Consider the following 112,897-nt stretch of genomic DNA (forward strand, 5'->3'; position numbering starts at 1 on the left):
GGTCCAGGTCGTCCGACAACCTCCGCGCCCAGCGCAGGAGTTGGCGGTGTGCGGCGGCCGGTCCGGTGTCGGGTGGGGTTCCCGCGTCTGGGGATGGGGGCGGGGGCGGGGCTGTCACTGCGGCCGGGGGCAAGGGCGGGGCCGTCCGACTTCCTGGGAACCGTTCCGGTACCGCATCCGCGGGCGTCACCGCCCCGGGCACGGCGGCCGGGTCGCCGCCGGGCGGCAGTTCGCGGAGGACGGAGAAGGCGAACGCGGCGGCGTGGCGGGCCGCGCGGGACTGCCAGCCCTCGACGTCCGCGTCGTACTTCTTCCCGTCGGCCCGGTCGCTGATCCCACGGACGATCAGGGCGGGTAACGCGGCGTTGAGATGGGCGGCCTGCGCCACGCCCGCGCCCTCCATCTCGATGGCGGCGGCATCCTGGTAGTTCCCGCGCAGCTGCCGTCGCAGGGGCGAGTCCGCCGAGTTGAGGACGACCTCACCGGCGGCCACTGGCTTGAGGTGGACGGCCGGGCGGGCGGCGCCGGGCGGGCGGTCCCGCAGCAGATCGGTCCAGGCACCGGTCCTGCGGGCCATCCGGGCCAGCTGGTCGAGTTCCTGACGCACCGGCCAGACCCTCGGACGGGAGTGGAGTTCGCCGTCCTCGTCCTTGCCGCCGTGGTACGCGTACACCTGCGTGGCCATGACGACGTCGCCGATCTCGACATCGTCCTTGAGGGCGCCCGCCACCCCGACGAATGCCACGGCGCGCGGGCCGAACATGGTGATCGCCCGCTCGGTCAGCACGGCCGCCCCCTGGTTGCCGTCGCCGACCTCGGCGAGCGCCACCCGCCACGGCGTACCGTCGAGCCGACCGACCTCGAACAGGGTGCCCGCCGGGTGGAGTCGCGGCCGCGGACCGACCAGGTGTGCCCGGACCGCCGCGTACTCCACGTCCAGTGCGGTCAGTACGACGAGTGAGTCGCTGTGCTGCCCGGTGTTCTCCACGTATCCCCCCGGCCACGGTCGGCCCTTGTGCGGCCCGCAGGCGAAATGCTACTCTCCGCGACCCTCCGGGGCCGGGACCAGCGCGGGGGCACCGAACGCGGCCGAGCGCTACTGAACGCCACCAAACGCCAGCAAACGCCCAACGGACGGACGAGCCGCCGTAACCATCAGTATCCCCCGAGCGGCGCCGGATGTTTGGATGCATGGTATGGATCTCCCCCATAGAATCCCTTCCGTCCCGACGCCGATGGCGGTGCCGCCGTTCGACCCCGAGCTCGGCGTCGCGCTGGAATCCCTGGGCAACGGGCCGAGAGAGCCGGTCACTCCGGGAAATCTCGCAGCCCGACAGGAGCGGGACGCCGCGACCCGGCCCAGGCCGACGGCCGATGACCTACGGGCCGATGGCCGCTTCGAGGTGGCGGAGCTGTCCGTCCCGGGGCTGCGGGACGGACCCGACGTCACGCTGGTGAGCGTGCGGCCCGCCGGGCTCGAAGGGCCGCTGCCCCTGCTGTACTACATGCACGGCGGCGCGATGATCATGGGCAACGCCTGGTCGGTGCTTCCGCGCATCCTTGGCGAGTGGGTCCTCCCGCTGGACATGGCCGTCATCTCGGTCGAGTACCGGCTGGCGCCGCGGACGCGGTACCCCGGACCACTGGAGGACTGTTACGCGGGGCTCCTCTGGGCCGCCGAGCACGCGGCCGAACTGGGCATCGACGCGGACCGCCTCATCGTCGGCGGGAAGAGCGCCGGTGGCGGCCTCGCCGCGGCCCTCGCCCTGCTGACCCGTGACCACGGCGGCCCCGGTCTCCTCGGGCAGCTCCTGCTGTGCCCCATGCTCGACGACCGCGGACACACCTTCTCCAGCCGCCAGATGTCGGGCACCGGCCTGTGGGACCTCGTCTCCCATGAGACCGCCTGGCAGGCGCTGCTGGGTGACCTCCACGGCGCGGCGGATGTGCCACCCTACGCGGCGCCCGCCCGCGAAACGGACCTCTCCGGTCTTCCTCCGGCGTTCATAGACGTCGGATCGGCGGAGATGTTCCGTGACGAGGACGTGGCGTACGCGAACGGCATCTGGCAGGCAGGGGGCCAGGCCGAACTGCACGTATGGCCCGGCGCGTACCACGGCTTCGACGGCATGGCACCGCAGGCGGCCATCAGCAAGGACGCACGCGACGCCCGCACCCGCTGGCTGAGGCGCCTCCTCGCACAGTCCAGGAACACCGGTGACACCGGGCCGAGGCCCCCTGGTTGAGCCGGTTCCCGGCCACCGGCTTCAGGCGGCCTCCGACCGCCGCTCGGACGGCGCTGTCGTCGGCCCGGAAGCCACTTCCCGCGCCCCGCCGGGAATCAACCGCAGATGACGCCGCACGCCTGCGTGCCACGTGGCCGAGGACCCCCCGGACAGCCAGTCCTCGACCCGGTCCACGAGCAGCAACATCAAAACCAATGTGGGCAGCACTAATACCGCTACAACGATCACGACGAAGGGCCCCTTCCTCAGCAGGCGACTCTAGTCGGGTGCCCGCAACTGCCCAGTACGTCAACGGTGTTGTGTGGGAATGATGTGAAGGTCAGGTGCGGTACCGGCCGCATGGCGAACCCGAACCCGGGTCCTGGGGGGGCAAATTCAGTGGACATCGCATGCCCCAGCGGTAAAGGGTGGCGGCATGAACCAGGAGGAGATCTGGGACAGCGACGCCGCGCAGCGCTATGACACGCCCGGCACCGGCATGTTCGCGCCCGAGGTCCTGAGGCCGACCGTGGAGCGCCTGGCCGGGCTGGCGGGCGGCGGAGCGGCACTCGAGTTCGCCATCGGCACCGGTCGGGTGGCCATCCCGCTCGCCGAACGAGGCGTCCCCGTCACCGGGATCGAGCTGTCGCGTCCGATGGTCCAGCAGCTGCGCACCAGGGCCGACGAGGCGACGATCCCGGTCATCGTGGGTGACATGGCGACGTCCGTGGTTCCCGGGGAGTTCACGCTCGTCTATCTCGTCTACAACACCATCTCCAACCTGCTCACCCAGGCCGAGCAGGTCGAGTGCTTCCACAACGCCGCCCGCCACCTCAAGCCCGGTGGCAGGTTCGTGATCGAGCTCTGGGTGCCCGAGCTGCGCAAGCTCCCGCCGGGCCAGAAGGCCACCGTCTGGCAGGCCGAGCCCGGCTACATCGGGCTGGACACCTATGACGTACTGCGCCAGCACGTCGTCTCACACCACTTCCGGTTCGACGACACCCGACAGGCCCGGCTGACCCGCAGCCCGCACCGCTACATCTGGCCGTCCGAGCTCGATCTGATGGCCCAGCTGGCCGGATTCGTGTTGGAGAGCAGGCACGCGGACTGGTCCGGCGCCGAATTCACCGCCGAGTCGCGCTCCCACGTCTCCGTCTACCGCGTCCCGCCGAACCGGTAGCTGGACAACGCCATGATCGCAGCGTGCTGATCCCGGCGATCCCGTGCGGCCAGCCGCAGCGTGTCCTCGGCACCGGTCAGGTCCGCGGCAATGAAAGTGGCGGATCCGCCCTACCGTTCCGGATCGGCCGCCGCCGCGGAGCCGTCGGCGGCCAGGGACTCCAGGGCGGGCAGCGCGGCGAACAGCGCTTGCCGCTCATCGGGGCTCAGCTTGTCCATGCGCGTGGCGAGCCGGGCGGCGGCCTCGTGGCGCACTGCGCCGAGCAGTTCACGGCCGGTGTCGGTGAGGGCGATCAGGCTGGCGCGGCGGTCCTCGGGGTCGGGGGTGCGCTCGATCCAGCCGGAGGCGTCGAGCAGTTCGACCATGCGGGACGTGGTCGGCAGGGCGATGCCCAGTCGGGTCGCGAGCGTGCTGATGCGCATCGAGCCATGGGTGGCGAGCGCTCCCAGGGCCGCCTGGCGGCTGGGGGTGAGATCGCCGTGTTCGCCCCGGGAGCCCCGTAGGGCGGGAAGCAGATTCTGGAGGGCGGTACGGAGCCGTTCGGCCAGCTCCGCCGAGTTCGGGGCGGTGGGGCTCGGGGTTACGGGGCCGGGGGCGGCGGAACGCGGAGTGGCAGGGCCCGGGCCCGAGGTGGTGGGGCCCGGAGTGGTGGGGTCGAGCGCGGTCATCTCGGCTCCTCGGAGGATGGTCCCGGTTCTTGGCCGGGCGACGGTGGTGGCGGTGACACCGGTGGTGGCGGTGGCGGTTGCCCGGACTCCGGCGGGGACGCCCGCCGGGGCGCGGGCGCCGGGTGGGAAGACGTGTCCTCGATGGCCTCCGTGCCCTCGGTACCCCGCGTACCCGCGCTGCCGCCCGGTACGGCCGCCACCGCCGCCGGGGCGCTGGTAGCCGCCTTCGGCCCGCCCCCGTGCACATACCGCCCGCCCCGTAGCAACGACGCCACCGCGGCCACCAGACACGCCGCGATGGCGAAGTCGAACGCGGCGGACAGGCCCTGGGAGAACGGCGGGGAGATCAGCGCCGGGAAGAAGCCGCGGCCGGTGAGATAGGCGGCGTGGTGGGCGGGCAGATGGTCGAGCACCTGCGGCCCGAGCAGCGTTTGCACCGGGTTGTAGCCGAGCAGCGAGGCGAAGAGCACCCCGACCGGTGGCAGGGCGGCGACCCTCGCCGCGTCACCGGCCGGGACCCCCTCCGCGGTGAGGCCGTGGGTGAGGGCGCCGGGAAGCGAACCGGCGAGCCCGGCGATCATCAGGGAGAAGAAGACGCCGATGGACAGAACGGTGGCCGAGTTCTGGAAGGTGGTGCTGATCCCGGCGCCGACCCCGCGCTGTTCGGGCGGCAGGCTGTTCATGATGGCCGCCCGGTTCGGCGAGCTGAACAGCCCCATGGCGACCCCGTTGACCAGCAGGATCGCGGCGAACACCGGATAGCCGAAGTCCACCGGCAGCTCCTCCAGGGCCACGAAGGTGGCGGCGGCCAGCAGCATCCCGCCGGTGGCGAACGTGCGGGCGCCGAACCGGTCGGAGGCCCAGCCGGAGAACGGGCCCGCGATCAGGAACCCGATGGTCAGCGGCAGCATGTAGATGCCCGCCCAGAGCGGGGTCTCCTCGAAGCCGTAACCGTGGCGGGGCAGCCAGATGCCCTGCAACCAGATGATCAGGATGAACATCAGGCCACCGCGCCCCAGCGCCGCCAGCAGACTGGCCACGTTCCCGGCGGTGAACGCGCGGATGCGGAACAGGCCCAGGTGGAACATGGGCTGCGCGACCCGGTTCTCGATCAGGCAGAACAGGCCCAGCACCGCCACTCCCCCGAAGATCGCGGCGATCACCCAGGGGTTGCTCCAGCCCATGGTGTGACCGGCGTAGGGCTGGATGCCGTAGGTGATGCCGGACAGCACGGCGATCAGGCCGATGGCGAAGGTGAGATTGCCCCACCAGTCCAGTCGGGCCGGGGTGCGCACCCCGGTGTCCCGCAGCTTCAGATACGCCCAGACCGTGCCGAACAGCCCGATGGGGACGGAGACCAGGAACACCAAGTGCCAGTTGAGGGGGCCGAGCAGCCCGCCCAGGATCAGCCCGATGAAGGATCCGGCGATGCCCGCCACCTGGTTCAGCCCCAGTGCGAGACCACGCTGATCGGCGGGGAAGGCGTCGGTGAGGATGGCGTTGGAGTTGGCCATCAGCATGGCGCCGCCCACGCCCTGCAGCACCCGCATCCCGATCAGCCACAGCGCGCCGGACGTGCCGTGCAGCCAGGTCACGGAGAGCAGCACGGAGAACACGGTGAAGACCGCGAACCCCAGGTTGTACATCCGCACCCGGCCGAACATGTCCCCCAGCCGCCCGAAGCTCACCACGAGCACGGCGGTGACGACCATGTAGCTCATGATCAGCCACAGCAGCAGGCTGGTGTTCCCGGGGCGCAGCGGATCCACCCCGATGCCACGGAAGATGTCCGGCAGCGCGATCAGCATGATCGAGATGTTGATCGTCGCGATCAGGACACCCAGCGTGGTGTTGGACAGCGCGATCCACTTGTACCGCGGCCCCGGGCCACTGTCGTCACGGGGCCGTCCGGCCCCTTCGGCCGCGGCCGTACGCCGTTCCGTCATCCAGCCCACCGAGCATCACTCCCGTCGGGAGTTGGTTGCTTGATATCAACCAACCTAATCCCGAAATGTCCCAGCGCCAAGTGGGACCGCGATGACCCGGGGGCGGCACTGGCCGACGTGGCGCGGCACGGGGTCGGCCGGAGCAGCGAGCGCTCACGGTGCGTGAGCGCTCGGTACCCACTTATTTGTGGGTACTTGGCACCGGCGCACGGCCCGGAGAATCTGGTGGCGGACGGTCGGAGGGGCCGCCGGAGCGGATGACACGGAGGTGGCTTGGATCAGGGTGCCGACTGGGCCTCGGCCAGCTTCTCCAGGCGACGGTGTCCCCAATCGGACAGGGGGCCCAGCGCCTCGGAGAGGTCACGGCCGAACGCGGTGAGGGAGTACACGGTCTTCAGTGGCAGCACATCGTGGACTTCCCGGTGCACCAGCCCGTCCGTCTCCATCTCACGGAGCGCCTGAGTCAGAACCTTCTCGCTGAGGCCCGGCAGCCGTCGGCGTAGCTCACCGGGGCGGTGCGGGCCGGACTCCAGCGCCCAGAGCAGGGCGGTCTTCCACTTGCCGTCGATCACGGAGATCGCGGCGGTCACTCCGCAGACATTGGTGTCCTGAGCACGGCTGCGTGTCATCTTCGCTCGTTTTCCTTTGCGCTGTGTACGCGTATATCCATATGGGAGTTGAGTCATGTCCATGTACTCCGAACAGTCTGCCGTCACCGTGCTCGGGCTGGGGCCGATGGGCCGTGCCCTGGCCGGTGCGTTTCTGGACGCCGGGTTGCGGATCACGGTCTGGAACCGGACGCCGGGCAGGGACCGGGAGCTGACCGAGCGGGGCGCGGTGGGTGCGTCCTCGGCTGAAGAGGCGGTCGCCGCAAGCGAGTTGATTGTCGTCTGTGTGGTGGATTACGACGCGTCGGACGCGATCCTGCGGCAGGACGCGGTCACCGACGCGCTCAGGGGACGCACCGTGGTGAACCTGAGCGCGGACACTCCGGACCGGGCACGGGACACCGCGGACTGGGCGGCCGGTCACGGCATCCGGTACCTGGACGGTGCGATCATGACGCCGACCACCACGATGGGAACGCCCGCCTCGGTGTTCATCCACAGCGGCCCGGCGGAGCTCTACCAGGAGCACCGGCCCGTGCTGGAGGCACTGTCCGGTACCCATACCCACCTCGGTGAGGAGATCGGCCGGGCGGCGGCGTACGACATCGCGCTGCTGGACATCTTCTGGACGGCGATGGCGGGCTATGCCCACGCCCTGGCGGTGGCGCGGGCGGAGGGGATCAGCGCCCGGGAGCTGGCGCCCTTCGCCAAGGGCATCGGCGCGATCCTCCCGCCCCTCTTCGAAGAGACCGCCCAGGAGATGGACCGCGGCACCTTCTCCGGTGAGGGCAACCCCATGGCCTCGGGCGCTTCGACCATGGCCCATATCGTCCACACCTCCGAGGGGCACGGCATCGACGCGGGGGTGATGCGCGCGGCCGAGGGCATGACCCGCCGCGCCATCGGGCTGGGCCATGGCACGGACGGGTTCATTCGCGTGGCCGAGGTACTGGGCCGCCACTGACACATGTGGGGAACGCTCCGCCACATGTGGTGGAGCGTTCCGCGCCCAAGGCACGGGCCGTGCCGCTGCTTACAGGTCGATCTCGATGTAGTCGATGTCGGTGAGCTCCACCAGCAGACCCTGGGCACGGCGGCCGTGGTCCTTGAAGTAGATCTCCTGCAGGCCCTCGGCGGCGATGTCGCGGAGCCGCTGTTCGGCGGCGCCCTCTTGCTGGGCGTCGAAGAGGCGCGCGGCGTACTGCGGTGGCAGCGCCTGGGTGATGTGACGCAGCCGGGCGTCGTCGGTGGTGCCGGGGGCGGCGGTGAAGCCGAAGCGGGCGCGGGTGTCGAGGACGATGCCGCCGGTGGTGGCGGCCTGCTTCTTGGCCCTCGCGCGCACCTGCGGCTGCCACCGCTTCCTCACCTCGCGCTCCAGCTGGGTGGCGAGGGACTCACGGGGCCGCTTGAGCTGGTCCTTGACGTAGCGCTCGACGGTGCGCTGGGAGACGCCGAGCAGATCGGCCACCGGCCGGGTGCCCTTGAGCTGTTTGACCAGATACCGCATCCGCGCACCGGCCGACTTGGGGAGGGGACGCGTGAAGGCGCCTTCCACCGCCTTGTCCAGGCTCTCCGCGAGCTTGCCCATCGTCGTCCCTACTCTCCGTTGTCCGGGGCGGTGACGTGGCCGTCCTTGATGTACCGCGCGAGGTTGAGGTCATCGCCGTGCTCCTCGCGCACGCCCTCGGCCCACAGCGTCGTCTGGGTGCCCTCGTGCTTGACCATCCCCGGGCTCACCCCGATCCGGAAGCCGCCCGGCAGCGGTGTGCCGTCCTCGTGGGGCAGGAGGTCCAGCGGGCTGGGTCCGTCGGAGGGGTAGACCGCGCAGTCGGAGAGGACCGCCACCGGGTACCGGCCGGTGGCCGCCGCCATCTTGAGCATCTTGCGGTGCATATTGATCCGCGCCTTGGAGATGACCGCCGCGCGGATGTCGGGCCGCCATGTCGGGCGCTGCAGCGCGGGCCAGGGCTGGCCCGGGCGCCAGCCACCGCCACGGGGGCGTTCGCGCAGCTTGCCGATGCCGCCCTTGACGGTCGCCTTGATCGCGGAGAGGACGATCGCCATCCGCGGGTCGGCCTGCCGACGGCCGTCCATCGCGGTCAGGAACTCCCCCGGCGCCATGCCGGTGGTGACCCCCAGGTCGGCCATCGTGGCGATATAGGCATCGCGCAGCCGTGTGTACCAGGCGTCCAGATAGCGGCCGCTGTCCGGGCGGAGGTACGCCTCGACGGGGGCGACGCCGTAGCCGAGTTCGACGGCGTAGGCGACGGTCGGCGTGGCGTACCAGGCGGGCCCGGACGGCCGCTCCCCGGTCGGGGTGAACGGGCTCGGCAGGCGCGGATCCAGCTCGATATGGGAGAGGTCCACCAGCCAGGAGCCGGGGACCTTCGGGTCGAACGGCGGTCGCTTGGCGTACGCGGCCGCGCCGAGGCCGACGACGGTGCCGTTGGCGGCCGCGGCGAAGGCCATGTTGACGTCGATGCCCACCACATAGCGCTTGCCGCACTCCTCGTCGGTGAGCGGCCGCGCCCAGTCGTACGCCTCCTCCACCAGGACCTCTTCGGGGGTGCGCTGGTGGAAGCGCGGCAAGTGGGCCAGGAGCGGGTGGCCGTCCGGGGCTTCGGGCGGGGCGCACGGCACCGGCTCGGTGCCCAGCGAGCCGGGGTTGTGCTCGCTGTGCCGACGGCCGGTGCCGTCCGGCTCACCGGCGCGGGTCGGCGGGTGCAGAGCGGTCATCAGCTCCAGGCCGGTGACGGCGGTGGAGCCGCAGGGGGTCATGACGCGGTCGGCGTACGTGCCCAGCAGCTGGGCCAGATCGGCGGGCGGCAGCTGCGCGGCCTCGCCCCAGGAGCGCGCGTCGAGGGCGTCCCAGCCCAGGACACACAGCTGGACGCAGGCGCGCCGCGCGCCCTCGGCGGGGCGGTAGACCCGCGCCCACGGCCCGAGTCCACGCCGGGTGAGCCGCCAGTCGGCCCTCTCCAGCTGCTTGAGGACCTTATGGCCCTCGGACAGCCTCCCCGCCCGCCGCTCCTCGTCGGTCAGCCGGTCCGGGAGGCCGAGGCGCAGCGCGGCGGCGTCGGTGAGCACCAGCACCGGGTCGGCGTCCCTGCCGTTGCGGTTCAGCCGTGGCGCGCCCAGCCGGGCCTCGGCCAGAGTCCACTCCACGAGGGCGGGGAGGGACTTGGCCGGGATGTCCAGGATCAGACCGCCGGGGCAGTACGCCGCGAGCCCGTCCTCCGCGAAGTCGACCACCGCCAGCGGGCCGTTGACGAAGCGCGGGTCCACGGTGGGGGTGGCGGCGGTGGTCCTCCTGCTGGGTGTGGTTGGCGCCGTCGCGGGTTGCCGTGCGTCCGGGCGCCGCGGTGTGCGCGATGTTCGCGATGTGGCCGACCGGGGCGGGCGGACCCGCTGCTGCGCCGGGGGCGTGGCGGGTCGCCGGGGCGCGTCCGGTGCGGCGGTCTCCGCACGCCTCTGATCCTCCGCGGCCGGGGCGGGGAGGTCCGGCTCCTCCGCGGCCGGGGCGGGGGCGGGGAGGTCCGCCGACTCCACGGCCGGGGCGGGAAGGTCCGACTCCGCGGCCGGGGTGGGGAACCGGGCGGCCAGGCCCTTCAGGAGCCGGGCGTAGGCGGCGCGCGTCGGCTGCCGCGGCTCGGTCTTGCCGGATTCCCAATTGCCCACCGCTTCCCGGCGGATGTCCAGCGCCCCGGCAACCTCGGCCTGACTCAGCCCCGCGGCCTCACGCAGCCTCTTGCGCTCGGCCGGTGTCGGCAGATCGTCCTGGGCGATCTGCTCCAAGAGCGCGTCGACAGCGCCGAACAACTCGTCCTCAGCGGGCACCGGGCTCACCTCCGGGCAGACCCTATCCCAATCGCTCTGCGCAGCGCTCACTTCATCGCACGCGCCATCGCACGCTCAATCACTCCGGCAATCCCTTCCTATCGCAAACGGGTCGGCCGAAAGGAACGGCCGACCCGGCGATCGGTGGTGACGACGAACTCGTCAGTGAGGACGAATTGATTAGTCGTCAACACACTTGGGGTACTTCGAGCCCCGATTGCAGTCGTGATAGTCGTACTTACTGACGCGGAACTTCTTCTCCGCGTCCCCCTTGGTCGGCTTGACGACCAAGTAGAACTTCTTCCCGTCCTTGACCTTGTCGGTCACCTGCCCGTCAGGGCCCCGGTCGAAATCCTGCGCGCAGCCTGCGAGCGAGGCGAAAGCGGTCATCAGCAAAAGGGCGGCGGCAAGACGACGCATATGGTGCTCCGATCAACTTGGGGACCGGCACAGTCTAAGAGGGACGCGTCACCGACAACACCGCCGGGAAAACACCCCGGTATGAGTTACGCGGTCACCTTGGCGAGGAACGCGGCGACGTTCGCCACGGTCCGCTCGATCTTCTCCTCCAGGGTCAGCGACTCCTGCGGGCGCGATCCGGCGCCCGCGTCCTTCTTGCCCCGCACATACAGCGAGCAGGCGAGGTCGCTGCATATGTAGGCGCCCACCGAGTTGCCCTGCTGCCTGGCCTTCCCCGCCTTCGGCGCCACCATCAGGGACACCCCGCCCGTGTGGGCGGTCAGGCACATCGAGCACATGCTGCGCCGCGCCTGCCAGGAGGCGGGGCCCGGACTGCGCAGCGCGATGGCGGTCGGGCGGCCGTCCAGCACGGTGACCAGATAGCCACGGTCGGGGGCCTGCGGATCTCGCCAGCCGAGGTAGTCCAGGTCGTCCCAGGGCCGGGCGGCCAGGTCACGCGGGACGGACAGGCGCTTGGCCTCGCCCTTGGTGCAGTTCACGAACGCGGCACGGATCTCTTGCTCAGTCATCGGCTTCATATACCGCACGCTAATTTGCCTAAAAGCTTTAGGCAAATGGATAATGGGCATGGGTCGAGGAGAGGAAGGCTATGGCGCGGGCAGGACTGACCACGGAACGTCTGACCCAGGCGGGAGCGGAGCTCGCCGATGAGGTCGGCTTCGACCAGGTGACCGTATCGGCGCTGGCCAGACGGTTCGACGTCAAGGTCGCGAGCCTCTACTCACATCTGAGGAACTCGCAGGACCTCAAGACCAGGATCGCCCTCCTCGCCCTGGAGGAGCTGGCCGACCGGGCCGCCGACGCCCTGGCGGGACGGGCCGGGAAGGACGCCCTGACCGCCTTCGCCAACGTCTACCGCGACTACGCCCGCGAGCATCCCGGCCGCTACACCGCGGCCCGGCTCAGACTCGACCCGGAGGCGGCGGCCGCCAGCGCCGGTGTCCGGCACGCCCAGATGACCCGGGCGATTCTGCGCGGCTACGACCTGGCCGAACCGGACCAGACGCATGCGGTCCGGCTGCTGGGCAGCGTCTTCCACGGCTACGTCAGCCTCGAGATGGCGGGCGGGTTCAGCCACAGCGCCCCCGACAGCGAGCAGAGCTGGTCGCGGACCCTGGACGCCCTCGACGCCCTGCTGCGGAACTGGCCCGCGCCCTGACCAGGCGCGCATCGCGTAGCCGCGCATCGCCCTGCACACCACGCACCATCCATCCGCCCACCCCTGATCAACAGGCTGGCCCCATGCACACCACCGAGCACCACTGGATCACCACCCCCATCACCGCCGACATCCTGCGCGGCGCCCTCGACCTGGAGCGCACCACGCACGGGCTGCTGCCACACCGGCTGCCCGCCTGGGCCCGCGCCCAGTGCGCCGACGCGCAGCTCGCCATGGTGGAGGCCCAGCCGTCCGGCGTACGGCTGGTCTTCCGGACCCGGGCCACCGCCGTCGAACTGGACACGCTGCCCACCAAGCGGGCCTACGCGGGCGCCCCGCCCCGCCCGGACGGCGTCTACGACCTGCTGATCGACGGCCGTCTGACCGCCCAGTCCACGGTGACCGGCGGCAACACCCTGGCGATCGACATGGCCACCGGGACCGTCGAGAGCCACCCCGGGCCGGTCGGCACCCTCCGCTTCGCCGACCTCCCCGACAATGTCAAGGACGTCGAGATCTGGCTGCCGCACAACGAGACCACCGAACTCGTCGCCCTGCGCACCGACGCCCCCGTCGAGCCCGTACCGGACCGGGGCCGCAGGGTGTGGCTGCACCACGGCAGTTCGATCAGCCATGGCTCCGACGCCGCGAGCCCCACCGCCATCTGGCCCGCGCTCGCCGCCTCCCTCGGCGGCGTGGAACTGATCAACCTGGGCCTGGGCGGCAGCGCCCTGCTCGACCCGTTCACCGCACGGACGATGCGGGACACCCCCGCCGACCTGATCAGCGTCAAGATCGGCGTCAATCTGGTCAACGCCGATCTGATGCGGCTGCGCGCCTTCGGCCCGGCGGTGCACGGCTTTCTCGACACGATCCGCGAGGGGCATCCCACCACACCACTGCTGGTCGTCTCCGCCATCCTGTGCCCCATCCACGAGGACACCCCCGGCCCGGCGTCCTTCGACTTCGACGCGCTCAGCTCCGGAAAGCTGCGGTTCCTGGCCACCGGCGACCCCGCCGAGCGCGCCGCAGGGAAGCTGACGCTCGGCGTCATCCGGGATGAGCTGTCCCGGATCGTCAAGCAGCGGGCGGCCGATGACCCCCACCTCCACTACCTCGACGGACGCGACCTCTACGGCGAGGCCGACGCCGTCGAGCTGCCGCTGCCCGACGAGCTCCACCCGGACGCGGCCACCCACCGCCGCATCGGGGAACGCTTCGCCGCGCTGGCCTTCGCCGCCGGGGGTCCGTTCGCGGGCCGGAGCGCCTGACGGCGGGCCCCGTCCGGTACAACGGGAAGAGACGGCATGGACGACACCGAGGGCCCCGGCCTCGCCGAGCAGCGGGTGAGCGCGATGCGCGGGCCTCGGACCGGCCCGGTGGCCACATGCTGGAGCTGAGGCCCGATGAGAGCACCGGCGGCGTGGGGTGGCTCCGGACACCGCCCGTGGACACGCCGTGGGCGGGGTGATCCGGGGACGTCCCCGGGCGGCCCGCCCCCTGCGGCACCGCGGGGCCAGGCCCTACCCTGGTGGCCGTGCACATCTGCTTCGTCTGCAGCGGGAACATCTGCCGGTCGCCGTCCGCCGCGCTGGTCTTCGCCGAGCATCTGCGCCGGGCGGGACTCGACGGCGCGGTAAGGGTCAGCAGCGCCGGTATCGGCCCCTGGCACGCCGGTGAGCCCATCGACGAACGGGCCGGGGAGCTGCTGGTGCGGCATGGCTACCCGGTCGGGCACGTCGCGGCCCAGATCGGCGCCGAGCACCGGGACGCCGAGCTGTTCCTGGCGCTGGACCGCGGCCACGAGAAGGCGCTGCGCCGACTGGTCGAGGACCCGTCCCGGGTCAGGTTGCTGCGGTCCTTCGACCCGGACGCCACCGGCGATCTGGACGTACCCGACCCGTACTACGGCGGCCCGGAGGGGTTCGACGAGGTGCTGGCCATGATCGAAGCCTCGGTGCCCGGCCTGCTGGCCTGGGTGCGCGAGCGCATCGCCGCATGAGCGGCCGTGCCGGGGCCGGGTCCGGCGAGGACCCCGGTGCCGCGGCGGCCCGCCTCACCGGCCGTCCGGCGACCCGCCGACGGCCGCTGTCCGCCACGCTCACCGAAGTCACCCTGGACGGCGGGCAGTCGGTGATGGTGAAAAGGGGTGACGATCCGGGCGCGGTGGAGGCCGAGGCGGCGGGGCTGCGCTGGCTGGCCGACGCCGGTACGGTCAGCGTCCCGGCGGTGCACGGCCACGACCGGCACTGGCTGGTCACCGACCGGGTGCCGGTCGGGCGGCCGGGCGCCCGGGCGGCGGCCCGGTTCGGCCGCGGCCTGGCCGCCCTGCACACCGCCGGCGCACCCGCGTTCGGCGCCCCGCCGCCCGGCGGCCCCACGGACGCGTACATCGGCATGGCCCCGATGCGCAACGTCACGGGCCCCGACTGGCCGCGCTGGTACGCCGAACACCGGGTGCTGCCCTATCTGCGGCGCGCCGTCGACGACGGCACGGTCCGCCACGGCGAGGCCGAGGTGATCGAGCTCGCCTGTGAGCGGCTGCCCGAGCTGGCCGGACCCGCCGAGCCACCCGCCAGGCTGCACGGCGATCTGTGGAACGGCAACGTCCTGTGGGGGACCGACGGGCAGGTGTGGCTGATCGATCCGGCCGCGCACGGCGGCCACCGGGAGACCGATCTGGCGATGCTCCACCTGTTCGGCTGCCCGCACCTGGACCGGGTGCTGGACGGCTACCAGGAGGTGGCACCGCTCGCCGAGGGCTGGGCCGACCGCGTCGGTGTGCACCAGCTCTTCCCGCTGCTGGTGCACGCCGTGCTGTTCGGCCGCGGCTACGCCGGGCAGGCGGTCACGGTGGCCCGGGCCCTGGCGCGGTGACCCGCCGCAACTCCTCGTAGAGCGTGGTCGTCGTCCGTGCCGGTGTACGGGACGGCCACTGCCACAACCACCGCGATCCGCCTTGAGCGGAAACCGATGCGCCCGGTGGCCCGTCTTGGGTGGCGGAGTCACACGGATGGGAAGCCATGGTGGAGCGGGTGGACAGCGGTACGACGGCGCCGGGCCGGGCGGGGGCGCCCCGGCGGGCCGGGCGCTGGCTGGTGCGGTGGGCCCGGTGGGGCGCCGCGGCGGGGGACGCGCGGGGCCGGGCGCCCTGGGCCCGGGGGCGAGTGCTCGCCGTGCTGGCGGTGCTGACGGCCGGGCTGCTGGCGTTCCACCGGGCGGTGCCCAACTCCGCCTGGCACATGGGCAGTTTGCTGGAGGCGTTCCTGCCGTGGCTCGGTGTGGTGGTCGTGGTGCTGCTCGTCCTGGCGCTGCTGCGCCGCTCGGCCCTCGCGCTGGTGGCGCTGCTGCTGCCGGTGGCGGCGTGGACCCATCTCTTCGGCGGGCTGTTCCTGCCCGGGGCGGAGCCCGGCCCGGGTGATCTGGTGGTGGTGCAGCACAACGTCAGCGATGAGAACGCCGATCCGGCGGGTACGGCCCGCGCGCTCGCCGACGCCGGGCCGGATCTCATCGCGCTGGAGGAACTGGTGCCCACGGCGCTGCCGGTCTACGAGAAGGCGCTCGCCCCGGACTATCCGTACCACGCCGTCCGGGGCACCGTCGGACTCTGGTCGAAGCATCCGCTCACCGGTGCCCGGCCGTTGGACATCAAACCCCGGGGGATCGCGGAGGGGTGGCACCGCGGACTGCGGACCACCGTCCACACACCGCACGGCGCGGTCGCGGCGTATGTCGCGCATCTGCCGTCGGTGCGCATCCGGGCGAGTGGCCTCGCGTCCTCCTGGCGTGATGAGAGCGCCGGTCTGCTGGGCGAGGCCATCGCCGCCGAGAGTCGCGATCGGGTGATCCTGCTGGGCGACCTCAACGGCACGGTCGACGACCGTGGGCTGGCACCGCTGACCTCGCGGATGAACATGGCGGACCGGGGCTTCGCCTTCAGCTTCCCCGCGGGCTTCCCGCTGGCCAGGATCGACCAGGTCATGGCCCGCTCGGCAACCGTCGGCCGTATCCGCACCCTGCCCGCCACCGGCAGCGATCATCTGCCGGTCGCCGCCCGGATCGGGTGGGGGTGACCAGGGCCGGGTCATTACGGTGATGCCGCGCCGTGCGGCACAGCCCTCGCGGCGTCTGCTCGGGAGCGGTCCCGGGACCCGCGGGTTAGAAATGCCGCGCACGCGTTCGGAACGGCGATCTACCCTTTTGCCCGACCGGTTGACCGCTTCACGAGCAGCCGCATCCCACTCCCCCGATCCACCCACTTTCTCGAATCCACCATTCTCGGCGTCGGGTTCACGCTAGCCACCGCATGGCGCGCCAGAAATCCCGAATTGCTTATGCCTGGCATCTCCCTGCGGGATACCACCCATTCCCCCCAGAAGTCACCAAACCAGGCATATACCCTTGCCCCTTGTGGCGGACGTCACAGTATGCGGGCGCGGTGTCTTCAGGTCATCATATGACCCGATCGCCGCAGGCGGCCTGGGCCGCAAGGGGCGGCGGCGCCCCCAGCAAGCACAGCAACGACCCCATCAGCACAGCAACGACAAGGAGGGGCATGAGCGACCAGGACAGGCCGGTGCGGCCGGGCGTGGGCGTGGTGGGCCTCGGGGCCATGGGGCTCGGCATGGCACACAGCCTGCGCACGGCGGGCTATGACGTCGGGGTCCACGATCTGCGGACGGAGGTGGCCGAGGGCTTCGCCCGCGACGGCGGAACGGCGTACGCCTCCCCCGGCGATCTGGCGGCCTCGGCCGACGCGGAGGTCGTGGTCAGTGTCGTGGTCAGCGCGGCGCAGGTGGAGTCGGTGCTGTTCGGCGCCGACGGGGCCGCCGACCGGCTCCGTCCGGGGGCCGTCTTCGTGATGTGCTCCACGGTCGACCCGGGCTGGTCCGCGGAGCTCGGCGGGCGGCTGGCCGAGCGCGGTGTGCTCTACCTGGACGCCCCCATCTCCGGTGGCGCCGCGCGTGCGGCGGCCGGTGAGCTGACCATGATGACGTCGGGCCCCGCCGAGGCGTACGCGGTCGCCGACCCGGTGCTGGAGGCCATGAGCGGCACCGTCTACCGCCTGGGCGAGCAACCCGGCCTCGGCTCGAAGGTCAAGATCGTGAACCAGCTGCTCGCGGGTGTGCACATCGCCGCGGCCGCCGAGGCGATGGCGCTGGGCCTGAGGGCCGGTGTCCCGGCCGAAGCGCTGTACGAGGTCATCACGCACAGCGCGGGCAACTCGTGGATGTTCGAGAACCGGATGGCGCATGTGCTCGCCGGTGATTACACACCGCTCTCCGCGGTCGACATCTTCGTCAAGGACCTGGGGCTCGTCCTCGACTCCGCGCGGCCGGAGAGGTTTCCGCTCCCCCTGGCCGCCACCGCCCACCAGATGTTCCTCCAGGCGTCGGCGTCCGGTCTGGGCTCCGAGGACGACAGCGCGGTCATCAAGATCTTCCCCGGGATCGATCTGCCCCGGCCGGTGGGGTCCTGATGGGCATCCGGCTCGGCTGCATCGCCGACGACTTCACCGGCGCCACCGACCTGGCCAACAACCTGGTGCGGGCGGGCATGCGCGTGGTCCAGCTGATCGACGTACCGCCGCCCGGCGCCGAGCGGCCGGTGGACGCGGACGCCGTGGTCATCGCGCTCAAGTCGCGGACGGTTCCGGTCGCCGACGCCGTCGACGCGTCGCTGCGGGCCCTCGACTGGCTGCGCTCCACGGGCGCCGAGCAGATCTACTTCAAGTACTGCTCCACCTTCGACTCGACACCCGCCGGCAATATCGGACCGGTCACCGAGGCCCTGATGGACGCGCTCGGCAGCGACTTCACCATTGCCACACCCGCGTTCCCCGACAACGGACGCACGGTCTTCAAGGGCCATCTCTTCGTCGGCGATGTGCTGCTCAGCGAGAGCGGTATGCGCCACCACCCGCTCACCCCGATGACCGATCCCAATCTGGTCTCGGTCCTCGGCGCACAGACCACACGGGCGGTCGGCCTGATCGACCACACGGTGGTCGGCCGCGATGCCACGGCGATCCGGACCCGGATCGGCGAACTGCGCGAACAGGGTGCCGGAATCGCCATCGCCGACGCCGTCTCCAACGACGACCTGGTGCGCCTCGGCGCGGCGGTCCGGGGGATGCCCCTGGTGACCGCCGGTTCGGGCCTGGCCATCGGGCTGCCGGCGAACTGGGGGTTCACACCGTCCCGCGCCGCCGCGCAGCTGCCGGTGCCCGGCGGTCACCGGGCGGTCATCTCGGGGTCGGTCTCCGCCGCCACCAACCAGCAGGTCAAGGAGTTCCTGCGCACCGGCCGTCGCGCGTTCAGCGTGGATCCGCTGCGGGTCGCGGCCGGTGAGGACGTGTCCGGCCAAGCCCTCGCCTTCGCCGAGTCCCAGCTGGAAGACGGGCCCGTCCTCTTCTACTCCACCGGGGCGCCCGAAGCGGTCCGCACCGTCCAGGCCCGGCTCGGCGCCGCCGAGGCGGGCGAGCTGGTGGAGCGGACCCTGGCCCGCGTGGCCGACGGCCTGGTGCAGCGCGGTGTGCGCCAACTCGTCGTCGCGGGCGGCGAGACCTCGGGGGCGGTCGTCCGGGCACTCGGCATCACCGGACTGCACGTCGGACCGCAGATCGACCCCGGTGTGCCCTGGTGCGCGGCGGCGCTGCCCGGCGGGGACACGCTCCACATCGCGCTGAAGTCCGGCAACTTCGGTGGCCCCGCGTTCTTCACCGACGCCTTCGCCCTGCTCGACCGGGAGATCTCATGACCGGGCTCCTTGACACCGCAGTGGACGAGGCGCGCGATGAGATCGTCCGGGTGGGCACCAGCCTGTTCAACCGGGGCTATGTGCACGCCAGCGCCGGGAACATCAGCGCCCGGATCGGCGACAGTCATCTGATCACCCCCACCGACGCCGCCCTGGGCTTCCTCGAGCGCGACCGCCTCGCGCTGGTCGACGCCCAGGGTGAGCAGCGCGCGGGCGACCGCGCGAGCAAGACCCTGACGCTCCACCGGCGCATCTGCGCGGCCGACCCCACGGCCCGGTTCATCATCCACACCCACTCCACCCACCTGGTCGCGCTCACCCTGGCCGGGGTGTGGAGCCAGGACGACGTACTCCCGCCCATCACGCCGTACTTCGTGATGAAGGTGGGGCACGTCCCGCTCATCCCCTACCACCGGCCCGGCGACCCGCGCGTGGCCGACCTGGTGACCGCCCGGATCGCCGATCACCTGGCGGGCCACACGCCGATCAGGGCCGTGCTGCTCGACCGGCTCGGCCCGGTGGTCTGGGGTCCGAACGCGGCCGCCGCCCTCGCCGTCCTCGAAGAACTCGAGGAGACGGCACGCCTCTGGCTCCTGACCGACCGTCGGCCCAGGCCTCTCACCACCGATGCGATCGACGAACTGAGGACCGCGTTCGGCGCCGCTTGGTGACACATCGCTCCCCCGCTCCCTCTCCCCCGTCCCCCTCGCAGAATCCCTGAGCCGCAGAAGGATTCCGTCATGCCCATGCCCGCAGTGGCGGCCGAGACGCCCGCGCTCGCCCGCGAGAACACCGTCTACCGCAAGGTCATACGCCGCATCGTCCCCTTCCTCATCCTGTGCTACGTGGCCTCCTACCTGGACCGGGTCAACGTCGGCTTCGCGAAGCTCCAGATGTCCGATGACCTCGGGTTCAGTGAGGCGGCGTACGGGCTGGGGGCGGGCCTGTTCTTCATCGGCTACTTCCTTCTGGAGGTGCCCTCGAACCTGGTGCTGCAACGCGTCGGGGCCCGTACCTGGATCGCCCGCATCATGATCAGCTGGGGCCTGGTCTCGGCGGCGTTCATGTTCGTCACCAACGAGGTGACGTTCTATGTGCTGAGGTTTCTGCTCGGTGCCGCCGAGGCGGGGTTCTACCCCGGGGTGATCCTCTACTGCACCTACTGGTTCCCCTCGCACCGCCGGGCCCGGGTGATCGCGATGTTCATGTCGGCCATCCCGGTGGCGGGCATCTTCGGCAATCCGCTCTCCGGCTGGATCATGGACACCTTCCACGGGGTGAACGGCTGGCAGGGCTGGCAGTGGATGTTCCTGCTGGAGGCGGTCCCCGCACTCCTCGTCGGTGTCATCACGCTCTTCTACCTGGACGACGGCGTACGGGACGCGAAGTGGCTGACCGATGAGGAGAAGGCCGTCGTCGAGCGGGCGGTCGCCGACGACAGCGCGCACCAGACGGTGCACGGCCGGGTACGGGACGCCTTCCGTGAGCCCAAGGTGTGGCTGATGTGCCTCATCTACTTCTGCTTCGTCATGGGTCAGTACGCTTTGACCTTCTGGATGCCCACGTTCGTCGAGTCCACCGGCATCGAGGGCAATGTGACGATCGGTGTGCTCAGCGCCGTGCCGTTCGTGGCCGCGCTCATCGCGATGAACCTGTTCGGCCGCTCGGCGGACAAGCGCCGCGAGCGCCGCTGGCACCTGGTCATCCCGAGCCTGATGGGCGCCGTCGGATTCTCGCTGTCCGCCGTGTGGAACGGGTCGACCGCGCTGTCCCTGACCGCGCTGTCCGTGGCCGCTGCCGGGGTGCTGACCTGCGCTCCGCTGTTCTGGTCGCTCCCCACCGCGTTCCTCGGCGGCACCGCGGCCGCGGCGGGCCTCGCCCTCATCAACTCGGTGGGCAACCTCGCCGGTTTCGTCAGCCCGTACATGATCGGCGCGCTCAAGGACGCCACCGGCTCGGCGTCGATACCGATGTACGTCCTGGCCCTCACCCTGGTCGTGGGCGCCGCCGCGGTGCTCACCGCCGAGAAGCAGGTCGTCAACCGCTGACCGGGACTCCCGGCCCGAACGCAGGAGCCAGCATGCCGAGGTTCGCCGCGAACCTGTCCATGATGTACACCGAACACGACTTCCTCGACCGCTTCGCCGCGGCGTCGGCGGATGGCTTCGAGGCCGTCGAGTACCTCTTCCCCTACCCGTACGACGCCGCCGAACTGCGACGCAGACTCGATGACCACGGCCTGAGGCAGGTGCTCTGCAACGCGCCCCCCGGTGACTGGGAGTCCGGGGAGCGCGGGATCGCGGCACTGCCCGGACGCGAGGCGGAGGTGCGCTCCGGGATCGGCCGGGCGCTGGAGTACGCGGCGGAGCTCGGCTGCCCGCGGGTGCATGTGATGGCCGGCCTGGTGGGGCCGGGCGATGCGGCACGGCACCGCGCCACCTATCTGGCCAACCTCGCCTGGGCCGCGGAACGGGCCGCCGCGGCGGGCGTCGACATCCTGATCGAGCCGATCAACGGCCGTGATATGCCCGGCTACTTCCTCAACCGGCAGTCCGAAGCACACGGCGTGGTACGGGAGGTGGCGGCCCCGAACCTCAAGGTGCAACTCGACCTCTACCACTGCCAGATCGTGGAGGGCGACCTCACCACGACCCTGCGCCGTGACCTGCCGACCGGCCGGGTCGGCCATCTGCAGATCGCGGGCGTGCCCGATCGCCATGAGCCCGACCGGGGCGAGCTCAACATCCGCCATCTGTTCGGTGTCATCGACGACCTGGGCTTCGACGGGTGGATCGGCTGTGAGTACATCCCCCGCGCCGGTACGAGCGAGGGGCTTGGCTGGCGACACGACCACCGAGGAGACAACGCATGAGGATCGTCATCACGGGTGGCTCCGGCTTCCTGGGGCAGCGGGTCGCCGACGTGCTGCTCACCACACGGACGTTCCGCGGTGCGCCCATCGACCGGCTGGTGCTGGCCGACCGCGTGGTGCCGCCCGGTCCGGCGGCGGACGACCCTCTCGTGGACATCGTCCAGGGCGATCTGGCCGACCGTCTCGACGCGGTGTTCGCGGAGCCGGTGGATGTGCTGATCCACCTCGCCTCCGCGGTCTCGGCCGAGTGCGAGGCCGACTTCGACCTCGGTATGCGTGCCAATGTGGACACCACACGCGCGGTGCTGGAGGCCGCGCGGGCCCAGTCGGCCGCCGGCGGGCCGGTGGCGCGGGTGGTCTTCTCCAGCAGCGTGGCCGTCTACGGTGCCGATCCCGCGCTGCCGCTGCCGCCGGTCGTCAGCGAGTCGACCCTGCCCACACCGCGGTCGAGTTACGGCGTCCAGAAGCTCGTCTGCGAGCAGTTGATCGCGGACTACAACCGCCGCGGTTTCGTGGACGGGCGCGTCGCCCGGCTGATGACCGTGTCGGTACGGCCGGGCAAGCCGAACGCGGCGGCCTCCGGCTTTCTGTCCGGCATCATCCGCGAACCGCTCGCGGGCCTCCCGGCCACCTGCCCGGTCCACCTCGATCTGCGGGTGGCCCTGGCCTCGCCACGGCGCACGGTCGAGGGCGTCCTCCGCGTCGCGGAGGCCGAGCGCGGCGCCGGTCCCGGCCGGATCGACGGCGGGCTGCCGGTCAACCTTCCGGCGCTCACGGTCTCGGTCGCCGACATGCTGGGCACGCTGCGGCAGGTGGCGGGCGACGCCGTCGCCGACCTGGTGACGATCGCGCCCGACCCCGACGTCGAGGCCATCGTGGGCTCATGGCCCGCCGTGTTCGACAACGCGCGCGCCGCGGCGCTCGGGCTGGCCCCCGACCCGGATTTCGCCTCGGTGGTGCGCGCCTACGCCGAAGACCACGCCGACGCGGTCGTGGACACCGGGGTCCAGGGGCGAAGCCCCTGGTAGCGGGAAGGGAAGGGCGGGGGAAAGCGCGGCCGGGGCGACCAGGGAGGTGCCGATAAACTGAAGACCATGTTCTCCAAGGTGAGCGGTCCCGTGCGGCTCGCGGATCGGGTCGCGGCGATACTCTCGGAAGAGATCGAGTCCGGACGGCTGGCCGAGGGTGACAAGCTCCCGACCGAGGTGGAGCTGGTCAAGCAGCTGGGCGTCAGCCGGACCGTCGTACGCGAGGCCGTGTCCCGGCTGCGCAGCGCGGGCCTGGTCGAACCGCGTCAGGGGCTCGGCGTGTTCGTGATGCCGCACCGCACCCGGCCGCTGGACCTGGAGGCCGAGGCCGCCGAGGACACCAAGTCCAAGGTGCGGCAGATCGTGGAGGTGCGCCGCCCCATCGAGGGCGAGGCGGCCTACCTCGCAGCCACCCGGGCCACCCCGGCCGACCTCGTCCGGATGCGCCAGGCCCTGGCGGCCATCGACACGGCGGTGGCGGCCGGTGGCGACGGCGTGGACGAGGATCTCGCCTTCCACCGCTCCGTCGCCGAATCGACCGGGAACGCGGTGATGCTCTCCACGCTGCGCTACCTCGGCGAGGTGCTGCGCGGCGGAATCCGCGTCACGCGTGCGAACGAGGCGCGCCGCGGCGACTTCCTCGAAGCGGTCCGGCAGGAGCACCACGCCATCCTGGCCGCCATCGAGGCCCACGACGCCGAGGCGGCGCGCGATGCCGCACTGCTCCACCTGAGGCATGCGGCGTCCCGGCTGCAGGACGCGGACGAGGGGTTCTGGACCGAGACCGAGAACCTTGAGGTGGATCTCGACGCCGCGCCCTGAGGAACGGTGTGCGGCACGCGGTGTTCAGCGGCCCGGGGGCGGTGGCGTGGTGGACCCGCTGGGCGCCCCGGCCGCGGCGTCGGTGAAGCGGCGGGCCAGGTGGCCGAAGGCCTCCCCCAGCGCGGGCGGCCCGATGACCTCGATGTCGGCGTCGAACCTGCCGATGGCGGCGGCCAGTCCGGGCCATGACCACGCGCCCAGGACGAGCCTGCAGCGGTCCGGGCCCAGTTCCTCGACGACTCCGTCCCGGGCGTAGGTGGACACCACGGAGGCGGGCAGGGCGAGGATGACCTCGCCCCGGCACGGCCAGCCGCCCGGGCCGTCGGAGCCCCGGAACCTGCTCGCCACGAAGGCGGCCACGTCCCCTCCGGGTACGGCGCGCGGGGTGAAGCGGGGCCCGGTGGGCGTGCGCGGGGTGATCCGGTCGACGCGGAAGGTGCGCCAGTCGTCGCGGTCGAGGTCCCAGGCGACCAGGTACCAGCGCCCGCCCCGGGTGACGAGGTGGTGTGGCTCCACCCGGCGCGGCGGCGTGGCGGCGGGGTCGGCGCCGGAGGCATCCGGTGCGGACACGGGGGTGTGGTCGAAGCGCAGCACCTCGCGGGCGCGGACGGCCGCGCTGAGGGTCATGAGCACCCGCGCGCCGACCCGCGGATTCGGCCGGGTACCCGCACCGTCGACGGCGGTGACCTGGAGGGCGTCGATGCGATGGCGCAGCCGCGCGGGCATCACCTGCCGCACGGTGCTCAGCGCACGCGCCGCCGCCTCCTCGATCCCCGCTCCGGTGACGGTGGCGGTCTGCAGCGCCACGGCGAGGGCCACGGCCTGGTCGTCATCGAACAGCAGCGGCGGCAGGTCCGACCCGGCGCCGAGCCGATAGCCCCCGTCGGGGCCCTTGGCGGCCACGACGGGATAGCCGAGCTCGCGCAGCCGGTCGACATCGCGGCGTACGGTGCGCGGGCTGACGTCCAGCCGCTCGGCCAGCAGCTGGCCCGGCCAGTCCCGGCGCGCCTGGAGCAGGGAGAGCAGTGACAGCAGTCGCGCTGATGTCTTCGGCATGACACCGATTCTGCCCCGAGAAGCGGCCATAACCTGTCCGCTACCCCTGCGACGGTTGTCCTCGTCAGCCAACGAGAACGACCGAAGGACCCCATGACCGTGACCGCCACCACCACGCCCGCCACCCCTCTCGACGGCGAGCGGGCCGACCTGCTCGCCGAACTCGCCGCCGCACGATCCGCCCTGACCAAGACGGTGGACGGGCTCGACGACAAGCAGGCGGGCGAACGCCCGACGGTCAGCACGCTGTGCCTGGGCGGGCTGATCGAGCACGTCGCGGCCATCGAGGAAGGATGGCTGCGCTTCGTCCTCGAAGGCCCGTCGGCGCTGCGTTACGACCTGCCCGAGGGTGTCACCTGGGCCGACCTCGCGGCCGGTACCGCACGGGAGATCCCGCAGTGGGCGATCGACAACCAGAACGCCTTCCAGATGCTGCCCGGTGAGACGCTGGCCGGGATCCTCCGGCGCTATGAGGAGGTCGCCGCCCGGAGCGAGGAGATCATCACCGCCGTCCCCGACCTGTCGGCGACCCACCCGCTGCCCGAGGCGCCCTGGAACGAGCCGGGCGCGGCGCACAGCGTGCGCCGGGTGCTGCTGCACGTCATCGCCGAGACCGCCCAGCACGCCGGGCACGCGGACATCATCCGCGAATCACTCGACGGGCGGAAGTCCGGCTGACGCTGACCGATCTCAGCGGAGCCGCGCCGGTGGCACCCGCCACCGGCGCGGCTCCGGAACCCAAGGAACCCAAGAAGCCGAAGAAGCCGAAGAAGCCGAAGGGAAGGGCGCATTCGGGTATGACCGTTCTCGACCACCGGGCGCTTGGCCGGGCCACGCTCGCCCGCCAGTTGCTGCTCGATCGGGCCGATACGCCGGTCCACGACGTCGTTCCTCTCCGACGGCGAAAGCCACCGCGTGCGCGTGGCCACGTCGCCGGACTGAGCGGCCGCACACGACCGGGCCACCCGTTTACGGCGCGGGGTCCTGCTGGGGCAGGGGCGCGCTCCGGTCGCCGGGCGCGGGCCCGGCGGTGGGTACGGAACGGCCGCGGGGGCGGGCGAAGCGGCGCATCACCGGCGCCTCGACACCGCGCCACAGCAGCAGCGACACCGCCACACAGAACACCGACACCAGCACGGACAACAGCGCGGCGGTCACGGTGTCGAACGTCCGCCGGTCCAGCAGCACCCGGATCTCGTACAGCAGCGGGAAGTGGACCATGTACAGCGCGAAGGACGCCTCGCCCAGCAGGACCAGGCCACGGCGTCCGAGCCAGCTCTCCCGCCCCTCGAGATCACGGGTGGCGATGGCCGGGATGAGGGCTGCCATCGGCAGACAGGTCGCGGCTCCCCACAGGTACTCCTCCGGCAGCTCCGTCCGTGCCGCGAAGACCCCCGCCAGGGCGAGCAGCGGCCACCGCGGGCGCAGCGTCGGCCAGCGGCCGAGCTGGACCGCCCGGGCGAGCACAAGTCCGAGGATGAACTCCAGCAGCCGCACCGGCGGGAAGAAGTAGATCAGCCACCAGCGCTCCGTGGAGAGCGGCGACCAACTCCCGGGCGCGGCCCGGTCGGTGACGGCCATCGCCACCAGCGGCATCGTCACCACCAGCACCGCCACGAGCGCGATCACCGGCCGGAGCAGCCGTTCCGGTAGTGCCCGCACCGGCCGGATCAGCAGGGGAAAGAGGAGGTAGAAGAACGCCTCGCAGGAGATGGACCAGGTCACCGGATTGACGCTGCTGAAGTCGGCCATGTCCGGCACCCAGGCGTGCACCAGCAGCAGATTCCGGACCGCCTCCCCCGGGCCCGGGTCCGGCACCGGAAGCAGCGCGGCGGTGCCCGTCGCCATGAGCAGCCCCATCATCAGTGACCAGGTCACCACGTGGTTGGGGAGGATCTTCACCAGCCGGCGGCGCCAGAACCGGACCGCGGTGTCGGCAGGGGAGGCGTTCCACGCCAGGACGAAGCCGCTGAGCAGGAAGAAGGAGGAGACCGCCGCCGCGCTCGCCATGGACGAGGTGTCGGCGGCCTCATAGACGTCCCTGTCCGCGAAGAATCTGCCCAGCGTCAGCACATGCCCCGCCAACACCACACCGGCCAGCAGAAAGCGAAGCCCCGTCAACGACGGCAGCCGATCGCCGCGCGGCAACACACCGGCCAAAGGGAACCCCTCCCCGTACGGAACAGGCACAGCACCCACGAGCCTGCCCGCCGCACCGCCCGGCCCCAATACCGCCCCTACGGGAACATCCGGGCGAACACCACCACCCGCGGAGGGACGCGCGTCAGCGCGCGCCGGGAGCGCGGGAGGGGAGAGCCGGTGGGCGGGTCGGCGCCGGATGGATCAGCCGCGCGGGGCCGGTCGGCGCCGGATGGGTCAGCCGCGCGGGGCCGGAGTGTGCAGGAAGTCCGAAAGCGCCTCCAGCAGCCGGTCCACGTCCTCGCCGCTGGTGTAGGGCGCCAGGCCGATGCGCAGCCCTCCGCTGTCGCCCAGGCCCAGCCTGCGGGATGCCTCCACCGCGTAGAACGAGCCGGCGGGGGCGTCCACGCCGCGCCCGGCGAGATGGCGGTGGGCGTCGGTGGTGTCACGGCCGTCGATGGTCAGCAGCACGGTCGGAGTGCGGTCCGCGGCCCGGGAGTGGATGGTGATCGGGTCCAGGGCGGCCAGGCCCTCGTCGATGCGCCCGCGCAGCGTGGCCTCGTGCTCTTCGAGGGCCGTGAACGACGATGCCAGCCGCTCCCTGCGGCTGCCTTCGGCCCCGGGGTCCAAGGTGGCGAGGAAGTCGACGGCGGCGCGGGTCCCGGCGAGGAATTCATAGGGCAGGGTGCCGAATTCGAAGCGCTCGGGAACGGCGTTCGTCGAGGGGAGCAGCTTGTCCGGGGTCAGGGTCTCAAGGAGGGCGGGGCTGGCCGCCAGGACGCCGAGGTGGGGGCCGAAGAACTTGTAGGGGGAGCAGACGAAGAAGTCCGCTCCGAGCCTCGGGACGTCGACGTGGGAGTGGGCGGCGTAGTGCACCCCGTCGACGTGGAGCAGCGCCCCGGCCGCGTGCACCCGCCGGGAGATCTCCGGGATGTCCGGGCGGGTGCCGATCAGGTTCGAGGCGGCGGTGACCGCCACCAGCCGGGTGCGGTCGCCGAGCTGGGCGCTGATGTCATCGGGGGTCAGCTCGCCGGTGGCGGGGTCGAAGTCGGCCCAGCGCACGGTGGCCCCGACGGCTTCGGCGGCCTGGATCCAGGGGCGGATGTTGGCGTCGTGGTCCAGCCGGGACACCACCACCTCGTCCCCCGGCGACCAGGTCTTGGCGAGGGTGCGTGAGAAGTCGTAGATGAGGGCGGTGGCGCTGCGCCCGAAGACGGTCCCGGCCGGGTCGGCGCCGAGCAGATCGGCCATGGCCTGCCGGGCCGCCCGGACCAGGGCCTCGGCGTTGCGCTCCCCGGCGGTGCGGCGGCCGCGGTTGGACAGGGGGTTGGCCAGCGCGTCGGAGACGGCCTCGATGACGGGGAGCGGGGTCTGGGTGCCTCCCGGGCCGTCGAAGTGGGCCGACCCGGCCTTCAGTGCGGGGAACTGTGCGCGGACGGCGGTGATGTCGTATGTCACGAGCGGCTCCTTGCAGAGTGCCTTGGCGGGCGGTGACCAGGGCGATCTTAGGCGGGCACGGATGCGGAACGGCAGGGGGCGCGGACGGCCGCCGCGCGGGCAGACAGTGGGCCACCACGCCGGGAAGAGGACGGCCACCGCGCCGGGGAGTGGACAGCCGCCGCGCCGGGAGAGGTGCCCGGCGCCCGGACGGCCGCCCTGATTGAATCTGTACGTAGAGGGATGAATCACCATCCTCTTCTGCCGCGCAGGACCGGGACCAGAAGGCGGTGGCGCCCACGTGAGCAGCGACTCTCCTCCCCCGCCCGAGCGGCCGGGAGGACGGGGCGTACGCCCTCGGCGCGGTGTGACGGGCGGGCCGTCGGGGCGGGCCTCGCGGGCGGTGGCGCGGGCTCGCCGCTCCGGCTCCGCGGCCCTGGCGGCGGCGGTGCGGCGGGCGGGGGACGAGAGCACACAGGTCCATCCCGGGCTGCGGCTGGCCGCCGCGTACGCATGGCGGCTGATGCTCATCGGGCTGGCCGTCTATCTGGTGTTCACGGTGCTGGGACGGTTCGAGCTCGTCGCGATCGCGGTGTTCCTGGCGCTGGTGGCCACCGCCCTGCTGCGGCCGCTGGCCGATCTGCTGACGCGGGTGTGCCCCAGGCCGCTGGCGGTGGCGCTGGCGGTGTTCGGCACGCTGTTCGCGGTGTTGGGGCTGCTGGCGCTGGTGGGCAACGCGGCGGCGGGGGAGGCGGGCAGGCTGGTGGGGGAGTTGCGCGGCGGGATCGGCCGGATCGAGCGGTGGCTGGAGGGGCCGCCGTTCCATGTCCGGCACGGGGTGCTGTCCGGGGCCCACGACAAGGTCACCGACTTTGTGACACGGCACCGCGAGACGCTGATCAGCAGGGCGCTCAGCAGTGCGGGGCGGGTCGTGGAGGCGGGTACGGCGGTGTTCCTCGCCCTGTTCTGCTCGATCTTCTTCATCCATTCCGGCGACCGGATGTGGCTGTGGTTCCGGGGCCAGCTCCCCGAGCGCGCCCGGTCCCCGTGGGACCGCGCGGCGCGGGCGGCGTGGACCACCTTCGCGGGGTACACCCGGGGCATCATCGTCGTGGCGGCGTCCAACGCGGCGCTGGTCGGCATCGCCCTGTTCCTGCTGCGGGTGCCGCTGGCGCTGCCGCTGACGCTGCTGGTCTTCTTCGCCACGTTCGTCCCGCTGATCGGCTCGCCGATCGCGCTGGCGGTGGCGACGGTGGTGGCCCTGGCCGGGCGGGGTCCGGCCATCGCGGCCGTGGTGCTGCTGCTGATCGTGGCGGTCGGTCAGTTCGAGGGCCATGTCCTGCATCCGCTGGTGATGAGCTGGGCGGTCCGGCTCCATCCGGTGGTGGTGGCGATCTCGGTCATCGCCGGGAGCATCGTGGCGGGGGTGGTCGGGGCGGTGGTGGCCGTGCCCATGGTGTCCGTCGCCTGGTCGGTGACGCGGGCACTGCGCGGGCAGCCGCCGGGCGAAGCCTGACCGGCGCGGCGGCCGGAACACCCATGCCTAAGCGACTGGGGCACCCACCCGTACGCAAGCGGCCGGGACACGCCCCCATGGGCGGCCGGAACCCACCCCTATAAATTGCATCTCAGATTCGCATTAACGTAATCTCCCGCCATGCGGCTGACAAAGTCAACGGACCTGGCGCTCCGCACCGTCATGCGGCTGGCGGTCACCGGCACCGAGCCCTGCACCGCCCGCCAGATCGCCGGGGAGATGCGGGTGCCCTACACCCACCTGGCCAAGGTGGCGGCCAGGCTGCAGCACCTGGGCCTGATCGAGACACGGCGCGGGCGGGGCGGCGGGCTGACGCTCACCGCGACCGGGCGCACAGCCTCCGTCGGTCAGCTGGTCCGGGACCTCGAGGGGGTCGGCGATGTCGTCGACTGCGAGGGGGATGTGCCGTGTCCGCTGCGGCAGGGGTGCCGGCTGCGGATGGCGCTGCGCCGGGCGCAGGAGGCGTTCTTCGGCTCGCTCGATCCCCTAACGGTCGACGATCTGGTGGCGTCCCCGACCGGTCCGGTGCTGCTGGGGCTGGTCGGGCGCGCACCCGGACTGTCCCCGTAAGGCCGCCGTCCGGGTTACCGAGTCCGGACCCGTCCCCGCCGAGCCGCGCCGTGCCGACACGGAGGTCACCATGCCCGGTTCACCCCTGCCGTTGAATGCGAATCTTAGATACCAGTTAGGTCCGCTCATGCTCTCCCAGAAGTCCGCCGAGACCGTCCGCGCCACGCTTCCCGCCGTCGGTGAGGCCATCGGCACCATCACCGAGCTGTTCTACCGGAAGCTCTTCGAGGCCCATCCCGAGCTGCTGCGGAATCTGTTCAACCGGGCTCACCAGGCCGCGGGCACCCAACGGCAGGCCCTCGCGGGCGCGATCGCCGCGTTCGCCACCGCCCTGGTGGAGCGGCCGGGGACCAGCCCCGACGCCCTGCTGAACCGCATCGCCCACAAGCACGCCTCGCTCGGGGTGAGCCCCGCGCAGTATCCGGTGGTACACCGTCATCTGTCCGCCGCCATCGTGGAGGTGCTGGGCGGCGCGGCCACCGAGGAGGTGACCGCCGCCTGGGACGAGGTCTACTGGCTGATGGCCAACGCCCTGATCGAGATCGAGCGGCGGCTGTACGCGGAGCGGGGTGTGCTGGTCGGCGGGTCCTGGCGGCGGTGGCGGGTGGTCGAGCGGGTCCGGGAGACGGCCGACGTGGTCACCTTCCGGATCCAGCCGGCGGACGGCCGTCCCGCCCCCGCGTTCAGGGCGGGCCAGTATGTCTCGGTGCGGGTGGAACTGGCCGACGGGGCACGGCAGATCCGCCAGTACAGCCTGACCAACGGCCCCGGCGCCACCGTGTGGTCCTTCTCCGTCAAGCGCGAGGACACGGGCCTGGGCCCGGCCGGTGAGGTCTCCGGCAGGCTGCATGACCACGTCCACGCGGGCGATGAGCTCACCGTCTCCGCGCCCTGCGGCGACGTCGTGCTCGACGGCACGGACACACCGCTGCTGCTCGCCTCCGCCGGAATCGGCTGCACCCCGATGGTGGCCATGCTGGAGGAGCTGACGGCCACCGGACACCGGGCCCCGGTCATCGCCGTTCACGCCGACCGCTCCCCCGCCGACCACGCGCTGCGCGCCGACCAGGAGCGGCTGGTCACCAAGCTGGCGCGGGGCACCGCCCATACGTGGTACGAGCGCCCCGAGGGCGACTGGCCGGTCGAGCGCACCGGCCGCGTCGACCTGTCCGGTATCGAGGTCCCGGACGGCGTCCAGGCGTATCTGTGCGGTCCGATGCCCTTCATGCGGTCGGTGCGGATCCAACTGCTGGAGCGGGGGGTGCACCCCTCCGCGATCCACTACGAGGTCTTCGGCCCCGATCTGTGGCTGACGCGGGACGACGGCGAGGGCCACTGACGCCACCGCCCCCCGTGCGCCCATCCACCCGTGCACCCGGCCACCCGATGTTGGCCGGTTGGACTCGAATGGCCCAGAGGCCGGTCGCTTTCACCGGGGGGAACGTGGGACCGTACGGACACGGGTTCTTCCCATTTCGTTGCATACCCTTATGTTCGTTGCATATCAGTACGGAATGGTCCGTCCGGTTACCCCCACATCGATGAGGAACCATGGATCGCGAAAAGATCACTCTCAGCGGCGCTCAGGAGACCTTGCTCGCCACGCTGTACGGCAGGGCGGTGGACAGCCGTTCACCGGACTCCGTCCTGCATGACCACGCGGCCCAGGAGGCCGTGGAGCGCGTGGCCTACGACTTCGCCAAGACGGGGATGACGGACACGACGGCGGTCGGCATCGCCCTGCGGGCGAAACAGCTCGACGACTGGGCCGTGGAATTCCTGGCCGGGCATCAGAAGGCGACCGTGCTCCATCTCGCATGCGGTCTCGACACCCGGGTACAGCGCCTCGACCCGCCGTCATCGGTGCGCTGGCTCGACATCGACTACCCCGATGTGATCGATCTGCGCCGACGGCTGCTCCCCGAGCCGTCGGGGAACTACGAGATGGTCGGCGCCTCGGTGACCGATGGGGCATGGCTGCGCGAGGTGCCCGACGACCGGCCCACCGTGGTCGTCGCCGAGGGGCTGACGATGTATCTGCGCAAGGAGGAGGGCAAGCGGCTGATCCAGCGGATCACCGAGCGGTTCCCCAGCGGCCAGCTGCTCTTCGACGTCTACGGGCCACTGGGCATCCGGCTCCAGAAGATGGTCCCCGCGGTGCGCAACGCGGGCGCCACGCTCCACTGGGGCTTGGACGACCCCCATGAGGTCGAGACCTGGCACCCGGGGCTGACCTGCCTCGACGCGGTGCGCAGCGTGGACATGCCGGGGGTGGAGAAGATGCCGACCACCGGCCGGATGAGCATGCGGGTGATGGCGCGTCTGCCCGGCTTCCGGGACGTGGGCCGGATCCTGCGCTACAGCTTCTCATCAGGGGTCTCCGGCGGATCGTGACGCCTGTCGGCGGGCTGCTCCTCCTCCGCCGCAGCATCGCCATGCCGCTCCGCCGCATGGAGGGCCTCGCCCCAGCCCCTGGTAACGGGAAGGGGCGGGAAGGGGAAAGACCACCGGACACGCCCGAAGGCCGGGCGGCGGCCAGGTGGTCGTCGTCGCTATTTGATGCCCACCAGCATGGAGTAGCCGTCCGTCAGCGGTTCGATCCGGCTGCCGCTGAACCCCGTCTCCGCCAGCCACGCACGGCCGTCGGCGGCCGTGTACTCGAAGCCGGACCGGGTCTCGAGGAGCATGTTCAAGCTGGCCAGCAGCCCGAAGGTGTTCTCCCTGCGGTCGTCGTCGATGATGGCGTCGTAGACGAGGACCGCTCCCCCGGCGGGCAGCGCGTCGTACGCCTTCTTCAGCAGCAGCCGCTTCCCCTCCAGGCCCCAGCCGTGCAGCATCTGGCCCAGCACGATCACATCGGCGCCGGGCAGGTCATCGGTGAAGAGGTCGCCGCCGTGGAAGGTGAGCCGGTCCTCCAGGCCGAAGGACGCCACGTACTTCTCGAACTCGGGCCGCACTTGGGGCAGTTCGAAGACTCCGCCGCTCATATGGGGGTGGCGCTGGGCCACCGCCACCGGGACGCAGCCCACCGCTCCCCCGACGTCCAGCACCGTCCGGTAGTCGGCCCACGGGAACCGCTCGGCTATCACCATCGCCTTGCCCATGCTGAGCCCGGTCATTCCGTGCAGGAATCGCTCGAGCCCTTCCTGGTCGTGGTAGATGGCGTCGAAGACATCGCCGCCGTCCTTGTGCTCGTTCTGCGGCTGCCCGGTTCGCAGCGCCTCGGTGAGCGACCCCCAGAAGGGATACAGCCGGCTGTTGGCCATTTCCAGGATGCCGCCCGCGTACGTGGCCTTCTTGCGGTCGAGAAAGGTGTCGGCGGACGGGCTGTTGCGGTACACGCCCTCGGACCGCTCCAGGAAACCGAGGGCCACCAGCGCGTCGAGGAAGTCGCCGGCGCCGCGCGGGTGCAGTCCGAGCGCCCCGGCCACGTCACCGCCGGTGCGGGGGTTTTCGGCGAGCAGGGAGAAGAGATCCAGTTCCACCGCGGTGAGCAGCGCCTTCGACGCCATGAAGCCGAGCCCGACCTCAAGGATGGACTCGGGGCTGATCTCATGCCGCATAAGGCTTCCTCACCGTTCCCGGATATGCGCTCTCACCACAGCTGACCGAATGGGGACCTCCTTACGCTACCGTCCCGTTGCTCCCTACACGGGTCACCGCCGGACGGACGCGCTTGACCTTGTCGTGGCGGCAGGGTTTCTACTGGCCGCATGCGCATCGGAGAAATCGCCGCGCTCGTCGGAGTCACATCCCGGACCGTGCGCCACTACCACCACATCGGTCTGCTGCCCGAGCCCCGGCGGCGTGCCAATGGATACCGGGTCTACACCCTCAGGGACGCCGTTCTGCTGGCCCGGATCCGGCGGCTGACCGAGCTCGGGCTCGCCCTGGACGAGGTGCGGGACGTCCTCGCGGATGACGCCGGGCGTGAGCTGGCCGAGGTGCTGGGCGAGCTGGATGCCGATCTCGCCCGTCAGGAACGCGAGATCCAGCGGCGCCGCGCGGTGCTGGCCACACTGCTGGACGGCCCGCTCACCCCGGACGCGCCGCTCTCGCCCGCGCTCATCGAGCTGCTGAAGGTGGCGCCCGCCACCTCCTCGCCGACCGCCGCCAAGGACCGAGAGCACCTGATGCTGCTCGAGGGGGTGATCGGCGGGGACGCGGTGTACGCGGCGCTGCGGCCGCTGGCCGACAACCCCGCCGTGCTCGCGCTGTACGAGCGGCTGGATGAACTGGAGGAGGCCGCGGCGGACGATCCCCGGGTCGCGCCGCTGGCCGATGAGCTGTCGGCCGCCGTACCGGACGAGATGCTGGCGGCCTTCCCCGATGGCGGCCCGGCGGCGACCGGCTTCGAGCAGGCACTGCTCGACGACTACTCGCCCGCCCAGGCCGAGGTGGTGCGCCGGGTGATGGAGCGGCTGACCGCACGACTCGACAGGAGGGCGTCATGAGCCGGGTCCCGCTGATCGCGCGCCAACTCCTCCGCCACGAGGCCCGGGCCCTGCACAGCCTCGGGATGTGGGCGCTGCGCCGCCGCCACCAAATCCCGGAGGGGGCGCTGGCCGTCGCCTACACCGGGCCCCAGACGGCCATGTTGTACGGGATGGTCTTCGTGTCGGTCATCGAGACGGTGGCGCTGGCCCTGCTGGTCCCGTGGCCGGTGGTGCACGCCATCACGCTCGTCGTCGATGTGTACGGGGTGGTGCTGGTCCTCGCGCTGCACGCGGCCTGTGTGGTCCGGCCGCATGTCGTGGGATCCGACGGCTCGCTGCGCATCCGCTACGGCGCGCTGTTCGACCTGCGGGTTCCGGCCGCCGCCATCGCCGCGGCCCGGGTGGACCGGCGCTATCCGGACGCACGGCTGGTGCGGCTGGGCCCGGACGGGGTGCTCGACCTCGCGGTGGGCGGCCAGACGACGGTGACGGTGGAGCTGACGGAGCCGGTGACGTTCGTACGGCCCCTCGGGCGCAGGGGCGTCGCCCGTACGCTCCGGTTCCACGCGGACGATCCGCGGGAAGCGGTCGCCGTGCTCACGCGCGCCCGTACGGGGGTGGCACCGGATTCGTCAGCGGCGCCGCGGTGACGGGTCGAGCGGCACGGGCGGGTGTCGGCCACGGGCAGTACCTCGCGCTCGATTCCGCACTGGGCCATGGGTGGTTTGGCCGCCGGGCCGCCGCTCTGGCATCATAAGCAAACGGAACCAGGCTCCGGTAAATGTTCGGGGTGCTGTTCCGCTTGGCGAGCCCGGCGGTGGAGGGAGCGGCGCGGTGAACGACGGCGACATGGGCGCGGGACCCTCGGCCCGGTCCAAGCGGGCGGACGCCCGGCGCAACCAGGAGACCCTGCTCGACGCCGCCGCCTCGGTGTTCGTCACCTCGGGCGTGGAGGCGCCGGTGCGCGACATCGCAGCCAGGGCCGGTGTCGGGGTGGGCACGATCTACCGCCACTTCCCAACCCGGGCGGACCTGATCATCGCCGTCTACCGGCACCAGGTCGAGGCCTGCGCCGAGGCCGGTCCGGCCCTGCTGGCGAGCAGCGCGACGCCGCATGCCGCACTGAGCCAGTGGATCAATCTCTTTGTCGACTTCCTGGTCACCAAGCACGGCCTCGCCGGCGTACTGCGGTCCGACAACACGAGCTTCGACACGCTGCACTCGTACTTCATCGACCGCCTCCTGCCCGTGTGCGCCCAACTGCTCGACGCGGCGGCCGACGCGGGTGAGATCCGGTCCGGCCCCAAGGCCTACGAGCTCATGCGCGGCGTCGGGAACCTCTGCATCGGCGCCGAGCACGACCCCGGCTATGACGCACGCCGACTGGTCGAACTCCTCATCGCGGGACTGCGCCAACCGCACTGACGGCGCCCGATGTCTGAGTACGTACCTGAGTATCCGGACGGATATGGAGCCGACCGCATCCGCCCATCCTTGTCCGCATGAGTGAGACACCGGTCAAGCAGCAGAGCACGGCCGCGTTCTACGGTCAGGCCGTCGCCTCCTTCGCCGTCGCCATGGCCGCCACCGCCATCGGCATCTTCCGGCTGAGCGCCGACGCCTGGGTGCGCGGCTTCCTCGCCATCTCCGTGCTCTACCTGGTGACCTCCGCCTTCACCCTGGCCAAGGTGGTCAGGGACCGGCAGGAGGCCGGGCAGATCGTCAGCCGGGTCGATCAGGCGCGGGTGGAGCAACTGCTCGCGAGCCACGATCCCTTCGAGAAGCTGTAGCGGCCGGGCCCCCGGTCATCCCACCCGGGCCTTCGGTCACCCGCGCGCCGGTCAGCCGCGCAGGGCTCGCAGATGCGCGCTGCGGACGTCCGTGGTCTGCCCCTGCACCACCAGGAACAGGCCCTCGCGGGCCAGCCGTTGGGCGGGGCTGCCGAGGCCGAAGGCCCGGCCGCCGCCCGCCACGATCGCCGCGGTGGTGGCGGCGCGCAGCACATCGTAGGCCCGGGTCTTCACCGCGAGCCGGTCCGCCAGGCGCTCGCCCGCGGGCACCTCGTCCACCAGCGCGTACGCGTCCCGGCGCACCGTGCGCAGCCGCTCGCCCAGCACCCGCGCCGTCTCCTTCGCCTCCGCGTCCCCGGCCGCCTCCAGCAGGTCCAGGGCGGCGCCGGCCACGCCGAACACGGCCGGGTTGGGGTTGGTGTTCTTCGGCCGGTCCGCGACCGCCCACTCCTCGTGGGGACGGCTCCAGACCACCGCCTCCTCGGGCACCACCAGTCCGTCCAGCTCCAGGCCGACCGTACGGGTGCCGGTCAGCGCGGCGAGCTCGAGCGGCGGCGTGGCCCGCAGTCCGGGCTGCTCCCGGGCGTCCGCGAAGGCGAACAGCGCCTGGCCGTCGTCGGTGACCCCGGCGAGCAGCATCACATCGTTCAGGCCCCAGCCGGTGTACCACGGCACCCGCCCGTCGAAGCGCCTGCCGCCGGGGGCCCGGGTGACCCGCACCGGTGTGCGGGGGAAGGCCCGCAGATGGGAGAAGGCGATACCGGACAGCAGCGTGCCGTCGCACAGCGGGCGCAGCAGCCGCTCGCGCGCCGGGGAGTCGGAGGCGGCGAGCATCCTGACCGGGGTGTGGTGCTGGGCCTGGACGAAGTAGGTGGAGCAGCAGGCCCCAGCGAGGATTTCGGCGATCTCGCGGGCCACCGCGTCCGGCGCCTGCGCCCCGCCGTACGCCGCCGGGCCGCTCACCCCGAGCACCCCGGACCTCTTGACCTCGCCGATCGCGGCCGGGGAGACGCCCTCGCGGTCGGCGGCCTCGGCACCGGGCGCCAGCACCTCGTGGGCGAGGCGCCGGGCCGCCCCGATCAGTGTGGCGGCCGGCTTCCCCTGGTCAGAGTCGGTTCCCTGGTTCCCGTCCGGCTTGGCGCTCACGAGCCCGCAGCCTACCTCGTCGCGGTCATCGCTCCATCTGGGCATGGTGGCGGTGGCACAGCCGGGGTCACAGCGGGACGCGGAGTGAGGACCGGCCCTTACGCCACGTGTCCAGGACCTCATCGGCGAAGCGGTCCTCCAGGAACACGGTGGCGTCGACCCCGAACGCCACGTCCGCGGCGAGTCCGGGTTCGCGCTTCAGGAGGTCGTCGATCACCCCATGGCGTACGACCTGTTCGTGTACGGCGTCGGCCTCCACGTGCTCGGTGTAGAAGAACACCGCCGCCTCGCCCGCGCCCAGCCGCCGCAGCGCCCGGGCCAGTCGGTCGGAGGCCGGCGAGGAGGTGATCTCGACGGTGGCGAAGTGGCCCACCAGGGCACCGCGCAGCGCCCTGTGCAGGCCCAGCAGGGACATCATGTTGACCACCGCCAGCATCCGTGCCGACGTGGCGTCCAGATAGTGGTTGTACGCCGGGTCCAGGCCCAGGTCGGCCATCAGACCGGCGAACAGTTCCGCGTGCACCCGGTCCCCGTGCCCGGCCCCGAACTCGTCGTACTCCACGGCCGCCATCGCCGCCTTGGCCCGGCCCCGCAGCCGTGGCAGGACCCACACCTGCGGATCGGCCTCCTTGAGCTGGTAGAGCGATCGGTGCGCGATGTACTCACGCAGCTGCCACCGCTCGCCCTCGTCCCGGAGGAAGTGCGAGACGCCCGTCCCGTCGGCGGGCTCCAGCAGCAGCCCGGACACGGCGGCGTCCGGGTCGTCGTGCGTGGTGGCATCGGAGCGCAGGGCGTCAAGGAAGCGTCGCTCCAGCGCCTGCCGCGTCCGCAGCAGTTCCGGATCCCACTCCCATGCGTCGTCCACACCGGAGAAGCCCTGGTAGTGGAGCTCGTAGCAGACATACAGCGCGAGCTGCAGATCGTCGCCGTACGGGTCGGCCTCGCGGAGCGAGCGGCCGCCGGGCAGCGTCGCCCCGCGGGACGACATCGGCCCGCCGGGCTCGTGCACGAGGGCGTCGACGAGCGCCCCGGACACCTCGCCCCGCGCCGTGGGCAAGGGCATCGGCCGGGCCGTCGCCGTGGGATGGGTGTCGCTCACGGTTCCTTCCACGTTCCGTCCGCTCCGTCCGCCTCTGCCAGGATGGGCCGTCTCCGCCGGGCTTCGGCCCCGCTGGCCGGGTTCCCCTCACCACCTGCCGCAATCGCGCCGCGGATGGCGCCACCGCACCACGCCACCTCGCGGATCCGGTTGCCAGGCGATTTCGCGGGTACTCCGCACTGCCGCAGGTCGAGAAGAAGGTGTGCTCGGCGCGCACCGCGTCCGCCATCAGCTCCTCCGCGCGCTCCAGCACCCGGCCCGACCCCAGCCGGTCGTCAAGGCCGCCGCAGGTGAGGAGGCCGGTGCGGAACACCTCCTCCCCCAGGACCTTGACGACGTCCGGGTCGGCGCCCCTGCCCTGCTTGTGCCCGGGCGGGGCGAAGGGAAGGGCCCCGCGCTCGTGGTAGCGGGCCAGGGCCTCCAGAACCGGAGCCTCCGTGTGATCCATGCCGGACGGGTGCCCTTCCACCTGCGGAGAAAACCGTACGGGGCCGGTCGGGGCGGCCGTGGTGTGCTGTGGTGGGGCCGCCGGTCGCCTTTACGTCACCCCAGTACGGCGTACGTCATCCCAGCACGGCGATCGCGAACGCGACGCAGAAGGTCGCGAACAGCGCCACGAAGAGCCAGATGACGATCGTGGGCCCCTTCGACCAGCCCTTCGTGGGGTTGTAGGTCTCGCGGGGGCCCGCCTCCGAGAGGCTGCCCTCGGCCGGTGGGGTCTCGCCCGGGGGCACGCCCACGCTCGGCCGAAGCCGGGACGCTCCGGGAGACCCTGGGGTGCGGTCAGGGTGCGGTTGCTGCTGGTCCATGTCCGATGCGCTCCCTTCCGCCTGCGGCGCGTCGGCTACCCCGGTCCGCCGCCCCGTTCGGGGCGGCGTCCCCCCGGTGGACTCCTCCCACCATACGGCGGAAGAGGGGCCGGACACGTCCCGGCGGCCGCCGCCCACGCGGGCCTCACGGTCGCCCGGCCTTCGAGGGGGCGTCGGTGTGGAACACCAGCGCTCCGTCCGCGACCTCCACCCGGGCCCGGTCGCCGGAGGCGATCTCGCCGTCCAGCAGCAGTCGCGACAGACGGTTGTCCACTTCCCGCTGGATGGTGCGGCGCAGCGGCCTGGCACCGTAGGCGGGTTCATGGCCGCGCCGCGCGATCCAGTCGACGGCCTCCGGGGCGAACTCCACGGTGACGTCCTGGGCGTGCAGCCGACGGCGGGTCTCCTCCAGCAGCAGATCGGTGATCTGGCGCAGATGCCCGTCCGTGAGCTGCCGGAAGACCACGATCTCGTCGACGCGGTTGAGGAATTCGGGCCGGGCGTGCTCGCGCAGCGGTCGCAGGACGCGCTCGCGCCGGGCCTGCTCGTCCGTCTCCGCGTCCGCGGTCCCGAAGCCGAGGGCACCGCGCCCGCCGATGGCCTCGGAGCCGAGGTTGCTGGTCATCACGACGACGGTGTTGCGGAAGTCCACCGTACGGCCGTGGGCGTCGGTGAGCCGGCCGTCGTCCAGCACCTGGAGCAGGGTGTTGAACACGCCCGGGTGCGCCTTCTCGATCTCGTCGAGCAGGAGCAGCGCGTACGGGCGGCGCCGCACCGCCTCGGTGAGCTGTCCGGCCTCCTCGTGGCCGACGTAGCCGGGTGGCGCGCCGACCAGCCGGCTGACGGTGTGCCGCTCCTGGTACTCGCTCATGTCCAGACGGACCATCAGCTCCTCGCTGCCGAACAGCGCCTCGGCCAGCGCACGGGCGAGTTCGGTCTTGCCGACGCCGGTCGGGCCTAGGAAGAGGAAGCTGCCGATGGGGCGGCCGGGGTCGGCGAGACCGGCCCGGGAGCGCAGCACCGCCTCGGCGACCGCGCCGACGGCCTCGTCCTGGCCGATGACCCGCTCGCGGAGATGTTCCTCCAGGCCGAGCAGGCGGGCCTTCTCCTCCTGGGTGAGGCTGCTGACCGGGATCCCGGTCTGGCGGGAGACCACCTCGGCGATGTCCTCCGCGGTGACCTCCAGGCTCTGCCCGTCGTCGGGCTCACTGTCGCCGTCGGCCTCGATCCTGCGGTTCAACTCGCCGATGCGGTCGCGCAGTTCGGTGGCCCGCTCGTACTCCTCCGCGGCCACCGCCTGGTCCTTGTCCCGGGTCAGCTGCTCGGCCTCGCGCTCCAGGGTGCGGGTGTCGGTGCCCTTGGTGCGCGAGCGCAGCCGCACCCGGGCACCGGCCTGGTCCACCAGGTCGATGGCCTTGTCGGGCAGGAACCGGTCGCTGAGGTAGCGGTCGGACAGCTCGACGGCGGCGAGCAGCGCCTCATCGGTGAAGCGGACCTGGTGATGGGCCTCGTAGCGGTCGCGCAGACCGCGCAGGATCTCCACCGCGTCGGCGGCGGAGGGCTCAGGGACCAGGATGGGCTGGAAGCGCCGGGCCAGCGCCGCGTCCTTCTCGATGTGGCGGCGGTACTCCTCCAGTGTGGTGGCGCCGATGACATGGAGTTCGCCACGGGCCAGGGCGGGCTTGAGCATGTTGCCCGCGTCCATGGAACCGCCCTCGGTGCCGCTCGAGCCCGCGCCGACCACGGTGTGCAGCTCGTCGAGGAAGACGATCAGCTCCTCGGAGTGGGTGCGGATCTCGTCGATGATGCCGCTCAGCCGCTCCTCGAAGTCACCGCGGTAGCGGGTGCCCGCGACGACCGCGGACATGTCCAGGGCGACCACCCGGCGGCCCAGGAGGGTGTCGGGGACGTCTCCCTCGGCCACGCGCTGGGCGAGTCCTTCGACGATGGCGGTCTTGCCGACACCGGCGTCGCCGATCAGTACGGGGTTGTTCTTGCCGCGGCGGGACAGCACCTCGACGGTCTGCTCGATCTCCTGCTCGCGGCCGATGACCGGGTCGATCCACCCTGCGTGGGCGAGGTCGGTCAGATCGCGGCTGAACGTGTCGAGGGTGGGTGTGTCGTGCCGCCGGCCGGGCTGCTGCCCGGCCGCACTGCCGACCGGCGGCCGGCCCGGTGCGCCCTGCGGCCCGCCCCGGCCCGCCGCGGGGTCGGAGGGCAGGGAGTTGAGGATGCGACCGGCCGTGGAGCCGTGGTTGGCGGCCAGCGCCCCGAGCATGTGCTCGGGGCCGATGTAGGAGGCGCCGTTCGCACGGGCCAGTTCGTGGGCGTCCAGCAGGGCGCGCTTGACCGCGGGGGTGACGGACAGCTGGGTGCGCCGCGGCCCCTCGCCGCTCATCCGGTCGATCTCCGAGGCCAGCGCGTCGGTGTCGGCGCCCGCCCCCGCCAGCAGCCCCCGGGTCGGCTCGGTGGCCAGCGCCGCACGCAGCAGGTGCTTGGTGTCCAGATCGGCGCTGCCGTGCTCGGCGGCGTAGCTGGCCGCGTCGGCGACGAGTTGCCGGGCGGGGTCGCTCATCAGGCGGCCGATGTCGATGTGGCGGAGGCCGGGGCGCGGTCCGCCGTCGAGGAACCGTGCCATGAATTCCTCGAACGGGTCTGGACCGAAGTCCCCCGGACCCATGAAACCGCTGCTCATGGCCTTCCGTTCCGCGGTCCCGGCCAGGCGTCCGGACCGGGCCCGCTCTCTTGACAGGCGTGATCCTTTCCGGGCGCGGGTGCCCGAGGGGCGCCCGTATTACACCTGCGGTCGCCGAGGTCACACCTGCGGTCGCCGGGGCGCGGGTGGTCATGGCCCACCATGACGCCGACACACGGTCAGTCATCGTCTAGCTACGCTCCGTAGCCACCATCCCGCAGTGCGACGTCCGCCTTCTTGCGAGAGCCTGGGGACAGGGAGCGTGCCCGGCAGTCGCACCGCACATCCGGGGTGACACCTGCACCTAGCGAGGAAGGCGGGCCGTGATGAGCGCTTCGGATACCCACGCCACGAGGCGGAGCCAGGACGGGACAGCCCCACCCTCGGCGATCAAGCTGAACATCAACGATCAGGTGCGGCAGCTCGAGGTGGATCCGCGGACCTCGCTGCTCGACGCGCTGCGGGAAGAGCTGCGCCTGAGCGGGACCAAGAAGGGGTGTGATCACGGGCAGTGCGGCGCCTGCACGGTGCTGATCAACGGCCGACGTGTCCTCTCCTGTCTGAGCCTGGCCGTGATGCACGAGGACGACGAGATCATGACGATCGAGGGCCTGGGCGATCCCGACCATCTGCACCCCATGCAGCGGGCCTTCGTGGAGTGCGACGGCTTCCAGTGCGGCTACTGCACCCCCGGCCAGATCTGTTCGGCCGTCGGCATGCTCGCCGAGGTGAGGGCGGGGTGGCCCAGCCATGTCACCGCCGATGTGTCCTCCTCGCGGGTCGAGCTGACCGATGACGAGATCCGCGAGCGGATGAGCGGCAACATCTGTCGTTGCGCCGCCTATCCGAACATCGTCGCGGCCATCCGCGACAACGCGGAGGGAGGCGCCCCATGAAGTCATTCACTTACGAGCGGGCGACGGACACCCGGGCCGCCGTCGCCGCGGTGGCCCGGCCGGGCGCGAAGTTCATCAGCGGCGGCACCAATCTGCTCGACCTGATGAAGCTCGACATCGAGTACCCCAGCCATCTGGTGGACATCAGCCGGCTTCCGCTGCGGGACATCGAGGAGCTGCCGGACGGTGGACTGCTCATCGGCGCCCAGGCGCGGAACTCCGATGTGGCGGCCGATCCCCGGGTGCGCACCCGCTATCCGGCGCTGTCGGAGGCGCTGGTGTCGGGTGCCTCCGGCCAGCTGCGCAACAAGGCGTCCACCGGGGGGAATCTGGTACAGCGCACGCGCTGTCCGTACTTCTACGACACGGCCGCGGGCTGCAACAAGCGCGACCCCGGATCGGGGTGTTCGGCGATCGGCGGGTTCAACCGGATCCACGCGATCCTCGGCGCGAGCGAGTCCTGCATCGCCACCCACCCCTCGGACATGGCCGTGGCGATGACCGCGCTCGACGCGGAGATCGAGCTGCTCCGGGCCGATGGATCGGCGCGCCGGGTCGCCATCACGGACTTCTACCGGCTGCCGGGCGATACGCCGCACATCGAGAACGTACTGGGCGACGACGAGATGATCACGGGCGTGCTGCTGCCCCCGCCCCTACCGGGCGGGCAGCTCTACCGCAAGGTGCGGGACCGGGCGTCGTACGAGTTCGCGCTGGTCTCGGTGGCGGCCGTCGTCTCGGCCGACCGGGGAACGATCCGGGAGGCGCGGGTGGCGTTCGGCGGGGTGGCGCACAAGCCGTGGCGGTCCGTGGAGGCGGAGGACGTGCTGACCGACCGTCCGGCCACGATGGACACCTATCGCGCCGCCGCGGAGGCGGCCCTACGCGGCGCGGTCGGGCGGGGTGACAACGACTTCAAGATCGAGCTGGCCAAACGCACCCTGTGCCGCACGCTGGCGCAGGCGGCCGGGACGAGCTGAGGAGGCGAGATGATCGGGCAAGCTGTGAACCGCGTCGACGGCCCGCTGAAGGCCACCGGCCGGGCCACCTACGCCTATGAGCACTGGGAGGCCGGCCGGCCGCTCTACGGCTTCATCGTCGGTGCGACGATCGGCAAGGGCCGGATCACCCGGATCGACACCGAGGAGGCGGAAGGCGCGTCCGGTGTCCAGCTGGTGATGACCCACCTCAACGTCCCGGCGCAAGGCACCCGCGACGAGTCCATCCCGTTTGAATACTGGCGCGCCCAGCCGATGTTGACCGGCCCGGACGTCCACTTCTTCGGCGAGCCGGTGGCACTGGTCGTCGCCGAGACCTTCGAGCAGGCGCGGGACGCGGCCGACCTGGTGGAGGTCGAGTACCACGCCGGGCGGGGCCGTTTCGACTTCGGCGAGTTCGAGGACGACACCTACGTCCCGAAGACGCTCAACGCCGGTCTCCCCACCGACACCGCCGTCGGCGATTTCGACGCCGGGTTCGCCCGTGCGGAGGTCAAGGTCGACGAGCAGTACACGACGCCGTACGAGTTCTCGATGCCGATCGAGCCGAACGCGTCCATGGCGGAACCGCGCGGCGAGGACCTGGTCGTCTACGCCAGCTGCCAGATCACCGACGCGGCGCGGGACTCGGTCGCCAGCACCCTGCTGATGGACCCGGAGCGGGTGCACATCGTCACCCCCTTCGTCGGTGGCGGATTCGGCTCCAAGCTGGGCATCCACTCCGAGACGATCCTGGCGGCGCTCGCCGCCCGCATGCTGGGCCGGCCGGTCAAGGTCACACTGACCCGCCAGCAGGTCTTCCAGCTCGTGGGCATGCGTCCCACCTCGAGCCAGCGGGTCCGGCTGGGCGCGGGGCCCGACGGACGGCTGGCCGCGATCGCCCACGACGTCACCATGCACACCAACCCCGACGTCGAGTACGCCGAGCAGACCGCCGCCACCGTCCGCAGCCTCTACGCCGCGCCCCACCGGCTGACCAGCCACCGGTTGACGGCGCTCGACCTGCCGCGCGGAACGGACGTCCGCGCGCCGGGCGAGGCACCGGGCATGCTCTCGGTCGAGTCGGCGATGGACGAGCTGGCCGATGCGCTCGGGATGGACCCGGTGGAGCTGCGGATCCGCAACGAGCCCACCGTCGACCCCGAGCGGAACGTGCCGTACAGCGACCGGCACCTGGTGGAGTGTCTGCGCGAAGGCGCGCGCCGGTTCGGCTGGGAGGACCGCCCGGCCACGCCCGCGAGCGTGCGCGAGGGACGGTGGCTGATCGGCTACGGCATGTCGGCCGCCATCCGGGGGCACTTCCAGGGGCCGACGACGGTGCGGGTGCGGCTGGAGCCGGACGGCACCGCCGCCGTCCAGACCGACATGACCGACCTCGGCACGGGCACGTACACCATCCTGACCCAGGTCGGGGCCGAGGGACTGGGACTCCCGCTGGACCGCGTGCGGATCGACCTCGGGCGTTCGGACCACCCCTCCAGCTGGGGGTCCGGGGGCTCGTGGGGCGCCACCAATTCGTCCACCGCGGTGCACCGGGCGTGCGCGGCGCTGCGCACCAAGCTGCTGGACGCGGCCTGCGGTGACCCACGCTCCCCGCTGCACGGCCGGGACCCGGCGGCGGCGGTGTTCGCGGGCGGCGACGTGGCCATCGGTGACGCCTCGGAGACGCTGCTCGAGATCGTCGCGCGCCACCATCCCGACGGTGTGGAGGCGGAGGGCCAGACCCGTTTCATGGGCGACGACCCGAACTACTCGGACTACTCCATCAACACCTACGGAGCGCACTTCGCCGAGGTGGGCGTCGACGGGGACACCGCCGAGATCCGTCTGCGGCGGATGCTCAGCGTGTTCTCGGTGGGCCGTGTGTTCAACCCGAAGACGGCCCGTTCACAGCTGATCGGCGGCATGATCTGGGGCGTCGGCGCGGCCCTCGAGGAAGAGGCCGTCGTCGACCCGCGATCCGGCGCCTTCGTCAACCGGGACTTCGCGGGATATCTGGTGCCGGTCAACGGTGACATCCCCGCCGACATCGACGCCGTCGTCCTCGAAGGCTACGACGACAAGGCCAACCCCCTCGGCGCGAAGGGCATCGGCGAGGTGGGCATCTGCGGATCCGGTGCGGCGGTGGCCAACGCGGTGTTCAACGCAACGGGAGTGCGCGTACGGGACTTCCCCATCACCCTCGAGAAGCTGTTGCCCGGGCTGCCCGCCATGGTCTGACTCTCCGGGCACAGGCCGTTGAGCGCGCGGTGGCGGGGCGTAGCGTCGTCCCATGACGATCACCGACGATACCCTCGTACGGCTGCGGAGCACGGCGGCCGCGGGCGATGCGCAAGCCGCGCTCCGGCTGGGGCGATTGCTGTGCCTGACGGCAGCGGACCCGGCCGAGCCCGGGGACGGCGAACCGTCCTGGCCCGAAGAGCCCTGGCTGCGCGCCGCGGTGGCGGCAGACCCCGACGATGTCACGGCCCTGACCCTGCTGACCGGGCGCCTGGCCCAGCAGATCTCCTACTGGGAGACGTGTCGGGATATGAATCCCGACGTGATGAAGTGGTACGGGGAGGACGAGAGCACCGTCGAACGGCGGCGCATCGAGGCGGAGCAGCTGTACGCCCGGATACGCGCGGCCGGTCCCACCCGCCACGCGGAGGCCGGGCTGGACGAGTTGGCCGTGCTCCTCGGTGTCGGTGACAAGCCCGCGGCGGAGGACGCGTACAGCTTCTACGTCATGGAGGACGAGGTATGGAGCGGATCCGTGCGGAACAGCGCGACCATCGTCGCGTCCGACGCGGCTAAGATCCGCTGGGCCTGCGACAAGTGGCTCACCCTGTCCGAGGGTGGGCTCGGTGGCGAACCCACCCTGACCGCCCATGTGGACGGCGCGGAGGTGGGCTCGGTCGACCTCGGCCAGCACCTCGCGGACAGTGGCGTGGACTGGGACGCCGTCGCCGTTCCCGAACTGGCCGGTTCCCGGCTGCCCGCGGGACTGCCGGTCCCGGGCCGGGGGCTTCACTACGGCTTTGCCGGGGAAGCCGAGTAGCGAGTCGGCGAGCCCTCGCACCTCCCGGACCCGGCAGATCAGACACGGCAGCTGGGCCATGGCCGTCCGCGCACACCGGCCCGGGGATACTGGGCACATGGCCCACCCCCGCGAGGATCCGCCGTCCCTCCCCACCGAACTGCGGCCCTATCTGGAAGAACTCGTCCGGCGCACCCGCGCGGTGTGCGGGCCCCAGTTGGTGAGCGTCCTCGCGGTCGGCTCCCTCGCGCTCGGGGACTACCGGCACGGTCGCAGCGACGTCGATGTGACGGTCGTCGTGGAACCGTCACTGCCCGGGTCAGCCCTGCACGACCTGGCCCGGGTCCTCGCCCACCCTCAGCTGTCCTGCCCGGCGGCGGGGCTGGAACTGGTGGTCTACGGGGCGGATTTCGCCATCCGGCCCTCGGGTGCGGCCGGATACCTACTGGACCTCAACACCGGCCCGCTGCTGCCGGACCGGGCCGACTTCGACGCGGCGCGGTCACCGGCGTTCTGGTACGCCATCGACCGCTCCGTGGCCCATCAGACCGGGCTGACGCTGTTCGGCCGCCCCGCCCGGGAGGTGGTCGCCGCGCCGGGTCGCCCGGAGCTGCTCGCCGCGATCGGCGCCTCCGTCCGTGAGCACGGCGACGGCGAAGGTCACCTCGCGGACAACCGGGTGCTCAACGGCTGCCGCTCGGTGGTGTTCTGCCGTACGGGCCGCTGGCTGGCCAAGCGCGCGGCGGCGCGGGAAGTCGCCCTGACCGAGGGGGAGTTCAGGCCGCTCATCGAGGCCGCGGAGCGCAGCTTCGAGCGCCCGCGCCCCTCCGCCCTACCGCTGCCCACCACCGATGTGCGGGCCTTCCTGAGCTGGGTGCGCGCGCAGGTCGAGCGGACCGCCGCCGGGGTCTGAACGGGGTCGGCGGCCTTCGGCCAGCAGAGGCCGGGGGTTGGCCCGGGGCCCCGCGCTCAGGGCCGCAGCAGGATGCGGATCGGGTTGCCCTCCCGCTCCCGCAGGCGGCGGATGCCCTCGTTCACGTCCTCCAGGGGCAGGATCGCGCTGACCGACCCGGAGATGTCCAGACGGCCCCGGGCGGTGAGCTCGACCAGGTCCTCCAGATGTTCCATGCGGTATCCGGTGTGTCCGATCACCGTGTGGCGGTTGCGCACGAAGTGGAGCTCCGGGCCCACGGCCAGCGGGTCGGGCGAGATGCCGACGAGCACCAGACGGCCACGGTGGCCGAGGGCGCGCTCCGCCTGGGTGAAGGAGGGCGTACGGCCGACGCAGTCGAAGGCGACGTCTAGGCCCTTGCCGCCCGTGATCTCCCTCAGCCTGGCCTTGGTGTCACCGTCCGCCGGGTCGAGCGCGAAGTCGGCGCCCAGGGCGAGGGCGCGCTCGCGGGCGGCGGGCAGGGGGTCGAGGGCGATGATCGGGGAGGCCCCGCAGACGCGGGTGAGCTGCACGAGGTGGGTGCCCAGACCGCCCAGCCCCCAGATGCCCACGGATTCGGCGGACCGCAGCCGGGCGGTGTCGATGGCGCCGTACGGGGTGGAGACGGCGTCGGCGAGCACGGCGGCGTGTTCCAGGGGTACGGAGTCGGGCACGGCGATGAGCGTGGTGGCGTCGGTCAGGACGTACTCGGCCCAGGCCCCGTCGTAGTGGAAGGCCATCACCTGAAGGTCCTCGCAGGTGTTCGTGCCACCGCCGAACCGGCAGGCGGGACACGTACCGCACGCCTTCCCCGCGCCCAGGACCACCCGGTCCCCCGGCTTCCAGTGCCCGACACCGCCACCGGCCGCCGCCACCACGCCCGAAGCCTCGTGCCCGGGGGTGACCACCTGCAGCCGGGGCGGGATATGGCCGTCGAGCTGGCTCAGGTCCGACTGGCAGATGCCGCACGCGGCCACCTTGACCACGACCTCACCCGCTCCGGGCCGGGGCACGGGCACATCCTCGACCGTCAGGGTGCCCGCGGCCGTGTCGAACCGCGCCGCGCGCATCGTGGCCGGGAGGTCGTCCGCCACCGCGTCCGCCGTTGAGTCCGCGCCGGTGGGTATCGGTCGTGCGTCCAAGGTCATCCGTGGTTCCTCTCATGTGCTCGGCCGGTCGGGCGCACCGACCACCGCGCCACCCGGGAACGGCGAGTGATCATGACGCCGTACGCAGTCTGCCGTATCCGGCGCACACGGTGTGCCACGGTCCGGTCGGCGATGCACACGTGGCATGACACGCATGTACCATCCAGCACCGACGTGCAACGTGCCCAGTTGAGGGAGCTCGTAGTGGACACTCCTGCCAAGAGCACCAGCCTGAAGTCCCAGTACGCGGCCCAGGTCGCGGCCGATCTGGAACACAACTCCGCCGAGCACGAACGTCTCAGCTCCGAAATCGAGGCGCTGCGGGAGCAGTTGGCGGCGCTGGAGGACAACCGGGCGCTTCTGCTCAGCATGCGGCAGGCCCTCGGCGGCGACGCCACTGATGGCGCGGCGGAGAACGGTGGTGTCATTGGCTCCGGGAATGGCTCCGGGGATGGCTCGTCCGCGAAGCGGGAGGTGCGCGCGGCGGTGTCCGCCACGCGCGAGCCGAGGAAGAAGGCCGACCCGGCCGGTGGCAAGCGGAAGGGGACGGAGTCGGGCGGGAGCCGTACGCGTCGTCAGCGGGTGCGGGAGGCAAAGGTGTTTACGCTTCGGGAGCTTGTGCGTGATGACCTCGTCCAGCACGGTGAGCCCCGCTCCGCGGCCGAGGTGACCGCCGCGCTGAGCCAGGCTCTTCCGGAGCGTGAGATCAAGCCCACGGTCGTGCGCGGCACTCTGGAATCACTCGTCGCCAAGGGGCAGGCACACCGCACCAAGCAGAAGAGGTCCGTCTTCTATTCGGCTGTCACCACGGTGGCGGGCGCCGGTACGCACGCCGAGGCGGGCGGGGCCAGCGCGGCGCGCGCTTCCTGAGCTGCCATGGGCGTGGTGTTCAGCGCAGCTGATGGGCGCGGCGGCGCTCCCGGAACAGCACCCGCGCGGTGGCCGGTAACGGCGTACGGGCGGGGGCGCGGAGGAGGCCGGGGCCCTTGGCGGCGGCTGCCGCGGCCGTAAGCAGTTCGATCTCGATCATGGCGCGGAGGAGCGGGCGGCCCTCGGGCGGGGCGAGGCCGACCAGGCTCCGGCTGGTGGACAGGCATGCGCGGGCCTCGCCGAGCAACCGCGCCAGAAGAGCGTGGATCGCGGGGGTGTCCCGGGCGTTCTCCAGGTCGGCGCGGGTGACACCGTGGGCGTCGAGCGTTTCCCGCACCAGATTCAGGCGCCCCTCGGCAAGGTCCTCGGACAGGTCGTTGACGAAGTCCAGGCGCTGGCTTCCGTCGATGTACACACGGCACGCCTCGCGGTAGTCCGCCGCGTAGTCCGCCGCCGGATCCTCCCCGGCGATCAGGCCCGCGATCAGCATGAACGCCGGGAGCACATAGGCGTCCACATAACGCTGGTAGTCCGCTTCGGTGGCGAATCCGGTGAACTCCAGCTCGGTGGCGGACGCGTCGAGGAAGTCCTCGACCCGGCCGCGCATCCCGGGGTGCGCGGAGACGGTGTGCAACAGCGGCCGTACGGCGGCGTGGTCGCTCTCGCCACTGGCCAGGCCGTCGCGTACCTCCTTCACCCACTCCGCGCAGGCCCCGGCGCGCTCCGCGACGGGGCCGCTGTCGAGGAGGGTGTCGGTGCGATGCATAAAGGCGGTCGCCGCGATCAGATGGGGCAGCAACGGCGGAGGCAGCAGCAGGCGCGCGGCCAGGTAGGCGCTGCGCCGGTAGCCCGCGACGAGTTTCCGCTGTCGCGCGTAGTCCTCGCGCAATTGGGGATCGCTGATCCCCGCGGCGTCCAGCGCCCTGTTCCACAGGCTCATGCCCGGCCCTCCATGGATGTGATCCCGCGCGGTGCCGCGGGTGCCAAGCGTGCCACCGGCGGCAGCGGTGAGTGCTGTGGCGAGGCCTGGAATGCCTGGAGTTCGGTGCAGCCCCGGCTGCGGGCGTGCAGCTCACAGGTCTTCTCGATCACGAGGCAGAAGCCGCGCCGTGGATCCGGCGCGGCACGCTCCTCGTCGACGATGGCGCGGCATGCGCGCATCTCGTCCGTGAGGGCTTCGGTGGCCAGTGTCTGCTCGGTCGGAAAACGGCGGTACAGCGTGGCGGGGCCGACCCCGGCGTGCCGGGCGATCTCCCGCACCGGCACCGTCAGCCCTTCGGTGGCGAAGAGCGCGCGGGCCCCGTCGAGGATGCGCTCCCGGTTGTCCGAGGTGTCGGAGCGCAGGGGGTGAGACAAACGGTCGGTCACCGCTCTCACTTTAGCCAAGTGGACGGGGCGTCCGTTAGCGTCTCCGGGCCGGTTCCGATCGATTCCATCGTCCCCGTCGATCTCGTCGATCTCGTCGATCTCGTCGATCTCGTCGATCTCGTCGATCTCGTCGATCTCGTTGAATCCGTTGAACCGCCCATCCGCCCCAGAGCGAGGAGACGACGTTGCACGAGCTGCCGCCGCTGGAGCAAGCCGTACTGGCGCACCGGAAGATGGACACCGGCGAGGTGTTCGGAAGGATCGTGCTGACACCGTGACCTGGCCCACCGGTCTTGACGAGGCGATACGCGCCACCGCGGCCGACATCGCCGCCACACTGCGCGGCGCGTCCGACACCGGGGCTCCGGTGCCCGGGTCGCGGTGGACGGTCGGGGAGGCGGCGGCGCATCTGGCGCAGGCCAATGAGCTGATGGCACACCTCGCGGCCGGGAAGGAACGCGGCCACGGGGACGGCACACCGGAGGGGCTGGCGGAGGCGAACCAGCGTGCGCTCGCCACGTTCGCCGAGCGCCGGGCCGAGCCGCTTGCCGCGATGATCGTGGAGCAGGCCGACGCCTTCCGCCGGTCGGCGGCCCGGCCCGCGCCACGCGCTTCATGCGCATCGCACACGCCAAGCACGTCACACGCGCCACGCGGCGACGTGGTCACGCCGATGGGCCCGATGAGCCTGGAGGTCCTGGGGTCGTATCTGCTGACCCATATGCTGGGCCACGGCTATGACCTCGCCCGTGCGCTGGGCCGCCCCCATATGCTCAACCGGGCCCGGATCGAGCTGACCCTGCCCTTCCTGATCACGGCCATGCCACGGGTGCTCAACACCTCGGCCGCCGCCGGACTCACCGCCCGCTACACCATCCGGCTGAGGGGCGGCGCCTGCTTCGGCGCCACCTTCACCGATGGCGCGGTGACCGTCACACCACGCCCGCCGAGCCGCCCGGACTGCACCGTCCTCACCGAGCCCACGGCCTTCCTCCTGATGGCGCTGGGCCGCCTCGGACCGTGGGGCGCCGCCGCCAGGGGCGGCGTCCTCGCCTGGGGCCGCAAACCCTGGCTCGCACCCCGCTTCCCCACGCTCTTCTCCCCGCCCTGAGCCGCCCCGTGGCTCAGGTGGCGCAGGCCGGGTGGCCCCAGCCGTCGGAGTTCTTGCTGATGCTCTCGCCCTTGGCGTAGGGCGTACCGCAGCGGCACCGGCCGGGGAACTTCGCCTTGATGGAGCCCTTCTTAATGGAGCTCTTTGAGCCGGTGCTCCTCTGTGAGCCGGTGGTCCGCTTCGGGCCGCTGCCACTCCCCCGCCCCGAACGTGTCGCCGTCTGGGGCTCGGGCGGTGGCAGGGCGGAGCCGAGCGAGGTGCCCGCTGGCTGCTGGGTACGGGCCGTGTGGCTGGCCGCCCGGTCGGCCGCCGCGTTGAACGGGTCGCCGTCGATCTGGTGCGCCGGAACGTAGACGAATTCCACCGTACGGCCGCCCAGCAGCTCGTCGATGCGCATCACCAGCTCGCGGTTGGCCACCGGCGACCCCGAGGCGGTCTTCCACCCCTTCTTCCGCCACCCGGGCAGCCATGTGGTGACCGCCTTCATCGCGTACTGCGAGTCCATGCGCACCTCCAGCGGCACCCCGGCGTCAGTGGACTCCAGCAGCTCCCGCAGTGCGGTCAGCTCGGCGACATTGTTGGTGGCGGTGCCCAGCGGTCCCGCCTCCCAGCGCTCCACCGCACCGTCCGTACCCGCGATGACCCATGCCCAGGCCGCGGGCCCGGGGTTTCCCTTCGATGCCCCGTCACACGCGGCGATGATCTGTTCAGCCATACGCCGATACTGCCAGTTCCGCAGATCCGGCCCGACGGCAGACCCGTCCTCCGCCCCCCACCACGACCCCGGAGCGTTCACCGGATTCACGCGGAACGGGCACACCGCGTACACACGTTCGGGCGCCACACATGCGAGTCTCCGAGAGCTTGTGCCTTGAACATCCGTACTCGCGGCGCCAGTTGGCGGCCCGGGTACTCGTCTCGGAGAGGACACCCCCCACATCATGTCCACTCATCGCGCGCGCCGGTCACGGCGCCTTCCCCTGCTGGCCGTCGTGGCCGCGGCCGGTGTGGCCGCCCCTTCGGTCGCCGCCGCCAACACACCGGCCACGGCGGACACCACCCGGCCCGCGGCCGTGCAGGCGCCCGACGACTACTACCAGGACGCGACGGGCAAGAGCGGCCCGGAGCTGAAGGCGGCGCTGCACACGATCATCAGCGAGCAGACCAAGCTGTCCTACGACGAGGTGTGGGACGCTCTGAAGTCCACGGACGAGGACCCGGACAACACGTCGAACGTCATCCTCCTCTACTCCGGCCGCTCCCAGGCCAAGGACGCCAATGGCGGCGACCCCGACGACTGGAACCGCGAGCACGTCTGGGCGAAGTCACACGGCGACTTCGGCACGGCCACCGGACCCGGCACCGATCTGCACCATCTGCGCCCGGCCAATGTGAAGGTGAACAGCGTCCGCGGCAACAAGGACTTCGACAACGGCGGCGAGGAGGTGCCCGACGCCGCGGGCAACCGCACCGACGACGACTCCTTCGAACCGCGTGACCAGGTCAAGGGCGATATCGCCCGGATGATCCTCTACATGGCCGTCCGCTACGACGGAGACGACGGCTTCCCCGACCTCGAGCCCAACGACGAGGTGGACAACGGCTCCGCGCCCCACATCGGCCGTCTCTCCGTACTGAAGGAGTGGAGCGCCGAGGACCCGCCCGACGACTTCGAGAAGAACCGCAACGAGGTCATCTACGACAGCTTCCAGCACAACCGGAACCCGTTCATCGATCACCCCGAGTGGGTCGGCTCCATCTGGAAGTAGTCCGCGGCTGGAATTGGTCCGCGGCGTCACTCCTCCCGAGGGCGGGTCGGTTGCGCCCGGCGGTGGTCGGACGCGGAGGGGTTCAGATGTCCGCGGTGGCGGTGGCGGGGTTGGCCTCGGTGGCGGGGTTGGCCGCGCTGCCCTCCGTGCTCAGCAACACCACGGTCGAGGTCGGGCCGAGGCCCAGTGCGGCACGGCGCTCATCGGCCCCGTCGCCGGTGAGCGCCGCGCGGGGTCCGGCGAGCGATGCGGCACCGCAGGGACCGCTGGAGACGCCGAGCCGGGCGAGGTCACGCGCCGCGCGGGCGCTCGCGGCGTCGGGGATGGCGATGGCCGCGTCGAGACCGTCGCGCAGATGGGGCCAGGCGATGCTGGAGGGGGTGCCGCAGTTCAGTCCGGCCATGATGGTCTCGCCGGTGGTGACGCTGACGGGTGCGCCATGTGTGAGGCTCTGGAGGACGCACGAGGCGGCCGTGGGTTCCACCGAGAGCAGGGCCGTGGGCGGCCCGGCCGGGCGGCCGCGGTAGTGGGTGACGACCGCGTGGGCCAGCGAACCCACGCCCACCGGGATGGCGATGAGGCCGGGCGTCCCGGCCCCGGCGGCCACCAGTTGCTCGTCGATCTCGGCGCAGAGAGTGGAGTAGCCCTCGACGATCCAGCCCGGTATCCGTTCGTACCCGGGCCAGGCGGTGTCCTGGACCAGGAGCGCGCCCGGTGCGGCGGCCGCCCCGGCGGCCTGGCTCACGGCCTCGTCGTACGCCCCCGCGACCTGGGAGACCTCCGCCTCTTCCGCGGCGATGGCCGCCACGGCCTCCGGATGGACACCTCGTGGTACGAAGATCCGGGCGCGGTGGCCGAGCAGCCGCGCCGTCCGGGCCACCGCGCGGCCGTGGTTGCCGTCGGTGGCACTCACCAGGGTGATGGGCACGCTGGCTCCGCCGTGTGCGGGCCGTGCGGCGAGGGCGCGGTGCACGGCCCAGGACACGCCCAGGGCCTTGAAGGCGGGCAGGCCCAGCCGATATGACTCGTCCTTGACGAAGACCCGGCCGACCCCCAACTCGGCGGCCACCGACGGGAGTTCGGTGAGCGGAGTGGGGGCGTAACCGGGCAGGGCGGCGTGGAAATCCCGCACCTCGGCGGGGGCGGGAGAACACGTCCAGGCGCGGGCGGCGGGCCGGGCGAACCACGGCGGCTCGGCGGTGGAGGAAACGTATGCGGGCACATGGCCAGCGTGCGGCCCGCACCTCCCATCGGTCCAGCGCACGTTTCTCCTCCATGTCCATCGGCGTGACCGGCGGATCGTGAGCCCGCCTCGGAACACCGTCGGCCCCGACCGCGGGCGGCCGGGGCCGACGATGAGTACGCTCAGGCCCCATCGCCCTCAGTCATCAACGCACTTGGGGTACTTCGAGCCACGGTTGCAGTCGTGGTAGTCGTACTTGCTGACCCGGAACTTCTTCTCGTCGCCGCCCTTGGCCGGATCGACGACCAGGTAGAACTTCTTCCCGTCCTTGACCTTGTCGGTGACTGTTCCATCAGGGCCCCGGTCAAAGTCCTGCGCGCACCCGGCGAGTGTGAGGGCTGAACATGCCAGGAGGGCGAGGGCAAGGCGACGCATGTCGTGCTCCGATCAACGTGAGGATTGCGAGACAGTCTAGGGGGCACCGGACCATGGCCCGGCCATGGGTGGCATCCGCTCATCCGCGGGGAAACGCCTGATGGACGGCGGCGGGAGAGGGGGCGAAGAACACCCGGCACGGGCCGTCCGGGAGGCCCTACAGCAGATCGCTGAGCGGCGCGCGGCGCGCGGCGCCCGAGGATTCGTCGCGCGCCGTCGGCCCGCTTGCCCCGGTGGCCGGGGCACCAGCCACCGGGGCACCAGCCACTAGGGGCGGATATAGGGCCGGGTGATGATCTCCATGTTGTGGCCGCCGGGGTCGTCGAAGTACGCGCCACGGCCGCCGAAGAGACGGTTGATCCGGCCGGGGTCGGTGTGGTTGGGGTCGGCGTAGTAGGTGACGCCGACCGCTTCCAGGCGGTCGATCATGCCGTCGAACCGCTCATCGGGCACGAGAAACGCGTAGTGCTGCGGCTGTATGGGCTCGTCGCGCTTCTCGTAGTAGTCGAGCGTCACGCCATTGCCGAGATCGACGGGCAGGAACGGGCCGAACGGGGCTCCGACCTCCAGCCCAAGAATCGCGGCGATGAACTCGGCGGACAACTGCCGGTCATGGGCGTAGACGGCAGTGTGATCCAGTCGAACGACGGTGGCCGGGGGCTCGGGGTCGTGCTGGGGCTGGGCGTGGTGTGGCATCTGTGGTGGTGTCTCCGCATCGTGGATTCCGCTGGCACAGGCGCCGCTTACGGGCGCCGGGAGGAAGGACACGGAGGAAAGGGCGGGCCTCTTGCCCGCCCCGGGCTCACGCCGAGGCCGGGCGCCTCACTCGTGCGTGGCCCATGGCCGACCCGGCAGTCACCTTGGTGACTTTACCATCGGCGGCACCACGAGCGCCGTGTCCGATTCCCGCCAGCACGCCCTCCCGCCCGGGGCGCATAGTGGAGGTGTGATGAGCGACGACAGCAGGTACGAGGCGGTGTGCAGCCGCGATGCGCGGTTCGACGGCGAGTTCTTCTTCGGCGTCGCCACGACCGGGATCTACTGTCGCCCGAGCTGCCCCGCCACCACGCCCCGGCGCAAGAACGTCCGGTTCTTCCCGACCTCGGCCGCCGCGCAGGGCGCGGGGTTCCGGGCCTGCCGCCGCTGCCGCCCGGACGCCGTGCCCGGCTCCGCCGACTGGAACGCGCGCGCGGACGCCGTCGGCCGCGCCATGCGGATGATCGGGGACGGGGTGGTGGACCGGGAAGGGGTGTCCGGGCTCGCCTCGCGGCTCGGGTACAGCGCCCGGCAGGTGCAGCGGCAGCTGACCGCCGAGCTCGGTGCCGGGCCGGTGGCGCTCGCCCGCGCCCAGCGCGCCCACACCGCGCGGATCCTGCTGCAGACCACCCCGCTGCGGGCCTCGGAGATCGCGTTCGCGGCGGGGTTCTCCAGCGTCCGGCAGTTCAATGACACCCTGCGCGAGATCTACGCCGCCACCCCCACCGAACTGCGCGCCGCCCGGCCGGAGAAGTCCTCCCTGTCCGGGTCCGCGGGGGCGCCCGGCGGGGTGCTGGGGACCAACGGTGGGACGAATGGCGCGCCGGCCGGGGTGCCGCTGCGGCTCGCCTACCGCGGTCCGTACGACACCACGCAGGTCTTCGACTACCTCGCCCGGCGTGCCCTCACCGGCCTGGAGGAGATGGTGGGCGCACCGGGAGCCCGTACCTACCGCCGTACGCTGCGGCTGCCGCACGCCTGTGCCGTCGTCGAGGTGGACGAACGGCCCGGCGACGGCTGGCTGGAGTGCCGGCTGCGCCTGACCGAGCTGCGCGATCTGACCACCGCCATCCAGCGGATCCGGCGCCTGTTCGACCTGGACGCCGACCCGTACGCGGTCGCCGAGCGCCTTGGCTCCGATGCCGCGCTCGCGCCCCTGGTGGCCGCGCGGCCGGGGCTGCGTTCGCCGGGCACCGCCGACCCGCATGAGCTCGCCCTTCGCGCCGTGCTCGGCCAGCAGGTGTCGGTGGCCGCCGGGCGGGTGCTGGGCGATAGGCTGGTCGCCGCGTACGGCAAGCCCCTGGAGCGGCCCGACGGCGGGCTCACCCGTCTCTTCCCGCGCGCGGAGGACCTGGCGGGGGCGTCGCTCGCCGAGCTCGGCATGCCGGAGAGCCGCCGCGCCACGCTGCGCACGCTCGCCACCGCGCTCGCGGACGGCACGGTGCGGCTGGACGCGGGCGCCGACCGCGACCGGACCGAGAAGGAGCTGCTGGGGCTGCGTGGCATCGGCCCCTGGACGTCCGGTTACATCAGGATGCGGGCGCTGAGCGACCCCGATGTGCTGCTGGAGTCGGATGTCGCCGTACGGGCCGGGGCCCGCGGCGCAGGGGCGCAGCCGGAGGACTCCGAGGGCTGGCGGCCCTGGCGCTCGTACGCCATGCACCACCTCTGGAACGCCCCGCGGGCCGGGTGTCCCGGCGTGTGACGGGGATCCGGACCAGGGCGCCGACCGCTGGATGCCCGGCGCCGCGGCGCAGCGCCGGGCGTCCGGACGGTGCGCGGGTGCGCCGGGCACGCCGCGACCGGGGTCAGCCGATGGCCGCCGGGGCGGTGAGTGAGGTCAACGGGCCACCAGGTCGCGGACCGTGCGCAGCCCGGCGGTGACATCGGCGATGGTCGCGCAGTCGCCCGCCGCCGTCCCCGCGGGCAGGACGAGGTCCGTCGGGGGCCGGCGGGTGGCGACGGCGTCGGCCAGGTCGGACAGCGCGGCCCGCAGCCGGGAGGCGTGGGCGGGATCGGGCTGTGGTGCTCCCTGGTCGAGCCGTACGCCACAGGCCGTGACCGCGTCCACGATCTTCTCCAGGGCCAGCACCACCGGCGCCCAGGCCGCCAGGTCCCGGCCGAACGGCGGGTGTTCGGCACCGGCCACCTCCACCGCGCGGCGGGCGTCGGCGAGCGCGCGGTAGGCCTCGCGGCGCAACCGCAGCCGGGTGGCGTACGGCGCCTCGGCGGTGAGCACCCGGTCGAGGTGGTCGCGGGTGGCGCGGACCGCGAGCGACAGCCGCACCGACACCTGGGCGCGCGGGCCGCCGAGCCCGGGCAGCGCCCCGGCGGCCAGGACCACACCGCAGGCCAGGAGCGTGTCGGTGAGCCGGGTGAACCCGGGGTCGGTGTCGCCGCCGAGGTAGACCAGGGAGAGCAGCAGCGGGGTGAGCACGGCGGTCTGCAGGGCGAAGTGGCGTACGGAGACGGGGATCAGCGCGGAGCAGACCGCCGCCACGGCCACCGGCCAGCTGCCGGGGCCGCCCGCACCGGGGGCGAACAGCGTGGCGAGGGCGCCGAAGACGGCCACGCCCACGGCGGTGCCGAGGGCGCGGGAGACGGCCCGCGAGACCAGTGGACCCATGTCGGGCTTGACCAGGAAGGCGGCCGTGGCGGGGAGCCAGTACCAGTGCGCGCCCGGGAGGTGCTGGGCGATGGCGGTGCTGACGCCGACGCACAGGGCGACCCGGGCGGCGTACTCCCGGCCCGCCGGGCCGAGGGCGCGGCGCAGCCGCTGCCGGTGGCCGGGGACCACCGCGCCGACGGGCGGCGCCGGTTCGCCGTCGAAGACCCGGGCGGCGAGCAGCACGGCCCGGTGCATGGCCACGTTGCCCGCGGTGTCGGGCACCGGGGCGGGCAGTCGGCCCGGTGGCAGTCCGGTCCGTACCGAGCGGGCCAGTTGGGCGGGGGTGCGCGCGATGCGCTCGGGTACGGGCTCGTCCTCCCACAGGAGGGTCAGGATGCCCTCGCTGAGTGCTCCGGCCACCGCCAGCCGATCACGCGACCGCCGCTCCTCCTCATCGACGCGGTGCAGCGGCAGCCGGTGGGCGTAGAGGGCTTCGTACGCCGCGTCGTAGGCGGCGGTGAGCTTGCGCCGGGCGGCCTGGCCGTCGTCGGAGCCGACGGCGGTCATCAGACCGGCCAGGGCGTCGTACACGGCGGCCACCGCCTCCCGTTCGCCGGTGGGCGCGACCTGGCGCGAGGGGAGAACGCGGGGCAGCAGCGCGGCCATGGCGATCACCCATGCGGCGCCGATGAGCAGCAGACCCGCCCTGGCCGGCGGGGACACCGGCAGGGGCATCCCCGCGCCGACCACGGCGAGCACCATCAGCTGCACCCCCGCGGAGGAGCAGACCGGGCCGATGGCGCTGATCGCGCCGGAGACCAGTCCCACGGCGGCGAGGGCGGGCACGATCCAGACGCCGAGGCCGAGCGTGCCGAGCCAGGCCCCGGTGAGCAGTCCGACGGCCCCGGCGAGGGCGGGCAGGCCGATGCGCACGACGCGGGTGGCGCGGGTGGCGGGGCGGTCGTTGATATGGGCGAACATCACGCCCAGCCCGGCGAGCATCCCGAACGGGGTGTGCCCCGACGCCACGCCGACGGCCACCACCGGTCCCACGCCGAGGGCTCCGCGGAGCACCGCCGCCCACGGCACGGGACCCCGCAGCGCCCGCACCCCGCGCAGGGGGTGCGTCAGCCAGTCGGGCGGTGTGCGGAGCGCGCGCAAAGATCCTCCGTGCGGTGGAAATCGTGGACCTCTTCGAACCGTACGTGAGCAATGCGGAACTTTCGTAACCTGCGTATTTCCGCCATGTGAGCCGCTGATGCCCCACCTCGCACACCAACGGCCCCCGACCGGCGGAGCCGGGTGTGACCTGGCGCTTTGTAGAGCCGTCCCGGGCCGCCCCGCCGACCTGTTGGGGGTGCACATGCCAGGCTCATATGTCTCGCTCCGTGGCCAGCTTCTTGCGGAGCGTGTTGTGCTGGGTACGCGGGCGAACTAGCCTCCCTTCCGCCCGTTACCGAACATTCGTCTGGTAACCGCCTTCCGTTGATCCCCAGTGCCGGAGAACGCCATGCAGGTGACCTTGCCTCAGGACAAATGCGTCGCCTCGGTGCACGGCGGCGTCCGTCACGCGGCCGCCGTCCGCCCCGCCCTGGCGATCGCCCTGGCCGGCTCGTGAGCGCACCGCGGAACGTCGTGATCGTGGGTGCCTCGGTCGCGGGGCTCACCGCGGCCGTCACCCTGCGCGGCGAGGGGTACGACGGACGGCTCACCCTCATCGGCGACGAGCCCCACACCCCCTACAACCGGCCGCCGTTGTCCAAGCAGATCCTGGCGGGCACCTGGGAGCCGGACCGGATCAAGCTGCGCACCGACGAGGAGCTGTCCGCCCTCGACGCGCGGCTGCTGTTCGGCAGGTCCGCCACCGGTCTGGACACCGCCGCCCGCCGGGTGGTGCTGGACGGCGGCGCCAGCGTCTCCTACGACGCCCTGGTCATCGCCACCGGTGTCACCCCCAACAGCCTGCCCGGCGCCCACCATCTGGCCGGGGTGCATCTGCTGCGCACCCTCGACGACGCCCTCGCCCTGCGCTCCGATCTGCGCCGCAAGCCCGAGGGGAAGGTGGCGGTGGTCGGCGCGGGCTTCCTGGGCTCGGAGGCCGCGGCGGCGGCCCGCAGGATGCGGCTGGACGTCACCATGATCGACCCCCGGCCGGTGCCGATGCTGCGGCAGTTCGGTGACCGGATAGCCGCCCTGGTCGGGCAGTTGCACACGAAGAACGGGGTGTCCATGCGCTGTGGCACCGGGGTGCGGCGGTTCTTCGAGTCCGGTGGCCGGGTGACCGGTCTGGAACTCACCGACGGCACCCTGCTGGACGCCGATGTCGTGGTGGTCGCCATCGGCGCCGCCCCGGCGATCGGCTGGCTGGCCGGATCCGGCCTCGGGCTGGGCAACGGCGTCGAATGCGATGCCACCTGCCGCGCGGCGCCCGGCGTCTACGCGGCCGGTGATGTCGCCTCGTGGCACAACGACCACTTCGGCTGCCGGATGCGGCTGGAACACCGGCTGAACGCCACGGAACAGGCGCGGGCCGTCGCCCGCAATGTGCTCGGCGAGAACCAGCCGTTCGCCCCCGTGCCGTACTTCTGGACCGATCAGTACGACGCCCACATCCAGGCGTACGGCGTCTTTCCCGCCGACGCGGAGCTCGCCGTGCTCCACGGCGAGCTCGAGGGCGGCCAGTTCGTCGTCGCCTATGGACACCGGAGCCGGGTGGTCGGGGTGCTCGGCTGGAACAGCCCGTGCGAGCTGCGCAAACTGCGTCAACTGGTGGTCGACCGGGCACCGTGGACATCGATCCTGCCCGCTCCCCAGGCGGTGTGGCCCGGCCGACACCTCTCGGCCAGTCTCCGGTGACCGCGACGTCAATCTCCGGCCATGCGCTCTCGCGAGGCTGGCGGGGTGCTGGTCCGTCGCCTTCTTCCGCAACGTGTCGCCGTCGCTCCTGGTCACTGCCACATCACTCCTGGGCACTGTCGGCTCCTCGGGCTCGCCGGGTCGGTGGCCCTCGCAGCGGGCGGAGCGACGGCCGGAGCGCTGCCGGTGGGGGACGCCCTCACCCCTGACTCCGGAACCGAGGCGCTCGGGCTGATCAGCACCTATTTCGGTCTTGTGCTGCTGATCGCGGCGTGGTGGCTGCTCGGGCGCGAGGTGCGCGGACCGGAGCCGCCCGGCCCCCGCTCGCTGCTGATCACGCTCGCCACCTGGGCGGCTCCGCTGCTGCCCGGGCCGCCGCTGTTCAGCCGGGATGTGTACAGCTATCTCGCCCAGGGCGCGATGGTGCACGCCCGCATCGACGTCTACACCCACGGCCCCATCCGCCTCGGCGGGCCGCTGGCGGACGAGGTGGCGCCGGTGTGGCAGCACACCCCGACGCCGTACGGCCCGGTCTCGCTGGCCTTCGAATCCGCCATCGCCCACGCCTCGCGCGCCGAGCCGTCGCTCGGGGTGATCGGGCTGCGGCTGATCGCGCTGCTCGGGGTGGCGCTGATGGTGCTCGCGCTGCCCGTGCTGGCGCGCCGCTGCGGCACCGAACCGCGCTCCGCCCTGTGGCTGGGCGGCCTCAACCCGCTCCTGCTGCTGCATCTGGTGGGTGGGGCGCACAATGATGCCGTGATGCTCGGGCTGCTCGGGGCCGGGCTGGTGGCCGCGACGGGCCGATGGCCGGCCTGTGGCGCGGTCCTGGTCACGCTTGCCGCTCTGGTCAAGGCCCCGGCGGCGCTGGGGCTGCTGGCGGTCGCCACGCTCTGGGCGCGCCGGCTGGAGGGCCGCAGGCGCCGGTTCGGCGCCGTGGCGGCCACCGCCGCGCTGTCCCTGGCCACCACGGGAGCGGCGACGGCGGTGACCGGCACCGGCTACGGCTGGATCTCCGCGCTCACCACCCCGGCCTCACCGGACAACTGGGCGCTGACCAGCACGCTCGGCCGTGCCACCGGCGCCCTGCTGGAGTCGGTCGGCAGCGGTCTGGCGCCGCTGGCCGGGCCCGCGTGGCACGGTCTGGGGCTGCTGGCCACCACCGCGGCCATCGGGGCCGCCTGGCTGCGCCCGCCCCGCCCCCGGCCGGTGTACGCGCTCGGGCTGAGCCTGATCGCGGTGGCCCTGCTGGGCCCGGCGATCCGGCCCTGGTACGTGCTGTGGGGGCTGTTCGTGATCGCCGCGGCCGGTCCCGGCGGAACGGTGCGCAAGGCGGTGGTGGCCGGGAGCGGAGTGCTCGCGCTGGCCGTGCTGCCCAATGGGTTCGCACCCGATTCCCGGCAGCTGACGTACGCGGTGTGCGGGGGCGTGCTGGCGGTGTGCGCGCTGTGGTGCGTACGGCGCGCACCGGGGTCCGCCACCGGCGGCGGACTGCCCGCCGTCCCCGGCGGCCACCGGTCGGAGCGTTCGGCATGACGGGGCCCACCACCTCGCGCGGACGGCTGGCGCTGGGGCTCGCCCTCACGGTGGCGGTGGCGCTCTTCCTGGCCTTCGTGCCGCTGCACCGGCACTGGTTCGACCTCAACGTCTACTACGACGCCGTGGGCCATTGGCGGCGGGACGGCCGGATCTACGACTTCACCATCCCCGGCGCTGACGGGGCGGACTACGGCTTCACCTATCCGCCGTTCGCCGCCCTGTGCATGCTGCCGATGGCGCTGTTCACCTGGCCGGCCGCGATCACCCTGAGCATGGTGCTCAACGTGGCCGCCTCGGCCACCCTGCTCAGCTGGCTGATCGGGCCGATCGTCCAGCGGCACGGCTGGAACAAGTGGTTCGCCTTCGTGGTGGCGGCCTGTCTGTTCGTCCTGCTGGAGCCGGTGCGGGACACCTTCAGCTTCGGGCAGGTCAATCTGGTTCTGCTGGTGCTGGTGTTCTTCGACGCCTGGCTGCTGTGCACGGGGCGCGGCCGGTTCGCCGGATGCGGTATCGGGCTCGCCGCCGCCATCAAGCTCACCCCGGCGATCTTCATCGGCTATCTGCTGATCACCCGGCGGTGGCGCGCCGCCGCGACCGCCACGGGCACCGCGGTGGCCGCCACCCTGCTGGCGCTTGCGGTGGCGCCGGACGCCTCGCGGGTCTACTGGACCGAGGCGCTGTGGGACACCGACCGGATCGGGGTGCTCTCCTACGTCTCCAACCAGTCGTGGGAGGGGGTGCTGGCCCGGCTGGCCGATCCGGTGCGGCCGAGCGGGGTGGTGTGGGCGCTCGGCGTGCTCGCGGTGCTGGCCGTCTGGGCCTACCGGGTGCGCTCCGCGGTGGCCGTCGGGGACGAACGGGCCGGGTTCGCGCTGACCGGGGTGGCCGCCTGTCTGATCAGCCCGATCACCTGGGTGCACCATCTGGTGTGGCTGGTTCCGGCCCTGGTGGTGCTGGTCGACTGCGGGCTGCGGCCGGACGCGCCACCGGCCAGGCGCAGGCTGCTGCTCCGGGCCGCTGCGGTGGTGTACGTGCTGCTGTGCAGCAGTGTGGTGTGGCTGTGGCGGTATGACTTCACCGGGGTGGACGGCTTCCTCGGCGGCAACACCTATGTGTGGATCTGCCTCGGCCTGCTGATCGCGCTCCCGCTGCGGGGTGCTCGTTCCGCGGCGATGCTGGGCCGAGAGCCGTATCCGGCACGTATCCCATGACGACAGGAGTGTCCGGACCGATGCCTGAAGCGATGCCGCGGCCCGCGGCGCAGCCCCTGGACCGGCCCGCGGAGCGGGCGGGGCACCGGCCACTGTTCCGGCGGCTGCCGCTGCGGCAGATCCTGTGTCTGCTGCCGCTGCTCGTCGTGGCCGTCTGGGTGGTCAAGCACCGGTCGCTGATCGGCTCCGGCGCCCGCCAGATGTTCACCGCCAATCCGTACTGGCTGCTGACGGCGGTGGCGACGACCGGGCTCGGCTGGGTGGCGGTGTCGTTCGCCCGGCAGGGCACGGTGCTGGAGCGGCTGCCCGCCAGGCGGCTGTTCGCCACCCAGTTCGCCGCGGGCGCGGCCAACCACCTGCTGCCGTCGGGGATCGGCGCCAGCGCGGTCAACATCCGGTTCATGACGGGCTGCGGACTGCCGCCCGCCCGCTCCTCGGCGGCGCTGGCCCTGTACTTCCTGGCGGAGGCCACGGCCCGGATGGGGCTGCTGCTGACGCTGCTCCTGGCGTTTCCCGAGGCGCTGCGGCTGGGGCCGCTGCTGCCGGAGTCGGTGAGCGGGACGGTGGTGGCCGGGGTGGTGGCGGCTGCCGGGGTGCTGGTGGCGGGGGTGGCGCTGGTCGGTCCGGTGCGCCGGCTCGTGGTGAGGTTCCTGCGCACCGCGCTGGCCGACGCCCGTTCGCTGCATACCCGGCCGTCCAGGGCGCTGGCGCTGTGGGGCGGCTCGCTGGCGTTTCCGCTGCTCCAGGCGGCGGGGCTGATGGCGGTCGCGCTGGCGCTCGAGCTCGAGGTGCGGCCGGCGCATGTGCTGCTCGCGTATCTGGCCGCCACCGCGGTGGCCGCCGTCGTGCCCGCTCCCGGCGGTATCGGCTCGGTCGACGCTGCGCTGGTCATCGCGCTGGTGGCGGCGGGGGCACCGGTCGAGTCGGCCACCTCCACGGTGTTGGCGTACCGCTTCATCACGGTGTGGCTCCCGCTGATCCCCGGGGCGCTGGTGCTGGGCGGGCTGGTGCGCTGGAAGATCGTCTGACCCGGCGGGACCTGACCCCGCCGGACCCGGCGGGATCAGATGCGCCGGGCCCGGCGGGGTCAGGTCCGGCGCAGGGTGAGCACGTCGTCGGGCCGGACGTCGATGTGCGAGCCGAGGGAGGCCCCGGCCCGGTCGAGGGTTCCGCCCAGCCATGCGGAGTCATCGTGGCCGGTGCGCTCCAGCCGCATCCGCCGGGACCGCAGCGGCACCATGCGCAGGGTCAGCAGGCGGCCGGTGTCCGGGTCCAGCACGGGGAAGTAGAGCAGCCGCAGATCGTCGCGGTACCGCTCATGGCCGCCGATGCCCTCGTAGTCGTCCACCATGTCGCCGCAGCCGTAGAGGACCAGCTTGCCGCGGTACACCTCGAGGGGCCGGGGGTGGTGGGAGGAGTGGCCGTGGACGAGGTCCACCCCGCCGTCGATCAGGGCGTGGGCGAAGTGGATCTGGTCCGGTGCGACGCCGTACCCCCAGTTGCCGCCCCAGTGGACCGAGGCGACGGCGAGGTCGCCGGGGCGTTTGAGCTGCCGTACCCGGTCGGTGATCGCGTACGCGCGGGCGTCCGACAGCTCGGGCAGGAAGTCGACCCCGGACCGGTTCCCGGCCGCGGCCCACCGGTCCGGGATGCCACTGGAGGCGGCGCCGAACGAGAACACCAGCACCCGGCGGTGGTCCCGGGCGGGGACGACGGCGGGGCGCCGCGCGGCGGCCGCGTCACGGCCCGCTCCGGCCGCCCGGAGCCCGGCGGCGGCCAGGGAGTCCAGGGTCTCGTCGAGCCCGCGCCGCCCGCCGTCGAGCACATGGTTGTTGGCCAGGACGCAGACATCGGGCCGGACCGCGGTGAGACAGGGGAGGTTGTCCGGGCTCATCCGGTAGTGGACGTCCTTCCCCGGGGCGAACTCATCGCTGCGGGTGACGCTCGTCTCCAGGTTGAGCACCCGCACCTCGGGCGCCTCCTCGTCCAGCACCGCCAGGGCGTCGCCCCAGGGCCAGGAGAAGTCCACCGGGCGCGGGATCGGCCCGTTCGCCGCCTCGGCCAGCTCCACATAGGCACGGGAGTCGCGGACGTACGGCTCGTGGAGCTCCGGATCGCCCGGATGCGGCAGGATCTGGTCGACACCGCGGGCGAGCATCACATCGCCGCAGAGGAACAGCGTCACCGCCGTGTCGTGCATATCTCAACGATAGGCGTGCGCCGCCATGAGTGGCCGTGGCCGGGGCGGGGACCCGGACCGGCGGAGGTTGCACGGGCCACCGGGGCGTGGGCGTCACGCGGCACGGGCGTCGACCTCCTGGCCCAGGCGGGCGCAGGTGCGGTTGATGAGCCGGGAGACCTGCATCTGGGAGATGCCGAGCCGATCGGCGATCCGGCTCTGGGTCTCGTCGCAGAAGAACCGCAGGTAAAGGATCTCCCGCTCGCGCTCCGGAAGCCTGCGCAGACACGGCTTGAGGGATTCGCGCTGCACCACCCGCTCGTAGGAGGACTCGGTGGAGCCGAGCGTGTCCACCAGTGTGTAGCCGTCGTCGGCGCCACGCAGGGCGGCGTCCAGCGACAGTGTGCGGAAGCTGTCCAGCGCCTCCATGCCGACGAGGACGTCCTCCTCGGTCATGCCGGTGTGCCGGGCGATGTCCCTGACGCTGGGCGAGCGGTCGTCCGGTGAGCGGGTCAGCTCCTGGACGGCGGTGCGGACCCGGTTGCGCAGCTCCTGGACCCGGCGCGGGACGTGCAGCCCCCACATGTGATCGCGGAAGTGCCGCTTGACCTCCCCGACCACGGTGGGGACTGCATAGCTCTCGAAGGCCGAACCCCGGTCCGGCTCATAGCGCTTGACCGCCTTGACCAGGCCGACCATGGCCACCTGCCGCAGATCCTCGGGGCTTTCACCGCGGTTGCGGAACCGTGCGGCGATGCGCTCGGCCATCGGCATCCAGGCCTGGACGATCTCCTGCCGCAGGGCCTCCTTCTCCTGGCCGTCCGGCAGACCGGCGATCCGGCGGAAGTCGGCGGAGGTGTCGGGGGCGTCGTCGTGTGCGTGCTTGGAGTGGGTGCGGGGCTGTGCTCGTGCGGACATCATCGGGGGTCTCCCTCGGGCTGTCGTCGGTGTCACCACAGGCGCTGGCGATCCGGACAACTCGGGCGACCGTGAACACGCCTTTAGCAGCCGGGCTGCTCCCATGGCGTGCCTCCGGTCCGAAGCACACTGTTCGCGTGCCCGTCCTCGGCATGGCGAAACGGAGTTCGTGTCCACGGATGCCGGTACTGCCGGTGCGGCGTACATCACAGTCGTCCATCACATCGGCCAAGAGGCGTGGCCGGTTGGGCATGTGGGTGGGCCCGCGACAAGGATCCGGCCCACGGTCAATATTTACGGAGGCTTTCCCGCCGTTTCGCCCACGTGCCGTTGTCCGTACCGGCTCGGCGGAAGAGACTGCACCGGTTCCCCGCTTCCCTTCGAACGCCACAGGAGACCGGAGCGTCATGACCTCCATAGACCGTCGACGATTCCTGCAACTTGCCGGTACCGGCACGGCCATGTCCCTCCTCTCCGCCAGCATCGCCCGCGCCGCGGAGATTCCGGCGAACCGCCGGACCGGAAGCCTGCGGGACGTCGAGCACATCGTCGTGCTGATGCAGGAGAACCGCTCCTTCGACCACTACTTCGGCACCCTGCGCGGGGTACGGGGCTTCGGCGATCCGCGGCCGGTGCGGCTGCCGGGCGGCAAACCGGTGTGGCACCAGTCCGACGGTTCCAAGGAGGTGCTGCCGTTCCGCCCCGAGGTGAACGACCTCGGGCTGCAGTTCCTCCAGGACCTGCCGCACGGCTGGGGCGACGGCCATGCGGCGTTCAACGGCGGCGCGTACGACAAGTGGGTGCCCTCCAAGTCGGCCACCACGATGGCGTATCTGACCCGTGAGGACATTCCGTTCCACTACGCGCTGGCCGACGCCTTCACCGTCTGCGACGCCTACCACTGCTCGCTCATCGGCTCCACGGACCCCAACCGCTACTACCTGTGGTCCGGTTACACCGGGAACGACGGCAAGGGCGGCGGCCCGGTGCTGGACAACGCGGAGGCCGGTTACGGCTGGACCACCTACCCCGAGCGCCTGGAGGAGGCCGGGGTCTCCTGGAAGATCTACCAGGACATCGGCGACGGGCTCGACGCCGAGGGCGGCTGGGGCTGGATCGACGACGCCTACCGCGGCAACTACGGCGACAACTCGCTGCTGTACTTCAACCAGTACCGCGACGCCAAGCCCGGCGACCCGCTGTACGACAAGGCCCGCACCGGAACCGACGCCAAGAACGGCGACGGCCTCTTCGACGTCCTGCGGGCCGATGTGCGGGGCGGGAAGCTGCCGCAGATCTCCTGGATCGCGGCCCCCGAAGCCTTCACCGAGCACCCCAACTGGCCCGCCAACTACGGCGCCTGGTACCTCGCCCAGGTGCTGGACGCGCTCACCTCCGACCCCGCGGTGTGGAGCAGGACCGCGCTCCTCATCACCTACGACGAGAACGACGGCTTCTTCGACCATGTGGTGCCGCCGTACGCGCCCGCCGCCCAGCGGGGCGCCTCGACCGTGGACACCACCGGGGAGCTGTACGCCGGTTCCTCCTCCCAGCCCGCGGGCCCGTACGGGCTGGGGCAGCGGGTGCCGATGCTGGTGGTGTCGCCGTGGAGCAAGGGCGGCTGGGTGTGCTCGCAGACCCTGGACCACACCTCCGTCATCCGGCTCATGGAGCGGCGCTTCGGCGTCGAGGAGCCGAACATCTCGCCGTGGCGACGCGCGGTGTGCGGCGATCTGACCGGGGCCTTCGACTTCTCCCTGACCGATGTGAAGGTCCCGGCCCTGCCGGACACCAGCGGCTACCGGCCCAAGGACGGCGAGCGGCACCCGGACTACATACCGACGCCCCCGGCGAACCCCTCGCTGCCCCGGCAGGAGCCCGGGCTGCGCCGTGCCAGGCCACTGCCGTACGACCTGTCGGCCGACGCCACGACCGGGGCCGACGGCGAACTGCGGATCGACTTCGACCACCACGGCAAGTCCACCGCGGCACACTTCCACGTGACCTCCACGAGCCATGAGGGCGGTCCGTGGGGTTACACCGTCGAGGCGGGCAAGCGGCTGTCCGGCAGCTGGCAGCGCTCCTCGGCGGACAACGGCGGCTATGACCTCCAGGTGCACGGTCCGGCCGGTTTTCTGCGCCACTTCACCGGCCATGCCACCGGCGAGGGCCCCGAGGTGAGTGCCCGTCACGATTGGGCGACCGGTGAGGTCGTGCTGACCCTGGCCAACCGGGGCGACACGGCGGTGCGGCTCACCGTCACCGACAACTACCAGCAGGAGAAGCCGGTGAGCTACCGGCTCCGGCCGGGGGCGCGGGTGGTGCACACCGCGCGGACCGGGCGCAGCCACCGGTGGTACGACCTGTCGGTGGACTCCGACCAGGACAGCGGCTATCTGCGCCGTCTGGCCGGGCATGTGGAGACCGGCCGTGCGGGGGTGAGCGACCCCGCGCTCTCGGCGGGCTGAGCCTCCGCCACCGGCCCTCCGTCGCGCGCCCGTCCGGCTTCCCCGCCGGGCGGGCGCGCGGTGCGTTTCTCCACCGCGCATGACGCCCGGGCCGTACCACCCGCGGCACTCGGGCCGCACCATCCATGGCGCTCGGCCGTCAGCGCCGGGCGCCCGAGGCGCGGGTGCCGAACCCGGCCGGGGTCTCGCCCGAGCGCCGCCGGAAGAACTTGGTGAACACGGTGGCGTCGGGGAAGCCCAGCCGCTCGCCGATGGCCGTGGCGGACAGATCGGTGTGCACCAGCAGCCGCTTGGCCTCGAGCAGCACCCGGTCGTCGATGAACCGCTTGGCACCGCATCCCACGGTGGCGCGGGTGGCCCGGGTCAACGTGCGGACGCTGTAGCCCAGCCGGTCCGCGTAGTCCTCCACCCGGTGGGTGCGGGTGTAGTCGCGCTCCACGGCCCGCTGGAAGCGGCGGAACGCGGCGCTGCCCGCCGCGTCCCCGCCCCGGGCGCCGGGCAGCTGGGCCAGCCGCAGCACCAGGACGGCGACGAGGTGGCGCACCACCTCGACATGCGCCTCCAGCGGCCCGGCCATCGTCCGGTATTCGCTCTCCAGCAGGTCCAGGACGCCACGGACGGCCTCGGCGTCGGCGCCCTCGGGCACCATCAGCGGGGACCGCGACGCGGGCCGGTCCAGCCGGGCGACCGTGGCGGTGGCGGCACCGAGATAGCCGGGCGGGAAGAGCACGGCGGCGCCCTCCGCCGCGCCGAGTGCGGAACGGAACTGCTGGATCTGCCCGGGGCGCACCCACATCCAGCCGCCCTCGGTCAGCTCGTGCTCGGTGAAGTCCACCGAGCAGCGCAGCGTCCCGGAGCGCACGGTGATCAGCTGGTGGAAGGCGAGCCGCATCGGGGCGTGGACATCGAGGCCGTGGCTCCGGGCGCGGGCGGCGAGTCCGGGGAGGTCCAGGACCGCCGCTCCCGGCGAGGCTCCCACGGAGGGCCGGAACGGAACCTCGGTGACATCACGGTGTCCGTTTCTGTCCATAGCGCGTCCTCAGTGTACGGCTGGTGTGCAATGGTCCGCATCCAGCGTGGGGTGCGTTGTGGTGAACGGGTGACCGAAAGAGTCCCCGTGGCCACCGCTTTCCCTTCCGCCGAGGGCTCACCGAGGGCATTCCACCGAAAGCGGCCGAGATTCGTCCGCTGCGGCGGGGCTCCCTCACGCGAGGTGGCTGACGTGACGTCAGGTGCCAGGGGCTGGGGGCGTGGTTACCCCCTGGCGTACCGCGCGCCCCACCTCCGTCCGCAGCGCGATGAACTCCGGCAGCCCCCGGGTGGCGATCTGGTCGCGTTCGGCGGGCAGCGCCACCGGCAGGTCCGCCCGCACCCGGCCCGGCCCCGGAGCCAGCACCACCACCCGGTCCGCCACATAGACGCTCTCGTCGATGTCATGGGTGACCAGCAGGATCGTCATTCCCTCGGCCCGGTGCAGCCGCAGCAGCAGATCCTCCAGGTCCTCCCGGGTCTGGGCGTCCAGCGCGCCGAACGGCTCGTCCATCAGCAGCAGCGCGGGCCGGGCCGCCAGGGCGCGGGCGAGCGCGACACGCTGCTGCATGCCGCCCGAGAGCTGCCAGGGGTGGTGGCGGGCGGCGTCGGCCAGGCCCACCTGCTCCAGCATGGCCACCGCCGCCGCATGGCGTTCCGCGCGGGGCAGTCCGCGCCGGCGCAGCGGAAGGGCGACGTTCTCCCGCACCGAGAGCCAGGGGAAGAGCGAGCGGCCGTAGTCCTGGAAGACCACTCCGAGCCGGTCCGGGACGCCGTCCACCACCTCCCCGTCCAGGGTGATCCGCCCGGCGGAGGGGCGGAGGAGGCCAGCGACACAGCGCAGCAGAGTGGACTTGCCGCAGCCGGAGGGGCCGACGAGGGTGAGCAACTGCCCGTCGGGGACGGTGAGTTCGATGTCCCGGAGCACATCGGGGCCGTCGCCGTAGCGATGGCTGAGACGGTCGATCCGCAGCATGTCCGCCTCACCGGGCCCAGGGCTCGTACGCCTGGGAGTCATCGGCTGGGACCCGGACCTGGAGCAGCAGGGGGCCGTCGTCACGGCCGAGGGCGAGGGCCCGGTCGAGGGCCTTGGGGAGGTGTCCGGGGTGCTCCACCCGTTCGGCCGGGCAGCCGAAGGACCCGGCGAGCGCGGCGAAGTCGATGCCGCCGATATCGGTGCCCGGCACGGGCGCGATGCCGATGCGGTGACCCAGCGCCTTGACCGCGCTGTAACCGCCGTTGTCGAGCAGGACATAGCTCACCGGGGCGCGGTGGCGGGCCGCGGTCCACAGGGCCTGCACCGAGTAGAGCGCCGAGCCGTCGCCGACGACGCACACCACTCGTTCGCCGTCCGCGAGGGCGCGGCCGACCGCGAGCGGCAGCCCCCAGCCCAGCGCGCCGCTGCCGGTGGTGAGGAAGCGGCCCTCGCCGCTGATGGGCAGGCGGGCGTGGAGGGCGTCGCGGTGGCTGGGGACCTCCTCGACCAGCACGGTGTCCCGGGGCAGCCGCTCGCGCAGCAGGTCCATCACCAGCTCGGGGGAGATCTCCTCCGTCGACGTGACCGGCAGCGGTTCGGGGGCGGGTCGCGGCGGTGGCGCGGGCCGGTCGGCGGGCCGGACGAGATCGGCGAGGGTGCGCAGGGCGGGGCGGAGGGTGGTGACGATGCTGGTGCCCACCGGGAGCCACGCGGCCTGCGCGGGGTCGCAGTCGAGGTGGTACAGCTCGGTGCCGTCGGCGAGCGGCGGGGATTCGCTGTGCACGTGGTACGTGAACAGCGGGGCGCCGAGCGCGACCACCACGTCGTGGGCGGCCAGCCGCTCCGCCAGCTGGTCGGCGACGGGCGGCAGAAACCCCTGGAAGAGCGGGTGGCGTTCGTCGAAGCCGGAGCGCCCGGAGAGCGGGCTGATCCACACCGCGGCCCGCAGCCGCTCGGCCAGTCCGGCCACTTCCCGTACGGCGCCCTCGTCGTCCACGCCCGGCCCGACGACCAGCGCGGGGCGCGCCGCGGCGTCGAGTGCCTGGGCGAGGCCGGTGAGCGCGGCGGGGTCGGCGGTGTAGCCGCCGTGTACGGTGCGCGGGGCGACCTGCTCGGCGGGGCGGTCCCAGTCGTCCTCCGGTACGGAGAGGAAGACCGGGCCCCGGGGGTGGCTCATGGCGACGCGGTGGGCCTCGGCGAGCGCGGCGGGCACATCGGCGGCCCGCTCCGGCTGCCTGCTGAACTTCACGTACGGGCGCGGGAACCTGGCCGGTTCATCGGCGCCGAGGAAGGGCCGCAGCGGCAGCAGCGCACGGGACTGCTGCCCCGCGATGATCACCACGGGCACCCGGTCCCGGTAGGCGTTGAACACCGCCCCCAGGGAGTGGCCCACTCCTCCGGCGGAGTGCAGGCTGACCAGCGCCGCCCGCCCGGTGCCCAGGGCGTGGCCCGCGGCCATGGCGACGGCGGTGGACTCCTGGAGGCCGAGCACATAGCGGAAGTCCTCGGGCCAGTCGCGGAACATCCGCAGTTCGGTGGAGCCGGGGTTACCGAAGACGGTCGTCATCCCGGTGGCGCGGCACAGTGCCAGTACCGCCTCGCGGACCGTGGTGGTCGGGGGGTGGGCGGTGGGCCCGGCCATGGGGCCACCTCCTCTGCTGGGTGTGGGGGCGGGTCCAGCCTCTGCTGGATGGGGACGTGTGCTGCTTACGGGTGGTCAGGTGCGGTGCGCCGCCTTACCGGTGGTCAGATGCGGTGCGCCGCGCGGTGTCTGCCGAGAGCCAGGCGCTCGACGGCGAGCAGCGCGCTGTTGAGCAGATGTCCGAGCGCACCGAGCAGCACCATCACCGCCCACACCGTGAGCAGATCGGAGCGGGTCTGCGCATCGGTGAGCGAGAAGCCTATGCCGTCGGCGGTGCCGGGCAGCAACTCCGAGAACACCATCAGGATGAGCGAGAGCGACAGGCTCAGCCGCAGCCCGGCGAAGATGCGCGGGAGCGCGGCGGGCAGATACAGCAGCACGATCCGCTCGGCGGGCCGCATCCGCACGGTGGCGGCGACGTCCAGCCGCAGCGGGTCGATACCGCGGACCCCCTCGGCCGTGTTGATCAGTACGGGCCAGATGGCGCCGAAGACGATGGAGGCGAGCTGCATCGGCGTACCGAGGTCGAAGACCACGACGAAGACGGGCACCAGCGCGGGCGGGGGCACGGCGCGGGCGAACTGCAGCACCGGATCGCACAGCGCGTACAGGGTGCGCGAGCGCCCCAGGGCGAGCCCCAGCACGATGCCACCGGCCGCGGCGAGGGCGAACCCGGCGAGCACCCGGCCGAGGCTGGGCAGCAGATCGCGGACCGCCGCGTCGGTGAGGAACGCCCGTTCGGCGGGGCCGGAGAACCACAGGTGATGGCCGTGCCCGACGATCCGGGCGGGCGTCGGGAAGAAGACGCTGCCGTGAGCCCCCGCGGCGAGCTGCCACAGCACCACCGCCACCAACGGGACGCCGAGCCGCAGCGCGAGGGCCCGGGGCAGCCGTCGTGCGGTGCCGGGCGGGGTGACCGACGCGGTCATGGGCGGCTCCCCGCGGTGCCCGGGGGCGTGGTCATGGGCGGCTCCGGCGGTGCTCGGGCGCCCAGGGGAACAGCCGCCGTTCGACCGCGGTGAGCGCCAGGTTGATGACGAGGCCGAACGCTCCCGCCCACACCACTCCGGCCAGCACATCGCGGGTGCCGTCGGTGGCCATGCCCGCCTGGGCGATGAAGATGCCCAGTCCCTCGCCGAATCCGGCCAGGATCTCGCTGGCCACGGCGAGGATCAGGGCGGTGGCCGCCGCGATGCGCACCCCGGCGGCGATGAACGGGGCGGCCGACGGCAGACCGACCCTCAGCAGCACGGCGAGCCGCCCGAAGCCGAAGGCGCGCAAGGTGTCCTCGGCCAGCGGATCGGTCTCGCCGAGCCCGTAGACGGTGTTGAACAGCACGGGCCAGACGCATGCGTAGGTGACGAGGGCGACCGTGGTCTCGCTGCCGGCGCCGAGCAGCAGCGACACCAGGGGAATGAGGGCCACCGAGGGCACCGGGCGCAGGAATTCGATCAGTACGCGCGCGGCCTGCGCGGCCGTCGGCACGCTGCCCAGCAGCAGCCCGAGGGGGATGGCGAGGGCGCAGGCGAGGGCGAGCCCGGTGGCCCATGCCTCGAGGGTGGCGCCGACGCCGTTCAGGAAGGCGGTGTCGCCGCCGAGTTCCACGGCCCGTACCAGCACCTCGGAAGCGGGTGGCAGGAAGGCGCTCCGCACCATCCCGGAGCGGCCCAGGGCCTCGCAGGCGGCGAAGGCCACGAGCACACCGACGGCGCCGAGCAGCGCGTTCCTGGCCCGCCCGGTGCGCTTCCGGCTGGCTGGCCCGGCCGTCGCGGGGCTCACTCGGCGGGCTGGTAGAGGACGGCGGCGGGGTCGAGGTCCTTGGTGAGCAGCTTCTGCGCCCGCATCAGTGAGATGAGCCGCTTCAGCTGGGCGGCGCTGGAGGTGGCCGGGTAGTCGGGCAGGCCGATGGCGGCGGCCTCCTCCGGCTTGATCTTCGTATAGCCGGGCAGCGCCTTCTCCACGGCGCCGCGGTCCTTGGCGGCCACGGCCTGGGCGGCCGAGATGGCGCGCCGGAAGGCGGCGGCGGTCTTGGGGTACTTGTCGATGAAGGCGTCGGTGGTGACATAGCCGCTGAGCGGCAGCCCCGCGACGGGCGCCGCGTTGCCGTCGAGCACCGTACGGGCCTTCAGCTCGCGCTTGAGCGCGGTGGCGAAGGGCTCGGCGGCGTGCACGGCGTCCACCTGGCCCCGCTCCAGCACCGAGCCCATCTGCGGGAAGGGCACCTGACGGTATGCGGGCCGGCCGGCTCCGGCCTTGGCGAGGGTGGCGTTGAGGGTGAGCGACTGGATGTTGTTGAGGATGTTCACCGCGACCTTCTTGCCCTCGAGGTCCCGCGGCCCCTTGATCTTGGAGTCGGCGGGCACCAGCACATCCATCATGTGCGGGGCGTTGCGCGCGCCCTCGGCCAGTACCCGGGTGGCCAGGGTGCCCTTCTCGCGGGCCTGGAGGAACGTCACGAAGTTGGCGCCGCCGATGATGTCCACCTGGCCGTGGGCGAGCGCGGGCAGGGCCTGGACGCTCTGCTGGACCGGCTGGACGCGGACGTTCAGCCCTTCCTTCTCGAAGAGCTCGCGGTCCATGGCGATGTGCAGGGCGGCCACATCGGCGAGCGGCAGTCCGGCCACCGTGATCGTCTTCTTCTCCGGCCCGCCCCCGGCGCCGGAGCCCTCGTCGGAGCCGCCGCATCCGGTGAGGAGCACGGCGGTGACCGTGGCCGCCGCGGCCAACTTTGCCGGGGCGAAGCGCAGTTGGTCTCTCATGGCATGTCACGATAGGGGCCGTGGGCTGTTCACACCATGGTCGGGAACACCTCGTCGGACAGATAGCGCAGGCCCGGCGTACGGCTCACCACCGGCGCCGCTTCACCCTCGTCCCACCCGTATGAACCGCCTCCGGCGAGTCGGCGCCCCGCGGCCGGGGCCGCGGGGTGCGACCATGGCCGGGAGCCGACCACGAGCGAGGGAGCCGCCAATGAACAGCGTCGATCTGCTGGCCGACGCCTTCGAGCGGGTGCGCGAGGAGGTGGAGTCGGCCGTGGCCGGGCTCTCCGAGGACGAGTTGGCCGTACGGCTCGACGGCGGGGCCAATTCGATCGCCTGGCTGGTGTGGCATCTGACCCGGATCCAGGACGATCACATCGCCGACGCGGCGGGCACCGAACAGCTGTGGACCTCCGAGGGCTGGGCCGAGCGGTTCGACCTGCCGTTCCCGCCCGAGGCGACCGGCTACGGCCACCGGAGCAAGGATGTGGCGGCGGTGCGGGCGGACGCCGAACTGCTCGCCGGGTACTACCACGCCGTCCACGAGAACACCCTGGCGTTCGTGCGCGGCCTGCGCGACTCCGATCTCGACCGGATCGTGGACGAGCGGTGGACCCCGGCGGTGACCCTCGGCGTCCGGCTGGTCAGTGTGATCGCGGACGATCTGCAGCATGCGGGACAGGCGGCGTTCATCCGCGGCGCGGTCCGCAGGCGATAGCGCGCACCCGCGGTGAGCCCCGGCCGCCGTGGGACACCGGGGCTCACCGTGCGGCCCCGCCGTCCCGGACCGTGATCCCCAGGGCGTCGGCGAGCATCGGCGCGAGCTCCAGCAACTGCCCGCCGCCGATGGTGGCGCCGGCCAGCGCGTCATGTCCATCGGCGATGTCCAGCCGGGTGGCCCCGCGCAGATCGACCTTCGCCATCCGCGCCCTGCCGAACCGCACGCCCTCCAGCGCCGTCCCCGGAAACACCACCTCCGCCAGCCCCGCGCCGCCGAGGTCCACATCGCGCAGCAGACAGTCCACGAAGGTGACGTTCCGCAGCGTGGCGGTGCGGAGGTTCACCGACTCCAGCTTGCACCGGTGGAAGGTCACCCGGTGCAGCCGCGCGGAGAACATCTCAAGACCGGCCAGCACACAGCCGTTGAGCTCACCGTCCAGCCAGTCGGTGTCCGCCAGATCGGTGCCCACCCATCGCACCCCGTCCAGCCACACCTCATTGAACCGGGCGCCGCGGCCACGGCCCCCGGTGAAGGTCACCGAGGAGAACGCGGACTCGAGGAACCGGGCGTGGTCGCACACGGCCCCGTCGAAGGAGCCACCGTCCAGATGGACGGTGTCGTAGTCGCCTCCTTCCGCCAAGTCCCCGTCGAACGGCCGCAGATGGTCCGCGAAGGGCAGATCGGCGAGTTCACGGGGAGATGGCACCATGCGAGGGCTCACTTTCCTGGGACGGACCGCGTACGGGGGCTCCTGGGGCGCACCGCGTACGGGGCCGATACTGCCATCCGCCACCGACAGCCCCTTCCGGACCGCGGACCGCCGGAGGGACGCGCCCGACCGCCATGCGCTCATCTGAGGGCGATTACCTACGCCGGATGGCTCACCCTCCGGTGTGCTGAGCAGATTTTCCGGCGACTCCCTTCGTTAAATCGGGTCGTCAGAGCATTGGCTCTGCGACCCGACACGGAGGAATCCATGCAGATCGCGAAGAAGGCCGCCCTGCTGGCCGCGACCGCCGGCACCCTGGTGCTCCTCGGCACCGGCACCGCCGCCGCCCACGGCCACGGCTCGGACAGAGGCGCCGACATTCCCACCACCTTCAACCTGTCCAGCTTCATCTTCCAGAGCAACACGTGTGACACCGCCACCGGTACCACCGCCGTCACATCCGGGACGGCCGCGACTGGTGAGCTCGACCTCGGCAGCACCTGCGTCAACGTCATCGGCGGCTGACACCGGAACGGAGGCCGACGACCACGGTCACCGGCCGACCGTGCTCCTTCCGCCCCTGAAGGGCGGGAGGAGTGCGGGTGCTTCGGGCGGGGAAGAAGCGCGCGCCCGTTCGCCCGATGGGTTGGTACGCCGAACGGGCCACTCTCCGGTGTGCTTACCCGGATTCCCCCGGGCCCCCTCCGTTAAATCGGGTCGTCAGACATCCCGCTCCGCGACCCCCCACGGAGGAAACCATGCAGATCGCGAAGAAGGCCGCCCTGCTGGCCGCGACCGCCGGCACCCTGGTGCTCCTCGGCACCGGCACCGCCGCCGCCCACGGCCACGGCTCGGACAGAGGCGCCGACATTCCCACCACCTTCAACCTGTCCAGCTTCATCTTCCAGACCAACGACTGTGACACCGCCACCGGCACGACGACCGTCACGTCCGCGGCCGCCCCGACCGGTGATGTCGGCATCGGCAGCACCTGCATCAACGCCATCGGCGGCTGACGCCGGGACGCGGACCGACGACGGTCAGTGGACCACCGCGCTCCCCCCGGCCCTCCGGACCGGGGGGAGCGCACCTCACCGCCGTACCTGGATCAGCGCATGGGCACCGCTGGTGCGCCAGTGGTCCTCACGAGCGTCCAGCGCGGCCACGGTCCGCTCGTCGAGGCCGACGATGACATCCGACTTCAGGGTGCGCAGCGCGGCCACCGGGCCGGGGAAGTACCCGGTGCGCTCGGCGAAGGAGGTGGTCGGGGGCCACAGCCGGTCGCCGACGAGACGGCGGTAGTTCAGATCGCCCTTCATCACGGTGAGCGTGGCCCCGGCGAACTCGCTCCGCAGATCGCCGGGCATCTCCTGGTACGGCAGCGGGGCGCGGAAGAAGTCATGGGCCCGCACCGTGAGCCGCCCGTCGCCCATGGCGGCCCACAGCCGTCCACCGGCCGCGGACGCGGCGCCCTCCGCCCGCACCAGACGGCGCAGACAGTCGACGACGTCCTCGGTGGTGGCGTCGGAGACGTAGTACGGATACGGCTTCACCTGGAGCACCACCCGCTCGGCGCGCCCGTGGTGGAGCACATGGTCGATGAGGACGAGGTCGGGCAACAGCTCCCGCCCGGCGTTGTCCGCCACCACGCACAGCGTGGCCGGGGAGCCGACGGGCAGCAGCGACCACAGCGCCTCCGAGTCGTCCGCGACCAGTGGCGGGGTGTCGGCGCCGCCCGCGTCCGCGCCCGATGTGGAGATGCGGAAGCCCAGGTCCGCGCGGTTGCCCCAGAGCGAGCCGTGCACCAGCGCGTCCGCCCGTTCCCCGGCGGGCCCGTGCAGGATGTCGTCGAGCGCGGCCAGTTCGGCCTTGGTCTCGGGGGTGTCCAACTCGGCCTGTTTGAAGGGGCGGAACGGGTCGACGCCCCGCCAGGGGCCGTCCGCGAAATAGCCCACGGCCTCCAGGAGCCGACGGTAGAAGTAGCTCTCCGCCCACAGGAACGGCACGTCGAACCAGGACCTGCCGAAGTGCTCCCGGCCCCACACCGCCCACCGGTCGTGGTCGTACGCGGTGGGCTGGAGCGGGGCGATGGTGCCCCCGGCGGCGTTGTCCCGCAGCGCGTCGAGCGCGCGGTGCTGCCCGGGGCCGTACGGGAAGGCGTCGCGCACCTTCTCGATCAGTGCGGGATGGCGCTCGGCCAGCACACTCCGGGCGAACGATCCGGGCTCATCGCTGCGGATCACGGGCGCGTCGGCGGTGTCGGACATGGCAGCCAGGGTCGCACACCGCACGGTGGCGCGGCGGGGTCACCAGTGGGCGGGGCGGGTGAGGGCCGGCGGCAGCCGGGTGGCGCTGTCGCCCTTGGCCGCGTTCAGCTGGGCCTGGGTGAGGAAGACGGCTCCCCGCAGGTCGGCCGCGGTCAGATCGGCGTCGCGGACGTCGGCCCCGATCAGGTCGGCCGCCGTCAGATCGGCCCGGGTGAGGTTCGCCGCGATGAGACGGGCGCCGCGGAGGTTGGCGCCCCGCAGATCGGCTCCCCTCAGGTCGGCGCCGATGAGATCGGCTCCCCTGCGGTTCTTCTTCTTGCCCGGGATCCGGGCCCGTACCAGCTCGCTCGTGCGCAGCAGCAGCTGATTGACCCGGTCACGGTGGGCCGCCACATCGAGCTCCCCCAGCTCCGGGGCGCTGCCGAGGGTCAGCCGCTCGGTCTCCCGCAACGCCTCGCGCAGGGCGCCGTGGACGGGCCGGGCGGGCGGCAGGGCCAGCGCCTCGGTGAGGTACCACAGCAGTTCGTGCAGGTGGCGCATGACGGAGAAGACGGCGAACATCTCGGGGGCCGTTCCGGGGTGGCGCCGCCAGTCGCGGCCCTCGAAGGTGAGCTGGGAGACCTTCTGCCCGGCGCCGAAGCAGTCGTACACCGTGCAGCCGGGGAAGCCCTCCTCACGCAGCCGGGAGTGGATACCGCAGCGGAAGTCGGCCCGGAGGTTGCGGCAGGGCTCCCCCGCGCCCTTGTCGATCGCGAAGTCCGCGGAGGCCGCGAAGGGTAGGGCGACACAACACAGCCCGAAACAGCTTGCGCAGTCGGCCCGCAGGGCGTGGCGGTCCGCGGCGGCCGGGCCGGCGGGGGCTTGGGCCGTGGCGGAGGGGGGTTCGGTCGGATCTGACATCGTGCGTGGTCTCCCGCGTCGACGAGAGCACCGCGGTGCGGGGCGGTGCTCGGTGGCGTTCCATTGTCGCAAGCGGGCTCAGCCGGGAATGATCAGCTCGATTCCATAGGCGGCGATCGCCAGGCAGGCGGCGAAGCACACCACCGCCGCGGCGGCCGCCACCGTGTCGAGACGGCCGCGGCGCGTCCCGCGGCGCTGTGCGCCGCCACCGGAGCGGGCCCAGGCGGTGACGCCGAGGGAGAACATCACGACGACCAGGACGGTGACCCCGAGGCTGACCCCGAAGACCCCGCCGATCGTCCCCCAGGTGGTGCCCATACGGATCAGCTCCTCGCCGCGCTTCGCATCCGGGTCAGACGGTCGTGTCCAGGGTGTGCTCGGCGGACTCGGGGACGCGCGGCTCGTTGACGTTGTCCGGGTTCACCGGGCGACGGCGGGAGAGCACGTAGAAGCCCACCACCGCGGCCACGGCGACACCCGCCACCAGGGCCACCCCCGCGTTGCCCCGGCCCGCCACCCAGGCCGCCACCCCTCCAACGGCCGCCGCCGCCGGCAGGGTCAGCAGCCAGGACACCGCGATCCGACCGGCGATCCCCCAGCGCACCTGGGCCAGCCTGCGGCCGAGTCCGGCGCCCAGGATGCTGCCCGTGCACACCTGGGTGGTGGACAGCGGGAAGCCCAAGTGGGAGGAGGCCAGGATCACCGCGGTGGCGCTGGTCTCGGCGGCGAAGCCCTGAGGCGGCTGGATGTCGGTCAGCCCCTTGCCCATGGTCCGGATGATCCGCCACCCGCCGACATAGGTGCCGAGCGAGATCGCCAGACCGGCGCTGAGCACCACCCACCACGGTGGCCCGGAGCCGTGGCCGAGCACACCACCGGCGATGAGGGTGAGGGTGATGACCCCCATCGTCTTCTGCGCGTCGTTGGTGCCGTGGGCGAGGGCCACCAGGGACGCGGATCCCACCTGTCCCGCGCGGAAACCCTTCCGCGCCACGGGGGCGGCCGCGCGGCGGGTGATCACATACGCGAGGTAGGTCGCCAGCATGGCCACCACACAGGCCACCGCCGGTGAGGCGACCGCCGGAATCACGATCTTCTCGACGATCGCGGTGAAGCGCACCGCGGATTCCCCGGCGCCCACCCACACCGCGCCGATCAGCCCGCCGAACAGGGCGTGCGAGGAACTGGACGGCAGCCCGGCCAGCCAGGTGATCATATTCCACAGGATCGCCCCGATCAGCCCCGCGAAAATCATGACCGGGGAGACCTTGGCGTCGTTGACGATGCCATTGGAGATCGTCTTGGCCACTTCCGTGGAGAGAAAGGCCCCGGCCAGGTTGAGCACCGCGGCGACGAGGACGGCGAGCCGGGGCGACAGCGCCCCCGTGGCAATGGACGTGGCCATCGAATTGGCCGTGTCGTGGAAGCCGTTGGTGAAGTCGAAGGCCAGTGCCGTGAGGATGACGGCCACCAGAAGGAAGGAGACGGAGTCCATTCCCGACCTCCCGCACCAGGAGTGGTCCGGCACACACGGTTCGCGTCGGACCTTCTCGTGAAGACCGCTGCTCGTGAAAACCGCTGTCTGCTGTCCACGCTAAGCGCGGCGTCAGACGGGCGCCAACGCTGGCGCCGGGCCCAACGGCCGGGCCGGGCCGGCGCCGTGGAATGCGGCCCGGACCCGGTCCGGGTGCCGTACTGCCCCGCAGGTCGGAGGGGTCACCGGCAGCTCAGGGAGGCGCGGGCGTTGAGCGTGCGCACATCGCCTCCCGTGGTGTCCCGGTAGGTGTCGGTGACTCGGGCGAGCTCCTCGGGGGTCCGGGCGCCTGCCCGGTTCATGGCCCGGTTCGCCCGTACGACGGCCGCCGTCGCCTCGCGGCGCTCGGTCTCGTAGCGGGCCAGAGCGGTGGGCACACCGTCCGCCCGTGCCAGTTCGCGGGCCAGGACGCGGGCGTCCACCACGGCCTGGGACGCGCCGTTGGCCCCCACCGGATACATCGGATGCGCGGCGTCACCGAGCAGGGTCACCCGGCCGCTCCCCCACCACGGCAGTGGCTCCCGGTCCACCATCGGGTATTCCAGGATCTCGCCGCAGCCGGTCAGCAGACCGGGCACATCCAGCCAGCCCAGCCGCCAGTCCGCGAAGTACGGCAGCACATCGGCGAGCCGCCCCGGCCGGTTCCAGGCCGCGTCCCCGGTGAGCGGCCCGGGCTCGGACATCCGCACCTGGCAGACCCAATTGACCCGGCCGCCGCCGATCGGATACGCGACCAGCTCGGCGTCCCCGTCGCGCACGATCACCATCGAGCGCCCGGTCAGAAACGGCCCGGCCGGTGTGGTGCCCCGCCACATCCGGATGCCCGACCACAGCGGCGGGCCGTCCTGCGGATGCAGCGCGGCGCGGACCGCGGAGTGCAGCCCGTCGGCGCCGATCAGCGCCCGCGCGGCCGTCTCCCCGACCGTCCCCGTCGCCCGGTCGAGGACCCGTACGCGTACGCCCTCCCGCCGCCCCGCGTCGTCGGATCCCACCACCCGCGCCCCGGTGCGGACCGCGTCCGCGCCCAGGCGCTCGCGGACCGCCGCGAGGAGCAGCCGCTGGAGCTCCCCGCGGTGGACCGAGTACTGCGGCCAGCGGTAGCCCTGGGCCGTGCCCCGCGGCTCGGTGAAGATCCGCCTGCCGAACCGGTCGCAGTACACGTTCTCCGCGGTGGCCACACCGATGGCGGCGAGCTCATCGCCGAGGCCGAGTTCGATGAGCTTACGCACGGCGTGCGGCAGCAGATTGATCCCGACGCCGAGCGGCCGGATCTCGCGGGCGCTCTCGACGACCGCCGTCTCGACCCCGGCCGCGTGGAGACTCAGGGCGGTGGCCAGCCCGCCGATCCCGCCCCCGGCGATGAGCACACCCATCACTCGGCTCCGGCCTCGGGGCGGTCCTCGGAGTGCGTCTCGGAACGGATCTCGGGGCGGTCGATGATCCGCAGCCAGGTGCCGTCCGGCTGGCGGCGGGCCACCTGCACCCGGCCGCCGGTGTCGTCGGCGGGGCGGGTCGAGGTGAGGGCCAGATCGCCGTGGCGGACGGTGGGCAGCGCCTCCTCCACCCGGAAGGGGCCCGGGGCGTGCGCCAGCATCCGCTCGCAGACGGCGCGGATCGCCTCGCGGCCCACGGTGGTGGCACCCGGCGGGTAGGCGAGCACCGCGTCGGGCTCGTAGAGCTCGGCCAGCCCCTCGGCGTCCCCGGCGTTGGCGCGCTCCACGAACAGCCGGGCCAGATCCTCGGGGGTGGTGGCGCGGGTACGGGTCTCGGTCATGGTGGACTCCTTTCTCCACCTCCACCCTCCGGCGGGCGCGATCAGAAGTCCAAGAGATGGTTGGTCTGGTTGCTAGAATCATCGCTTATGGAACTGCGGCAGCTCGAGTACTTCGTGGCGGTGGCCGAGGAGCGGAACTTCACCCGGGCCGCGGAGAAGGTACGCGTGGCGCAGCCGGGGGTCAGCGCGCAGATCCGCCGCCTGGAGCGCGAGCTGGGCGAGCGGCTGCTTGACCGCTCGGGCCGCTCGGTGCGGCTGACCGAGGCGGGCGCCGCGGTGCTCCCGTACGCGCGGGCGGCGCTCGCGGCGGTGGCGGGCGCCCGGCTCGCGGTGGACGAGCTGACCGGGCTGCTGCGCGGGCATGTGGCGGTCGGTACGGTCACCTCGCACAGCGTGGATCTGCCGGGGCTGCTCGCGGAGTTCCACGACGCCCACCCGGCGGTGGAGATCACCCTCACCGAAGCCACTTCGGACGAGTTGCTCGAGGGCCTGCGCACGGGACGGCTCGACGCCGCGATCGTCAGCGTGGGTGGCTCGACCCCGGCCGGGGTCGAGCTGCAGGTGATCACGGATCAGCCGATCGTGGCCGCCGTCGGCCCCGGCCACGAGCTCGCCGTGCACTCGGCCATCTCGCTGGACACCCTGCGGGGCCGTGCGCTGATCAGCCTGCCGCGCGGTACGGGGCTGCGCACCCGGATCGACGAGGCGTGCACGGCCGCCGGTTTCACCCCGCACATCGCCTTCGAGGCCAGCGATCCTGAGGTGCTGGCGCAGCTCGCCGAGCGGGGGCTGGGTGCGGCGATCCTGCCCGGTGCGTTCGCCGAGGCGCGGTCGGACCGGCTGCGGTCGGTCCGCATCGAGCGGCCGGTCCTGCGCGGGCGGCTGGCCTTCGCCTGGCGGGCGGACGGCCCGAGCGGCCCGGCGGGCCGGGCCCTGGTCGAGCGCGCCCGCACCGCCTTGGCGACCGCCTCAGCCTCCTGAACGCACCGCCTTGGTGCGCGTCCCAGCCCCGTGAGCGCACCGCCTTGGCCGCCCGCCCCAGCCCCTGAGCGCACCGCCGGGTGAGCGGTCACCTCCGTACACGTACCGCACTCCCCGTTGACAGCTCGCCGGGGCGGATCCCACAATTGCGGCCATGATCAGGCACCGGTTCGACGCGACGGGACTCCTACGCGCCCCGGACCGGACCGGGTGTGAGCGCTCGGGCCTCTAACCGGGACTCTCCGCGTCCCGCGGCCACCGCCCCCGCGCCCCGAAGCCACGCCGGTCATTCCTCTCGCGATCGCCGGTCATCCTCCTGCCGATGACGTTCCGGACATCGCGGCGCTCAGGACGACGCTTCCGTGGTCATCCCCGCGGCACGAGGGCACCTCCCCGCCCCCGCCTGCCCCTTTGTCCGCCGTCACGCATGAGGAGACGCCATGACCGTCGTCGACACCCCGCCCACGACCCTGCGCGAAGCCACCATCCCGCCGGACGGCATGTACGAGGGCGCGCGCGTGCTGCGGCGGCTGCCCGAGGGCTGGGAGGAGCGTCCGTACGAGCGGTTCGAGATCGTGCCGCTCGGACGCGTCATCGGCGCCGAGGTCCGCGGCCTGGACCTCTCCCGGCCGCTGGAGCCCGCGCTGCGCGAGGAGCTGAACCGCGCCCTGCTGGAGTGGAAGGTGATCTTCTTCCGCGGCCAGCACCTCACCTCGGAGCAGCAGCGCGAATTCGCCCGTAACTGGGGCGAGTTGGAGACCAATCCGCTGCTCGCCGCCGGTTCCAGCGAGGACGTGGTCCGCTTCGACAAGGCGTCCGGCACCACCCCGACCTTCGAGAACGTCTGGCACACCGACGTCACCTTCCGCACCCGGCCCGCGCTCGGCGCCGTGCTCCAGCTGCGCGAGGTGCCGCCGGTGGGAGGGGACACCATGTGGGCGGACATGGCGGCGGCGTACGACAACCTCCCGGCGGAGGTGAAGGAGCGCATCGACGGCGCCACCGCGGTCCATGACGTCATCCCCGGCTTCGTCCGCTTCTACGGGCCGGAGCGACTGGCCCCGTTCCAGGAGATGTTCCCGCCGGTGGAGCACCCGGTGGTGCGCACCCATCCGGAGACCGGCCGGCGGATGCTGTTCGTCAACACCTCCTTCACCACCCGGATCACCGGGCTGGAGCGGGAGGAGAGCGACCGGCTGCTGAGCTTCCTGTGCCGGCAGGCGCACGTCCCGGAGTACCAGGTGCGCTTCCACTGGCAGCCGGGCGACATCGCCTTCTGGGACAACCGCGCCACCCAGCACTACGCGGTCAACGACTACGCCCCGCATCCCAGGGTCGCCGAACGCGTCGCCATCGAGGGCGACCGGCCGTTCTGACCCCGGCCGCTCCGCGAGGGCCCCCGCTGCCTCCGCGACCGCCCCGCTGCGGCGATTTTCGGCCATCCGAGCAAGCCCGCACCCGGCACGGGCCTGTTCCCGGCGGGTGAAACGATGCACGGCCGTGGCCACATCGGAGGTATAACCGTTGCGGAGTGGTCAGTTGACGAGCCGATGGAAGGGGACGGGTGCGATACCGGGTCCTGGGGGCGCTCGAGCTGCGCACCGGCGAGGGGTGGGTCTCGCTGGGGCCGGCCAAGTGGCGGACGCTGCTCGCGGTGCTGCTGTGCCACGCCAACCAGACCGTCTCCACCGAGCGTCTCCTGGACGAGCTCTGGGGCGAGGACGGGGCGCCCCAGAGCGCCACCAAGCTGCTGCAGACCTATGTCTCCCGGCTCCGCCAGACCCTGGGCGACGAGGCCGGGCAGACCCTGATCACCGAGAAGCAGGGCTACAAGGCGCAGGGCTACCGACTGTCGGTGGAGGCCGCCGAGTTCGACGCCCACCGCTTTGAGCAGCTGGTCGAGGAGGGGCGGCGGGCACTCGACCGGGAGACGCCCGAGACCGCGGCGGAGCGGCTGCGCGAGGCGCTGGCGATGTGGCGCGGCGCCCCGTTCGCCGATGTGCCCCTGACCCCGGCGGTGACGGCGGAGGCCACCCGGCTCCAGGAGTGCCGGCTACAGGCCGTGGACGCCCGGATCGACGCAGACCTGCGGTGCGGGCGCCATACGGCCGTCCTGGGCGAGCTGGAGGCGCTGACCGCCGAGCATCCGTTCCGCGAGGAGCTGCGTGGCCGGTTGATGCTGGCGCTGTACCGGTCCGGCCGGCAGGCCGACGCCCTGGCCGCCTACCGCGAGCTGCACCGGCTGCTGAGCGACGAGCTCGGGGTCGAGCCGACCCCGCCGCTGCGCGACCTCCACGAGCGGATGCTGAACGCCGACGCCTCCCTGATTGCCGCGCCCGCCCCGGCGGCGGACCGGTCCGGCCCGGCCGCCGCTGCCCGCAAGGCCCCCCGGGGGCCCCGTCAACTGCCGCCCGCCAGCCCCGCGTTCACCGGGCGCCACGGCGAGGTCGCGGTGCTCCAGGCGCTGATGGACGCGGCTGGGGACCCGGAGGCGGGCGAGGGCGGCCGGTCGGTGGTGCTCGCGGCCATCGACGGCACCGGCGGGGTCGGCAAGTCGACCCTGGCCATTCACGCCGCGCACCAGCTCGCCGACCGCTTCCCCGACGGCCAGCTCTATGTGGATCTGTACGGGGCGACCGCCGGGCAGTCGGCCCTGGACCCGGGTGAGGTGCTCGGCCGGTTTCTGCGCGCCCTGGGCGTGGACGGCTCCAACGTGCCGAGCGACACCGACGAGGCGTCCGCGCAGTTCCGTTCGCTGGTGGCGGGCCGGAAGCTGCTGGTGATCCTCGACAACGCCGCCAGTGTGGACCAGGTGCGGCCGCTGATCCCGGCCGGGCCGGGCTGCGCCGCGATGGTCACCAGCCGCGAGATGCTGACCACCCTGGAGGGCGCCACCCATCTGCATCTGGACGTGCTCCCGCAGGACCAGGCGGTGGCGCTGCTGGAGCGGGTCGTGGGCGCGGAGCGGGTGCGGGCCGAGCCAGCCGAGGCGGAGGAGATCACCCGGCTGTGCGGCTGGCTGCCGCTGGCGCTGCGGATCGCCGGTGCCCGGCTGGCCGCCCGCCCCGCGTGGCCGCTGCGCACCCTCGTCACCAAGCTGACCGACGCCCGGGGCCGGCTGGACGAGCTGCGCTTCGGCGATCTGGCCGTCCGCGTCAGCTTCCAGGTGAGCTACGAGGGCTTCCGGCTGGGCCGCCGCTCCGACGATCTGGACGCGGTCCGCGCCTTCCGGCTGCTCAGCGTGGTGCAGGGGCACGACATGAGCCTGCCGGTGGCCGCCGCGCTGCTTGACCTGCCCGCCGACCGCACCGAGAACGCGCTGGAGCGGCTGGTCGACGCCCAGCTCCTGGAGAGCCGGGACTCGGTCCGCTACCACATGCACGATCTGCTGCGGCTGTTCGCCTCGGAGCAGGCGGAGCAGGAGGAGACCGGGGCGGAGCGCTCGGCGGCCCTGGAGCGGGCCCAGTCCTGCTACGCGGCCACCGCCCAGCAGGCGGTCACCCTGCTCGACCCGCTCCGGCCCTGGCCCCGGCACCCGGCCGACGGCCCGGCGGTGCCGCTGAGCGGCCGGGACGAGGCGGAGGGCTGGCTGAAGGACGAGCTGCCCAATCTGCTGGCCGCCGTCGCCCAGGCGGCCGAGCCCGCGCAGCCCGAGGCGATCGCGCGCCTGGGGCTGCGGCTGGCGCGGGCGCTCCAGTGGTTCCTCTTCCCCCGGGCCCACGCCCAGGATCTCCAGACGATCAACGAGCTGGCCCTCGAGACCGCCCGCCGCCTGGGCGACCCGGAGAGCGAGGCATGGGCGCTGGACGGCCTCTCCGCCGCGTACTGGCTGCAGCACAGCTATGACGAGGTACGGGCCGCCCTGGAGTCGGCGCTGGAGATCTGGCGCGAACTTAACCAGCGGGAGGGCGAGTTGCGCACCGCGTGCAACCTCGCGGACGCGCTGTGCGAACTGGGCCTGTACGAGGAGGCCATCACGGTGCAGGAGCGGCAGCTGGCCCTGGCCCGGGAGGCCGGGGACCTGCCGGCCGAGGTGGTCGGCCTGGGCAACCTCGGCCGGGCCCACCGGGGCCTGGGCCGCCCCGAGGACGCCCTGACCTGTTTCAAGGAGAGCCTGGAGTACGCCCGCCGTACGGGCAACATCCACCATGAGGGCTTCGCCCTCTATGAAATCGGGATCACCTATATGGAACAGGGGAGGTTCCCCGAGGGCCGGGCCCATATGGATCAGGCCCTGCCGGTGTGGAAGCGCCCGGGTACGTACGAGAGTTGGCGCGGGCACACCTGGAGCGGGCTCTTCCCCGCCTGTATGACCCTGCAGATCGGCCCCGGCCCCCGCTGAGGCGGGGGCCGGGGCGGCGCCGGACCCCGGGGGGGCAGGGTCCGGGACGGACGTCGCGCGTAGGGGTGTCGCGGACGTCACGCGCAGGGGCGGCGGGGCTACGGCTTGCGGGCCACCCCGCCGTAGGCCCACACCCGGCTCGGGTCGGACTCGGCGCCGATGCCCGGGCGCCACGAGGGCAGTTGCACCAGGCCCGGGGCGAGCAGGTCGAGCCCGGCGAAGAACTCCATGATCTCGGCGTGCTCGCGGGCGACCAGGGACACCGGGTCCCCGAAGCTGATGACCCCCCAGTCCCGGTCGGCGTCGGGAGCGATGAAGTCACCGGTGGCGTGGGAGAGGACCAGACAGCTGCCCGGCGCGGCCCAGTCCATGAGGCGGCGGACGATGCCGACGGGGTTCTCCGGGTCCTCGATGTAGTCGAGGACGAAGTTCAGCAGGATCGCGACCGGCTGTGCGGGGTCGAGCAGCCGCCGCAGCTCCTCATGGCCCAGGAGGTCCCCGGGCGAGCGGATGTCGGTCTTGACCATCGTGGTGCCGGAGACGGAGAGCCGGGCCTGGCCGTGGCTCGCCACGATGGGGTCGTTGTCGGCGTAGACCACCCGGGCCCGGGGATTCACCGCCTGGGCGATTTCATGCACATTCGGGGTCGTCGGCAATCCCGCGCCGATATCCAGGAATTGGCTGATGCCATTGGCGGCGAGATGACGGACGGCCCGGTGCAGAAATCTCCGATTGGAGAGCGCGGTATCGCGGACTTCCGGTGCGACACCGAGAAATCGCTGAGCCTGCTCATAATCGGCGAGGTAATTGTCCTTGCCGCCGACGAGATAGTTGTAGACCCTGGCCGGGTTCGCCTCGCTGACCGCAAGACGTCCGTGGTCGGCCGGCCGCCACTCCCTCGTCCTGAGCCCGATGCCGGGTCCGCTGCTCTTCATCGTGATTCCCTTACCACTAGCACTGCCTCGCCTCACCGCCGACGGTTCCGGATCACTGCGGGTGCGGAGCCTCGCCCGGACGCCACGTGACCGTCTCCCTCGGCCCCGGTTCGGCCCAGGCGACCGGATCCCGCGCCCACAGGTGGAAGGGCAGGTCGACATCCGCTGACACCCGGCTGAGCTGGCCCCAGGAGTACGCCCCGGAGTGGGCCGCGGTGGCCTGGAGCGCCGCTTCGAGGCAGGCACGGGCGGTGCGTTCGGCCCGGCAGGTGCCGCTCGGGCCGGACCCCTCCACCCCGCCGCAGAGCTGAAAGGTGCTCCAGGCGTAGAGGGGTTCGTCCTCGACATGAGGCTGGTGCTGCTGGTCGACGTTCACAGGCCCTCTCCAGACGCGTCCCTACCGGGCGGCTGTAGCGATGCGTCCAGCATGGAAGAGGGCGGATCAGCGGCGGTATATCGGCGGTAAAGCGACGGCCGCGGCGGCTCGACCGGGGTCCGCCCCGGTCGGGGTCCCGCCGCGGCCGCGTCGCCTTCCGCGCTGGAAAGGGCCCTGGTCACACGCCAGATGACGCCATGGCGTGGGCCCAGGGCCGTCCGGTCACCCGGTCACCCGGTCACTCGCTCATTCGGCGAGCCAGGTCAGGACCTCCCGGTTGATCCGCTCGGGCCGCTCCAGGTGGAGGAAGTGCCCGGTGTCGTCGACCAGTTCCATCCGCGACCCCGCGGGCAGGTGGTCCACGGCCCCCTGGACGACATCGGCGCCGATGCAGCCGTCGTCGGCGCCGTGCAGATAGAGGGTGGGGACCTCCCCGGTCCCGGTGACGGCCTCCTGCTCGGCCGCGTACGCCGCCACATGGCGCGTCGGGTCGAACAGCGCCCGGTAGTAGCCGATCGCGGCGGCGAGGTGGTCCGGGTCCCGCAGGCTCTCCTTGACGTGTGCGATGTCCTCGGCGGCGTCCTTGTACCCGGGCGACCAGTCGCGCCACAGTCCGTCGATCAGGGCCATGTCGTGCGCCGCCGCCCCGGCCTCGGCCAGCGGCGTCTGGAACAGGAAGATGTAGAAGGAGCGCTTGAACTGGCCGTAGTCATAGTTGAAGAAGTCGGCCAGCACCCCGCCCAGCGGGGGCACCGCCATCGTGACCGCGCGCCGCCAGCGCTCGGGGGCGCTGCCGGTGGCGCCGTACGCGGCGATGGCGCCCCAGTCGTGGCCGATGAGCACGGCGTCGCCGTCGCCGCCGAACGCCTCGTGGAGCGCGTTGGCGTCCGCGGCGATCGCACCCGCCTGGTAAGCGCCGTCGGCGGGTATGCCACTGGGCGCGTAGCCCCTCATGAAGGGCGCCACGGCGTGGTAGCCCGCGTCCGCGAGCGCGGGGAGCAGATGACGCCAGGAGTGCGCGGAGTCCGGGAAGCCGTGCAAGCAGAGCGCCAATGGGGCGTCGGCCGGGCCCGCTTCAAAATACCCGAAATCAAGTCCATTTGCGTTGATGTACTTCAGCTCTGTCACGCCCGAGGATGCTAATGCACCGTCAGGACGCCGTCCATGTATGGCCGGAACGGGCTGCGCACCGGGCCAGGGTAGTGGCAGACTGCGCTATACCGTCCGGAAATTCGATGACGCACCGCGTGTTTTCGCCGGCCGAGCCCATGGGAGGCCCGATGACCAGCCCGAGCAGCCCCGTCGCGGACCACCGCGATGCGATGATGCACCGCGGTTTCCTCTACCGCGACGAGGAGGAAGTGGTCGACATCTGCGTCCCGTTCCTCCGCGAGGGCCTGGAGGCGGACGACGCCGTGGCCGTCGTCGCGGCCAGCTCCAACATCGACGCGCTGCGGGACGCGCTCGGGCAGGACGCCAAGGCGGTGCAGTTCGAGGAGGCGCTCAGCTGGTACCAGCACCCGGTCAAGACCATCGCCGCCTATGACTCCTTCGTGAAGGCCGAGAAGCCGCGCCGGGTCCGGGTGATCGCCGAACCGGTGTGGCAGGGCCGCACCCCGCTCGAGGTGGTGGAGTGGGCGCGCTACGAGTCGATCGTCAACGCGGCCTTCGCCCACTCCGGCGCCCGCGCCATCTGCTGCTACGACCGCCGTCTGCTGCACCCCGAGATCCTCGCCTACGCGCGCCAGACCCACCCCGAGATCATCGACGGTCACGGTCCGGAGAAGAGCGACGCCTACACCGACCCCGGCCCGTTCAGCGCCACCTGCGACCGGCGCCCCCTGCCGTCCGCCCCGCGCACCGCCGAGTCCGTGTCGATCGTCTCGACGGACCTGGACGCCGTGCGCACCTTCGTGGCCGAGCGGGCGAGCCGGCACGGCATGGGCCATGAGGCGCTGCGCAACATGGTCGCGGCCGTGAGCGAGGTGTCCACCACCGCGATCGGGCACGGCGGGACCCCGGCGCGGCTGAGCACCTGGGTCCACGACGGCGATCTGGTCTGCGAGATCTCCGGGCCCGGCCACTGGTACCCGGACGCGCTGTGGGGCTTCACCCCGCCCGCCGACGACGAGCCCGGATTCGGGCTGTGGGGCGTCCGCATGCTCTGCGACGTGGTGCAGATGCAGGCCGACGCGGACGGCACCGTCATCCGGCTGCGCTCCCGGATCTGACGCCCCTGAGGGCTTTACCTGACGGCCGGGCCGGGTCGCGACACGACGCGGGCCGGAGCCGACTCCCACCTGAAGCCCGTATCGGCCCGAGACGGGCCGCCCCGGCCGGATGCGGCCGGGGCGGTGCGGGGCGACACTGGCGGGGAGGGCAACAGCCGTGATGCGGAGTGTGCGTATGGATGGGCTGCCATCCGTCTGGGAGAGCACGCGATGAACGCGCCCCACCGGCGCCGGGGCTCCCGGGGCACCCCGAGGGTGCGGCGGGACCTGCCCACCCGCATCGACGCCACCGGCACCCGGCGGGAGACGGACGCGCTGGGGACCGTGGAGGTCCCGGCCGACCGGTACTGGGGCGCCCAGACCCAGCGGGCCCTGGTCCACTTCGCCATCGGCGACGACCGCATGCCCAAGGCGGTCTACCACGCGTACGGCTATGTGAAGAAGGCCGCCGCACTGGTCAACGGCCGGGAGGGGCGGCTCGCGGGATGGCAGGCGGACCTGATCGCGCATGTGGCCGACGAGGTGGTCTCGGGCGCGCTGGACGACCACTTCCCGCTGTATGTGTGGCAGGCGGGCTCCGGCACCCAGACCAATATGAACGTCAACGAGGTCATCAGCAATCGCGCGATCCAGCTGGTCGGCGGCGTGGTGGGCAGCAAGGAGCCGGTGCACCCCAACGACCACGTCAATCTGGGCCAGTCCTCCAATGACACCTTCCCCACGGCCATGCACATCGCCGCGGTGCGCGTCCTGCACGATCCACTGCTGCCGCAGGTCAGCCTGCTCCAGGAGGCCATCGCCGCCAAGTCCCGTACCTGGTACGACATCGTCAAGACCGGCCGCACCCATCTGCGGGACGCGGTCCCCCTCTCCGTGGGGCAGGAGTGGTCCGGCTATGCCGCCCAGCTCTCCGACGCGCTGGAGCGGCTGCGGGCCACGCTGCCGGATCTGTACCAGCTCGCCATCGGTGGCACGGCGGTCGGCACCGGGCTGGGCGCCCCCGAGGGGTTCGGACCGGCGGTGGCGCGGGAGATCGCCGCGGCGACCGGCCATCCGTTCAAGGTGGCGTCCAACCCCTTCGCGGCGCAGAGCGGTGTGGACGCGGTGGTGGCCGCCTCCGCCGGGCTGCGGGGCCTCGCCATCCCCCTGATGAAGATCGCCGACGATATCCGCTGGCTCGCCTCCGGCCCGCACGGCGGGATCGGGGAGCTGACGCTGCCCGCGAACGAGCCCGGCAGCTCCAGCATGCCCGGCAAGGTCAACCCGACGCAGTGCGAGGCCATGATGATGGTGTGCACCCAGGTGCTCTCCGACGACGCCGCCGTGGCACACGCGGGCACCCGGGGGAACTTCCAGCTCAACGCGGCCCGGCCGCTGGCCATCAGCGACTTCCTGCACTCCGCGCGCATCCTCGCCGACGCCTGCGAGAAGCTGCGGGCGTACTGCGTCGAGGGCATCGAGCTGAACCGCGAGCGGATCGACGAGCATCTGGCCCGCTCGCTGATGCTGGTCACTGCGCTGTCCCCGCGGATCGGCCACGACAAGGCCGCCGAGATCGCCCGCAAGGCCGCCGCCGAGGGAACGACCCTGCGCGAGGCGGCCATCGCCAGCGGCCACATCGGCGCCGAGGACTTCGACCGGATCGTGGACCCCCGGAAGATGGCCCGACTGCGCGACGGCTGAGCTCATCGGGGCGCATCTCCGCGGCGGCTGAGCTCAACGCCGTATCGCGCGCTCGGCCACCCGTCGCACCGGTCGCCGCATCCCGTGCTCGGCCAGCGGCCCCACCTCCAGACCCGCGGCCCGGCACTCCGCCACCACGATGGGCAGCGCGGCCAGCGTGGCGCGCCAGCAGCCCGTGGCCGCGGCGCGGTCGGTGTCGTGCAGCAGTACGGTGCCCCCGCCGCGCAGATCGCGCCGTACGGCGGCGGCCACCGTCGCCGGGGTGGCGTCCTCGGTCCAGTCGCGCCCCCAGGCCGACCAGAGGACCGGGGTGAGCCCGGCCCGCGCCGCCGCCAGCCAGCGGCCACCGGTGAGAATGCCGTACGGCGGCCGGTACCACCGCGGCACCGCGCCGGTGGCCAGCCGGATCGCACGGGCGGCCCGGGCCACCTCATGGGCGTCCCGGGACACCGTCGGCAGCCAGGGGCGGCTGTGGGTCCAGCCGTGGACGGCGAGCTCATGGCCCCGGCGGACGATCTCCAGCGTGGTGTGCGGGAAGCGCTCCACGCCGTCCCCCAGGACGAAGAAGGTGGCCCGGACGCCCAGTTCGTCCAGCACCTGGAGGAAGCGCGGGGTGGTGCGTGGATCGGGTCCGTCGTCGAAGGTGAGCGCCACGTGGTCGCGCCGTCCGCGGCCCGCCAGGGCGGGGAACAGGGCGCGCCGGGGGCCGGGCAGCCAGGTACCGGCGGGCGCGAGGTGTGCGGCAGCCGCGAGCAGCGCGGCGTTGCGGACCAGGACACCGGAGCGGTGGCGCACGCTCATGGTGTTCCCTCGCCGTGGCCGGGGCCGCCGCGCCCTTCGGGGAGCGGTGTCCCGGTGTTCCGCGGTGTTTCGGGTACGGCCTGGTCCCAGCCGCCGGACATGGCGGGCGAGCGGGTCAGGCCCACGATGCCGGCCGCCATCAGCAGGATCCCGGCCACTTCGGGCACGATGCGCAGCCCCAGTTCGATGCGCTCGCCGAACAGCACCCAGCCCAGCGCGATGCTGACCAGGGCGTCGCCGAGGGTGAGCGCGGGCTGCGAGGCGGCCAGGGTGCCCGCCCGCAGGGTGCTCTGCAGCAGCAGGAAGCTCAGCAGCCCCACGGCACACACCGCGTACAGCGGCCAGCCGGTGAACACCGCCACCACGCCGCCGGGGAACCGCCCGGTCAGCTCCTTGATCAGCGCCGCCGTACAGGCGAAGCAGGCGGCGGTGGCGCAGCCCAGGGCGACGGCTCGCGGGGCCCCGCGCAGCAGCCGGGCCACCGCGATCAGGGCGCCCGCGGCGAGGGCCACCACCACGCCCACGGGCATCCAGCGGCCGTTGCGCGCCGCGGGCGAGCCGCTGGAGGGGTCGGCCGCCACCAGGAAGAGCGCGAGCCCGGCGGCGAGCATCACGAACGACAGCCAGGTCCGGCCGTCCGGGCGGTGGCGGAACACCAGACTGCCCACCACCAGGGTGAACAGCAGCTCGCTGACCAGCAGCGGCTGGACGACGGAGAGCCGCCCGACCGCCAGCGCGCCCACCTGCGCCACCGCGGACACCACCATCGCGGCGAGACCGGCCAGCCAGAACGGGCGGCGCAGCAGCCGCGCCAGCCGCAGCAGGTTCCGCAGCGGCCCGCCGTCGCCACGCTCCTCCCGGACCTGGTCCATCGCGGCCCGCCGCTGCAGTACCGAGGCCGCGCCGTTGCCCAGGGCGGACAGCAGGGCCAGCACGACGGTCAGGGCGTTCACCGGGGGTCACCCGTCACCCGAAGCGGGTGGCCAACCGGTGGTAGAACCGGGGAGCCAGGGCCCGGACCACCGCCGGCAGCCGCAGCCAGGCCGGTACGTACACCTCGTCCCGCCCGCGCTCGACGGCGTCCCAGACCGCGTCGGCGATCCGCTCGGGCGGCAGCGGGCGGGGCAGCCGCCGGGTGTACGGGGCGCCGCGCCGGGCGAAGAACGGGGTGTCCACCACGCCGGGGACCACATGGGTGACACGTACCCCGGCCCGGCTCAGCTCGTGGCGCAGGGCGTCGGCGAAGACGCCGAGCGCGGCCTTGGCCGCGGAGTACACCGCCTCGCCGCGCACTCCGACGGTCCCGGCCACCGAGCCGATCAGCACGATGTGTCCGCGCTGCTCGGCCTCCATCCGGGGGACGACCATGCGGACCAGGCGCATCGCGGCGAGCAGATCCACCCGGACCACCTGGTCGATGGCGGCGGGCGGCATGGTGGAGAAGGGGCCGGCCCAGCCCACACCCGCCCCCGCGACCAGCAGATCCACCCGCCCGGCGGCACGGAGGGCGTCTTGGACCAGCGCCTCGGGCCCCTCCGGCGCGGCCAGGTCGACGGGGAGCGCGAGGGCCGATGTCCTGGCGGCCACCTGGTCGAGCCGTTCCCGGTGGCGGCCGCTGACCAGCAGCCGCCATCCGCCCTCGGCCGCGATCCGGTCGGCGATGGCGGCTCCGATGCCGGAGGAGGCGCCGGTCACCAGCGCGACCCGCGTCCCGGTGTCGGCCGGATGCCCGGTGTCCCGCGCCTGACCGCGATCCAGGGGTGTGTCCGGGAGGGGGCGGATCATGGCATCTCCCTGTCTCGCCGCCGGCCGGCCGCTGGTCCTGGGTCCCCGGCCGTCGGGCGCGCGGTTTGACGGCATGCGGAGCGGATACCTCCAGTGAGCCATGAGGAGCCGCGCCTCGCACCATCGGAGGTGGTCATGCACCCGCTGTCGGGACGCTTTCTCGTTGTCAGCGCCGGGATGGGGGCCGGACATGACGCGGTCGCCGCCGAGCTGGTCCGCAGGCTGGAGGACCGGGGGCAGGGGGCCGACCGGGTGGATGTGCTGGAGTTGTTGCCGCACCGGATCGGGGCGGGGCTGCGTTCGTTCTACCGGACGGCCGTCCGCCGCGCCCCGGTGCTCTACGAGGGCATCTACCGGGCGTTCTTCCGCCCCGGCAGGGGCCCCCGGCCGGGCAGCGCCCCGCTGGCCGCGCTCGCCGAGGACCGGCTGCTGGAACTGGTGGAGCGGCAGCGGCCGGACGCCGTCGTCCCGGTGTTCCACCTGGCCGCGCAGCTGACCGGCAGGCTGCGGGCGCGCGGGGCCCTTAGGGTGCCCAGCGCGGTGGTGGTGACCGATTTCGCGGTGCACCGCCAGTGGCTGCACCCGGGCAACGATCTGCACCTGTGTGTCACCCCGGACGCCGCGGACACCGTGCGCCGGGCGCTGGGCCGCCCGGCGGTGGCCACCGGACCGGTGGTGGCGGCGCGCTTCTCCGGCCCGGCGCCGGGCGCCGCGCGGTGGCGGCGGCGCTTGGACGCGCTCGGGCCCGGGAGGCCGCCGGTGCTGCTGTCCGTGGGGGCGTGGGGCGCGGGCACCCGCGTGGCGGAGACCGCGCGGCTGGTGTCCGGGGCGGGCTATCTGCCGGTGGTGCTGTGCGGGCGGGACGAACGGCTGCGCGCGAAGCTGTCGCGCCACCCGGAGGTGGCGGCCCTCGGCTGGGAGCCTGACATGCCGGGTCTGCTGGCCACCGTACGGGCCATGGTGGACAACGCGGCCGGTCAGACCGCGCTGGAGGCGCTGGCCACCGGGGTGCCCGTGATCGGCTACCGCCCCATCCCCGGCCATGGCCGCGAGGGGGTCCGGCGGATGGCGGCACTGGGGCTCTCGGACCACGCGCGGGACTCATGGGAGCTGGTGCGGCTGCTCGACGCGCTCACCGGGCCCTCCGCGTGGCGGGAGCGCCGTACCGCGGCGGGCCGACGGCTGTTCGCCGAGGACGCCGCCGCCCGGCTGACCGACGCGGTCGCCCCGGCGGCGGGTCCTCGATGCGCGCCCGGGAGCTAAGGGCGTGTTTCGAAAGTCCCGCCTGCTCCGCGGCGCCTGGCACGCGCGCTAGCCCGCCTTCTTGACGAACTCGGTGGTGTAGGTCTTCTTCAGGTCCACCGTGGCGTTCTTCAGATTGGGGTTGAACGCCTTGAGGACGCGCTCGACGGTGGCCGGGCCGTCCGCCGGCATCACCCCGTCCTTGGTGAACATCGGCAGGGTGCTCTTGATGGACTCCGCGTAGAGCTTCGCGCCGCCCTGTGCGTAGTCGCCCGGCATCTTGGCGGCGATGTCCTCGGCCGAGTGGGTGGACATCCACTTGAGGGTCTTCACGAAGGCGTTGGCCAGCTTCTGCACGGTGTCCTTGTGGCCGTTCACCCAGTCGGCGTTCATGTACAGCGAGGAGGAGGGGTACAGACCGCCGAGCGCCTGCTTGGAGCCCTCCGGTGTGCGCATGTCGATCAGGACCTTGCCGATCTTCTGCTCCACGATCTGGGCGACCGTCGGATCGGTGGTCATACCGCCCTGGATGGAGCCCTGCTTGAGGGCCGAGATGAAGGTCTGGCCCGCGCCGACCGCCACCGGGGTGAACTCGCTGGTCTGTACGCCGTTGTCGACCGCGAGGTACTTGGTCAGGAAGTCCGTGGAGGAGCCCAGACCGGTGACACCGAGCTTCTTGCCCTTGAAGTCCTTGGGCGACTTCAGCTCGCCCGCCGCCTTGTTGGAGACCACCTCGACCTCGCCGGGCGCCTGGGCGAGCTGCACCACGGATTCCACCTGCTTGCCCTTGACCTGCAGATCGAGGGTGTGGTCGTAGAAGCCGACGACGCCCTGGACATCGCCCGCCACCAGCGAGGTGGTGGCCTGCACCCCGGCGGGCTCGGTGAGCAGCTGGACCTTCAGGCCCTCCGCCTTGAAGTAGCCGAGCCGCTGGGTGAGCATCGCGGGCATGTAGATGACCTTGTCCAGACCACCCACCATGATCTTGACCTTGCCGTCCTCGCCGCCGGAGGCGCTGGAGCCGCCGCAGGCGGTGAGGGTGGTCAGAGCGAGCGCCGCGGCGACGGCGGCCGCGGAGAACTTGGCACTTCTGCGCATGGGGTCACGTCCTTGTGAGCGGTGATGCGTGGTGATGAGCGTGGAGGAGGGGCCGGGGCTCAGCGGAGCCGGAACGAGGGAGGGCGGGGCTCAGCGGTCCTCGCCGGGCTGGGGCGGCTTCCAGCGGAAGAGCCGCTTCTCCAGGAAGGTCAGCAGCCCCTCGGCGAGCAGGGCCACCACGGCGAGGATCACCATGGCGGCGTACACACCGGCGGCGTTGAAGGTGCCCTGCGAGGAGGACACCAGCAGGCCGAGCCCCTTGGTGGCGCCGATGTATTCGCCGACGATGGCGCCGATGAGGGCGAAGCCGAAGCTGACGTGGAGGCTGGTGAAGATCCATGAGGTGGCGGAGGGGATCACCACCTGGAGGGTGACCTGGCGGTTGCTCGCACCGAGGATCCGCGAGTTGGCCACCAGGTTGCGGTCGACCTCCCGGGCGCCCTGGAAGGCGTTGAAGAAGACCGGGAAGAAGACCAGGACCACGGCCGAGGCCACCTTCGAGGCCGGGCCGAGGCCGAACCAGATGAGGAAGATGGGCGCGAGCACGATCCGCGGCAGCGCGTTGAGCACCTTGATGTACGGGCCGAGCACATCGGCGAGGAAGGCGATCCGGCCGAACGCGATCCCCAGGACCACACCGGCCACGACGCCGATGCCCCAGCCCAGGAGCGCCTCGTAGAGGGTGTACCAGATCTGCTCCCACAGCGAGCCCTGTGCGGTGCCGTGCAGCGCCCACTGCTTCAGCTGCTCCCAGATCTTCGAGGGCATCGAGAAGTTGAAGGGGTCGATGACGGAGGTGCGGGCCAGCCATTCCCACAGCCCGATGACGCCGAGGAGCACCAGGGCGCGGGTGCTCTGGACGAGGATGGCGCGGTTGCGCGCGGCGCGGGCCCGGGCTCTGGAGCGGTCCGTGCCGGGGGTCTTGCTCTTGCCGAGGGCGGGGGCGGCCGTGGCGGGGGTGGCCTCAGGCATCGACGGCACCCCTCTCGCGGGTGATGCGGACCTCTTCGCCGAGCGAGGACCAGATCTCCCGGTAGATCTCCACGAACCGCGGCTCCAGCCGTACCGACTCCACCTTGCGGGGCCGGGGCAGATCGATCTCGAAGACCTCCTTGACGGTGGCCGGTCCGGCCGTCATCACCACGACCTTGTCGGCCAGGGCGATGGACTCCTCCAGGTCGTGGGTGACGAAGACGACGCACGCGCCGGTCCCCGCCCACAGCTCCAGGAGTTCGTCCGACATCAGCGCCCGGGTCTGGACGTCGAGCGCCGAGAACGGCTCGTCCATCAGCAGGATCTCGGGGTCGTTGACGAAGGTGGAGGCGAGCGCCACGCGCTTGCGCTGGCCGCCCGAGAGCTGGTGCGGATAGCGGTCCTCGAAGGAGGAGAGGCCAACCCGGGCCAGCCACTCACGGGCCCGTTCCTTCGCCTCCGCCTTGGGCACCCCGCGGAAGCGCGGACCGGCCATCACGTTCGACAGCACGCTGCGCCAGGGGAACACCGCGTCCTGCTGGAAGACGAACCCGACGTTGGAGGCGATGCCGCGCACCGGCTCACCGGCCACCAGCACATCGCCCTCAGTGGGCTCGTCCAACCCGCTGACCAGCGTCAGTGTCGTGGACTTGCCGCAGCCGGTGGGCCCGACGACGGCGACGAACTCCCCGTGCCCGACGGTCAGGTCGAGATCCCTGACCGCGGTGTGGAGGGCTCCGGACGGGGTCCGGAACGCCTTGCTCGTTCCCCGCAGCTCGATGGCGGGGCTGGTGTGGCTGCTCATGGCCCGGAGGTTAGGAGTGACCCGGGCCACAGCGGGAGTCTTGTGAGCACAACGCGCCCTTGCGCTCACAAACCGCGTTCTGCTCGTTTTGCTCGCGCCCGCGCAACGAAAACGCCACGGAGACTGGGCATACGCCCCGGGCCCCTTTACGGTGCCTTCACAGCACCGTAAACGGACGAAGTACTACCGCTCGCGTACGGGACCACACGGGACCTCAGGACGGGGCCGCTCGGGACCTCGAGACGGGAGACAGGGGGCCCATCATGCGCATCCGCTGGCCCCGGCGCGTCTCAGGCCAGGTACTCGCCGCACAGCTGTCCATCACCGCCGGGGTGATGGTGCTGGCGACCGCGCTGTTCCTGGCCCCGCTCAGCTCCGAGATCGACAGCCGGGCGATGCACGAGGCGCTGGCCATCGCCCAGACCACCGCGGCCGATCCGGACATCGCCCGGGACCTCGCCGCCACGAAGCCCACCCCGTCGGGCCCGGTGCAGCGGGCGGCGGAGCGGATCCGCCGGTCCACCGGGGCGCTGTACATCGTGGTGCTGGACTCCCGCGGGGTGCGCTGGTCACACACCACCACCGCCCGGATCGGCGAACACGTCTCCACCGATCCGGGCGAGGCGCTCTCCGGCCGGGAGGTCCTGCAGATCGACGTGGGGACGCTCGGCCGCTCGGCCCGCGCCAAGGTACCGCTGCGGGCCGGGGACGGCCGGATCATCGGGGCGGTGTCGGTGGGCATCGGCTACGGCAGCGTGCGCGCCCAACTGCTGGCGGCCGTGCCCCGGCTGCTGCTGTACGCCGGGGTGGCGCTCGCCGTGGGTGTCCTCGCGGCGTTCGCCGTCTCGCGCCGGCTGCGCCGCCGTACCCACGGTGTGGCGTTCGCGGACATCTCGGCGCTGCTCGACGAGCGGGAGGCGATGCTGCACGGCATCCGCGAAGGGGTGGTGGCCTTCGACCGGCGGGGCCGGATCCGCCTGGTCAACGACGAGGCCGGACGGCTGCTGGGGATCCACCCGGACGCCACCGGACGCACCCTGGAGGAGTCACTGCCCCCGGGCCGTACCACCGATGTACTGGCGGGCCGGGTGGACGGGGCGGATCTGCTGACCGTCAGCGGTGGCCGGGTGCTGGTGGCCAACCGCATGCCCACCAAGGACGGCGGGGCGGTGGCGACGCTTCGGGACCGCACCGAGCTGGAGTTGCTGGGCCGCGAACTGGACAGCACCCGAGGGCTGCTGGACGCGCTGCGCGCCCAGGACCACGAACACGCCAACCGGCTGCACACCCTGCTGGGGCTGCTGGAGCTCGGACTGCGCGAGCGGGCGGCGCAGTTCGTGGCCGAGCTGACCAACGCCCGGCGCGCCTCGGCCGAGCAGATCTCCGAACGGGTGCACGATCCGATGCTGTCGGCGCTGCTGGTCGGCAAGTCGGCCATCGTGGCCGAGCGCGGGGTCGCCCTGCGCATCTCCCCCGCAACCCTGCTGCCCGGGCGGGTGGTCGATCCGCGCGATCTGGTGACCGTGCTCGGCAACCTCATCGACAACGCGCTGGACGCGGTGGCCGCACACCCCTCGCCCACCCCGTTCATCGAGGTCGAGCTGAGGGCCGAGGGCACCACCGCCGTGCTGCGGGTGAGCGACACCGGTCCGGGGGTGCCACCGGGGATGCGCGAACAGATCTTCACCGAGGGCTGGTCGACCAAACGGCCCGCCCCTCCAGGCTTCCCGGACGGCCCCGATGCCCACGAGGGGTCCGCCGCGGTGACGCCGCGCGGCCGGGGCATCGGACTGGCCCTGGTACGACGGCTGGCCGAGCGGTACGGAGGGATGGCCCGGGTCACCGCCCGGGCGGGTGGCGGGGCGGTGTTCACCGTCGTCCTGCCCGAGGCCCTCACCGGGGACGACACACCCACTCATGAGTTCACCGCAGCAGGAGAGTCACGATGATCGACGTTCTTGTCGTGGACGACGACTTCCATGTCGCCGAGATCAACGCCGCGTATGTGGCCCAGGTGCCCGGCTACCGGGTCACCGCCCGCGCCCACACCGCCGCCCAGGCCCTCGCGACCCTCGAACGCACCCCGGTCGACCTCGTGCTGCTCGACCACTACCTGCCGGACGAGACCGGGCTGACCCTGGTGCGGCGGATGCGCCAGCTCGGCCACCACGCCGACGTCATCATGGTGACGGCGGCGTGTGATGTGGCCACCGTGCAGGACGCCATGCGCCATGGCGCACTCCAGTACCTGGTCAAGCCATTCAGCTTCGCCGGGCTGCGGGCCAAGCTGGACGGCTACGCGGCACTGCGCCGCACCCTCGAGGGCGTCGGCGGGCGCGGCGAGACCGGCCAGGAGAGGGTGGACCGGATCTTCGGCGCCTTCGCGGCCGCCGACACCTCCGGTCCCGCCCTCCCCAAGGGCCACTCCGCGCCCACCGTCGACCTCATACGCCGGGTCCTCGACCAGGCCGACCATCCGCTCTCCGCCCATGAAGTGGCGGAGCGCACCGGCATCAGCCGCTCCACGGCCCAGCGCTATCTGAAGTACCTCGAGCATGCGGGCCGGATCAGCCTCACGCTCAAGTACGGGGACACCGGACGTCCCGAACACCGCTACACATGGGTGGCGGTGAACTGACGGCACCCCTCAGCTGGTGGCCGTGGCCTCGTACAGGCCACGGCCGGAGCGCTGGGCCCGGTTCGAGGAGCGCAGCCGCTCGAGGGTGTTGCGCACCGAGTTCACATTGGTGCGGGACTCCTCGCGGCCCAGGGCCTCGTTGACCTCGGAGGCCCGCATGGGGCGGCCGGCCTTGCGCAGCGCGCCCAGCACTCCCTCGGAGAGCCCGGTGGAGCGCTCGGAGCCGGTGGCCGTCTCCTTGGTGGCCTTCTCCGGCTTCTCCGCCGCCTTGGCGGACTTGGCGGTCTTGGCCGTGGCCTTGGTGGCCTTCACCGTGGCCTTGGCGGACTTGGGAGCCTTCGCCGCGGCCTTCGTGGCGGTCTTCTTGGCGGCGGTCTTCTTGGCCGCCGCCTTGGTGCCCCGCCCGGTGGCCGGGGCCTTGCCCGCCTTGCCGCCACCGCGCTGACGGCCGATGGCCGCCTTGCGGGTGGTGGCGGAGGCGCGGCCGGTGGTGGCCGTGTCCCCGGTGGACTCCGCCCCGGCGACCGAGGCCGTGGCCCCGGTGGCCGGTTCTGCCACGGGCTCCGCCACCGGGGCTCCGTTGCCGCCCTGCTCGGGCGCCGTGGCGGTGGAGAGTGACTGCAGGCTGCTCAGGGCGGTGCTAACCGCCTCCAGCCGCTTGGTGACGGCCTCCAAATCACCCTTGAGTGCCTCCTGTTGCTTCTGCAGCTGAGGGAGTTCGGCCTCCAGCACCTCGATGGTGGAACCGACACTGCTGTCCGCGCTCAACGCGTTCACTTCACTTCGTCCCCTTTCTGGGCGTCTGCGCCCATCGCAGCAGCGATTATGCCTGCTGTCAGTGGTGTGCGGTGCCCTGTGTGCCACTACGCAAAACAACCACACATGTCTCAGCACCCCATGAGAGGCCAAGTTTCGGTGAAAAAACACGTCTGTGTCACGGTGCCCGCGCGGCCGATGTCATCCGGAAGGGTGGCGCCGCAAACGCGGTGACGACGTGTCAGGCCCCCGTTTCCGGGGTGCCATCACATGGGTGGTAGAAACACCGTACCTGTCCGAGGAAACCGAGGTAGCCGAGGTAGACCCATGAAGTTGCGCTGCGCCGTGCTCGACGACTACCAGGACGTGGCGCTGTCGGCGGCCGACTGGTCGGGGGTGCTCGACGCGGTGGACGTGGTGCCGGTCCATGAGCACATCGCCGGTGAGGACGCGGTGGCCGAGGCGGTCGGGGACTGCGAGATCGTGGTCATCATGCGGGAGCGCACTCCCTTCCCCGCATCGCTGTTTCCCCGGCTGCCACGGCTGAAGCTGCTGGTCACCACGGGGATGCGCAATGCGTCGGTGGACCTGGAGGCGGCCGCCCGCCACGGCGTCACGGTGTGCGGCACGGGCAGCGGCTCGCAATCGACCGCCGAGCTCACCTGGGCGCTGATCCTGGGGCTCGCCCGCCATGTGGTGCCGGAGAGCACGGCGCTGCGGGACGGCGGACCCTGGCAGCGCACCATCGGCACCGATCTGCACGGCAGCCGCCTGGGGTTGCTGGGCCTCGGCAGGATCGGCACCCAGGTGGCGCGGGTCGGCCGCGCCTTCGGCATGGAGGTGGCCGCCTGGAGCGAGAACCTGACGGCCGAGCGCGCGGCGGCCGAGGGGGTCCGGGCGGCGGGCTCCAAGGAGGAGTTGCTGGAGACCAGTGACATCGTCTCGGTGCACCTGGTGCTCGGCGACCGCACCCGGGGGCTGCTGGGCGCGCCGGAGCTGAGCCGGATGCGTCCCACGGCGCTCCTGGTGAACACCTCCCGCGCCGCCATCGTGGACCAGTCCGCGCTCGCGCGGGCACTGCGGGACGGCTGGATCGCGGGGGCGGCCGCCGATGTGTTCGAGCGGGAGCCGCTGCCGCCCGGCGATCCCTTCCGTACGCTGCCGAATCTGCTGGCCACCCCGCATCTCGGCTATGTCACCCGGGGCAACTACGAGCTCTTCTACCGGGATGTGGTGGAGGACATCCGCGGCTATCTGGCAGGGGACCCGCCCCGCCGCCTGACCCCGCCCGAACCGACCGGCTGACCAACCGGAGCGGCATCCTCCCGTTCCTCACCGCCCCTCTCGTCGTTGTATGACGCGAATCGTTCGTTTGAAGAGGGCAGAACGGCCGCAGGAGACAGGTATCCAAGTGGCCGGGATCGGGGGCGTGTGCTGAATGGGGACGGGGAAACTCAGGGTGGCGGACCGGATGGGACGCGGCGTGGCGCCACGGGTCCGGTGGGGGTCCGCAATGAGCTCAGCGGGTCCGTGTCGGGCCCGAGCGTGCAGGCCGGGACGGTGTACGGGGGCATTCACCTCGGTTCCCCGCGGGACGCGCGCACACCGTGGCAGCTTCCTCCTGCGGTCCGGCTGACCGACCGGGTCCGGGAGCTGGCGGCGCTGGACGGTTGCCGCGACCTGGCCGCGCGTCATGGGTATCCGGCGCTCGCCACGGTCAGCGGCCTGGGCGGGGTCGGCAAGACGGTGCTGGCGCTGTCCTGGTTACGGAGGCTGCGGGCGGACTTTCCGGATGGCCAGCTGTACGCCGATCTCGGGGCCCGGTCCCCGGGCGGTGTGCCCGCGGACCCCGGGGAGGTGCTGGCCCGCTTTCTCCGGGCGCTGGGGGTGCCGCCCCGGCAGATACCGCCGGCCACGGACGAACGCACCGGGCTGTACCGGTCGATGACCGCCGACCGACAGCTGGTAGTGCTGCTGGACGACGCCGCAAGCGCCGCCCAGGCCCGGCTCCTGCTGCCGGGCGGGGCGAACGTGGCGGTGGTGACCAGCCGCACCCGGCTGCCCGGGCTGTCGGTCGACGGCTGCTACCCGCTCCACCTCGAACCGCTGGACACGGACGCGGCGGTGGAGCTGCTGGCCATCACCCTCGCCGACGACCGGGTGCGGGGCCAGCTGGACGACGCCCGCGCCCTGGTGGAGCTGTGCGCCGGGCTGCCGCTCGCGGTGCGGGTGGCGGGTGCCCGGCTCGCGGCCCGGCCCCGGCGGCCGATCACCACGATGGTGCGGGCGCTGACCGATGAACACGAACGGCTGGAGGCGCTGGCCATCGAAGGCGACCGCGGTGTACGGGCCGCTCTTGATCTGTCGTACGACGGGCTGCCGCCGGACGCGGCCCGGCTCTACCGGCTGGTGGCACTGCACCCGGGCCCGGACATCACCTGCGAGGTGGCGGCCGCGGCGCTGGGCACGGCCGGTGATGGGCTCGATGAGGCGGCGCGGCTTCTCGATGTGCTGCACGACGCCCATCTGCTCACCGACGCCGGGGAGGAGCGCTCCCGGTTCCACGACCTGGTGCGGTTGCACGCGCTGGCGAAGGCCGAGGCGGTCGACATGGAACCGGTGCGCGAGGCCGCCGTTCGCCGTGTCTACGACCACTATCTGGCCAGCGCCACACGGGCCGAGGAGATCCTGGACCCGCATCACCGCTCGCTTCCGCGGGGCTACGGGCCCGGCCCGGCGGTCGTCAAGGACTTCGCCGAGGACGGTGGCGACCCGGGCGACGCCGCCCTGACCTGGCTGGAGCGGGAACTGCTCAATCTGATGGCAGTGCTGAGGGACGCCCGGCGGACCGGTCACGCCACGGTCACCTGGCAGCTGGCGGACGCCATGTGGTCGCTGTTCATGCGGCGCAAGCACTACGAGGAGTGGCGAGCGGCGCATGCGGAAGGGGCCGAGGCGGCCCGGGAGTTGGGCGATACGGCCGCGGAGTGCCGCATGCTCACCTCGGGCGCCATGGGCGAGCTCGACACCGGGCGCCATGACCGCGCCCTGGAGATGTTCGAGCGGGCGGACCGGCTCTTCGAGCACGAGGGCGACGCACTCGGCCACGCACGGACCCTGAACTACCGTGGGCTGGCGCTTCAGGGGCTGGGGCGCCTGAACGAGGCGGCGGAGCTGTTCGCGCGCGCGGCCGAGGAGTTGCCGCGCTGCGGGGACGCACGCGCCGGCGGTCTGGCCCGGTTCAATCTGGCCGAGGTGGCGCTCGCCGAGCGCCGTTTCGAGGCGGGCAGCACGGACGCCGAGGCCGCGCGCCGTACCCTCCAGCGGGCCGACGACCCGTACAACGCCGCACGCGCGGCGCGGCTGCTGGGCCGCCTCCAGCTGGGGCTCGGGCGCCTGGACGGAGCCGAGGAGTGGCTGGGTGAGGCGCTGACCGGGTTGCGCGGTGTTTCCGACTTCGAGACGGCCCGTACGCTGGAGGCACTGGCCGAACTGGCCGAGCGCCGGGGCCTGATGGAATCGGCCCACGACCACTACCGGGAGGCGCTGGCGCTGTACGAAACGCTGGGGCTGCCCGCGATGGTCGCGACCGTACGGGCCCGTCTGGGCGGGGGTGACAACGGCTCGGGGGAGTGAGACGGGCCCGCGGGATCACTGATCAGGACGGATCAGCACGGTGGGTGCCCCGGACGGCTCACCGACCGGGAGAACACATGCCGAGGCGGAGGTCAGCGCCTGCGGCGACAGCCCGGCCACCAGCCAGGTGTGGACCAGGGAGGCCCACAGCGGCCACGGCAGGTCTTCCCGCGGTGCGGTGGCCTCGCCGCTGGCGGCCCGTTTGCGCATGCGCAGCGCCCTTCCCGGGCCCGCGCCGAGCCGCACCCAGCAGTCCGGCCCCGTGAAAGCCGCCACGACCAGCGCGCCCGGGTGGTGGCGGGCCAGTGCGCTCGCCTGGTGCGGGCCGCCGGGAGTCACCAACACATCGGCCGCCATCCGCCATGGTCGCGGTGCGCCGCCACCGGTCCGAAGGTGGCGGTCCACGACCGGGGACGCCGTACCCGCGCGGAACACCGTGACATGGGCGACCACCACCGCGACCACGGCCCCGTCGTCGCTGTCCACGGCGGCCAGCGAACCGGGATGGGTCCGGCTGTCCGGTGTGAGCAGTACGGCCGTCATGCCGCAGCACTTCCCTGGCCGCCGGGGTCCAGGGCGTAGGACAGCCGTGCGGGTTCGGTGAGGGGGCGGGCGGTGGGTGCCCGTAGTCCCAGCTTCCGGTAGAGCAGGGCGCGCATATTGCGGGCGAAGCGTCCCGGTTCGGAGGTGATCCGCGCGGCCACCCGTGCGTAACGCTCGGGCCGATGGCCGGCGTAACCGCTCTCCAGCTGTGCCCTCAGTGAACGTCCGCGGTTCAGCCCGGGGGCGAAGGACGCCAGTTCGGCCATGGGCGAGTCCGGGGAGACATCCGCCGGGGAGAAGCACCCCATCACGACGGGGGCACCGGTGGCCGCGCCGTAAAGCGCCATGGAGCCGTGGTCCGCCACCACGAAGTCGGCGGCCACCAGTGGCCCCAGTTCATCGGCGTGCTGGCCGACCACCATCAGGCCCCGGCGGCGCAGACCGGCCAGCCACGCCTGGATCTGCCATTCGCCGTGGGCGTTCCACGCGTTGGGGTGGAACATCGCCACGATCCGGAACTCCTCCGGTGGCAATTCGGTGACCAGCCGCTCCAGCACCTCCGGCGCCTGTCCGAGCAGCGACCGCGGCCCCCAGGTGGAGGACACCACGACGAGCCGGTGCCCGGGGCCGGTCCGCAGTGCGGCCCGGTAGAGGGCACGTGCGGGCAGACTGGCCAGGATGCGGTCGTAGGAGGGATCCCCCACGACCGACGCGGCAGGCACCGCCTCCGGGCACTGCCGCCGCAACCGGGCCAGATCCTCGGTGTGTGCGAGGACGATGGTGTCCGGGACCACCGCGCCGTCGCGGACGAGCCACTGCCGGTTGAGTCCGTAGACCTCACGGCCCCGGACCACGCGTCCGCGCCGCCCGCCGGGGACGAACTTGTTGTGGCCGGCCCCGTGTGGCAGCACGATCACCGGTGCGTGCAGCTCATGCATGCCACCGTGGGCAGCCGCGATGGCCAGGTCGAACTCGACCTCCACGGCCTGGTGCCACGGCAGCACCAGGGCACTGAGGCCGTCCAGGAACTCCGCCACTCCATGGCCGAACACATCGGGCGCCACGGTGAACACCACCTGCACTCGGAGATCGTCTTCGAACAGGCGCACCGCCTCGAGCAGCCGTTTGCCGGAGGTCACCGTGTGCACCACGGCCAGAATCCTCTTGTGCACCGGGCGGGTCGCCCAGCGCTCCACATCCAGCCGGATGGGCACATGACGCCCGGGGGCGTCCACCGTCACACTCATCGAACTCCTCCTGAAGTCCCCGTCGTGCGGGCGCGGGCCAGTCCGCGCACCGCCTCGGTGCGGAGATGCCCGGTCCCTTGGACGGACGGCTTGCGGAATCCTTGCAATCGCCGGGGAGGCGACGGCCGGGCGCGGTATCAGAGTGGTCCCCGGCGGCGGCATCCGTGATCGCCGTCGGCTGTGCGCCCCTCTGCCTCGGTGCGCCCCTGCCGGACCGTCAGAAACGGCGCAACCGTGGACATGCGGGTAACGCGCAGGCGGATGCGACCGGCAGGGGGGTGCTGGTGGAACTGAACGTCTTGGGACCCCTGGAACTCCGGCACCACGGCCGTCAGTGGCCCCTGGGGTCACCGAAGGAGCAGTGTGTGCTGGCGGTCCTGGGAGCCGCGGAGGGGGAACCGGTGACCATGGCGACCCTGATGGACCGGGTGTGGGGCGACCGGCCGCCACCCAGCGCAGCGGCCACGCTGCACAGCTACCTCTCCCGGCTGCGCGGCCGGTTGAAGCGGGCGTCGGACGGCGAGGCCGGCCTGGAGCGCCCCTCCCCGCGCAGCTATCGGTTGCGCATCGCCCCCGAGGCCGTCGATCTGACGCGCTTCCGGCGCTTACGCGGGCAGGCGCGGGACACTCTGGCGGAGGGTGAGTTAGAGCGGGCCATCGGGCGGCTGCGGGAGGCGGAGCGGCTGTGGCGCGGGGAGCCGTTGGGCGAGTTCACCGGGATGTGGGCGGAGACGTTCCGCGCCCGGCTCCACGAGGACCTGCGAGCCGTCCGGGAGGAGCGGATCCGCATCGAACTGCGGCTCGGCCGCCATGCCGATCTCATCGGGGAGCTGCGGGCGCTGGTCGACGAGGAACCGCTGGCGCAGGGCGCGGTGGCGCATCTGATGGTGGCGCTCTACCGCTGCGGCCGGCCCGATGAGTCCCTGTCGCTGTACCGGACCACGCGCAGCAGGCTGGACGACGAGCTCGGGCTCGCCCCGAGCCCCGAGCTCCATCAGCTCCATCAGCGGGTGCTGGAACAGGACCCCTCGCTCGACCTCCCCGCCGACGAGCCGGTCCAGACGGTGCGGGCCGAGGGCGGACCGAACCATCTGCCGTATGACAACCGGGACTTCACCGGACGCGACGATGAGCTGCGTGGTCTGCTGACGCAGCCCGACCCCGACGGCACGGCCCCCGCTCTGACGGTGGTCCACGGCATGGCGGGGGTGGGGAAGAGCGTCCTGGTCATCCATGCCGCGCACCGATTACGGGACCGCTACCCCGATGGCCTGTTCTATGTGAACCTCCGCGCCCACAGCGACCAGCCGCCGTGCGCCCCGAGTGAGGCGCTCACCACGCTGGAGGATGCCGCCGACCGACAGCTCGCCGAGGGCCGTACCAGCAGTTTCGACGCCCGGGCCGCCCGCTGGCGGGACTGGCTGGCCCACCGGCGGGCGCTGCTGGTGCTCGACGACGCCGGATCCGCCGAGCAGGTGCGCCCCTTACTGCCCGGCGGCGCGGGCTGTCAGGTGTTCATCACCAGCCGCCATCAGCTCGCCCCGCTGGACGGCGCACGGCCGGTCGGACTCGAGGTGCTGTCGGTGGCCGAGGCCGTATCGCTGTTCACCCGCGTCGTCGGCGTGGCCCGTGCCCGCGATTCCGAGGCACTGCACCGGGTGGTGAGCTTATGCGGCTATCTTCCGCTGGCCATCCAGCTCACGGCGCACCGCTTCCGCCACCGGGACTCCTGGGATCTGCAGGATCTGGTCGACCGCCTGACGCAGGCGGCGGACCTCCTGGAGGAGATCGACATCCATTCGGGGATCGCCACCGCCTTCCGGCTCTCCTACGACCAACTGGGCGACGGAGAAAGGAAGTTATTCCGGTCCCTCGCCCTGCACCCCGGTCCCGATCTCACGCTGTCCGCGGCGGTCGCCCTCGTTGATGCCGATGCCGCGCGGCTGCGGCGGGGTTT

At 72.3% G+C, this 112,897-nt stretch carries 103 protein-coding genes and 2 pseudogenes (1 of these 105 cut by a window edge); 53 read left to right on the forward strand and 52 right to left on the reverse strand.

The features are described 5' to 3' along the window. A partial coding sequence (locus VT50_RS33945) for a 5'-methylthioadenosine/S-adenosylhomocysteine nucleosidase (RefSeq protein ID WP_079343943.1) occupies positions 1-988 on the reverse strand: 988 nt, incomplete at its 3' end. 247 nt (positions 989-1,235) lie between these two features. On the opposite strand from VT50_RS33945, the gene VT50_RS33950 reads away from it, so the two are divergent. Together VT50_RS33950 and VT50_RS33960 are read left to right on the forward strand one after the other, a co-directional pair. Continuing rightward, positions 1,236-2,246, forward strand: coding sequence for an alpha/beta hydrolase (locus VT50_RS33950; RefSeq protein WP_167396648.1), 1,011 nt, complete (start codon positions 1,236-1,238; stop codon positions 2,244-2,246). A 415-nt stretch (positions 2,247-2,661) separates the two neighbouring features. Then, positions 2,662-3,405 (forward strand): class I SAM-dependent methyltransferase, encoded by a 744-nt coding sequence (locus tag VT50_RS33960; protein WP_046085745.1) that lies wholly within the window; start codon positions 2,662-2,664, stop codon positions 3,403-3,405. Positions 3,406-3,515: 110 nt separating this feature from the next. Here the strand turns inward: VT50_RS33960 and VT50_RS33965 are convergent, their stop codons facing one another. The 3 genes from VT50_RS33965 to VT50_RS33975 all read right to left on the reverse strand — a co-directional run bounded on the left by VT50_RS33965 (position 3,516) and on the right by VT50_RS33975 (position 6,648). Further along, positions 3,516-4,073: a MarR family winged helix-turn-helix transcriptional regulator gene (locus VT50_RS33965; RefSeq protein ID WP_046085744.1), complete on the reverse strand. Its 558-nt coding sequence runs from the start codon at positions 4,071-4,073 to the stop codon at positions 3,516-3,518. Then, positions 4,070-6,019, reverse strand: coding sequence for an MFS transporter (locus VT50_RS33970; protein ID WP_053048525.1), 1,950 nt, complete (start codon positions 6,017-6,019; stop codon positions 4,070-4,072). Before VT50_RS33970 ends, VT50_RS33965 begins: the two co-directional genes overlap by 4 nt. Before the next feature lie 278 nt (positions 6,020-6,297). Continuing rightward, positions 6,298-6,648, reverse strand: coding sequence for a winged helix-turn-helix transcriptional regulator (locus VT50_RS33975; protein ID WP_046085743.1), 351 nt, complete (start codon positions 6,646-6,648; stop codon positions 6,298-6,300). A gap of 55 nt (positions 6,649-6,703) precedes the next feature. Between VT50_RS33975 and VT50_RS33980 the strand changes: the two genes are divergently transcribed. Further along, a complete protein-coding gene (locus VT50_RS33980) occupies positions 6,704-7,591 on the forward strand; it encodes an NAD(P)-dependent oxidoreductase (RefSeq protein ID WP_046085742.1) in 888 nt (295 codons plus the stop codon). Between the two features lie 69 nt (positions 7,592-7,660). On the opposite strand, the gene tpg is transcribed toward VT50_RS33980, so the two are convergent. From tpg to VT50_RS34000, 4 genes are all read right to left on the reverse strand, one after another. After that, a complete protein-coding gene (tpg, locus tag VT50_RS33985; RefSeq protein WP_046085741.1) occupies positions 7,661-8,215 on the reverse strand; it encodes a telomere-protecting terminal protein Tpg in 555 nt (184 codons plus the stop codon). Positions 8,216-8,223: 8 nt separating this feature from the next. Continuing rightward, positions 8,224-10,464 carry a telomere-associated protein Tap gene (gene tap, locus VT50_RS33990; RefSeq protein WP_079343944.1) on the reverse strand — a complete coding sequence of 747 codons (2,241 nt, stop codon included), beginning with the start codon at positions 10,462-10,464 and terminating at the stop codon, positions 8,224-8,226. Between the two features lie 180 nt (positions 10,465-10,644). Continuing rightward, positions 10,645-10,884, reverse strand: a complete 240-nt coding sequence (locus VT50_RS33995; protein ID WP_079343945.1) for a hypothetical protein — start codon at positions 10,882-10,884, stop codon at positions 10,645-10,647. 86 nt (positions 10,885-10,970) lie between these two features. Beyond that, positions 10,971-11,462 (reverse strand): FBP domain-containing protein, encoded by a 492-nt coding sequence (locus VT50_RS34000; protein ID WP_046086389.1) that lies wholly within the window; start codon positions 11,460-11,462, stop codon positions 10,971-10,973. A gap of 71 nt (positions 11,463-11,533) precedes the next feature. Between VT50_RS34000 and VT50_RS34005 the strand changes: the two genes are divergently transcribed. The 12 genes from VT50_RS34005 to VT50_RS34060 all read left to right on the forward strand — a co-directional run bounded on the left by VT50_RS34005 (position 11,534) and on the right by VT50_RS34060 (position 23,584). Next, on the forward strand, positions 11,534-12,103 hold the full coding sequence (locus VT50_RS34005; protein ID WP_046086388.1) for a TetR/AcrR family transcriptional regulator: 570 nt from the start codon (positions 11,534-11,536) through the stop codon (positions 12,101-12,103). A gap of 83 nt (positions 12,104-12,186) precedes the next feature. Next, positions 12,187-13,374 (forward strand): GDSL-type esterase/lipase family protein, encoded by a 1,188-nt coding sequence (locus VT50_RS34010; protein ID WP_046086387.1) that lies wholly within the window; start codon positions 12,187-12,189, stop codon positions 13,372-13,374. A gap of 266 nt (positions 13,375-13,640) precedes the next feature. After that, positions 13,641-14,105, forward strand: a complete 465-nt coding sequence (locus VT50_RS34015) for a low molecular weight protein-tyrosine-phosphatase (protein ID WP_046086386.1) — start codon at positions 13,641-13,643, stop codon at positions 14,103-14,105. After that, positions 14,102-14,980, forward strand: a complete 879-nt coding sequence (locus VT50_RS34020; protein ID WP_046086385.1) for a fructosamine kinase family protein — start codon at positions 14,102-14,104, stop codon at positions 14,978-14,980. Before VT50_RS34015 ends, VT50_RS34020 begins: the two co-directional genes overlap by 4 nt. Before the next feature lie 290 nt (positions 14,981-15,270). Further along, positions 15,271-16,176: an endonuclease/exonuclease/phosphatase family protein gene (locus tag VT50_RS34025; RefSeq protein ID WP_046086412.1), complete on the forward strand. Its 906-nt coding sequence runs from the start codon at positions 15,271-15,273 to the stop codon at positions 16,174-16,176. A 482-nt stretch (positions 16,177-16,658) separates the two neighbouring features. After that, positions 16,659-17,582 carry an L-threonate dehydrogenase gene (gene ltnD, locus VT50_RS34030; protein ID WP_046086384.1) on the forward strand — a complete coding sequence of 308 codons (924 nt, stop codon included), beginning with the start codon at positions 16,659-16,661 and terminating at the stop codon, positions 17,580-17,582. Next, on the forward strand, positions 17,582-18,862 hold the full coding sequence (gene otnK / locus VT50_RS34035; protein WP_046086383.1) for a 3-oxo-tetronate kinase: 1,281 nt from the start codon (positions 17,582-17,584) through the stop codon (positions 18,860-18,862). The genes ltnD and otnK overlap by 1 nt, the downstream gene beginning before the upstream one ends. Beyond that, complete coding sequence (locus VT50_RS34040) at positions 18,859-19,533, forward strand: class II aldolase/adducin family protein (protein ID WP_046086382.1); 675 nt, start codon at positions 18,859-18,861, stop codon at positions 19,531-19,533. The genes otnK and VT50_RS34040 overlap by 4 nt, the downstream gene beginning before the upstream one ends. Positions 19,534-19,602: 69 nt before the next feature. After that, entirely contained in the window at positions 19,603-20,910 is a 1,308-nt protein-coding gene (locus VT50_RS34045; protein WP_206269526.1) for an MFS transporter, read from the forward strand. A gap of 32 nt (positions 20,911-20,942) precedes the next feature. Further along, the gene (otnI, locus tag VT50_RS34050) at positions 20,943-21,734 is read left to right on the forward strand and encodes a 2-oxo-tetronate isomerase (protein ID WP_046086381.1); all 792 of its coding nucleotides are present in this window, start codon (positions 20,943-20,945) and stop codon (positions 21,732-21,734) included. Next, positions 21,731-22,762 (forward strand): D-erythronate dehydrogenase, encoded by a 1,032-nt coding sequence (gene denD / locus VT50_RS34055; protein ID WP_046086380.1) that lies wholly within the window; start codon positions 21,731-21,733, stop codon positions 22,760-22,762. Before otnI ends, denD begins: the two co-directional genes overlap by 4 nt. Positions 22,763-22,828: 66 nt before the next feature. Then, on the forward strand, positions 22,829-23,584 hold the full coding sequence (locus VT50_RS34060; protein WP_046086379.1) for a FadR/GntR family transcriptional regulator: 756 nt from the start codon (positions 22,829-22,831) through the stop codon (positions 23,582-23,584). Positions 23,585-23,608: 24 nt separating this feature from the next. On the opposite strand, the gene VT50_RS34065 is transcribed toward VT50_RS34060, so the two are convergent. Further along, the gene (locus VT50_RS34065; protein ID WP_046086378.1) at positions 23,609-24,640 is read right to left on the reverse strand and encodes a helix-turn-helix transcriptional regulator; all 1,032 of its coding nucleotides are present in this window, start codon (positions 24,638-24,640) and stop codon (positions 23,609-23,611) included. Between the two features lie 99 nt (positions 24,641-24,739). Here VT50_RS34065 and VT50_RS34070 point away from each other — a divergent pair, with 99 nt between their 5' ends. Further along, positions 24,740-25,318, forward strand: a complete 579-nt coding sequence (locus tag VT50_RS34070) for a DinB family protein (protein WP_206269531.1) — start codon at positions 24,740-24,742, stop codon at positions 25,316-25,318. Positions 25,319-25,609: 291 nt separating this feature from the next. Here VT50_RS34070 and VT50_RS34075 read toward each other — a convergent pair whose 3' ends face one another. Both VT50_RS34075 and VT50_RS34080 read right to left on the reverse strand, forming a co-directional pair. After that, a complete protein-coding gene (locus VT50_RS34075; RefSeq protein ID WP_240529422.1) occupies positions 25,610-26,791 on the reverse strand; it encodes an acyltransferase family protein in 1,182 nt (393 codons plus the stop codon). A 225-nt stretch (positions 26,792-27,016) separates the two neighbouring features. Further along, on the reverse strand, positions 27,017-28,237 hold the full coding sequence (locus tag VT50_RS34080; protein ID WP_046086375.1) for a cysteine desulfurase-like protein: 1,221 nt from the start codon (positions 28,235-28,237) through the stop codon (positions 27,017-27,019). 382 nt (positions 28,238-28,619) lie between these two features. Between VT50_RS34080 and VT50_RS34085 the strand changes: the two genes are divergently transcribed. The 4 genes from VT50_RS34085 to VT50_RS34100 all read left to right on the forward strand — a co-directional run bounded on the left by VT50_RS34085 (position 28,620) and on the right by VT50_RS34100 (position 32,717). Next, positions 28,620-29,732, forward strand: a complete 1,113-nt coding sequence (locus tag VT50_RS34085; protein ID WP_206269527.1) for an AI-2E family transporter — start codon at positions 28,620-28,622, stop codon at positions 29,730-29,732. 141 nt (positions 29,733-29,873) lie between these two features. Beyond that, the gene (locus tag VT50_RS34090; RefSeq protein WP_046086373.1) at positions 29,874-30,323 is read left to right on the forward strand and encodes an RrF2 family transcriptional regulator; all 450 of its coding nucleotides are present in this window, start codon (positions 29,874-29,876) and stop codon (positions 30,321-30,323) included. Between the two features lie 70 nt (positions 30,324-30,393). Beyond that, positions 30,394-31,662 (forward strand): globin domain-containing protein, encoded by a 1,269-nt coding sequence (locus tag VT50_RS34095; RefSeq protein ID WP_075200351.1) that lies wholly within the window; start codon positions 30,394-30,396, stop codon positions 31,660-31,662. A gap of 212 nt (positions 31,663-31,874) precedes the next feature. Continuing rightward, positions 31,875-32,717, forward strand: a complete 843-nt coding sequence (locus VT50_RS34100; RefSeq protein WP_046086371.1) for a class I SAM-dependent methyltransferase — start codon at positions 31,875-31,877, stop codon at positions 32,715-32,717. A 158-nt stretch (positions 32,718-32,875) separates the two neighbouring features. Here VT50_RS34100 and VT50_RS34105 read toward each other — a convergent pair whose 3' ends face one another. Continuing rightward, positions 32,876-33,886 (reverse strand): methyltransferase, encoded by a 1,011-nt coding sequence (locus VT50_RS34105; protein ID WP_046086370.1) that lies wholly within the window; start codon positions 33,884-33,886, stop codon positions 32,876-32,878. Between the two features lie 150 nt (positions 33,887-34,036). Here VT50_RS34105 and VT50_RS34110 point away from each other — a divergent pair, with 150 nt between their 5' ends. From VT50_RS34110 to VT50_RS34125, 4 genes are all read left to right on the forward strand, one after another. Beyond that, the gene (locus VT50_RS34110; protein WP_046086369.1) at positions 34,037-34,777 is read left to right on the forward strand and encodes a MerR family transcriptional regulator; all 741 of its coding nucleotides are present in this window, start codon (positions 34,037-34,039) and stop codon (positions 34,775-34,777) included. After that, a complete protein-coding gene (locus tag VT50_RS34115; protein WP_046086368.1) occupies positions 34,774-35,409 on the forward strand; it encodes a hypothetical protein in 636 nt (211 codons plus the stop codon). Before VT50_RS34110 ends, VT50_RS34115 begins: the two co-directional genes overlap by 4 nt. Positions 35,410-35,593: 184 nt before the next feature. Then, positions 35,594-36,184 carry a TetR/AcrR family transcriptional regulator gene (locus VT50_RS34120; RefSeq protein ID WP_046086367.1) on the forward strand — a complete coding sequence of 197 codons (591 nt, stop codon included), beginning with the start codon at positions 35,594-35,596 and terminating at the stop codon, positions 36,182-36,184. Positions 36,185-36,261: 77 nt separating this feature from the next. Continuing rightward, on the forward strand, positions 36,262-36,549 hold the full coding sequence (locus tag VT50_RS34125) for a YiaA/YiaB family inner membrane protein (RefSeq protein ID WP_046086366.1): 288 nt from the start codon (positions 36,262-36,264) through the stop codon (positions 36,547-36,549). Between the two features lie 51 nt (positions 36,550-36,600). On the opposite strand, the gene VT50_RS34130 is transcribed toward VT50_RS34125, so the two are convergent. From VT50_RS34130 to VT50_RS34150, 5 genes and pseudogenes are all read right to left on the reverse strand, one after another. Next, on the reverse strand, positions 36,601-37,632 hold the full coding sequence (locus tag VT50_RS34130) for an acyl-CoA dehydrogenase family protein (RefSeq protein ID WP_046086410.1): 1,032 nt from the start codon (positions 37,630-37,632) through the stop codon (positions 36,601-36,603). Between the two features lie 130 nt (positions 37,633-37,762). Next, positions 37,763-38,758: an iron-containing redox enzyme family protein gene (locus tag VT50_RS34135; RefSeq protein WP_046086409.1), complete on the reverse strand. Its 996-nt coding sequence runs from the start codon at positions 38,756-38,758 to the stop codon at positions 37,763-37,765. Between the two features lie 274 nt (positions 38,759-39,032). Next, positions 39,033-39,242, reverse strand: a pseudogene (locus tag VT50_RS34140) (ornithine decarboxylase); the annotation flags it as partial. A gap of 115 nt (positions 39,243-39,357) precedes the next feature. Continuing rightward, the gene (locus tag VT50_RS39175) at positions 39,358-39,603 is read right to left on the reverse strand and encodes a DUF6480 family protein (RefSeq protein WP_046086365.1); all 246 of its coding nucleotides are present in this window, start codon (positions 39,601-39,603) and stop codon (positions 39,358-39,360) included. A gap of 145 nt (positions 39,604-39,748) precedes the next feature. Further along, positions 39,749-42,298: an ATP-dependent Clp protease ATP-binding subunit gene (locus VT50_RS34150; RefSeq protein ID WP_053048576.1), complete on the reverse strand. Its 2,550-nt coding sequence runs from the start codon at positions 42,296-42,298 to the stop codon at positions 39,749-39,751. A gap of 326 nt (positions 42,299-42,624) precedes the next feature. Here VT50_RS34150 and VT50_RS34155 point away from each other — a divergent pair, with 326 nt between their 5' ends. The 5 genes from VT50_RS34155 (at position 42,625) to VT50_RS34175 (ending at position 48,124) form a co-directional block, all read left to right on the forward strand. Next, positions 42,625-43,194: a 2Fe-2S iron-sulfur cluster-binding protein gene (locus VT50_RS34155; RefSeq protein ID WP_046086364.1), complete on the forward strand. Its 570-nt coding sequence runs from the start codon at positions 42,625-42,627 to the stop codon at positions 43,192-43,194. Next, complete coding sequence (locus VT50_RS34160) at positions 43,191-44,174, forward strand: FAD binding domain-containing protein (protein ID WP_046086363.1); 984 nt, start codon at positions 43,191-43,193, stop codon at positions 44,172-44,174. The genes VT50_RS34155 and VT50_RS34160 overlap by 4 nt, the downstream gene beginning before the upstream one ends. A 9-nt stretch (positions 44,175-44,183) precedes the next feature. Further along, the gene (locus VT50_RS34165; RefSeq protein ID WP_046086362.1) at positions 44,184-46,412 is read left to right on the forward strand and encodes a xanthine dehydrogenase family protein molybdopterin-binding subunit; all 2,229 of its coding nucleotides are present in this window, start codon (positions 44,184-44,186) and stop codon (positions 46,410-46,412) included. 52 nt (positions 46,413-46,464) lie between these two features. Continuing rightward, positions 46,465-47,232, forward strand: coding sequence for a hypothetical protein (locus VT50_RS34170; protein WP_046086361.1), 768 nt, complete (start codon positions 46,465-46,467; stop codon positions 47,230-47,232). A gap of 97 nt (positions 47,233-47,329) precedes the next feature. Continuing rightward, positions 47,330-48,124 (forward strand): aminoglycoside adenylyltransferase domain-containing protein, encoded by a 795-nt coding sequence (locus VT50_RS34175; protein WP_046086360.1) that lies wholly within the window; start codon positions 47,330-47,332, stop codon positions 48,122-48,124. 56 nt (positions 48,125-48,180) lie between these two features. On the opposite strand, the gene VT50_RS34180 is transcribed toward VT50_RS34175, so the two are convergent. Beyond that, on the reverse strand, positions 48,181-49,290 hold the full coding sequence (locus VT50_RS34180) for a zinc-binding dehydrogenase (RefSeq protein WP_107424944.1): 1,110 nt from the start codon (positions 49,288-49,290) through the stop codon (positions 48,181-48,183). 204 nt (positions 49,291-49,494) lie between these two features. Between VT50_RS34180 and VT50_RS34185 the strand changes: the two genes are divergently transcribed. Next, entirely contained in the window at positions 49,495-50,160 is a 666-nt protein-coding gene (locus VT50_RS34185; RefSeq protein ID WP_046086359.1) for a hypothetical protein, read from the forward strand. Between the two features lie 19 nt (positions 50,161-50,179). Here VT50_RS34185 and VT50_RS34190 read toward each other — a convergent pair whose 3' ends face one another. Both VT50_RS34190 and VT50_RS34195 read right to left on the reverse strand, forming a co-directional pair. Next, positions 50,180-51,100, reverse strand: coding sequence for a phytoene/squalene synthase family protein (locus tag VT50_RS34190; protein ID WP_046086358.1), 921 nt, complete (start codon positions 51,098-51,100; stop codon positions 50,180-50,182). Further along, on the reverse strand, positions 51,097-51,528 hold the full coding sequence (locus VT50_RS34195) for a TetR/AcrR family transcriptional regulator (RefSeq protein WP_046086357.1): 432 nt from the start codon (positions 51,526-51,528) through the stop codon (positions 51,097-51,099). Before VT50_RS34195 ends, VT50_RS34190 begins: the two co-directional genes overlap by 4 nt. Positions 51,529-51,707: 179 nt before the next feature. On the opposite strand from VT50_RS34195, the pseudogene VT50_RS34200 reads away from it, so the two are divergent. Together VT50_RS34200 and VT50_RS34205 are read left to right on the forward strand one after the other, a co-directional pair. Further along, positions 51,708-51,806 (forward strand): annotated as a pseudogene (locus VT50_RS34200) (NADPH:quinone reductase); the annotation flags it as partial. Then, positions 51,803-52,639, forward strand: coding sequence for a maleylpyruvate isomerase family mycothiol-dependent enzyme (locus VT50_RS34205; protein WP_046086356.1), 837 nt, complete (start codon positions 51,803-51,805; stop codon positions 52,637-52,639). The pseudogene VT50_RS34200 and the gene VT50_RS34205, both read left to right, overlap by 4 nt. Before the next feature lie 13 nt (positions 52,640-52,652). Here VT50_RS34205 and VT50_RS34210 read toward each other — a convergent pair whose 3' ends face one another. Further along, on the reverse strand, positions 52,653-53,354 hold the full coding sequence (locus VT50_RS34210) for a ribonuclease H family protein (protein ID WP_046086355.1): 702 nt from the start codon (positions 53,352-53,354) through the stop codon (positions 52,653-52,655). Positions 53,355-53,580: 226 nt separating this feature from the next. On the opposite strand from VT50_RS34210, the gene VT50_RS34215 reads away from it, so the two are divergent. Beyond that, positions 53,581-54,408 carry an endonuclease I family protein gene (locus VT50_RS34215; RefSeq protein ID WP_046086354.1) on the forward strand — a complete coding sequence of 276 codons (828 nt, stop codon included), beginning with the start codon at positions 53,581-53,583 and terminating at the stop codon, positions 54,406-54,408. A gap of 82 nt (positions 54,409-54,490) precedes the next feature. Here the strand turns inward: VT50_RS34215 and VT50_RS34220 are convergent, their stop codons facing one another. From VT50_RS34220 to VT50_RS34230, 3 genes are all read right to left on the reverse strand, one after another. Further along, complete coding sequence (locus tag VT50_RS34220) at positions 54,491-55,630, reverse strand: diaminopropionate ammonia-lyase (protein WP_046086353.1); 1,140 nt, start codon at positions 55,628-55,630, stop codon at positions 54,491-54,493. A 159-nt stretch (positions 55,631-55,789) separates the two neighbouring features. Beyond that, a complete protein-coding gene (locus tag VT50_RS34225; protein WP_014058039.1) occupies positions 55,790-56,026 on the reverse strand; it encodes a hypothetical protein in 237 nt (78 codons plus the stop codon). Between the two features lie 267 nt (positions 56,027-56,293). Then, positions 56,294-56,722 (reverse strand): VOC family protein, encoded by a 429-nt coding sequence (locus tag VT50_RS34230; RefSeq protein WP_046086352.1) that lies wholly within the window; start codon positions 56,720-56,722, stop codon positions 56,294-56,296. A gap of 253 nt (positions 56,723-56,975) precedes the next feature. On the opposite strand from VT50_RS34230, the gene VT50_RS34235 reads away from it, so the two are divergent. Beyond that, positions 56,976-58,487 carry an AlkA N-terminal domain-containing protein gene (locus VT50_RS34235; RefSeq protein ID WP_046086351.1) on the forward strand — a complete coding sequence of 504 codons (1,512 nt, stop codon included), beginning with the start codon at positions 56,976-56,978 and terminating at the stop codon, positions 58,485-58,487. Between the two features lie 135 nt (positions 58,488-58,622). On the opposite strand, the gene VT50_RS34240 is transcribed toward VT50_RS34235, so the two are convergent. Further along, entirely contained in the window at positions 58,623-60,551 is a 1,929-nt protein-coding gene (locus VT50_RS34240) for an FUSC family protein (protein ID WP_046086350.1), read from the reverse strand. Between the two features lie 453 nt (positions 60,552-61,004). Here VT50_RS34240 and VT50_RS34245 point away from each other — a divergent pair, with 453 nt between their 5' ends. The 4 genes from VT50_RS34245 to VT50_RS34260 are packed head-to-tail and all read left to right on the forward strand — an operon-like array spanning position 61,005 to position 66,021. Then, entirely contained in the window at positions 61,005-62,246 is a 1,242-nt protein-coding gene (locus tag VT50_RS34245) for an NAD(P)/FAD-dependent oxidoreductase (protein WP_240529417.1), read from the forward strand. A 21-nt stretch (positions 62,247-62,267) separates the two neighbouring features. Beyond that, positions 62,268-63,779, forward strand: coding sequence for a polyprenol phosphomannose-dependent alpha 1,6 mannosyltransferase MptB (gene mptB, locus VT50_RS34250; protein ID WP_240529418.1), 1,512 nt, complete (start codon positions 62,268-62,270; stop codon positions 63,777-63,779). After that, entirely contained in the window at positions 63,776-64,993 is a 1,218-nt protein-coding gene (locus tag VT50_RS34255) for a glycosyltransferase 87 family protein (RefSeq protein WP_046086405.1), read from the forward strand. The genes mptB and VT50_RS34255 overlap by 4 nt, the downstream gene beginning before the upstream one ends. A gap of 20 nt (positions 64,994-65,013) precedes the next feature. After that, positions 65,014-66,021 carry a lysylphosphatidylglycerol synthase transmembrane domain-containing protein gene (locus VT50_RS34260; RefSeq protein ID WP_078840717.1) on the forward strand — a complete coding sequence of 336 codons (1,008 nt, stop codon included), beginning with the start codon at positions 65,014-65,016 and terminating at the stop codon, positions 66,019-66,021. A gap of 59 nt (positions 66,022-66,080) precedes the next feature. Here VT50_RS34260 and VT50_RS34265 read toward each other — a convergent pair whose 3' ends face one another. Next, entirely contained in the window at positions 66,081-67,193 is a 1,113-nt protein-coding gene (locus tag VT50_RS34265) for a CapA family protein (protein ID WP_046086348.1), read from the reverse strand. A 93-nt stretch (positions 67,194-67,286) separates the two neighbouring features. Next, positions 67,287-68,093 (reverse strand): SigB/SigF/SigG family RNA polymerase sigma factor, encoded by an 807-nt coding sequence (locus tag VT50_RS34270; protein WP_046086347.1) that lies wholly within the window; start codon positions 68,091-68,093, stop codon positions 67,287-67,289. Positions 68,094-68,497: 404 nt separating this feature from the next. Here VT50_RS34270 and VT50_RS34275 point away from each other — a divergent pair, with 404 nt between their 5' ends. After that, complete coding sequence (locus VT50_RS34275; RefSeq protein WP_046086346.1) at positions 68,498-70,558, forward strand: phosphocholine-specific phospholipase C; 2,061 nt, start codon at positions 68,498-68,500, stop codon at positions 70,556-70,558. Positions 70,559-70,697: 139 nt separating this feature from the next. Here VT50_RS34275 and VT50_RS34280 read toward each other — a convergent pair whose 3' ends face one another. The 6 genes from VT50_RS34280 to VT50_RS34305 form a co-directional block, all read right to left on the reverse strand. Further along, complete coding sequence (locus VT50_RS34280; protein WP_046086345.1) at positions 70,698-71,588, reverse strand: helix-turn-helix transcriptional regulator; 891 nt, start codon at positions 71,586-71,588, stop codon at positions 70,698-70,700. A 198-nt stretch (positions 71,589-71,786) separates the two neighbouring features. Beyond that, positions 71,787-72,563, reverse strand: coding sequence for an ABC transporter ATP-binding protein (locus VT50_RS34285; RefSeq protein ID WP_046086344.1), 777 nt, complete (start codon positions 72,561-72,563; stop codon positions 71,787-71,789). 7 nt (positions 72,564-72,570) lie between these two features. Then, a complete protein-coding gene (mdlC, locus tag VT50_RS34290) occupies positions 72,571-74,205 on the reverse strand; it encodes a benzoylformate decarboxylase (RefSeq protein WP_046086343.1) in 1,635 nt (544 codons plus the stop codon). A 104-nt stretch (positions 74,206-74,309) separates the two neighbouring features. Then, a complete protein-coding gene (locus tag VT50_RS34295) occupies positions 74,310-75,134 on the reverse strand; it encodes an ABC transporter permease (protein ID WP_046086342.1) in 825 nt (274 codons plus the stop codon). Positions 75,135-75,165: 31 nt separating this feature from the next. Beyond that, positions 75,166-75,984: an ABC transporter permease gene (locus tag VT50_RS34300; RefSeq protein WP_078840716.1), complete on the reverse strand. Its 819-nt coding sequence runs from the start codon at positions 75,982-75,984 to the stop codon at positions 75,166-75,168. Then, the gene (locus VT50_RS34305) at positions 75,981-76,964 is read right to left on the reverse strand and encodes an ABC transporter substrate-binding protein (protein WP_206269529.1); all 984 of its coding nucleotides are present in this window, start codon (positions 76,962-76,964) and stop codon (positions 75,981-75,983) included. The genes VT50_RS34300 and VT50_RS34305 overlap by 4 nt, the downstream gene beginning before the upstream one ends. 211 nt (positions 76,965-77,175) lie before the next feature. Here VT50_RS34305 and VT50_RS34310 point away from each other — a divergent pair, with 211 nt between their 5' ends. Beyond that, complete coding sequence (locus VT50_RS34310) at positions 77,176-77,682, forward strand: mycothiol transferase (RefSeq protein WP_046086340.1); 507 nt, start codon at positions 77,176-77,178, stop codon at positions 77,680-77,682. A gap of 43 nt (positions 77,683-77,725) precedes the next feature. Here VT50_RS34310 and VT50_RS34315 read toward each other — a convergent pair whose 3' ends face one another. Then, positions 77,726-78,394, reverse strand: coding sequence for a pentapeptide repeat-containing protein (locus tag VT50_RS34315; protein ID WP_046086339.1), 669 nt, complete (start codon positions 78,392-78,394; stop codon positions 77,726-77,728). Positions 78,395-78,661: 267 nt separating this feature from the next. Between VT50_RS34315 and VT50_RS34320 the strand changes: the two genes are divergently transcribed. Both VT50_RS34320 and VT50_RS34325 read left to right on the forward strand, forming a co-directional pair. Further along, entirely contained in the window at positions 78,662-78,919 is a 258-nt protein-coding gene (locus tag VT50_RS34320; RefSeq protein WP_053048574.1) for a hypothetical protein, read from the forward strand. Between the two features lie 233 nt (positions 78,920-79,152). Then, positions 79,153-79,410, forward strand: coding sequence for a hypothetical protein (locus VT50_RS34325; protein WP_053048573.1), 258 nt, complete (start codon positions 79,153-79,155; stop codon positions 79,408-79,410). A gap of 75 nt (positions 79,411-79,485) precedes the next feature. Here the strand turns inward: VT50_RS34325 and VT50_RS34330 are convergent, their stop codons facing one another. From VT50_RS34330 to VT50_RS34355, 6 genes are all read right to left on the reverse strand, one after another. Continuing rightward, the gene (locus VT50_RS34330) at positions 79,486-80,661 is read right to left on the reverse strand and encodes a damage-control phosphatase ARMT1 family protein (RefSeq protein ID WP_046086338.1); all 1,176 of its coding nucleotides are present in this window, start codon (positions 80,659-80,661) and stop codon (positions 79,486-79,488) included. Positions 80,662-80,700: 39 nt separating this feature from the next. Then, positions 80,701-81,561 (reverse strand): pentapeptide repeat-containing protein, encoded by an 861-nt coding sequence (locus VT50_RS41095; protein WP_046086337.1) that lies wholly within the window; start codon positions 81,559-81,561, stop codon positions 80,701-80,703. 78 nt (positions 81,562-81,639) lie between these two features. Beyond that, the gene (locus tag VT50_RS34340; RefSeq protein WP_046086336.1) at positions 81,640-81,879 is read right to left on the reverse strand and encodes a hypothetical protein; all 240 of its coding nucleotides are present in this window, start codon (positions 81,877-81,879) and stop codon (positions 81,640-81,642) included. Between the two features lie 34 nt (positions 81,880-81,913). Continuing rightward, the gene (locus VT50_RS34345; protein ID WP_046086335.1) at positions 81,914-83,056 is read right to left on the reverse strand and encodes an inorganic phosphate transporter; all 1,143 of its coding nucleotides are present in this window, start codon (positions 83,054-83,056) and stop codon (positions 81,914-81,916) included. A gap of 221 nt (positions 83,057-83,277) precedes the next feature. Continuing rightward, entirely contained in the window at positions 83,278-84,468 is a 1,191-nt protein-coding gene (locus VT50_RS34350; protein WP_046086334.1) for a flavin-dependent oxidoreductase, read from the reverse strand. After that, positions 84,468-84,869, reverse strand: a complete 402-nt coding sequence (locus VT50_RS34355) for a YybH family protein (RefSeq protein ID WP_046086333.1) — start codon at positions 84,867-84,869, stop codon at positions 84,468-84,470. The genes VT50_RS34350 and VT50_RS34355 overlap by 1 nt, the downstream gene beginning before the upstream one ends. Before the next feature lie 87 nt (positions 84,870-84,956). Here VT50_RS34355 and VT50_RS34360 point away from each other — a divergent pair, with 87 nt between their 5' ends. The 3 genes from VT50_RS34360 to VT50_RS34370 all read left to right on the forward strand — a co-directional run bounded on the left by VT50_RS34360 (position 84,957) and on the right by VT50_RS34370 (position 90,192). Further along, a complete protein-coding gene (locus VT50_RS34360; protein ID WP_046086332.1) occupies positions 84,957-85,850 on the forward strand; it encodes a LysR family transcriptional regulator in 894 nt (297 codons plus the stop codon). A gap of 440 nt (positions 85,851-86,290) precedes the next feature. After that, entirely contained in the window at positions 86,291-87,226 is a 936-nt protein-coding gene (locus VT50_RS34365; protein ID WP_107424945.1) for a TauD/TfdA dioxygenase family protein, read from the forward strand. A 188-nt stretch (positions 87,227-87,414) separates the two neighbouring features. Next, positions 87,415-90,192: an AfsR/SARP family transcriptional regulator gene (locus VT50_RS34370; RefSeq protein WP_046086331.1), complete on the forward strand. Its 2,778-nt coding sequence runs from the start codon at positions 87,415-87,417 to the stop codon at positions 90,190-90,192. Between the two features lie 98 nt (positions 90,193-90,290). Here the strand turns inward: VT50_RS34370 and VT50_RS34375 are convergent, their stop codons facing one another. From VT50_RS34375 to VT50_RS34385, 3 genes are all read right to left on the reverse strand, one after another. After that, positions 90,291-91,127 carry an SAM-dependent methyltransferase gene (locus tag VT50_RS34375; protein WP_053048572.1) on the reverse strand — a complete coding sequence of 279 codons (837 nt, stop codon included), beginning with the start codon at positions 91,125-91,127 and terminating at the stop codon, positions 90,291-90,293. Between the two features lie 52 nt (positions 91,128-91,179). Continuing rightward, positions 91,180-91,503, reverse strand: a complete 324-nt coding sequence (locus VT50_RS34380) for a hypothetical protein (protein WP_046086330.1) — start codon at positions 91,501-91,503, stop codon at positions 91,180-91,182. Between the two features lie 246 nt (positions 91,504-91,749). Then, a complete protein-coding gene (locus VT50_RS34385; RefSeq protein WP_046086329.1) occupies positions 91,750-92,631 on the reverse strand; it encodes an alpha/beta fold hydrolase in 882 nt (293 codons plus the stop codon). Positions 92,632-92,783: 152 nt separating this feature from the next. On the opposite strand from VT50_RS34385, the gene VT50_RS34390 reads away from it, so the two are divergent. Together VT50_RS34390 and VT50_RS34395 are read left to right on the forward strand one after the other, a co-directional pair. Then, positions 92,784-93,734: a sensor histidine kinase gene (locus VT50_RS34390; RefSeq protein ID WP_046086328.1), complete on the forward strand. Its 951-nt coding sequence runs from the start codon at positions 92,784-92,786 to the stop codon at positions 93,732-93,734. Positions 93,735-93,944: 210 nt separating this feature from the next. Further along, a complete protein-coding gene (locus tag VT50_RS34395) occupies positions 93,945-95,417 on the forward strand; it encodes a class II fumarate hydratase (protein WP_046086327.1) in 1,473 nt (490 codons plus the stop codon). Positions 95,418-95,450: 33 nt separating this feature from the next. Here the strand turns inward: VT50_RS34395 and VT50_RS34400 are convergent, their stop codons facing one another. The 3 genes from VT50_RS34400 to VT50_RS34410 are packed head-to-tail and all read right to left on the reverse strand — an operon-like array spanning position 95,451 to position 98,003. Then, a complete protein-coding gene (locus VT50_RS34400) occupies positions 95,451-96,218 on the reverse strand; it encodes a polysaccharide deacetylase family protein (protein ID WP_046086326.1) in 768 nt (255 codons plus the stop codon). Beyond that, a complete protein-coding gene (locus VT50_RS34405) occupies positions 96,215-97,171 on the reverse strand; it encodes a DMT family transporter (RefSeq protein ID WP_167396650.1) in 957 nt (318 codons plus the stop codon). The genes VT50_RS34400 and VT50_RS34405 overlap by 4 nt, the downstream gene beginning before the upstream one ends. Positions 97,172-97,184: 13 nt before the next feature. Continuing rightward, positions 97,185-98,003, reverse strand: a complete 819-nt coding sequence (locus VT50_RS34410) for an SDR family NAD(P)-dependent oxidoreductase (protein ID WP_053048571.1) — start codon at positions 98,001-98,003, stop codon at positions 97,185-97,187. A gap of 135 nt (positions 98,004-98,138) precedes the next feature. Here VT50_RS34410 and VT50_RS34415 point away from each other — a divergent pair, with 135 nt between their 5' ends. Beyond that, a complete protein-coding gene (locus VT50_RS34415; protein ID WP_046086325.1) occupies positions 98,139-99,266 on the forward strand; it encodes an MGDG synthase family glycosyltransferase in 1,128 nt (375 codons plus the stop codon). A 48-nt stretch (positions 99,267-99,314) separates the two neighbouring features. On the opposite strand, the gene VT50_RS34420 is transcribed toward VT50_RS34415, so the two are convergent. From VT50_RS34420 to VT50_RS34430, 3 genes are all read right to left on the reverse strand, one after another. Further along, on the reverse strand, positions 99,315-100,343 hold the full coding sequence (locus VT50_RS34420; protein ID WP_046086324.1) for an ABC transporter substrate-binding protein: 1,029 nt from the start codon (positions 100,341-100,343) through the stop codon (positions 99,315-99,317). A gap of 90 nt (positions 100,344-100,433) precedes the next feature. Next, positions 100,434-101,315 (reverse strand): ABC transporter permease, encoded by an 882-nt coding sequence (locus VT50_RS34425; protein ID WP_046086323.1) that lies wholly within the window; start codon positions 101,313-101,315, stop codon positions 100,434-100,436. After that, positions 101,308-102,120 (reverse strand): ABC transporter ATP-binding protein, encoded by an 813-nt coding sequence (locus tag VT50_RS34430; protein ID WP_046086322.1) that lies wholly within the window; start codon positions 102,118-102,120, stop codon positions 101,308-101,310. The genes VT50_RS34425 and VT50_RS34430 overlap by 8 nt, the downstream gene beginning before the upstream one ends. Positions 102,121-102,383: 263 nt before the next feature. Between VT50_RS34430 and VT50_RS34435 the strand changes: the two genes are divergently transcribed. Together VT50_RS34435 and VT50_RS34440 are read left to right on the forward strand one after the other, a co-directional pair. Then, a complete protein-coding gene (locus VT50_RS34435) occupies positions 102,384-104,069 on the forward strand; it encodes a sensor histidine kinase (protein ID WP_046086321.1) in 1,686 nt (561 codons plus the stop codon). Continuing rightward, entirely contained in the window at positions 104,066-104,758 is a 693-nt protein-coding gene (locus tag VT50_RS34440; RefSeq protein ID WP_046086320.1) for a response regulator, read from the forward strand. Before VT50_RS34435 ends, VT50_RS34440 begins: the two co-directional genes overlap by 4 nt. Before the next feature lie 9 nt (positions 104,759-104,767). Here the strand turns inward: VT50_RS34440 and VT50_RS34445 are convergent, their stop codons facing one another. Further along, complete coding sequence (locus VT50_RS34445; protein WP_046086319.1) at positions 104,768-105,535, reverse strand: hypothetical protein; 768 nt, start codon at positions 105,533-105,535, stop codon at positions 104,768-104,770. A gap of 306 nt (positions 105,536-105,841) precedes the next feature. Here VT50_RS34445 and VT50_RS34450 point away from each other — a divergent pair, with 306 nt between their 5' ends. After that, positions 105,842-106,819 carry a D-2-hydroxyacid dehydrogenase family protein gene (locus tag VT50_RS34450; RefSeq protein WP_046086318.1) on the forward strand — a complete coding sequence of 326 codons (978 nt, stop codon included), beginning with the start codon at positions 105,842-105,844 and terminating at the stop codon, positions 106,817-106,819. Between the two features lie 225 nt (positions 106,820-107,044). Continuing rightward, entirely contained in the window at positions 107,045-109,150 is a 2,106-nt protein-coding gene (locus tag VT50_RS34455) for an ATP-binding protein (protein WP_240529419.1), read from the forward strand. 15 nt (positions 109,151-109,165) lie between these two features. On the opposite strand, the gene VT50_RS34460 is transcribed toward VT50_RS34455, so the two are convergent. Together VT50_RS34460 and VT50_RS34465 are read right to left on the reverse strand one after the other, a co-directional pair. After that, entirely contained in the window at positions 109,166-109,693 is a 528-nt protein-coding gene (locus VT50_RS34460; protein ID WP_053048569.1) for a hypothetical protein, read from the reverse strand. Further along, positions 109,690-110,940, reverse strand: coding sequence for a hypothetical protein (locus VT50_RS34465; RefSeq protein WP_046086317.1), 1,251 nt, complete (start codon positions 110,938-110,940; stop codon positions 109,690-109,692). The genes VT50_RS34460 and VT50_RS34465 overlap by 4 nt, the downstream gene beginning before the upstream one ends. 284 nt (positions 110,941-111,224) lie before the next feature. Here VT50_RS34465 and VT50_RS34470 point away from each other — a divergent pair, with 284 nt between their 5' ends. Further along, positions 111,225-112,897, forward strand: the 5' portion of a protein-coding gene (locus VT50_RS34470; RefSeq protein ID WP_107424950.1) for an AfsR/SARP family transcriptional regulator. Its footprint extends 1,456 nt past the window's final position; only the first 1,673 of its 3,129 coding nucleotides appear in the window; its start codon is at positions 111,225-111,227; its stop codon lies beyond the right edge, outside the window.

This window comes from Streptomyces antioxidans (assembly GCF_000968685.2).
GTDB lineage: Bacteria > Actinomycetota > Actinomycetes > Streptomycetales > Streptomycetaceae > Streptomyces > Streptomyces antioxidans.

Bases quoted from the DNA above. Each gene is read 5' to 3' on its own strand.
- VT50_RS33970 (WP_053048525.1), bottom strand. From the start codon at position 6,019: ATGACGGAACGGCGTACGGCCGCGGCCGAAGGGGCCGGACGGCCCCGT.
- VT50_RS34425 (WP_046086323.1), bottom strand. From the start codon at position 101,315: ATGCCTGAGGCCACCCCCGCCACGGCCGCCCCCGCCCTCGGCAAGAGC.
- VT50_RS33980 (WP_046085742.1), top strand. From the start codon at position 6,704: ATGTCCATGTACTCCGAACAGTCTGCCGTCACCGTGCTCGGGCTGGGG.
- VT50_RS34270 (WP_046086347.1), bottom strand. From the start codon at position 68,093: ATGATGTCCGCACGAGCACAGCCCCGCACCCACTCCAAGCACGCACAC.
- VT50_RS34360 (WP_046086332.1), top strand. From the start codon at position 84,957: ATGGAACTGCGGCAGCTCGAGTACTTCGTGGCGGTGGCCGAGGAGCGG.
- VT50_RS34435 (WP_046086321.1), top strand. From the start codon at position 102,384: ATGCGCATCCGCTGGCCCCGGCGCGTCTCAGGCCAGGTACTCGCCGCA.
- VT50_RS34410 (WP_053048571.1), bottom strand. From the start codon at position 98,003: ATGATCCGCCCCCTCCCGGACACACCCCTGGATCGCGGTCAGGCGCGG.
- VT50_RS34100 (WP_046086371.1), top strand. From the start codon at position 31,875: ATGGATCGCGAAAAGATCACTCTCAGCGGCGCTCAGGAGACCTTGCTC.
- VT50_RS34230 (WP_046086352.1), bottom strand. From the start codon at position 56,722: ATGCCACACCACGCCCAGCCCCAGCACGACCCCGAGCCCCCGGCCACC.
- VT50_RS34135 (WP_046086409.1), bottom strand. From the start codon at position 38,758: ATGCCCTTGCCCACGGCGCGGGGCGAGGTGTCCGGGGCGCTCGTCGAC.
- VT50_RS34430 (WP_046086322.1), bottom strand. From the start codon at position 102,120: ATGAGCAGCCACACCAGCCCCGCCATCGAGCTGCGGGGAACGAGCAAG.
- VT50_RS34460 (WP_053048569.1), bottom strand. From the start codon at position 109,693: ATGACGGCCGTACTGCTCACACCGGACAGCCGGACCCATCCCGGTTCG.
- VT50_RS39175 (WP_046086365.1), bottom strand. From the start codon at position 39,603: ATGGACCAGCAGCAACCGCACCCTGACCGCACCCCAGGGTCTCCCGGA.
- VT50_RS34295 (WP_046086342.1), bottom strand. From the start codon at position 75,134: ATGACCGCGTCGGTCACCCCGCCCGGCACCGCACGACGGCTGCCCCGG.
- otnK (WP_046086383.1), top strand. From the start codon at position 17,582: ATGGGCATCCGGCTCGGCTGCATCGCCGACGACTTCACCGGCGCCACC.
- VT50_RS34310 (WP_046086340.1), top strand. From the start codon at position 77,176: ATGAACAGCGTCGATCTGCTGGCCGACGCCTTCGAGCGGGTGCGCGAG.
- VT50_RS34040 (WP_046086382.1), top strand. From the start codon at position 18,859: ATGACCGGGCTCCTTGACACCGCAGTGGACGAGGCGCGCGATGAGATC.
- VT50_RS34150 (WP_053048576.1), bottom strand. From the start codon at position 42,298: ATGAGCAGCGGTTTCATGGGTCCGGGGGACTTCGGTCCAGACCCGTTC.
- VT50_RS34345 (WP_046086335.1), bottom strand. From the start codon at position 83,056: ATGGACTCCGTCTCCTTCCTTCTGGTGGCCGTCATCCTCACGGCACTG.
- VT50_RS34045 (WP_206269526.1), top strand. From the start codon at position 19,603: ATGCCCATGCCCGCAGTGGCGGCCGAGACGCCCGCGCTCGCCCGCGAG.
- mptB (WP_240529418.1), top strand. From the start codon at position 62,268: ATGCGCTCTCGCGAGGCTGGCGGGGTGCTGGTCCGTCGCCTTCTTCCG.
- VT50_RS33965 (WP_046085744.1), bottom strand. From the start codon at position 4,073: ATGACCGCGCTCGACCCCACCACTCCGGGCCCCACCACCTCGGGCCCG.
- mdlC (WP_046086343.1), bottom strand. From the start codon at position 74,205: ATGGCCGGGCCCACCGCCCACCCCCCGACCACCACGGTCCGCGAGGCG.
- VT50_RS34065 (WP_046086378.1), bottom strand. From the start codon at position 24,640: ATGCCGAAGACATCAGCGCGACTGCTGTCACTGCTCTCCCTGCTCCAG.
- VT50_RS34320 (WP_053048574.1), top strand. From the start codon at position 78,662: ATGCAGATCGCGAAGAAGGCCGCCCTGCTGGCCGCGACCGCCGGCACC.
- VT50_RS34000 (WP_046086389.1), bottom strand. From the start codon at position 11,462: ATGAAGCCGATGACTGAGCAAGAGATCCGTGCCGCGTTCGTGAACTGC.
- VT50_RS34060 (WP_046086379.1), top strand. From the start codon at position 22,829: ATGTTCTCCAAGGTGAGCGGTCCCGTGCGGCTCGCGGATCGGGTCGCG.
- VT50_RS34010 (WP_046086387.1), top strand. From the start codon at position 12,187: ATGCACACCACCGAGCACCACTGGATCACCACCCCCATCACCGCCGAC.
- VT50_RS34110 (WP_046086369.1), top strand. From the start codon at position 34,037: ATGCGCATCGGAGAAATCGCCGCGCTCGTCGGAGTCACATCCCGGACC.
- VT50_RS34315 (WP_046086339.1), bottom strand. From the start codon at position 78,394: ATGGTGCCATCTCCCCGTGAACTCGCCGATCTGCCCTTCGCGGACCAT.
- VT50_RS34340 (WP_046086336.1), bottom strand. From the start codon at position 81,879: ATGGGCACCACCTGGGGGACGATCGGCGGGGTCTTCGGGGTCAGCCTC.
- VT50_RS34125 (WP_046086366.1), top strand. From the start codon at position 36,262: ATGAGTGAGACACCGGTCAAGCAGCAGAGCACGGCCGCGTTCTACGGT.
- VT50_RS41095 (WP_046086337.1), bottom strand. From the start codon at position 81,561: ATGTCAGATCCGACCGAACCCCCCTCCGCCACGGCCCAAGCCCCCGCC.
- VT50_RS34400 (WP_046086326.1), bottom strand. From the start codon at position 96,218: ATGAGCGTGCGCCACCGCTCCGGTGTCCTGGTCCGCAACGCCGCGCTG.
- VT50_RS33975 (WP_046085743.1), bottom strand. From the start codon at position 6,648: ATGACACGCAGCCGTGCTCAGGACACCAATGTCTGCGGAGTGACCGCC.
- VT50_RS34115 (WP_046086368.1), top strand. From the start codon at position 34,774: ATGAGCCGGGTCCCGCTGATCGCGCGCCAACTCCTCCGCCACGAGGCC.
- VT50_RS34465 (WP_046086317.1), bottom strand. From the start codon at position 110,940: ATGAGTGTGACGGTGGACGCCCCCGGGCGTCATGTGCCCATCCGGCTG.
- VT50_RS34415 (WP_046086325.1), top strand. From the start codon at position 98,139: ATGCACCCGCTGTCGGGACGCTTTCTCGTTGTCAGCGCCGGGATGGGG.
- VT50_RS34005 (WP_046086388.1), top strand. From the start codon at position 11,534: ATGGCGCGGGCAGGACTGACCACGGAACGTCTGACCCAGGCGGGAGCG.
- VT50_RS34165 (WP_046086362.1), top strand. From the start codon at position 44,184: ATGATCGGGCAAGCTGTGAACCGCGTCGACGGCCCGCTGAAGGCCACC.
- otnI (WP_046086381.1), top strand. From the start codon at position 20,943: ATGCCGAGGTTCGCCGCGAACCTGTCCATGATGTACACCGAACACGAC.
- VT50_RS34365 (WP_107424945.1), top strand. From the start codon at position 86,291: ATGACCGTCGTCGACACCCCGCCCACGACCCTGCGCGAAGCCACCATC.
- VT50_RS33995 (WP_079343945.1), bottom strand. From the start codon at position 10,884: ATGCGTCGTCTTGCCGCCGCCCTTTTGCTGATGACCGCTTTCGCCTCG.
- ltnD (WP_046086384.1), top strand. From the start codon at position 16,659: ATGAGCGACCAGGACAGGCCGGTGCGGCCGGGCGTGGGCGTGGTGGGC.
- VT50_RS34090 (WP_046086373.1), top strand. From the start codon at position 29,874: ATGCGGCTGACAAAGTCAACGGACCTGGCGCTCCGCACCGTCATGCGG.
- VT50_RS34350 (WP_046086334.1), bottom strand. From the start codon at position 84,468: ATGGGTGTGCTCATCGCCGGGGGCGGGATCGGCGGGCTGGCCACCGCC.
- VT50_RS34160 (WP_046086363.1), top strand. From the start codon at position 43,191: ATGAAGTCATTCACTTACGAGCGGGCGACGGACACCCGGGCCGCCGTC.
- VT50_RS34210 (WP_046086355.1), bottom strand. From the start codon at position 53,354: ATGGCTGAACAGATCATCGCCGCGTGTGACGGGGCATCGAAGGGAAAC.
- VT50_RS34280 (WP_046086345.1), bottom strand. From the start codon at position 71,588: ATGGACAGAAACGGACACCGTGATGTCACCGAGGTTCCGTTCCGGCCC.
- VT50_RS34225 (WP_014058039.1), bottom strand. From the start codon at position 56,026: ATGCGTCGCCTTGCCCTCGCCCTCCTGGCATGTTCAGCCCTCACACTC.
- VT50_RS34190 (WP_046086358.1), bottom strand. From the start codon at position 51,100: ATGAGCCTGTGGAACAGGGCGCTGGACGCCGCGGGGATCAGCGATCCC.
- VT50_RS34175 (WP_046086360.1), top strand. From the start codon at position 47,330: ATGGCCCACCCCCGCGAGGATCCGCCGTCCCTCCCCACCGAACTGCGG.
- VT50_RS34105 (WP_046086370.1), bottom strand. From the start codon at position 33,886: ATGCGGCATGAGATCAGCCCCGAGTCCATCCTTGAGGTCGGGCTCGGC.
- VT50_RS34020 (WP_046086385.1), top strand. From the start codon at position 14,102: ATGAGCGGCCGTGCCGGGGCCGGGTCCGGCGAGGACCCCGGTGCCGCG.
- tpg (WP_046085741.1), bottom strand. From the start codon at position 8,215: ATGGGCAAGCTCGCGGAGAGCCTGGACAAGGCGGTGGAAGGCGCCTTC.
- VT50_RS34450 (WP_046086318.1), top strand. From the start codon at position 105,842: ATGAAGTTGCGCTGCGCCGTGCTCGACGACTACCAGGACGTGGCGCTG.
- VT50_RS34180 (WP_107424944.1), bottom strand. From the start codon at position 49,290: ATGACCTTGGACGCACGACCGATACCCACCGGCGCGGACTCAACGGCG.
- VT50_RS34325 (WP_053048573.1), top strand. From the start codon at position 79,153: ATGCAGATCGCGAAGAAGGCCGCCCTGCTGGCCGCGACCGCCGGCACC.
- VT50_RS34095 (WP_075200351.1), top strand. From the start codon at position 30,394: ATGCCCGGTTCACCCCTGCCGTTGAATGCGAATCTTAGATACCAGTTA.
- VT50_RS34355 (WP_046086333.1), bottom strand. From the start codon at position 84,869: ATGACCGAGACCCGTACCCGCGCCACCACCCCCGAGGATCTGGCCCGG.
- VT50_RS34440 (WP_046086320.1), top strand. From the start codon at position 104,066: ATGATCGACGTTCTTGTCGTGGACGACGACTTCCATGTCGCCGAGATC.
- VT50_RS34375 (WP_053048572.1), bottom strand. From the start codon at position 91,127: ATGAAGAGCAGCGGACCCGGCATCGGGCTCAGGACGAGGGAGTGGCGG.
- VT50_RS34305 (WP_206269529.1), bottom strand. From the start codon at position 76,964: ATGAGAGACCAACTGCGCTTCGCCCCGGCAAAGTTGGCCGCGGCGGCC.
- VT50_RS34235 (WP_046086351.1), top strand. From the start codon at position 56,976: ATGAGCGACGACAGCAGGTACGAGGCGGTGTGCAGCCGCGATGCGCGG.
- VT50_RS34420 (WP_046086324.1), bottom strand. From the start codon at position 100,343: ATGCGCAGAAGTGCCAAGTTCTCCGCGGCCGCCGTCGCCGCGGCGCTC.
- VT50_RS34265 (WP_046086348.1), bottom strand. From the start codon at position 67,193: ATGCACGACACGGCGGTGACGCTGTTCCTCTGCGGCGATGTGATGCTC.
- VT50_RS34170 (WP_046086361.1), top strand. From the start codon at position 46,465: ATGACGATCACCGACGATACCCTCGTACGGCTGCGGAGCACGGCGGCC.
- VT50_RS34260 (WP_078840717.1), top strand. From the start codon at position 65,014: ATGCCTGAAGCGATGCCGCGGCCCGCGGCGCAGCCCCTGGACCGGCCC.
- VT50_RS34390 (WP_046086328.1), top strand. From the start codon at position 92,784: ATGACCAGCCCGAGCAGCCCCGTCGCGGACCACCGCGATGCGATGATG.
- VT50_RS33950 (WP_167396648.1), top strand. From the start codon at position 1,236: ATGGCGGTGCCGCCGTTCGACCCCGAGCTCGGCGTCGCGCTGGAATCC.
- VT50_RS34275 (WP_046086346.1), top strand. From the start codon at position 68,498: ATGACCTCCATAGACCGTCGACGATTCCTGCAACTTGCCGGTACCGGC.
- VT50_RS34215 (WP_046086354.1), top strand. From the start codon at position 53,581: ATGTCCACTCATCGCGCGCGCCGGTCACGGCGCCTTCCCCTGCTGGCC.
- denD (WP_046086380.1), top strand. From the start codon at position 21,731: ATGAGGATCGTCATCACGGGTGGCTCCGGCTTCCTGGGGCAGCGGGTC.
- VT50_RS34395 (WP_046086327.1), top strand. From the start codon at position 93,945: ATGAACGCGCCCCACCGGCGCCGGGGCTCCCGGGGCACCCCGAGGGTG.
- VT50_RS34285 (WP_046086344.1), bottom strand. From the start codon at position 72,563: ATGCTGCGGATCGACCGTCTCAGCCATCGCTACGGCGACGGCCCCGAT.
- VT50_RS34155 (WP_046086364.1), top strand. From the start codon at position 42,625: ATGAGCGCTTCGGATACCCACGCCACGAGGCGGAGCCAGGACGGGACA.
- VT50_RS34255 (WP_046086405.1), top strand. From the start codon at position 63,776: ATGACGGGGCCCACCACCTCGCGCGGACGGCTGGCGCTGGGGCTCGCC.
- VT50_RS34330 (WP_046086338.1), bottom strand. From the start codon at position 80,661: ATGTCCGACACCGCCGACGCGCCCGTGATCCGCAGCGATGAGCCCGGA.
- VT50_RS33960 (WP_046085745.1), top strand. From the start codon at position 2,662: ATGAACCAGGAGGAGATCTGGGACAGCGACGCCGCGCAGCGCTATGAC.